Here is a 90,910-nt window from a genome sequence, read left to right as displayed (position 1 = left end):
GCCGGAGTTCGCCGAGAAGCTCGTGGAGTTCGGCATCAGCTCGATCTCGGTCAACCCGGACGCGGTGCCTGCCGCCAGGGCGGCGATCGGATCGGCCGAACGGCGGTTGTTGTTGCGACAGGCACGTTAGCGCCAGAACCGAAATGCACCGCCGCATGGGGGCCAGAAGGCCCTGTTGCGCGGAGAAACCCTTGAGGAGGCTGGAGAACGGCGGCGGCGCGCGGATGCAGATTGTCACGATCGAACCGAACCGCGTCGCCGCCCCTTCGCTGTCGTCCAATCCGGAGGCGTCCCGTCGCCGCTGAGCACAAGGGCTCTGTCCGCGCTCGAGCAGCGCAACGATGGTGTTGGTATGACTGAGATCCTCGTCGCCTACGCGACCAAGATGGGCGCTACCAGGGACATCGCGGACGCGATCGCTGTACGCGGGCAGGTGGCGGCGGGAAGCCGTGAAGCTGCTGACCCGCAACGAGAAGCTCCTGCACACCCGGCCGTTGTGGCTCTTCCACAGCGGTCCGCTCGGCACTGATCTCACGCCGCGGCGAGCGCCGCGCAAGGTGCGTGAGATCGCCGCACGCATCGGTGCGGAGGAACCCGTCGCCTTCGGCGGCAGACTCACGCCGGAGACCGCGACCGGCTTCATCGCCAAGAAGATGGCGACGGGCCCGATGGCAGGCGACTTCCGGGACTGGGACGAGATCGACCGCTGGGCGTACGCGATCGCCCAGCGGCTGGTCGCGGCGCGCTGACTCCTCAGTTGTGCATCTTCAGCAGCTGGCGGTGCAGGTGGTCCCGGACGGCGTCGACCGCCTCGGTGACGGTCTTCGCCTCCGCCTGTGCCACCACGTGGGTGCCGTTGACGTCGAGGTTCGCATGCACCTCGACGGTGCGCGGGCCGGGGTTCGCGATGCGGACGTGTGCGTAGTTCGTCGGTTCGGGTGCGAACCTGGCGAGCGGAGCGATTCGGTCGTGCGCGTACTGCTTGGCATCCGGCGAGGTCTGATCACCGGCATCGACCACGACGTTGGCGATCTCCTGCTGTCCTGCGTGCTTCATCAGTTCTCCCTCAGCCTGTGCGGCACGTGCGCGAACGGCGAGACGTCCAGCAGCCACTGGTCCAGTCCCGAACAGGTCCTCGCCGTGCGGTCGCAGTGCCGCCTGCACACCGTAGCCCGAAGCGACCACTCCGAGCAGCGCGAACATCGCCGAAAGCACCGCGCCGGTCAGCACGTCCCGGCTGGGTCGGGACCAAGGGCCGCGTTCGCGGGCGATGTTCCTGACGAGACTCCGACCAAAAGAACTTCCTGGGAGGTAAAGATGTCCGCTGTTCACGCTCCTGCCCGCACCCGGACCGAAACGGGTGCCGTGCCTCTCGCGGTGTTGCGCATCGTGACCGGGCTGCTGTTCCTCTGGGCGTTCGTCGACAAGGCGTTCGGTCTCGGCTATGCCACCCAGCCCAAGAACGCGTGGTTCTCGGGAGGCTCGCCCACGAAGGGATTTCTCAGCCGGGTCGCCGTCGGACCGTTCGAGTCGTTGTTCCACGACATCGCCGGAGCCTGGTGGGCCGACGTGCTGTTCATGGCCGGTCTGCTCGCGGTCGGCGTGGCGCTGGTGCTCGGCATCGGCATGCGGATCGCGGCCGTCAGCGGCGCGGTGATGATGGCGCTCATGTGGGCCGCGGAATGGCCGCCGGCGCGGCACACCTCGACCGGCGAGGCGACGATGTCGACCAACCCGCTCATCGACTACCACGTCGTGTACGCCCTGGTGCTGATCGTCCTCGCGGCCACCGCGTCCGGCGTCACGTGGGGCCTGGCGCGCTGGTGGAACGACCTGCCGATCGTCAGGGCGAACCCTTGGCTGCGCTGAAGAACAAGAGAAGTGAGCAAGGGCGCCGCCGACGCGGCGCCCTTTCGCTTGGTCCACGGGGAGTCAGACGACGCGGCGCGTGTGCCCGACCTGCTCGGTCAGCCCAGGCCGCACGAGGAGAACCGGGCACGGTGCGAACTGCATCACGGCGTGGCTCGTCGCACCCAGCTCCATGCCACTGGGCCGGCCTCCTCCGTGCAACCCGACGACGAGCAGCGAAGCGCACGCACCGAACTCCACGAGTCGTGCCGCTGGAGATCCGTGCAGCACGTACTGCTCGACGAGAACGTCAGGATGGCGGTGCGCACAGGCGGCGAGCCGTTGCGCCACTCGTGACTCGCGGACAGCGCCGAGCTCGGACCAGCGGATCCCGACCGACGCGGCGAAGTCCTCGTCCCCGAACGGCGGGGTCCAGGCGTGCACCGCCACCAGCGAGGTGCCGCGAGCGGCAGCCTCCTCGAACGCGCGGTCCACGACCAGCCAGTTCTCCGGAGCACCGTCCACGCCGGCGATCACAGGTGCGTCCGGGGTGCACTCCTCGCCTCTGACGATGACTACCGGGCATCTCGAGCTGGACGACAGTGCGATGGCGACGGAGCCGAGAGGCAGACCGGTGAAGCCACCGAGACCGCGGGAGCCGACCACCAGGACCGCCGCCGTCTCCGACTCCTGCTCCAGCAACCAGGCCTCCGCGGTCACCTCGACGCGCGTCTCGAAGTCGAGAGCAGGAGCGATCTTCTTCACGGCCGCGGCGGCGTCGTGCATCCACGCCATGGCCTCGTCGTGCAGTGCCCTGCGGGCCGTGCCGGAAGCGTCCGGGACGCCCGCGGGCAGTGGCAGTTCCGCGTGGACGAGGCGTAGTTCCGCGCCTCGCCGAACCGCCTCCTCAGCCGCCCAGCGGACCGCGCGCAACGAGGACTCGGATCCGTCCACACCGGCCACGACGACGTTCGAATGTCCAACAGGAACGGTGACCCGTCTCAACGCCCGGTCCAGTCCGGCGCGGTCAGCTCCCATTCGAGCTGCCACCAGCGCAGACGAACCCTCATGCACGCGAGCCTCACCAGTCCGGACAACAGCGCCGTCGAGCCCGCGATCAGTCCCCACAGCAGCAGTGCGCTGAAGATCGCGTTGAACGCGGCGCCCTGGTTCGTCATGGGAGGCTCAGCCGGCTCACCGCTGAGATCGACCCAGATTCGCAGGGTCGTGCCGGTCTCGGCGCCGTAGGGCGCTCGAACGACGCCCTTCCGCTCAAGGCCGTCAGGCGTGCGCCAGGCCGCGATGGCGTCGGTCGTCTCGACCAGGGCTTCGCTGCTGTCCGCACCGTCCATCGAGGGCGCGTCCTCCACGAGCACTGCGTTCACCTGCGTCCGGCTCCCCTGCTCGACCTCGACGCGTGACTCGTGCGTCGCGTAGATCTCCGAGCCGACCGCTGCGGCCACTGGGACGGCGAGCAACGCCACCACGACCGCCAGTGCGAGCACCGCACCCTCGATCCGGTCGCCGAACGTGGCGAGCGGGTTGCGTCCGGGGAAAGCCCTGCGGACCAGTCGGGCCATCGTGTTCGCGGACATGGTCCACCTCCACCGTCAAGACTTCCGGGTGGAGGCGGTGGACCCCAGGGACCTTGGTCTCGTCACCGATGAGTCCCTGGTCTCGCCGGACTGAGCCCAAGTGCTTCTTCTCGGATGTTCACGCCAGTTTGGCGGCGTGATCCGGCACCTCTCGCTGCAGAGCGCGGGCCGTGCGCTGGTAGCCGCTGGACGGTGGCCGCGCGGGCATCTTGATCTTCGGCGCGGTGACCTCGTGGTAGTCGATCGTGCTGAGCAGGTGGGCGATCATGTTGATCCGCGCCCGTCGCTTGTCGTCGCCTTCGACCGCGTACCAGGGTGATTCTTCGATGTCGGTGTGCACCATCATCTCGTCCTTGGCGCGCGAGTAGTCCTCCCAGCGCGTCAACGACTCGAGATCCATCGGCGAGAGCTTCCAGCGCTTCAACGGGTCGTCGAGCCGCTTGCGGAAGCGGCGCTCCTGCTCGGCGTCGCTGACCGAGAACCAGTACTTGCGCAGCAGGACACCGTCCTCAACGAGCATCCGTTCGAACTGGGGGCACTGCCGGAGGAACAACCTGTGCTCCTCCGGCGTGCAGTAGCCCATCACGCGTTCGACGCCCGCGCGGTTGTACCAGCTGCGGTCCAGCAGCACGATCTCGCCCGCGGCCGGCAGATGTGCCACGTAGCGCTGGAAGTACCACTGGGTGCGTTCACGTTCGCTGGGTGCGGGCAACGCGACGATCCGGGCGACGCGCGGGTTGAGGTGCTCGGTGATCCGTTTGATCGCCGAGCCCTTGCCCGCCGCGTCCCTGCCCTCGAACGCCACCACGAGCCGGGCGCCGGCGGCCTTCACCCACTCCTGCAGCTTCACCAGCTCGGTCTGCAACCGCAACAGCTCCTGCTCGTACACCTCGCGTCCCAGCTTGGCCATCAACTGCCTTTCCCGTGACGCTGCCGCCACTTCTCCAGCTCCACGACGACGTACGCCGCCGCACTCAGCATGAAGACCACCAGCCACGGCTGCCACCCGAGCGGTGCGGTGTGGAAGAGGTCGTTCATGAACGGCACGTAGGTGAGCAGCAGCTGCAATCCGACGGTCAGCGCGACTCCTACCCACAGCCACCGGTTCGGTCCGGTGCTCGGCCGCCACTTCTCCAGCGAGCGGCAGTTGACCAGGTAGGCGATCTGGGCGCCGACGAAGACGTTGACCGCCACCGTCCGCGCGACCTCCAGCGTGGCGCCGGAAGCGAGCTGCCAGCGGAACGCGCCGAACGAGCACGCGAGCAGGATCGCCGACACGAACACGATCCGGCCGACGAGCCGCCGGGTCAGCAACGGGAGTGATGGCGGCAGCGGCGGACGGCTCATCACGTCCGCCTCGCGCGGTTCGAACGCCAGCGTCAGTCCCAACGCGACCGCGGTGGTCATGTTGATCCACAGGATCTGCACCGGCAGGATCGGCAGTGCCGCGCCGAGCAGGATCGCCGTCAGGATCACCAGGCCCTCTGCCATGTTGGTGGGCAACGTCCAGATGATGAACTTGCGCAGGTTGTCGAAGACCGCGCGGCCTTCCTCGACGGCGGCGCGGATCGAGGCGAAGTTGTCGTCGGTCAGCACCATGTCCGCGGCCTGCTTGGCGACCTCGGTGCCGCCCTTGCCCATGGCCACGCCGATGTCCGCGCGCCGCAACGCAGGCGCGTCGTTCACGCCGTCGCCGGTCATCGCGACGACCTCGCCACCGGCCTGGATCTCCTTGACCAGCCGCAGTTTCTCCTCGGGTGCGACGCGGGCGTGGACGTCGGTGATGCCGAACTCCGCCGCGATGGCACGGGCGGTGGCCGGGTGGTCTCCGGTGATCATCTTGACCTCGATGCCCGCGGCCTGGCAGGCACGCACGGCTTCGATCGCCTCTGGCCGGGCCGGGTCGTGCATCGCGACCAGGCCGAGCAGAACCACGTTGCCCCGCAAGCCTTCCTCGGACAGCTCCACGCCTGCCGCGCGGCCGATGGCCAGCACCCGCAGACCGGCGGCGGACAGTTCCTCGGCTTCGGGATGGTGGTCGAGCCCCGCGAGGGCGAGGATCCGTTCGACCGCGCCCTTGACGTAGACGACGTCGTTGGCGTGCCGGGTCGCCATGAACATCCGTTCCGAGCTGAACGGCAGCACGTCCACCCGTTCCGGCACGTCGGTGTGGTCCAGGCCTGCTTTCCGCGCCGCCACGACGAGCGCGGCCTCGGTCGGATCGCCGACGGGGAGCCAGCGTCCGCCATCTTCGACGATCCGCGCGTCGTTGCACGCAAGACCCGCGAGCAGGCACTCACGCAACGGAGGGGTGACTTCAGGCGTGACAGCGCCGGTGGGCTCGTAGCCAATGCCAGACAGCTCATGACGCGTGCTTCCCACCACGACCGCGTTGACCGTCATCGCGTTGGCGGTCAGCGTTCCCGTCTTGTCCGTGCAGATGACCGTGGTGCTGCCCAACGTCTCGACGGCGGGCAACCTGCGGATGATCGCGTTGCGCTTCGCCATCCGCGCCACGCCGATGGCCAGCGTCACGGTGACCGCGGCGGGCAAGCCTTCCGGGATCGCGCCGACGGCGAGTGCGACAGCCGCGGTGACCATCTCCGCGAGCGGTTCGCCGCGCAGCACTCCGACCACGACGCTGAACGCCGCGAGCGCGAGGATCACCACGGTCAGGATCTGGCTGAAGCGCGCGAGTTTGCGGGTCAACGGTGTCTGCACGGTGGTGGTCGTGCTGACCAGCCGGTGCACGCGGCCGATCTCGGTGTCCGCGGCGGTCGCGACCACGACACCGCGCCCGCCGCCGGCGGTCACGAGCGTGCCGGAGTAGGCCATGTTGGTGCGGTCGGCCAGCGCGGTGTCCGAGGGCAACTCCACCGGGCTTTTCGCCACCGGCAGGGACTCCCCGGTCAACGCCGACTCGTCGACGCGCAGCTCCTTCGTGGTGACGAGCCGGAGATCCGCGCCGACCTGGTCGCCCGCCTCCAGCACGACCAGGTCACCTGGCACGAGTTCCGCGGACGGGACCCGTGCGGTGAGGCCGTCGCGCACGACCGTCACCTCGGTGCGCACCATCGCCGTCAGGGCGTCCAATGCGCGTTCGGCACGCGCCTCCTGGATGAACCCGATGACGGCGTTGACCACGACGACGCCGAACACCACGGACGCGTCCACGATCTCGCCCAGCGCGGCGGTGATGCCCGCGGCCACCAGCAGCACGTAGATGAGCGGGTGGTGCAGCTGTCCGAGCAGCCGCACCACCCAGCTCTGCCCGCGCTGGGCGGGCAGCTCGTTCGGCCCGAGGGCGGCCAGACGGTCCCGCCACTGGACCGTGGACAGGCCGGCGGCCTCGTCCGTCTCCGCGATCAGGACGACCTCGGCCACCGGCAGTCCGTGGTGGGCGACGTCCTCGCGGTCAGCTGTGGACAGCGGCACGGCCTGCCTCCACGTGCAGGTGGTTGTTCCGGGTGATCGCCTGGAGGATCGAGAGCCTGGTGACCATGCCGACAACCTGCCCGTCGTCGAGCACGGGCGCGCACAACACCTCATAGCGAGTCATCGCGTCGAAGACGGTCTCCACCGGCGTGTCCCGCGCGGCCACGAGCACCGGCTGCGACATCACCTGCCGCACGAAAGGTGATTGCACACCTTCCTTGCCTCGCATCACGTCCACTCTCGTCACCACGCCCCGGAACCCGCGCTGGTCGACGACGGGCAGCATCGTCAGGCCGAAGTCGTCCATCAGGCCGCCGGCGTGGCGGGCGAAGTCACGCGGTCCGACCGTGACGAGCGGCCGGACCATCGCGTCGGCGGCCTTCATCGCGCGGTCCCCGCGAGCTCGCGGTCGTTCACCGGGATGACGACGATGGGTGCGTGCGCGTGCCGCACGACGTGCATGCTCGTCGAGCCCAGCACGAGCTGGCGGATCCGGTGCCCGGTGTGCGAGGCGACGACCAGCATCGCGGCGCCCTCCGAGGCCTTCTCGAGCGTCTCGGCCGCGTCGCCGCGCAGGCTCTTGCGGACGATCTCGGGCAGGTCCTGGCGCTGTTCCGACGCCTTCCGCACCGTCTTCTCGATCAGGGCCTCCGACTCGGCCAGCACGCGTTGTTCGGTGGTCTCGGTCCAGTCGGCGAGCGCCTCGAAGGTCCAGGCGTGGACGACGTGCAACGGACATCCCCGCACGACCGCCTCGTCCAGTGCCCACTCCAGCGCTCGGTCCGACGCGGGCGTTCCGTCGATGCCCACCACGATCGGCTTGGTGCTCATGGCTTTTCTCCTCTGGTTCGCGTTGTCAGCTGGTGCGCAGGCGGCGCAGGAACGGGTCGGCGTGCCGGGCCGGTGCGACGCGCACTCGCGCGTCGACGACGACGCATCCCGTGTCCGTCAGCACCAGGGGGTTGATGTCGAGCTCGACGACCTCGGGCAGTGCGCCGGCCAGTTCGGCGACGCGGAGCAGTACTTCCCGTACCGCTTCCTGGTCGGTGCCGGCGAGCAGGTGGCCCGCGGCGCGGAAACCGTGCAGCAGGTCGTCGGCGTCCGTTGTGGACAGTGGCGCGAGAGCCGCGGCGCGATCGTCGAACAGATCGGTGTCCACGCCGCCGAGGCCCGTGACCACGAGCGGTCCGAACTTCTCGTCCGTGACAACACCGACCAACAGCTCTCGACCACCTGAGGCCATCGGCTGCACGAACACGCCCCGCAACCGGTCGCCGAAGCGTTCCTGGAACGCGCGGAAGGCTTCCGCCACACCGCCCGCGTCGGTGACTCCGAGTTCCACGCCGCCTCCCTTGCTCTTGTGCAGCAGGTCGTCGGCCACCGCTTTGAGTGCGACCGGGGCGTCGTAGGCCAGTTGCGCCGCCACCGCGTGCTCCGCGGTCGTCGCGAGCGTTCCGCCCAGCACCGGGAGGCCGAACGTGTTCAGCAGCGCCATCACGTCGTCCGGAGGCAGCCAGCCCTGCCGGTCGGTCACGATCGCCTTCGCGGCGTCGAAGTCGATCCGGTTCAGCCGGGCGAACTCCCTCGGGCGAGCCAGCCAGTCCGCCCGTTCGACCAGCCGCGCCAGTGCCGCGGCGGCGCGGGCGGGTTCGGCGTAGCAGGGCACGTCACCTGCGAGCCGCTCGGTTTGGCCAGTCCGCACGGCCAGCACCGGTTTGCCGTCGACGTTGTGCACGCCACCGGTGGGGTCACCGAGTGCGGTAGGCACCGTCACGGTGATCACCGAGTCGACCGCCGGGTCCGCGCCGATGATGTCCAGGCAGCGGGCGAAGATCTCCTCGTCGACGACCGCGGTGGTGTCGACCGGGTTCTGCGGGCTGGCCGTCTGCGGGACCAGCTGCGCCAACGCCTTGCGGGTCTCGTCGCCGAGTACCGCCATGCGCAGGCCTTGACGCACGCAGGCGTCCGCGGCCAGCACGCCGAGTCCGCCGGCGTTGCTCAGCACCGCGACCGACCGTCCACTCGGGAGCGGCTGCCAGCTCAGGGCCATCACGGCGTCGGTCAGCTCCGGCACGCTGTCGACCGCGATCACGCCCGCCTGCCGGAACAGCGCGTCCCTGGTGACCGACGGTGTCGCGGTCGCGGCGGTGTGCGAGGCGGCGGCGCGCTGGCCGGCTTCGCTGGTGGCGGCGCGGATGGCGAGCACCGGTTTGGTCGCGGCGACGCGGCGGGCGATGCGGGCGAACTTGCGCGGGTTGCCGAAGGACTCGAGGTACAGCGCGATGATCCGGGTGTCCTGGTCGTGCTCCCACCACATCAGCAGGTCGTTGCTGCTGATGTCGAGCTTGTCGCCGGTGGAGACGAGGTTCGACAGCCCGAGACCGAGCCGGCGCAGCTCCTCCTGCACGCCGATCGCGATGCCGCCGGACTGAGTGATCAGCCCGATGTGGCCCGCGAGCGTGCTGTGTGCGGCGAACGTGGCGTTCATCCGCACACCCGACGAGCTGGTCGACACACCGAGGCAGTTCGGCCCGACGAGCCGCATGCCGTGTGCACGAACCGCGTTCAGCAGTTCTTCGGCGTCGACGCCGGACGAGATGACGACCAGTGCCCGCACGCCCCGGCGGCCGCATTCCTCTGCGACGGCGGGAACTGCCTGCGCCGGCACGCACAGCACCGCCAGCTCGGGCGCCTCCGGCAGTGCGTTCACCGAGGCGTGGCAGTCGACGCCCGCCACGGACTTCGCGTGCGGGTTGACCGCGTACAGGTCGCCGGTGAAGCCGCCCTCGACGAGGTTCTGCAGCACCACGTGGCCCACCGAGCCGGGCGAGCGGCCGGCACCGATCACGGCGATCGAGGTGGGACGCAACACGTGCGTCAGGCTCGCGACGTCGGCACGCGACTCCCGTTCGCTCATCACGTCGAGGTAGTGGTCGCCGGGCTCGAGGACGAGCTCGACGTAGATGACCTCGCCATCGGGCACGATCGAGGTGACGAGACCCATGCTGGTGAACACGCGCAGCATCCGGCCGTTGATGGTGAGCACGTCGGCGGTGAACCGCCGCACCCCGCGGCTGCGCGCCAGCGATGCCAGGTGCTCCAGCAGCAGCGTGCCGACGCCGTGAGCCTGCTCGGCGTGCGACACGACCAGCGCGACCTCCGCGAAGTCCGTCTCGCGCACCACCACGTAGCTCGCCGCCCCCAGCAGCCGGTCGTCGCGGAACGCACCGAGCACCACGTGGTGCGGGGCGTCCGGCGAGACCATCCGCTCGACGAAGTCCTCCAGCTGTCGTGGCGACGTGCTGAAGAACCTCAGGTACTGGTCCTCGATCGGCAGTCCGCGGTGCAGTGCGAGCAGTGCCGAGACGTCGTCCGGTCCCAGTTCGCGCACCGTGACGACCGAGCCGTCCGTCAGCAACGCCGCCGCGTTCACAGCAGCGGTCCAGGCGTGAGCGGTGCAGCCGCAGCAACGAGCGTGTGCTCTTTCTTGATTTTCGGCTCGCGGATCACGACGACCGGGCACGACGTGTGGTGCACGCAGTACGAGCTGACCGAGCCGAGGATGACCTCGACCACCGTGTTGTGCCCACGACTGCCGACCACCAGCAGCTCCGCGTCCTCCGACGCCTTGGTGAGCGCGTCCCTGGGGTCGCCCTCGACCAGGATCCGGCGGATCTCCACGCCCTCGAACCCGTGCGCCGCACCGTCGAGGACTTTCTGCGCCGTGTCCTTCATCGCCTGCGGCGACATCGCCATCAGCACCTCGGCGGGCACCGGGCCGATCATCCCGCCGTAGTCCGGGTGCCACGCCGTGATCACGTCGACCGGACACCCGCGCCGCCGAGCATCCTCAACGGCCCACCGCAACGCCGCCAGCGAGGCGGGTGATCCATCAACTCCGACCACCACGGGCCGGGACTCGTTCTCACTCATGTACTTCAGCCTCGCGGTCCGCGCCGCGGCCGGTGAGTGCCCGCGGTCCCGCGCCGTTCGGGACCTTCGGCCCCGGCCTACCAGGCCATGCCCAGCCCGACCGCGACGATCACGGGCGCGAGCCACGCGGCGAGCCTCAGCGCGAACCGCGGTCCGCCGGCCACCGTGGCCAGCACGAGTTTCACCACCGTGTTCGTGGCCAGCGCCGCGCCGCACGCCAGCACCGCGATGTGCACCGAAATCGCCTGTGGCGCAAGCGAAGCGGCCGCGATCGCCGCGGCGTGCGCGTCAGCCAGCCCTCCCAGTGCGCCTGCGGCCACCACTCCCCCGCCGCCGAGCCACTCGGCCGCCGCGCGGGTGATCACGAGGAACAGCACCACACCACCGCTCCCGCCCGGGAACTTCACGACACCATGCAGCAGGTGCGCGCTGGACGTCGTCCTGGGTGACGCGGCGGACCACCTGACCGACGCCTCGAAGCAAGCCGCGCTGCTGGTGATCGGCACGCGGGGCGCGGAGCCGTCCGCGAATTCCTTCGCACGGCGTCGCCGCGAACTGCCTGCGCCGCGCCGAGTGCCCGGTCGTGGTCATTCCGCCGACCACGACCGGCTGAAGTACGCCGTCTAGTCGGGTCGCACGATCGCCAACGGGCACGGCGCGTTGTAGACGAGCGCCTGACTCGTCGAGCCGAGCAACATTCCGGCGAACCCGCCGTGCCCGTGGCTACCCACCACCACGAGCTGAGCCTCAGCCCCGTACCGCATCAACGCCCGTACGGGCCGATCGCGCACGACCACCGGATGCACCTGCACGTCCGGGTACTTCTCCTGCCACCCGGCGAGGCGCTGCGCCAGCAGCCTGCGTTCGTCGGCCTCGACCTGACCCCAGTCGATGGTGAACCGCGACGCGCTGTACGCGCTCTCCACCATGAAGTCGGTCCAGCACATCACGACGGTGAGCTGCGCATCGCGCATCGACGCCGTCTCGAACGCGAACGCCAGAGCGGCCTCACTCGTCGGAGAACCGTCGACGCCGACGACAACAGGCCCATCGGGCACGGATGTGCCGCGCACCACGACGACGGGGCTCTTGCCGTGTGCCGCCAGCGCGAGGGCGGTGGAGCCGACGATCATGCCGGTCACGGTGCCGAGGCCCTGCGAGCCGACCACGACGAGCCGTGCGGACTTCGACTCCTCGATCAGCAGCGTGGTGGAGCCGCAGCACGCCATCTCGGTTGTCACCTCGACGTCGGGCGCCGCCGCCTGCGCGGCCGCGGTGGCCTCGTCCAGCTTGTCGCGGCCCAGTTGCTCGATGGCCTGGCGGATCTCGTTGCCGGTGAGGATGATCTCGGGGTAGCCGCGAGTCGGCAGCACGTAGGCGTGCACGAGCCGCAGCGGCACCTTGTGCCGGGCGCACTCCTGCGCGGCCCAGGTCACGGCGAGCAGGGCCGAGGCGGAGCCGTCGACGCCGGCCACGATCGGGGCGGATGGGGCTTTCATCGTTGTCCTCCAGTCAGAACGCGGGTCCGGAGCACTCCCGGCACCGCGTCGGCGAGTGCGACGAGGACCCGTTCGGTTTCCTCGTCGGTGGTGACGGCGCCGATCACGGCCTCGCCCTCGTGGACCGTGACCGTCCACTTGCGACCGCCGCCGTACATGTCCAGGACACGCTGGACTTCCGCGGCCACCGTCGTGTCGGCCCTGGCGAGCACCCGGACCAGATCGCGGCGGGTGACGACGCCGATCACGGTCGAGCCGTCGACGATCGGAACGCACCGCCGGCGGTCGTCGATCATGACGCGAGCCAGCATCTCGGCGGGTGCGGCGGCGTCCATCGCCACGGCGGGAGTGGTCATCACGTCGGCGACGACGGTGCCGGTGTCTTCGAGGTACTTGCCGCGCACCAGGTCGGCCTCGGTGATGATGCCGACGAGGCGCTTGTCGTCGTCGACGACGGGAAGCGCGGTGAACCCGTGCGAGACCATCAACGCGGCCGCGCCCTTGAGCGGTACGGCCGGTGTCACGGTGATCACCGGGCTGGTCATGATGTCGCGAGCACGCATGGCGGAACTCCCTTCCGACCTCAACGCTAGGAATCGGAACGACCCGCGAACGCTGTCGTTGGTCCCGTGCCGACCGGGCCCTTGGCACCGACGATCGCCAGCGCCTGCGGGAAGCCGGCGAGCTCGTGCCGTTCGATCAGACCCGCCCGCCACTGCTGCCGGTGCACCAGGTGCACCACCGGTCGCACCGCCACTCCGGCGCTGCGGCCGGCCAGCACCGCGGCTTGCAGGGCCGCCCCGCCCCGGACGTGGTCCGGGCGCCGGTCACCGGTGGTGATCACGACGAGCTCGTGGCCGGTCAGTGCACGCAGCTCCGTGCCCGCCCAGTGGTTCGCCCGCCCGAACGCGTGGGCGTCACCAGCACTGGACGCGTCAGCGAGGCGGATCGCACGGTGCAGGTCGAGGTCCTGCGGATCCGGTGGCTCGCGGCGGTCCGCACGGACGACGGCGAGCAGGTCGGGGCTGGCCTGGTCGGTCGGGAACACGACGTGCGGATGCCAACCGGCCTGCCGGACGGCCAGCACGACGTGTTCCAGGGCGGCGCCGCACGAGAGCAGCCGATCGAGGCCGAGCGGGTCGTGCTCGGACCGCTGCCCTGTCTCGAAGAGGTAGACCGAACGGCCGTGCAGCTCCAGCGCCCACGGGCGGTCCGCGCTGTACACGGGCGCTTTGCCGGCCGCGTCGACGATTTCCGCGGACTCCGCTGGGTTCCATCGCATGCCTCGACGATTCCGCCGCGGCACACCGCGCGGACAGAGCAGACGTGCTCACCGGGATCGGGCACTTGGACTCTCCGCGCGGCCGGGTCGACGGGGAGAACCTGGACACGACGATGGAGGCGATGACGATGACCTGGTACTACGGCACCCCGATGGGATGGGGCGGATTCTCGATGATGGCGCTGACCATGCTGGTGTTCTGGGGCGGGCTGGTCGCGTTGGTGGTCGTGCTGCTGCGCCGATCCCCGCACACCGGCTCGGAGGCCCGCATACTGAGGGAACGGCTGGCCCGGGGCGACATCGACACCGAGGAGTTCGACCGGATCCGGAGGAGCCTCGATTCCCGGTGACAGGGTCTTTGGTCCCTGTGTACCGCCGGTCGGCTGAGAGATCGTGATCGCGGAACGATCGAGAGAAGGTGGTTGCGGTGGTGTCGCGAGTTTTCCTGGTGGATGACCACGAGATCGTCAGGGTCGGCATCAGGGAGCTGCTCAGCGCCTCCCCTGACCTGGAGGTCGTGGGCGAGGCCGCCTCGGTGACCGAGGCGCTCACGATGGTCCCGGCGACCAACCCCGACGTCGCGGTGCTCGACGTGCGGCTGCCCGACGGCAACGGCATCGAGCTGTGCCGCGAGCTGCGTTCGCGCATGCCCGAGCTGAACGTCCTCATGCTCACGTCGTTCACCGACGACGAGGCGTTGTTCGACGCGATCATGGCCGGTGCGTCGGGGTTCGTGCTCAAGCGCATCCTCGGCACCGATCTCACGACCGCCGTGAAGACCGTCGCCGCCGGACAGTCCCTTCTGGACGCCCGATCGACCGCCGCGCTGCTGAACCGCATCCGCCGCGAGCGCGAACAGGGCGATCCGGTCCGCGCGCTCACGGAGCAGGAGCGCACCGTGTTCGACCACATCGGTGACGGCCTGACGAACCGGCAGATCGCGGACAAGATGTTCCTCGCGGAGAAGACCGTGAAGAACTACGTCTCGCACCTGCTCGCGAAGCTCGGCCTCGAGCGGCGCACCCAGGCCGCCGTGCTGGCCTCGCAGCTGCGCAAGCCCACCCACGACAACGAGACCGGCTAGTCCAGCGGAACCCGCCACGTCACCCGTGTGCCGCCACCAGGCTCTTCGCCGACGGTGAGCGCGCCGTTCAACTCCGCCGCGCGGTGTTCGAGGTTGCGCAGGCCGCTGCGCGCGACGTCGGGCGGCATGCCCAGGCCGTTGTCGACCATCGTGATGATCAGCGCGTCGCCTGCCTCGACGGTGAGCGTCAGCTCGGTCGCGTGAGCGTGGCGCAGCGCGTTGCTGACGGTCTCGCGAACGACCGCTTCGGCGTGCTCGCCGATGTAGTCGGGCACCAGGCTGTCGATGGTGCCGGACATCCGCACCGCAGGGCTCAGCTCGCCGTCCTCGGTGAGCTCGGCGACGGCGTTGAGCAGCTTGCGCCGCAGCCCGGTGTCGCCGGAGTCCGCCTGCAGGTCGAAGATCGACGTGCGGATCTCCAGCACGGTCTGGTCGAGCTGGTTGACCGCTTTCGTCACCCTCCTGCGGGCCTCCGGGTGGGTCACCCAGGTCAACGCGCCCTGCAGGCTCATGCCGGTGGCGAACAGCCGCTGGATCACGTGGTCGTGCAGGTCGCGGGCGATCCGGTCGCGGTCCTCCAGCACGTCCACCAGGCGCTTCGCGCTTTGGTTCTCGGCGAACTCGATCGCGACCACGGCCTGGTCGGCGAACGACGCCAGCAACGGCATCAGGTCCGCCCCGAACGGGGCCGCGTCCTTGTCCCTGACGGCGAGCAGGACACCGGTCACCGTCGTGCCTGCCCGCAGCGGCAGCACCACCGCGGCTCCCGTCTGCGCGGGTAGATCGCCGAGCTGGCCGGCGACGTCCTCGATCAGCGCTGGTGCGGCCGTCTCCAGCACCTGCGCGAGCACCGGCGCGTCGGCCGCGAAGGTGTCGGGAACAGCGACGTTTCCGGCGTGCGCCGCCCTGCGGAGTTCGTTCCCGTCGCGAAGCACCACCGCCGCCCACGACGCGGACGACAGCTCGACCGCTCGCTGCACGATCAACAGCAACGCGTCCTCGGCGGTCGCGCCGGCGAGGAGCTGGGCGTTGATCTCCGCCGTCGCTTCGAGCCAGCGCTCGCGCATCCGGGACCGTTCGAACAGGCGGGCGTTCTCCACCGCGACGCCGGCCGCCGCGGCCAGCGCCTCCAGCACGACCTCGTCGTCGGCGGTGAAGTCGCCGCCGCCGCGCTTCTCGGTCATGTACAGGTTGCCGAACACCTCGTCACGCACCCGCACCGGAGCACCGAGGAAGCTGTGCATCGGCGGGTGGTTGGCCGGAAAGCCCACCGACGCCGCGTGCTCGGACAGGTCGTGCAACCGGATCGCCCTCGGGTCCTTGATCAGCAGCCCGAGCAGGCCCTTGCCCTCTGGCAGGTGGCCCATGTGGGCGCGGGTCTCGGGGCCGATGCCGACGTAGACGAACTGCGAGAGGTTGTGCCGCGAGCCGAGCACGCCCAGTGCGCCGTAGCGGGCGCCCACGAGCTCCACGGCCGCCTGGACGATGCGTTGCAGGGTGGAATCCAGCTCCAGACCGGCGCCGACCGCGAGCACCGCGTCGAGCAGGCTCTGCATCTTGTCCCTCGTGGACCCGATCTCGGCGAGCCGGTCGCGCATCTCGTCGAGCAGATCGTCCAGGCGCAGCCCGCCGAGCAGGCTGCGTGCCGGTGGATCCTGTGGGTCGACCATGGATCAAGCCTTTCACGAGGTCGTGACCGCGCCAAGCGGTCCCTGCCAGGTCGGGACCTTCGACGCTGGGACCACTCAGCGGTTGCGCACAAAGTGGAGCGACGAGGAGTTCCACCGGCAACACGATGGGGTGAACGACATGGCCGAGGTGACTGCGGCGCTGGGACTGGGACCTGAGCAGGTCGAGCAGGTGCTGACGGCGGCCTCGCTCGCGCCGTCGGTGCACAACACCCAGCCCTGGCGCTTCCGGGTCCGGCCCGACGGCATCGAGCTGCACCCGGACACCTCCCGCAGGCTGGAGGCGACCGACCCCGAAGACCGCGAGCTGCGGCTGTCGTGCGGCGCCGCGCTGTACAACATGCGGCTGGCGCTGCAGGACATGGGAGTTCGCCCTCTCGTGACGATGCTGCCCGGTCAGGACGCACCCGGCGCGCTCGCGATCGTGCGCAAGGGCGGCACGATCAAGCCCGACGACGAGAACCGCGCACTGCTAGACGCGGTTCCCCACCGGCGCACCAACCGCAAGCCGTTCCACGAGGCCCACGTCGACCCTCGCCAACGGCACGCCCTGGTGCGGGCCGCCGAGCTCGAACGGTCGTGGCTGCACGTGATCACGACCCCCGAGGGCCGGGCCCAGCTCAAGCGATTCGTCCAGCAGGCACACCGGGTCCAGCTGGACGACACCGCCGTGCAGGCGGAGCTGGCGGCCTTCACCGGCCACCGGCCAGACGCGGTCGACGGCGTGCCACCCGCCTCGGCGGGGATCCGGCCGGAACTGCAGGACGAGTGGGCGTTCCGCGACTTCCAGGCCCCCGAACGCCACCCCGGCAAGGACTACGAGTCGGACCCTCTCGTCGTGGTGCTCTGCTCGTTCTACGACGGGCCGCTCAGCGAACTGCAGGCAGGCCAGGCGTTGCAACGCGTGCTGCTCACCGCGACCACGCACGGGCTGTCCGCGTCGTTCCTGTCCCAGCCGGTCGAGGTGCGGCCCGTCCGCGAGGAACTGCGACGCTCACTCGGCGGGATGCTCGTCCCGCAGACCGTGCTGCGGCTGGGGTTCAGCACGCCGGTCCCTGCCACACCGAGGCGCTCCGTGGCCGCACTCCTGATGGACTCCAAGGATCACGCAGGGTGCTAGTTCGCCGACGCAGCGGCGCCGGGTCCGGACGGCAGGCCCTGTGACGACGGGACTTTGGTCCCGGCTCGGTGGACTCTTCCCGCTCTGCTCCAGACGGACGAGACGAACCATTGTCAGTGCATGGACCCAGTGGTGATCATCCAAGACGGTGCCGGACGTGACGAGAACGCCTTGAGGTGGGCAGCCGCCTACGCCCAGCTCGTCGGCACAGGCCTCGAGATCCACCACCCGCAGGACGACTTCCGAGCCCAGCTCGTGGTCGTCGGCCACCGGGGTCCGGGGAACTCGGCGCTGGGCCTGGGTGGCCACGTCATGCCGCTGCTGGCCGCTACGGGCTGCGACACGGTGGTCGTACGCGGGACACCCACTGCCGTCGACGCCCAGCACCGCCACGTCACCGCTCTGGTCAGCGGTGGTCCCGGTGATGGACGAGTGCTGCGTCACGCCGCCGGCTTCGCCCGGCGACGTGACGCGGCACTGCGGGTCCTCCACGCCGCGCCAGAGCCCCCGGTCCGGTGCGGCGTGGACACGGACCACACGTACGTGCTCGCCCGCGCTGCCGCGGCACTCGACGGGATCCGGCACCACGCGGTGCTGGTCCGCGCGCAGCCGCACGAGGCGATCGCGAGGTGCACGGACACCGACCTGATCGTCGTCGGTTCCGGTGACACGCACGAGAGCGGTACCGTCACCAGAGCCGCGCTCCACCACGCGCCGTGCCCTGTTCTCGTTGTGCACCAACCGGTTCTGGAGGCACACCATGGCCGCACCGCCATCCCCGGTCCTCGCCGACCGGTTCGCCTCCAGGCTTGAGTTCGGCCGCACCGACCACCTGCTGGTCGACGCCAATCCGGTGACCACGTGGAAGGCCCCCGTGAGCGCACTCGGCTGGTGCGGTCGGCAAGTTCTGGCGGCCGGTGGTGAAGTGGGTTCCGTGCGAGCCGCGTGACTTCCTCGACTTCGCCACGCCGGGTTTCGGCAAGGTCGTGTGGTCGTTCACCGCGCACCCCTACGGCGAACGTCGCACGCTGCTCTCCTCCGAGATCCGGGTGACCTTCACCGATCCCCAGGCTTAGGCACAACGCCGAGACCGGCGGTGTCCCCGTCCACTGATCCGGGCACCCAGGGACTTCAGTCCCGGTTCGCGCGGACCCGATGCCCTGTCCCGTGATCGATCCGGACGGCAGCGTGGAAGGCACCAACCCGAGTGAGGAGCGCGAGATGCCGAACGCAGACCTGGAGCTCGTCGACGCGTACTGGCGAGCCGCCAACTACCTGTCGGCCGGCCAGATCTACCTGATGGACAACCCGCTGCTGACCGAACCGCTGGCACCGGAGCACATCAAGCCACGCCTCCTGGGCCACTGGGGCACGACGCCGGGCCTCAACTTCGTCTACGCGCACCTCAACCGGATCATCCGGGAGCGCGACCTCGACATGATGTTCGTGACCGGCCCCGGCCACGGCGGCCCCGCGCTGCTGGCCAACACGTGGCTGGAAGGCACCTACAGCGAGACCTACCCGGACGTGCCGCGCGACGCGGAAGGCATGCGGAAGCTGTTCCGGCAGTTCTCCTTCCCCGGCGGCGTCCCCAGCCACGTCGCGCCCGAGGTGCCCGGCTCCATCCACGAGGGCGGCGAACTCGGCTACTCGCTCGCGCACGCGTTCGGCGCCGCTTTCGACAACCCCGGCCTGATCGTGGCGTGCGTGGTCGGTGACGGCGAGGCCGAGACCGGACCGCTCGCGGCCAGCTGGCACGCCAACAAGTTCCTCAACCCTCAGCGCGACGGCGCGGTGCTGCCGATCCTGCACCTCAACGGCTACAAGATCGCCAACCCCAGCCTGCTCTCGCGGATCCCGCACGACGAGCTGGACGCGTTGTTGCGCGGCTACGGCTACACGCCGTTCTACGTCGAGGGCGACGAACCCAAGGCGATGCACGCCCGCATGGCCGAGGTGCTCGACCAGATCGTGGACGAGATCCACCGCGTCAAAGCCTCGGAGGATCGGCCGCGCTGGCCGATGATCGTGCTGCGCAGCCCCAAGGGCTGGACCGGTCCGTCCGAAGTGGACGGTGTGCCGGTCGAGAACACCTGGCGCTCGCATCAGGTGCCGCTGGCGGGTGTGCGCGACAACCCGGACCACCTGCGGCAGCTGGAGACCTGGCTGCAGAGCTACCGGCCGGCCGAACTCTTCGACGACGACGGAGCACCGCGGCCGGAGCTGGCCGCGCTGGCACCGGCCGGTGAGCACCGGATGGGCGCGACCCCGCACGCCAACGGCGGACTGTTGTTGCGCGAACTGAGGATGCCGGGCATCCGCGCGCACGCGGCGGAGGTCGTGAAGCACGGCACCACGCACTCCGAGCCGACCAGGGTGCTCGGCCGGATGTTGCGCGACGTCATCTCGCTCAACGCCGACGCGCGCTCGTTCCGGATCTTCGGTCCCGACGAGACGGCGTCCAACCGGCTCGACGCCGTCTACGACGTGACCGGAAAGCAGTGGCAGGCCGAGACCTTGCCCGTCGACGAGCACCTGGTGCACGACGGCCGCGTGGTGGAGGTGCTGTCGGAGCACCTGTGCCAGGGCATGCTGGAGGGCTATCTGCTCACTGGCAGGCACGGCTTGTTCAACTGCTACGAGGCGTTCATCCACATCATCGACTCGATGTTCAACCAGCACGCCAAGTGGCTCAAGACGCACAAGAAGCTGGAGTGGCGCAGGCCGGTCGCGTCGCTGAACTACCTGCTCAGCTCGCACGTGTGGCGCCAGGACCACAACGGCTTCTCACACCAGGACCCCGGCTTCATCGACCACGTGATGAACAAGAAGGCCGAAGTGGTCCGCGTCTACCTCCCGCCGGACACGAACACGCTGCTGTCCGTCGCGGACCACTGCCTGCGCGGCAAGGACTACGTCAACGTCATCGTGGCCGGCAAGAACGAGACCCCCGACTGGCTCGACGTCGACGAGGCGATCCTGCACTGCGCCCGTGGCGCCGGTATCTGGGAGTGGGCGAGCAACGACGACAGCATCGAGGAACCGGACGTCGTGCTGGCGTGTGCCGGCGACGCCCCCACCGTCGAAGTTCTCGCCGCGACCAAGCTCCTCCGCGAACACCTGCCCTCACTGCGGGTCCGCGTCGTCAACGTCGTGGACCTGATGCGCCTGCAACCCGACACCGAGCACCCGCACGGCATGCCGGACCGCGAGTTCGACGCGCTGTTCACCACCGACAAGCCCGTCATCTTCGCCTACCACGGCTACCCGTGGCTGATCCACCGCCTGACCTACCGGCGCACCAACCACCACAACCTGCACGTCCGCGGCTACAAGGAAGAAGGCACCACCACGACACCGTTCGACATGCTGGTGCTCAACGACATGGACCGCTACCGGCTGGTGATCGACGTCGTCGACCGCGTCCCCGGCCTCGGCCCCAAGGCGGCCCGGCTGCGCCAGCACATGCAGGACCAGCGCACCCGCCACCACAACTGGATCCGCGAACACGGCGAGGACATGCCCGAGATCCGCGACTGGACCTGGCAATGAACATTCTCGTCGTGAACGCCGGCTCCTCCAGCCTCAAGCTCCGCGTCCTCGGCGAGGACGACACCGTCCTCGCCGAGACCCACGTCGAACGCTGGTCCGGCGGCGACGAAACAGGCCCGCTGGAGGAGTTCCTCGGCAGTGCGCCGTCCGTGGACGCGGTCGGGCATCGCGTCGTGCACGGCGGTTCCGAGTTCACCAGCGCGACCGCGATCGACGACGACGTCCGCGCCAAGATCGAGGCGCTCACCGGTTTGGCGCCACTGCACCAGCCCCGCGCGCTCGCCGGCATCGACGCGGCCAGGCAGTTGTTGCCCGACCTGCCGCAGGTCGCCTGTTTCGACACCGCGTTCCACACCACGATGCCCGCGGCCGCCACGACCTACGCCGTGCCCGCCGCGTGGCGGCGCAAGTGGGACCTGCGCAGGTACGGCTTCCACGGCCTGTCACACGCCTACGCCTCGCGCCGGGCAACCGAACTCGCGGGCAAGCCCGGCGCTCGCGTGGTGAGCTGCCACCTCGGCTCCGGGGCGTCGCTCGCCGCTGTCGCCGACGGACGTTCGGTCGACACGACGATGGGCTTCACACCGTTGGCAGGCCTGGTGATGGCCACGCGCAGCGGTGACGTCGACCCCGGTCTGCTGGTGTGGTTGCAGCGTGCCGGACTGACCCTGGACGACCTCGAGGACGGCCTGGAACACCACTCCGGACTCGCCGGCCTGTCCGAGGTCGGCGGTGACCTGCGGGATGTGCGCAAGGCTGCGGAGAACGGCGACGAGCATGCGATTCTCGCGCTGCAGGTGTACGTGCATCGCCTACGTCAGAGCATCGCCGCAATGGTGGCGTCACTGGGTGGCATCGACGTGCTCGTGTTCACCGGTGGCGTGGGAGAGCACGACGCGGCATTGCGGGCGGACACCGCTGCCGGTCTCGCTTTCCTCGGCATCAGCCTGGACGCGGCACGCAACTCCGAACTCTCGCGGGACAGCAGCATCAGCGCGAGCGGTTCGGCTGTTGAGGTCTGGGTCGTCGAGGCGCGGGAGGACGTGGAGATCGCCGCGCAGACCCGCGCCCGACTGGGCGGCTTCGTCCCTCCCCACGGGCCTGACCGATGAGGACGTTGGTCCCTGAACTTCGAACGCCGCAGCGCGCAACGTTGAGGGAGCGGGAGAGTTCGCGGGCTTCCGTCCACCGCACACTGAACGGGCGGAACTGGCTCACGGCACTGGCAGCGTTCCCGCCAAAGCCTTGCGGTCACGGGTCCCGGGACCAAGGTCCTCGCACGGAAGCGACGTTCCTAACTGCGTTCGCCCGAGCCTGATCACGCAAGCTCAAGAGGCGATCGGAACGTTCGTCATCGAGGAGAAACCTGTGCTTTCAGCTGCTTCGGCCGCCGTGATCCGCGCGACCCTGCCCGTCGTCCGCGACCACGCCACCGAGATCACCGCCGAGTTCTACCCGTCGATGTTCGCCGCACACCCGGAACTGCTGAACCTGTTCAACAGCGGCAACCAGGCCAGCGGCAAGCAACAGATCGCACTGGCCTCGGCGGTGATCGCGTACGCACAGCACCTGCTCGACGGGACGCCGTTCGGCCCGATCGCGGAACGCATCGCCCACAAGCACGTCTCGCTCGGCGTGCGGCCCGACCAGTACCCGATCGTCGGCAAGCACCTCATCGGCGCCGTCGCCACCGTGCTCGGTGACGCCGTCACACCGGAGGTCGCGGCCGCCTGGGACGAGGTCTACTGGCTGTTCGCCGTCTCGTTGATCGCCGCCGAGGCACGCCTGTTCCAGAAGGCGGGCGTCTCCCCCGACACGCTGTGGCGTTCCTGGCGCGTGGCGAAGCGCGACGAGGAAGCGGCCGACACGGCGTCCTTCACCTTGGTGCCCGACGACGGCGGGCCGGTTCCCGCGTTCGAACCGGGCCAGTACGTGTCCGTCGCGGTCGACCTGCCGGACGGGCACCGGCAGCCGCGCCAGTACTCGCTGTCGCAGGCACCCGGTCGCGGCGAGCTGCGCATCACCGTGCGGCGTGTTCGTGGAGAGGGCGTCGCCCCGGACGGTGCGGTGTCGAACTTCCTGCACGACCACGTACAGGCCGACGACACCCTGCTGCTCGGTCCTCCGGCCGGTGAGGTCACGCTCGAGCCCGGTGACCGGCCCGTGGTGCTGATCAGCGCTGGTATCGGCATCACCCCGATGTTGTCGATGCTCGACCACATCTCCGCCACGCAGCCGACCCGCACGGTCGTCGCCGTCCACGCCGAGATCTCGGCGGAGCGGCACGCGCATCGCACGGAGTACGCCCGCCTCGCCGGGTTTCGGCAACTGACCTGGTACGAGAACGGTGACGAACGCGGGCAGGCCGGTCGCGTCGACGTGGACGCGCTTCCGCTGCCTGCCGGCGCGATCGCCTATCTGTGCGGCCCGATCACCTTCATGCGCGACGTGCGCGCCGCGCTGCTCCGCCGCGGGACGCACACGGACGACGTCAAGTACGAGGTCTTCGGTCCCGGCCTGCTCGAGCAGTGAACTCGCAGGTCTTCCGTCTTAGAGAACGACCGGGCGTGGTGCCGGATCGAGTTTCTTCAGCCCCGCACTGCGAACCGCCGCGATCGCCACCCCGCACGGCTGGGCCAGTTCAATGCTGCTTGCGGGCCCGGCCGCGCGGCGCGGCGGTGGCAGGTGCGCGGAGGCCCTCGAGGAGCTCCATCTGGCCGGTGATGACTCCGGTGAGGATGCGCCTGGCGACGGCGAGCAACTCTGCGACGTGGGGGCTGGTCAGCGAGTAGAAGACGTTGGAACCTTCCTTGCGGGTGGTCACAAGTCCGGCGCGGCGCAGCACGGCCAGCTGCTGGGAGAGGTTGGCTGCCTCGATACCGACCTCGGGCAGCATCTCCGCGACGGAGTGCTCGCGCTCGCTGAGCAGTTCGAGCACCCGGATGCGTGCTGGGTGGCCGAGGGTTTTGAAGAACTCCGCCTTGACTTGATAGAGGGGCCTGCTCATCGAAGCCCCTTCCGGCCGGCCGTCGTCATGGTGCTGATCCTCCCTGGTTGATCCCTGTTGTTGCGACTCGGGATGCCTTTCGACGAGGTTCAGCAGTTGCTAATCTTAGCAAGTAAGCAACCCTGGTCGCCTCGCACGGCTGTGGGAGGGCGGGCATGAACGAGCCGAAGACGGCGGACGTGATGTGCCGGCGGGTCGTCACCGCGGCACTGGACAGCTCGTTCAAGGAGCTCGTCGGCATGATGATCGTCCACGAGGTGAGCGCGATCCCGGTGGTGGACTCGGCCGGCCACCCGGTCGGCGTGGTGTCGGAGGCGGATCTGGCGGCCAAGCTGGAGTTCCACGGTGGCGGGGAGAACCCACCGGTGCTGGCGGGCACGCACAGGCGGGTGCGGTGGCGCAAGTCGTCCGCGACGGTCGCGGCTGACCTGATGACCACTCCGGTCGCGACCGTGACGGACGACGTGAGTCTGTGTACCGCGCTACGGCTGCTCGCGGGTGAACACGCGAGTTTGCTGTGTGTGGTGAACGGTGCGGGCACGCTCGTGGGGGCGCTCACCGGACGTGACGCGCTGCGGCTGTTCCTGCGTGGCGATGACGCGATTCGCGCCGATCTCGAACTGCGGCTGCTGCCGGCCTCGACAAGAGCGCGCGGGGTCACGGTGCACGTGTCAGGCGGGGTGGTCACGCTCGACGGGACGCTCTGCCTGCACAGCGCGACCGAGCGAGCTGAGTGGATCGCACGCGGGGTTCCGGGTGTGATCACCGTGCGGAACAGGCTGAGCTTCGACGTCGACGACCTGATGATCACTGGCCTGTGAGCACCCCCGTCAGCCGAGGCGGTGTTCGAGCGCGTCGAGTTCGTTCTGCAGGGCAGTGGGGAGCTTGTCCCCGATGGCGGCGAACCACTGTTCGATCAGTGGAAGTTCGGCGCGCCACTCGTCGTCGTCGACGTTCAGCGCCTGCCTGATGTCCTCGTGCGGCGTGTCGAGGCCGTCGAGGTCGAGATCCCTCGGACCGGGAACCCAGCCGATCGGGGTCTGGAACCCGGTGGCGCGACCTTCGATGCGGTCGACGGCCCATTTGAGGATGCGGGCGTTCTCGCTGAATCCCGGCCAGAGGAACCGGCCGTCGTCACCGCGGCGGAACCAGTTGACGTAGAAGATCTTCGGGAGCTTGGTGGTGTCGGCGTTCTTGCCGGTGTCGATCCAGTGCTGGAAGTAGTCGCCGACGTGATAGCCGATGAACGGCAGCATCGCCATGGGATCGCGGCGCACCACACCGACCTCACCGGTCGCAGCCGCCGTGGTCTCCGAGGAGAGCGTGGCGCCCATGAAAACGCCGTGCTGCCAGTCGAACGACTCGGCGACCAGAGGCACGGTGGTGGCGCGGCGGCCGCCGAAGAAGATCGCCGAGATCGGCACGCCGTTGGGGTCGTCCCACTCGGGAGAGGCGATCGGGCACTGGACGATCGGTGTGCAGTAGCGGGAGTTGGGGTGCGAGGACGGTTCGGTGGACTCAGGTGTCCAGTCCTCACGGCGCCAGGACGTCAGGTAGTCCGGCGAGGTGTCGGAGCAGCCCTCCCACCAGACGTCGCCGCCGTCGGTGAGCGCGACGTTGGTGTAGATGGAGTTGCCTTGAGCCAGCGCGAGCATGGCGTTGGGGTTGGTGTTCCAGCCGGTGCCGGGCGCGACACCGAAGAAGCCGTTCTCGGGGTTGACCGCGTAGAGGCGGCCGTCGTCCCCGAAGCGCATCCAGGCGATGTCGTCACCGAGGGTTTCGACTTTCCAGCCGGGGAGGGCGGGGTCGAGCATGGCGAGGTTGGTCTTGCCGCACGCCGAAGGGAACGCGGCGGCGATGAAGTGGACCTCGCCCCGTGGTGAGGTGAGTTTGAGGATCAGCATGTGCTCGGCGAGCCAGCCCTCGTCGCGCGCCATCACCGAGGCGATGCGCAGCGAGTAGCACTTCTTGCCGAGCAGGGCATTGCCGCCGTAGCCGGAGCCGTAGCTCCAGATCATGCGTTCCTCGGGAAACTGGGTGATGTACTTCGTCCGGTCGCACGGCCACGGCACGTCGGCCTGGCCGGGCTTGAGGGGTGCGCCAACGGAGTGCAGGCAGCGAACGAAGTCCGCGTCGTCGCCGAACAGTGCAAGGGCGGCGCTGCCCATGCGGGTCATGATGTGCATCGAGACGACCACGTACTCGGAGTCGGTGATCTCCACGCCCAGCATGGGTTTGTCAGAGGTGAGCGGGCCCATGCAGAACGGGATGACGTACATGGTGCGGCCGGCCATGCTGCCCCGGTAGTGCTCGGTCATGATGACCTTCATGTCGACCGGGTCCATCCAGTTGTTGGTGGGACCCGCGTCGGCTTCGTCGGCCGAGCAGATGTAGGTGCGGTCCTCGACCCTCGCGACGTCGGTGGGATCCGAGGCGCACCAGAACGAGTTGGGCTTGCGATCCAGTCGCACGAAGGTTCCCGCCTCGACCAGCTTGTCGGTCAGCCGCTGCCATTCCTGCGGGGAGCCGTCGCACCACACCACCTGGTCGGGCGTGGTCAGCGCAGCGACCTCGGACACCCATGCCAGCAACCTCTGGTGCCGGGCCGGCGCCGGGTTCAGCCCGGGAACGGTGGGGGCGATCATCGTGCGGCTCCTCGGTGCAGTGCGTTCGTCGCGGCTTCGGCGATCTGGCGGGTGAGGGCCTCGTCGGCACGCCGGGGTACTTGTTGGCCGGGTGGGGTGGCCGCGGACAACGCGATCGCACAGGCGTGCTGCACGTCCGGGGTCAGGCGTGCGCGCGGGTGCCGGCTGAACGCGCGCAGCAGACCTGGAAGCGCCAGCAACGGGTCGCGAGCGGGGTCCGGCACGATCACGGCCGGTGCGGCGTGCCGCGGCCACGCGAAGCGGCCGCCCCCTCCGACCAGGTTGATCACCGCGTCGGCGTCGGCGGCGATGCGGCGCAACGGGAACACAAGCGCGTCGACCGGGTTCCAGGTGGTGATGTCACGGACTCCCGCGGCCAGCAGGACCGGGCTGAGCAACGGCATGGTGCCGGCACCCGCGATGACGACCCGGCTGGTCTCCGGTGCGTTGCCGGCGCGCGTCAGCGTGGTGAGCAACGCGGCGGTCAGGGCGATCGCGGTGACGTCCCGGTCGGTGAGGACCGGGACGTCGACGATCGAGTCGCGGGCCCTCTGCTCGCGCTCAGGTGTGGCCCGGACCAGCAGCACAGCGCCCGTGTCAGGCGACAGGCCGTGCAGTCCGTAGTCGGAGGCGATGACACGGGTCGGCAGTCCCGCCTCGTCTTCGACGATCGCGGCGTAACGACGCAGCACCGCGGTCGTCGCAGCGATTCCGCCGACCACCGCGACCACGCCGTCCCTCGATGGTGCGCTCACGGTCAGTGCCCCAGCCCGGAGTTCTCCAGCAGCGCCGGGTCGATCCAGTCGTGGGTGTCGACGCCGTGCTGGGCAGCTCGGTCGAGCAGGTCGCGGATCCGGGCACTGTGCAGGTGGATCTCGTAGTCGTGGCCCGCCTGCCAGGCTTCGCGCAGGGTTTCCGAGGCTTCGGCGACCTTGTTCCGCAGCTCAGCTTCGAACTCGCTCATCGTCCTCAACATCTCTCCTCGTCCGAAGAACTCAATGATCTGCGCACTTAAACAAGTTTGCAACTGTTTGAGCGTGCGAGTCCGCACACACCCGACCGGGTGTCCCTACAGGTCGTTGCCGACGTAGGAGAGGTTGAAGCTCTTGTTGCGCGGGCGACGAAACCGGGCGTGCCGAGGTCGGCGGCCCGAGCCTGACCGAGCGGGGCGGTGCCGGTGAACCCGGTCGTCTCCGCAGCCGCGTGCTCGCGCCTTGAGCTGGTGCAGCGGCCTGCTCAGCCGCACACCTCTTGCCAGCCACGCGAAGCCCGACTGGTCGAACGCTTCAGCACTTGCTAACCTTAGCAAGTCCGAAAGAGCACAGCCCGACAGGACCGCAATCGTGACCGGAACTCCCGACCGGCTCAGAGTTCTCGTCGCCGACGCCTCACCGTTCTTCCGGGACACGCTTCGGGAGGTTCTCCGCAGCACAGCCGACATCGATGTGGTCGCGGTCGCGGGCACAGCCGACGAAGCGGTCCGACTGGCCGAACAGCACTTGCCGGACGTCGCCGTGGTGGACGTGCACCTGTCCGGCGACGGCTTGCACGCCATCCGCCGCACGCATCAGCGGGTGCCGGCGATCAGGCTCGTCGCGTTGTGCGGCCTCATCGACGCCCCCTCCGAGACCGAACTGCGCGAGCTCGGCGTGGTCGAATACGTGATCAAGGGCGTGCCGAACCGCAAGATCGTCGCGGCCATCCGCAGAGCAGCCGAGGAGAACGCCGCCCGATGACACTGCGGGGAACCAGACCCAATCCGTTCCAGTGGCTGTGGTACGCGCTCGGCGGACGCCTGCCGCAGCGATGCGACCCGTGGGTGCTGCACGACGTCACCTGCCGCACATGGGCGGTACGGCACTTCGTTCGCGGCTTCGTCCAGATGTCGCCGATCCTGCTGCTGCTCCTGCTGCCCGGACCGCTCTACATCCGGATCCTGTCGATCCTGCTCGGCATGTTCGTCGGCTACTTCTACTCGATGACCTACATGTGGCACACCACCGAGCAACGCCTCGTCAAACAAGGCTTTCCACGCGGACTCGGCGAACGGACCCGCCGCGCCAAACACGCCGAGGCTGACGCGCGCGCCAAAGCCGCCTACGAACGGCTTTACCGCAGCAGCTCCTGAACCACACAGCGCCGCGATCGTCCGGTCGCACAAGACGACCATCACGCTGCGAAGCATCACGCTGCCCCGAACCACAAGCCAGCGAAGTTCTCCTCGTCCTCATCGCCCGAGCCGCCCGGAGATGGCCGGCACCTGGTGGTTCCGTCAGAAGCCTGGGAACACGCGACGCAGGTCGTCGAGCGTGACGCTGCCCTCGACGGCGACGCCGTTGTCGTGCGGTGCCTTGAGACGGCCGTTGATCAGACGGACGAACGCTTCCTGCGGCCCGTTGAACGTCGCGGAAGGTGACACGAGGTGGTCCACCACGGTGACGGCGTCGTCGATCACCAGACCGGCGCCGGGGATCGCGACGGACACGGGGGCCGCGAGCTCGGCCGGCTTCGCGAGGAAGCTCAGCATGAAGCCCATGGGCCCGGCCAGGAGGTCGACGAGCACCGCGGCCGAGTCGGCGTTCACTCCGGCGTGTGGGTCGAAGGCCACGCGCACGTCCCACGAGTGGTTGGCCACCTCGTTGAGCCGCATGCCCAGGGCGGTCAGCAGCGGGACCGGCTCCGGCAGGAAGCCGAGGTCGACGATCAGCGACGAGCGCTGCTCGGGCGTGAGCGCCTCGACCATGTCGAGCCAACGGCCGTTGTGCTCCAGGAAACCCTCGGCCTGCGCGCGCGGCGCGGACGCGTCCCAGCGGGCCCAGATCGTCTGGTTGTCCTCGGCCGCCACGGTCTCTCCGGCGGCCAGGGCGATCGGCGCACGGCCGATCTCCGCGCCGCTGCCGAGGTGGGACAGAGCCTGGGCGACGGTCCACTCCGCGGCGCCGCTGGTGAAGGCCAGCTGGTGGTCGGTGAGGGTGCGGACGAGACCGGCGAGCACGTCGTGCTCGGCGCGCAGGACGGTGATCGTGCGGTCCACGAGTTGACTCATGCCATCCCCAACTCCCGAACCCGCGCATGTGTTCCACGGATCAACGCCGCCGCACCCGTTGTGGCGACCTTCGTGGGCTGACATGACGACCGACACCGCGCGCTCATGCCGCTGGTCGTGTCGGCTCAACGGGGTCTGTCAGACGTGCGGCGGCCATCTGTCGGGCCTGGACGCCGATCGCTTGTGCACCAACGGGAGCATGCCCTGCGCACTGCCGGATCCCCACCGGGGCCAGCTTCGACCCGTGTCGGGCTAGGCTGGCCCGCCATGTGGCCTGGGGTGTCGGTGTCCGGAACCGGTGGCGTTGTCACGACGGCTGACATCGCCGTGTTCGCGGAAAACACGGGGTGCCGATGCCGGACGCGTTGGCCGAGCTCTACCTGCGGTCGGAGGTCGGCTCGTTCGGTGGCTTCCTGCACTTCGAAGCACCGGACGGCATGTGCACGCACCGGGAGCTCATCGAGGACCTGCTCGCCGACTCGACTCGCCAATTCCTCGACAGCTTGCCCACCACCACCTACTTCGGCTTCGGCGTTCTCTCCTCGACCTACAAGCGCCACGACTGGCTCTAGCCGGGCGAGCGCTCGGCTGCCGGCTCCAGCCGCCCGCCAGCGGAGTCGATCAGCGTGCCCGCCGTCGATGTGCCAAGTGTTGAGCCGTCAGCCATCTCCGAGTACCTCGCCGGGAACTCACGGTCATGCCGATGAGCGGGCGCTTGCGGCGATCTTTCGTGCTCAAAGCCGTAGCTACGCATTGGCGTCGACCAGCCGGCGCAAATTGCCTGCTCGTCGCGACGGAGGAGAGAAAGCGCGTCAACGGCGCATGTGTGTCGACACGCCAACGGTATCGTTGTCGAACTCGGCCATGGGCTCGCGGGGACACCGTCGAAGAGGCCGCACTCGCCCCGGGCCGGCTCCCGCAACGACGAGAGGACGCCTGATGTCGACTGAACCGAGCAATCCCGAATTGACCGCTTCCGACACGACCGACGACGACACCGCTGAGGTCACATTGGACGCCATCGGCGCCATGGAAGGCGGCTTGGTCAACCTGAAGGTCGGAGACCCTCCCTCCAACGGCAACTACTACTGACAGCTGAGATCGCTCCAGAGGCGGTGAGCGTTCGGGTCTGTGCAGCGAACAGTATTTCGGCCCGACATGCCAGGCGGTTTGGCTTGAGAACCGTGACCCGTCGGCTCGGTCCAACCTTGATGGAGTCCATGACCCACCGACGTGCCACTGCAGGGCAGGTAAGTGCGTTGAACTGTGCGGTCGAATTGCCCGCAAACCCCTGGTGGTGTGGCCCGTCAGCTCGGGCCACACCAGCAACGCTGTTCAGGGGGCGAGGTTCTGGCATGAGCCGGGGGTATTCGCGCGGAACGAACGCTCCTCAGCGACTGCGGCGACTCCAGTTCTGCAGCAACAGGTTCTGCACGCCGGTGCCGTAGGGGATGGTTCGTCGAGCGGTAACGTCCCAGCCTGCGAGCCGGATCGGCTGACACCTGCCGACCCGTTTCACGATGTCCAAATCGCCGCTCGACACGCCGACCCCCGGACCACCATGCGCTACGACCGAGCACCCAAGAACCTCGACCGTCACCCCAACTAACACCCTCGCCGCCCACATGGTCAGCGCCACCTGACCTCAACAACCGGACATGCCGATGGTCGCGTGTCGTGTGGTGCAACGCAGTGAGGTGTCGGGACGATGTGGATGTAACTGTGTTCTGGATTCCGGGGGTGTGCTGGTGGGCGTGTCGCCTCGGCGGGTCTTCCTCAGCCATACCTCCGAGCTGCGGGAGTACCCCGAGGGTGGGTCGTTCGTCGACGCGATGGAGAAGGCCGTGCTGCGGGGCCGGGACGCACCGGTGGACATGGCGCACTTCACCGCCGGCGTTCTCACCCCGGCAGCGTCGTGCCGGGAGCGGGTGGCCGAGTGTGACGTGTACCTGCTGGTCGCCGGGTTCCGGTACGGGTCGCCGGTGGTGGATCGGCCGTCGTTGTCGTACACGGAGCTGGAGTTCGAGGCAGCGACGGAGTTGGGCAAGCCGCGGTTGGTGTTCCTGCTCGACCAACAGGCCGAGGGGCCTGGGGTGTTGTTCCTGGATCCGGAGTTCGGGGATCGCCAGGAAGCGTTCCGGCGACGGCTGATGCTCGACAGCGGCCTGATCGTCAAGACGGTGAGAACGCCGGCGGAGTTGGATGCCGTGGTTGTCCAGGCGTTGGCGGAACTGCGGACCGCCACTACCGCGTTGCCGGACTTCGCGGTCACCACCGGCAGGGGCGCGAGTCCGGGCGGCGTGCCGGTGTGGAAGGTGCCGGCCCGGTTGCAGGGGTTCGCCGGCCGTGAGGAACTGCTGGAGGAGTTGTCGGAGTCCTTGGACGCGGGTCCGGTGGTGGTGCGGGCCATCGAGGGAATGGGTGGTGTCGGCAAGAGCAGCACCGCGATCGAGTACGCGCACCGGCACGCCGCCGGTTACGACGTGGTGTGGTGGATCGCCGCTGAGAACCCCGACCTGATCCCCCAGCAACTGGCCGAACTCGGGCAGGCGTTGCGGCTGACCGAGCCGAGCGAACCGGTCGGCGCGGCCGTGCCGCGCGTGCTGGGAGAGCTGCGAAACCGGGAGCGGGTGCTGCTGGTGTTCGACAACGCCGAACATCCCCAAGCCCTCGCCCCGTATCTCCCAGGAGGTCAGGTGCGGGTGTTGATCACCTCCCGGTACCCGTTCTGGGCGGGAGTGGCCGTCCCGGTGTCGATCGACGTGTTCATCCCCGAGGAGTCCGCCCGGTTCCTGGCCGCCAGAGCACCGCACCTGACCGCGGACGAGATCGCCGAGGTCACCCGGACACTGGGCCACCTGCCCTCGGCGCTGGACCAGGCCGCCGCCCTGCTCGCCGACAGCACCCTCACCCCGGCGAACTACCTGAGCCTGCTCGACTCACGGGCTCGTGACCTGCTGCATCGCGGTGTCACCCTCGGCGCCGACGGTGACACCGCGATGCCGGTGGCGGCGTCCTGGTCGTTGGCCTTCGACGCCCTCGCTCAGCGAGATCCCGCCGCGCTGCAACTGCTCACCCTGCTGGCTTGGCTCGCCCCCGAACCTGTCCCGCTCACCCTGATCACCGGCCATCCCGACGTTCTCCCCGAACCCCTGGCAGCTGTCGCCACTGACCCGCTGCGCATGGCTGACACGATGCGACTGCTGCGCGAACGCGCACTGGCACGGGTCGACGCCGACAGCCTGCTGCTGCACCGCATCCCCGCAGCTCTACTGCGCACCGGCCCTGACGACGCCCGCCATCCGCAGGCCACCACGCACGGGTCCGGCTGGCCGGTCACCGCCGCACTCGTGCTGCGCCGTGGCCTGCCCGAGAACTCGTGGAACAACCCTGCGGTCTGGCCGCAGTGGCACCGGCTGCTGCCACACCTGCTCACCACCACCGCACCCGACCGCCACGATCTGCTCGCCACCCACTGCGACACCCTCATCAACCTGCTCAGCGGCATCTCCAACTACTTGGAAACCAGCGGGCAGCCCCGCCAAGCCCTTCCACACGCTCAACGCGCACACCGACTCGCCCATGACCACCACGGACCCGACCACACCACGACCTTCAACAGCAACACCCGCCTCGCCCTCAGGCTCAGTGCCCTGGGCGAGTACCAGGCCGCACGCGAACTCGACGAGGACACCCTCAACCGACAGCGCCGTGTGCTCGGCGACGACCACCCCAACACCCTCATTTCCGCCAACAATCTCGCCATCAACCTGCGGGGGTTGGGTGAGTACCAGGCCGCACGCGAACTCGACGAGGACACCCTCAACCGGCGGCGCCGTGTGCTCGGCGAAAACCACCCCGACACCCTGAGTTCCGCCAACAATCTCGCCATCAACCTGCGGAAGCTGGCCAAGCACCAGGCCGCACGCGAACTCGACGAGGACACCCTGGCCCGGCGGCGCCGTGTGCTCGGCGACGACCACCCCAACACCCTCAACTCCGCCAACAATCTCGCCATCAACCTGCGGAAGCTGGGCAAGCACCAGGCCGCACGCGAACTCAACGAGGACACCCTCAACCGGCGGCGCCGTGTGCTCGGCGAGAACCACCCCGGCACTCTGCGCTCCGCCAACAACCTGGCCATCCACCTGCGCGAGTTGGGTGATTGCGGGGCCGCACGCGAACTCAACGAGGACACCCTCAACCGGCGACGCCGTGTGCTCGGCGAGAACCACCCCAACACTCTGCGCACAGCACGCAACCTCGTCGTGGTGTTACGCGACCTTGCCCAAGATGATCAGGCTGACGCTCTGCAGGCATGGATCGCCCACGCCACAAAACTTCAACCACGCCAACCAGATGCGAACTAGCGAGTACCGCCGCAGCGCTTCGTTCGTGTCATGACGAAAGTCCGCTCATGCCGCTGGTCGTGGCGGCTCAACAGGGTCTGTCAGACGTACGACGGCCATCTGCCGGGCCTGGACGCCAAGCGCTTGTGCACCAACGGGAGCATGCCCTGCGCACTGCCGGATCCCCACCGGGGCCAGCTGCGACCCGTGTCGGGCTAGGCTGGCCCGCCATGTGGCCTGGGGTGTCGGGGTGCCGATGCCGGACGCGTTGGCCGAGCTCTACCTGCGGTCGGGGGTCGGCTCGTTCGGTGGCTTCCTGCACTTCGAAGCGCCGGACGGCATGTGCACGCACCGGGAGCTCATCGAGGACCTGCTCGACGAGGACCTGCTCGCCGACTCGACTCGCCAATTCCTCGACAGCTTGCCCACCAACTACTTCGGCTTCGGCGTTCTCTCCTCGACCTACAAGCGCCACGACTGGCTCTAGCGGGGCGAGCGCTCGGCTGCAAGCGGTGGTCACGGCTGTTCCCTGTCGCGATGGACTACGCGGTACCGCAGATGTGTGGCGTCGCGGCCTTCGAGCCGGCGCACGAGCTCCAGTTCAACGTGGTCGTGCCCGGCCGGTGCGAACAGCCGCCGTCCGTCGCCCATCAGCACGGGAACAACGTGCAGCTCGAGTTCGTCGAGCTGGCCGGCTGCCAGCAACGCCTGCGCCGCACTCGCGCCGTGGACCATCACGGCTCGATCTCCCGCTGCTTCCCGGGCCTCGATGGCACACGCGTTGACGTCGGTGTAGTACTTCGCGCTACCTGGGGGCTTGTCGGCCGGGTCGATGTGGTGTGTGAGCACGTGGATCGGCACTCCGTCGTGGTGGTCACCTTGCCATCGACCAGCCAGCTCGAACGTGCGACGCCCGGATATCACGGCACCGGTCGCCAGGGCCTCTGCGTACACCTGCCCGTTGACGCCCTCGGACATCCGGTCGTCGAGCCAGTTGAACAGCCGCCCTCCGTTGCGGCCGAGTTCCTGGCCCGGCCGGTCGTCCGGTCCGGCGATGTACCCGTCGACCGACACGGACATGTACAGCCGCAGTGGTGTTCTTCCCATTCTCGATTTCCTCCCTCTGGCCCGTCGGTGGCGGTGTCACCGGTGGGGCACCTTGGCCGCCGGATCCGCCTCTCCCACCTGCACGTCGATCGCGCGACGCCGGATTCGACAACAGGCCCGAGATTCCTCTCCACCAGATGACCGGCTCTCCGGCCTCGTGGACCACAGGCGGTGGCCAAGTCCCTTGGCCAGGTTCGTCGGCGCGCCACCTTTCCCAACTGCCCCACCGGGCCAGAGCGCGCGCCGCTGCACGACATCCAACACGGGGCCGCGCCCCGATCAGCGGCCGGACCGCCGCACGTCCACGTCCGCGCATGCCGCTGCGGGTGTGATCGACTGGCTGACGCACCGCATACGGCCTGGTCGTGGAGACACGGCTCAAACAGATGTGCGGCCTCTTGAGGTTGTACTGCGGTTGGCAGTGGCGGCCTCCCATGCGGTTTCCGACCCGAATGGGAAGGGTCAGTGGGTTTCGATGGTGAAGCCGCCGTCGATGACCATGTTCGCGCCCGTGACGTTACCGGCGACGCGATCGCTGGCCAGGAACAGCGCGAGGTCGGCGACCTCCTCCGGCCTGGTGAAACGGCCGGTGACCGCCTGGGCCGCAGCCTGATCGGCGATGGAACCCGGTGTCGCGCCGGCGGTGGCGGCGATGGTCTCGGCCACGCCGCCGGTACCTAGCCAGAGGTCGGTCGCGACGGGACCGGGGCTGATGGAGTTGATCCGGATGCCGTGTGGGCCGAATTCCTTGGACAGCGCCTTGGTGAGGTTGACCAGTGCGGCCTTCGCCGCGCCGTAGTCGATCACGGTGGGGTCTGGCAGGGTGGCGTTGACTGAGGCGATGTTGACGATGCTGCCCCGGCCGGCGGTCAGCATCGCGGGCAGGGCGACCCTGGTGGTGCGCACCGCGGCCAGGAAGTTGAGAGTGATCGAGTGCGCCCACTGGTCGTCGGTGACGAGTAGAAACCCCATGGTTCTCGGCGTGACGAAGCCGACGTTGTTGACCAGGATGTCGAGGCGGCCACGGTCAGCCAGCGCCGCGTCCACGAGCCGGCCGGGCCCGTCGACGGTGCCGAGGTCGACGGCGACGGCGACGGCCTTGCCGTCCTCGGTGAGCGCGTCCAGCTCCGCGCTGCTGGACCGGGCGCCGGCGATGACGTAGGCGCCCTCGGCGACGAGCGCGGCAGCGATGGCCAGACCGATGCCCTTGCTGGCACCGGTGACAACGGCGACCTTGCCGTCGAGTCCGAGATCCACGTGTCTGTCTCCCTAGATGCCGTGGGTGTGCAGCCAGTCGAGAACGGTGTCGGCGACGTCGAGCCAGCCGCTGTCGACCGTGAGGGAGTGGCCGCGGCCTTCGAACTGCTTGAACTCGGTGACCGCGGTGGAATCCCGGTACTGCTTGAGCATGGAGCGGGTCACGACGTCGGGCACGGTGTGGTCGGCGGTCCCGGAGATCAGCAGCAGCGGTCCACGATCGGCGCGGTGGGTGTCGACCTGCGCCTGTGAGTGCAGCACGAAGTTCGCGGCTGCCACCTGGAACAGCGGACGGGCCGGTGCCGGGACCACCCACCGCCGGTAGATGTCCGCCGACTCCTGCTCGGTCAGCGCGTTGCCGAAGCCGAAGCGGAACTGCTTCTCGCTCAGCGTGACAGCGCGGTGCAGGTTGGCCGGATTGCCCAGCGCGGGCAGTCCGGAGCGCAACTGGGCCAGCGGGAGCGGCAGGACCCCCTTGATCTGGGCTGGGTCGATCGCGACGCCGGCGCGTCCGATGCCCTGGCCGAGCAGCTTCTCCGTGATCAGGCCTCCGAAGGAGTGGCCGATGATGACCGGGGCCTCGTCGAGGCCGGCGATGATCGAGGCGAAGTGCTCGGTGGCCTGGTCGATGGTGGTGTCCGCGACCGCCTCCGGGTGCTCCCTCGCCCCTTCGACGGTGTCGGGCTCGTGAGGCCAGCCAGGTGCGACGGCGGAGTATCCGGCCGCCTCGAAGTGGTCGATCCAGGGCTGCCAGCTGGTCGAGTGCAGCCACAGGCCGTGGATGAACACGACCGGCGTTCCTTGGTCCGGCAAGATAATCCTCCGTTCGCCTCGGTTTCTGGTGGTCAGACAACACCCGGCGGCAGCGCGGCGTCCAAGACCCGTTGCACCGCGATCGATAACCGCACTGGCATCGTTGCCGGTCCCGCCCTACGGTCAAGCCAGGAGGACCGGATGGATCTCGACCTGAGGCTGGTGCGCTACTTCGTCACGGTCGCCGAGGAGCTGCACTTCGGTCGGGCCGCGGTCAGGCTGTTCATCAGCCAGCCGGCGTTGTCCAAGCAGATTCGCAAGCTGGAGGACGACCTGGGCGGCCGGCTGCTGCTGCGCGACAGCCGCCACGTCGCACTCACCCCGCGAGGTGAACACTTCCTGGAGCAGGCCAGGCAGCTGTTGGCCCTCGCGGACCGCATGCAGCGCGAGCCGCAACCCGATCGCGTGCGTATCGCGCACATCTTCAGCCTGGACAGCGGACGCGTCATCGCTGACGCCTTTCGCGAGCGGTTCTCCGAGGTGCGGGTCGTGGAGAGCTCGATGGACAGCACCCGGCAACTGGCCGCGCTGCTGGCCGACCAGCTCGACGTCGCGATCATTCGAGTGACCGCGCCGATGAGAACCGACCACCCGACGGGTTGGCGGCACACATTGCTGCGGCTCGAGCCGTTCTGGCTCGTGGGCCGGCCAGGAGACTCGCCTCGCCCCTCCGCGTCACTGCACGAGCGCCCCATCGAGGTCTTCGGGGATCCCCCCGGCTCGGCGCTGTACAACACGCACGGGCGCTACCTCAGCTCCCTCGAGCAGCACACCGGCCTGGCGTTGCGGTGGCTTGGCAACCCCGGCACCTTCGACCACTGCCACGCAGCGCTCACCCGTGCCCGCGCCCAAGCCTATGTTCTCGAATTCGACAGCTATGCCCACCGGTACGTGGACAAGGGCATACCGATCCATCAACCGGAAGAACTCCGGCCCGTGTATCCGTGGTCCCTGGCATGGCGCGACGGCGAGCAGTCGGAAGCCGTTCAGCAGTTCGTTCGTCTTGCGCAGGAAACGGCCGAACGCCACCGTTGGCTACAGCCCGAGCGGGACGGCGGCCCACTCTGGGTGCCACCGGAAGACCTCCTCGACGCCGCGGCGCTGGCGCCGTGACTACAAGTGCGGCGGCTTGGTGGTGTTGCTCGACGGTGACGGGTTTGAGCCAAGTCGTGCCATCGCCATCGACGCTGCCTTCGGGCAGAACGAACTGGCACATGAAGTTGTCCAGCAGTTCAGGCATCCTCGGCTGTTCCCACCAACCCTCCTCACCTTGTGCGAAGCTCGGGTTCCGCCTGATCGGTCTCATTGTCCGGTCGGCTGAGGGAGCGACAACAGGGCATTCCGCCAACGAAGTATCAGTCTTCCGCGTTGGCTGCACATTGCGCGCATGACACCGAACGCGTCATCGGCAGCGCAGGAGTGCATCTTCTGCGCCATTGTGACGCGACAGGCCGAGGCCGGTGTGGTGTACGAGGACGAGACCGTTGTTGCCTTCATGGACCTGAACCCCGTCACGCTCGGGCACCGCACACCTTGGTGCAGTCCGCGGTCCATGCGCCACCACCAACGCCGGCCCTCTCGTCCACTCATGCCGAGTCCAACCGAGGACGCCGATGGCACGACGCGACAACGCAACCTCGTACCGCAGATCAGCTCATCCACGGGTGGTGAACGCACACCTGTTCCGGAGCGTGTCCACCACCCAGGAGTCGCGTCACGCCTTGGCGAACGTCTCCGCGAAGATCGGCACCACGGAGGTCAGCTGGGCCTCGGCTGCCGTCTGGGTGAGGCCGAACGCCACCACGAGCGTGATGAGCGTGCCGCGGCCCATCACCGCGTGACATGACCAGTCGACCAGGTCGGGATCTTTGTTCGTCTCGCAGTATGCGTAGAAGTCGTCGACGCCCTGCGGTTTCGTGAGCGGGATGGTCACCTTGATCTGATCAGCGGCACGGGAGCCGGCACACAGCTTGACCCTCGCCCGCACCGACTCCACCAGGGTGGCCGCCGGACGGTCGGACATGGCGTGGACCCGTTGGAACAGGTCCAGCCGCCCTGCCCAGACCCGGGTCCGCGCGACCGACACGCCGTCGACGTGGATCGGGGTGTCGTTGCAGACGGAGGCGACCATCTCGCCTTCGGCACCGGGGTCGCTGTCGTTCGCCGGTGTGCTCTGCTTGAACTTGCCGCCGAGAGCGTCGAACGCATCGGGTGGGGCGGTGGCCGCCTTGGCGCGCTGGTTCAGTTCCGCCGGAGTCGGTGGCACCGTCGTCGTCGTGGTGGTCGTGGCAGGTGGTGCGGCTGCCGGCTCACCACCGCAGGCCGTGGTCAGAGCGGCTACCACCATGACGGCAGCACAAATGCGCTTGTTCAACTTGCTCCCCCAGGAGTTTCGCGCCCGGCAACGGGCGTCCGGGGAGGATCTAACCAAACCCGTCACGGACGACGGCGGTCGAGGCCAGCAGCCGGTCCAGCTCGCCGCGCACGTCCAGCCCCGCCCGTCAGCCCCAGCAACTGACCCACCTCGTGAGTGTTCCCCAGGCAGGAGAACACTCACGAGGGGATTCATGTCAGGCGCTGCCCCTGACCCCCGGCGAGCAGATCGGGGAGTTGCCGCTCTTCACCAGGCAGACCCGGATGGCCACCGGGGTGTCCTCCCCGAGGTTGCCGCTGTCCCAGCCACTGCAGTACGGCGACGAGTGGCCGCGGGTGTTGACGGAGCGGTCGGTGTCCCAGTTGGAGCCCGGGTTGACGTCCAGCTGGGTCTCGATGCCCCAGCCGTCCGCGAACCGGTCGCAGGCCTGGATCGCGTCGCCGGGGACGCCATCGGCCGGGTCGGCGTTGAACTTTCCGATGCCCAGATGGTTCCCGGCGCTGTCGTACAGGTCGTACACGATGCTCTGCGACTGGATGCTGACCTCGATTCTCGGCTGCTCCGGGGTGGCGGCGCTGGCCTGGCCGCCCACCAGCACCAGGCCCAACGTGGTGACCAGGCCCGCGAGTGCCGCGAAGGTGCGCTTCATCCGTTTCCTTCCCTCGAATGGGTTGTGCGTTGCCATTCGTAGGGGGTTGCGATGTTGTCCAGCAGCAGGTCACCGGCCTGGACAATCAACATCGGCCAACGCGTGCGGCACAGATGCGGGCGATCACGGCGTCCGGGTCGAGGTTCCACCTGATCACGCGGGGGTCGGCGCCGGTGGACGTCAGTGTGCTGCCGTTGAAGGCGACGGCGTTGACCGGGCCGGAGTGGCCGGTCAGCGTGGCGACCTGGTCGCGGGTACCGGTGTCCCACAACGTGATCACGGTGTCGCTCCCGGCGACCGCGAGCAGCGAGCCGGTGCTGTCGAGCGCGAGTTCCCGTACGGCACCGCGTTGACCGGGCAGGGTCGCGCTCTGTTGACGCGCAGCGACGTCCCAGAAGATCACCGCGCCACTGGCGTCACCGGTGATCAGCGTCCGGCCGTCGGGCGTGAACGCGATGTCCCGCAACGCGTTCCCGAGTTCACCGAGAACCGCGAGCTGACGGGAGTGCTCGACGTCCCAGAGGATGATCCGCCCGTCGTTGCCTCCGGAGGCCAGCACTGTGCCGTCCGGACTGAAAGCCAGCGCCTCCACGGCGGCGGTGTGCGCGACGGGGAGATTGCGTGGCGGCGCATCGGAGGTCGGGTCGAACAGCCTGATCGTGCGATCGGCGCCGCCGGAGGCGACCGAACTCCCGGTCAGGGCCAGGCCGGTCACCGGACCGTCGTGCCCGGCGATGGTGCGCACCGGTCTTCGCGACGTCAGGTCCCACGCGGTGACCGCGCCTTCGTCCCCCGCGGACAACAGGGTTCCGTTGGGGTGGAAGGCAACCGACTTCACCGTCGCGGGCGCCGCCAGCTCGGCGATCCGTGTGCCGGAGGGATCCCAGATCATGATCGACTTGTCCGAGCCGCCGGTCGCGATGCGTCCGTCGGGCGCCATGGCAACGCCGAACGGCGGAACGGAATGTCCGGTGAACGCGGGCAAAGCGACCTGCCACACGCTCACGCTGTCGTCGCCGCCCGCGGCCAGCTGGGTCCCGTCCGGACTCAGCCCAGCCGCGAAGAACGCCCCGGTGCGGGAGATCAGTCCGGTCAGCCAGCCGCCGTCGGGCACCGACCACCACCGCACGGTGCCGTCGTCGGCCGCGGACATCAGCATCCGTCCGTCCGGGCTGAACTCGACGGATCTGATCCCCGCGGTGTGCCGCCGCAGGAAACTCGGCTCTCCCCCGGCCCGCAACACCACCTGGCTGTCCGCGCCACCGCTGGCCACCGAGCGGCCGTCTCGACTCAACGCCACCGTGAGCGCCGGACCGCGATGATCCTGGAACACCTGCTGCGCGCCGTTCACCCGGTTGTGCACGAGCACACCGTTCTGCCCGGCCAGCGCGACCAGGTCGCCGCCCAGCGACACGTCGTGGACCTCGCCGAGCGAATGCGGAATCCGCAGCACCTCCCGCGTCCCGTCCCACACGATGACCGTGCCGTCCTGTGAAGCGGACGCCATCAGACGACCGTCATCGCTGTACGAAATGCTGTTGATCCGGCCGTGCGGCACGGAAAGGACCTGCGCGGCGGCGTGTGTGGTCAAGTCCCACAACACGATCTGCTCATCGTCACCACCAGAAGCGAGCACCGGCGCGGAAGGGTGGAACGCCAGCGCGCGAACCGGCTTCGAATGCTGGGTCAGCGCCATCGGCGGAGCAGACCCGACGGGCGAGCGGACCTGCACGGATCGATCGTCCCCGGCGGTGGCGAGCAGCTTGCCGTCCTGGCTGAACGCCACCGCCCGCACCGCGCCACGATGGTCCTTCAACAGCACCCGCGGCGGCTTGTAGGCGGCGGTGCTCAGCAACGCGCCGCGTGCCTCGATCGTCGGTGACGTGCGGAAAGCCTGCACGGCAAGGACTTCGGCCTCGTCCGGCCGTGACGCACTGAGGTCCTGAGCCTGTAGAGCGAGCTGACGGGACAAGGCGACCTGTTGCCCGGCAACGGCGGCACTGCGCTGGAACACGGCGGCGACAGCGATCACCATGCACGCCACCACCAGCACAGCCAGGGCTTTGACGAGGTTGCGCAGCCGACGGGCCTGCCGCCGAGTGCCGGCACGTTCGGCGGTCTCGTGCGCCTCACTCGCCGCGAGGAACTCCCGCTCCAACGGCGACAACGCGACCGGCGAGTCCGAAGCCAGCGACCGCGCGACCTCCAACCGCACACCTCGGTACAACGCACCGGAATCGCGGTCGACAGCGTCCCAGGCGAGGGCGGCCGTGGTGAGGTCCTGGTGCTGCTGCAGGCGTTCGCGGTCCTCTTCGATCCACGCCCGCAGTCGCGGCCAGGCCCTGGTCAACGCCTCGTGCGCCAGCTCAACGCCGCCGTCGGCGACCACCACGAGCCGTGCGGCGACCAGTGCGTTCAACGCCGGGCCCATCACCTCGTCCAGCGCGACCCGCCGACGCAGGTCGTAGGCACCGTGGTTGGTCTGCACCAACCGGAGCAGCAGCGAACGAGCAGCGGCCTGACCAGCGGAGTCGAGCTCCGTGAACGCCTGCTCGGCGGTAGCGGCGATCGCGCCGGACACCCCGCCGCTGGCCCGGTAACCGGCCAGCGTGAGCTTGCTGTTCTCCCGTCTTCGCCACGTCTCCAGCAACGCGTGCGACAGCAACGGCAACGCGCCCGGCTGGCCATGAGCGTCGATCACCGCGGCCGCGACCATTTCCGGCTCGACCTTGAGACCGGCAGCGGAAGCGGGTTCAACGACCGCCCGGCGCAACTCGTCGGGTGCCATCGGCCCGACCAGCACCTGCGCGTCCCGCAGGGCGGTGACCAGCGAAGGGATCGCCGTGCACTGGTCCAGGAAGTCGATCCGGCAGCCGATGACGACCTTGGCGCCGGACGACAACAAGGCGGCGACGAACGAGGCGCGCTCGTCCAGGTCGGCGCACAGCGTGAACGTCTCCTCGAACTGGTCCACGACGATCAGCTCAGGCTGGTCCGCGGTCCTGGCCGTCAGCTCCCGCAGCGGACGGGCGGTCGGCGTCAGCACGACCGAGGACAGCGACAGCGAGGGCACCAGACCGGCCCGCAGCAGCGACGACTTGCCCGATCCGGACGCCCCGAACACCCCCAGGAACGACCGTTTCCCCACCTCCCCCACCAGATGCGCGACGAGCTCCTCACGGCCGCGGAACAGCGAGGCGTCCGAGGGCTGGAACGCCGCGAGCCCGAGATAGGGAGCGCTCTCGTCGCAGGGCGCGAGAACCGAGGCGGCCACCTCCCGCCACTGCTGCTCCCAGAACGACGTGTCCCCCTCGCAGGCCTCCACGTACCCGAGCGTCACGGCCAGCGTCGGCAACTGGCTGCCGCCCGCGGCCTCGGACAACGCCGTGGACGAGAAATGGGCTTTCCTGGACAACTCCCGGTAGCTCGGCGATCCGGCCTTCTCGCGCAGCCGGCGCAACTCCCACGCGAAGCGCTGGACCGGGCCTTCCAATGGGTCGAGCGGACGTTCGGGCCGTCCCACCGCACCTCCCCTGTTCGACTACGAATGATTGTCCAGGCTGATCAGACGTTGCTGGACAACTCCCACCCCACAAACGTGGACGCCGTGAAACGACTCGGGTTCATCGTCGCGATGTTGCTGCTGGCAGCGGGCACGCCGGCCACGGCAGCACCCAACCAGATCACCGAACGGGACGGTTCCGCCTTCGCGCTGACCGCGGACTGGTCGCTGGACACGCAGGCCGCGGGGCTGGTGTCCACGCTCGGTTCGCGCCTGCCGGTGTCGGGAGTGCTGTCCGCCGCCAACCGGTCCACCAACGACTGCTCCACCAGCCGCAAGCAGGCTCAGCCGGAGTACTACGACCGCACCGACATCCCGTTGCAGCCCAGCCAGATCCTGCACAGCAGCGACCGGTTCTGCTGGGACGACGCCGACAGCACGGTGTCCTACTGGGTGCCGCAGGGCGTCACCGGGTCATCCGACGCGGACGACGACGGCCAGTGGGGACCGAACAAGGTCATGGCCGTGAGCTGGCACTACGACACCGGCAAGGCCGGGACGACGACGGACCACGGGGCGCGGCTGTCCCTGGTCGACCGCGTCACCGGCAAGTACCGGCACGTGTTGCTGGTGGAACCGACCAGCTCCTCGAACTTCCGAGCGGTGCCGATCCACGCGGGCGGCCTGGCCTGGCTGGGACGCTATCTGTACGTCGCCGACACCTCACGTGGCCTGCGTGTGTTCGACATGGAACGCGTGCTCGAGGTGGCCACCGACCAGAGCGACGTGATCGGCAAGAACGGGACGAAGTACTACGCCTACGGCTACCGCTATGTCGTGCCCCAGGTGGCCACATACCGTCAGGCGGCCACGCCGCCGTCGCCGTGCGTGCCCCAGCCGAACGCACTGTGCTTCTCGTCGCTGGCCCTCGACCGCAGCACGACACCGGACACGCTGGTCGTCGGCGAGTACCGGGACGGCCGCAGCACGGACCTGTCCATCGACGGCGGCCGCGTCGTGCAGTACAACGTCGACGCCTCCACCCGCGAGCTCACGGTGACCTCGGGCAAGGCCGTGCCGAGCAGGGCGGTGACCATTCCGAAGAGCAACGTCCAGGGCGCGCAGACCTGGCAGGGCGACTACTACCTCGGCCGCAGCTCGGCGGACAAGCACAGCTTCCTGTTCGCCGGTGCCGCGGACGTGAACGCGTACAGCTGGGCGGTCGGCGGCGAGGACCTGTACCACGAGCACGGCAGCGGTCTGTTGTGGACGGTCACTGAGCACGCTTTCAACGCCGCCAACACGCTGATCGACAAGCGGATCGTGTTCGCGGTCCCGCTCGCAGGGATCACTCCGCGATGAGTTCTCCGGCGCTGGTTCGGTTTTCACCGTTGTGCGGGCGTGCACGCCGAATCTCGCAGGCTTTAGCATTCCCTGCGAACGCGTTGAACAACCAGCGCCGCGAACTCGATCCCGGCGAAAGGCCCGGCGGCATGGACGACTTGACAACCCCACCGGGTCCGCACGGCGAGCACGCCCCCGGAGCCGATCGGCAGGATCCGCTGGACCGCCTCGACGAGGCCACCTCCGCACTGATGATGCTGCGGGACGGTTTCTCCGCCGAGGAGCCGCTCGACGACGTGCTTCAGCGGCTCGCCGAGACCGCCACGAGAGCGATCCAGGACGCCGACGCGGTCACCATCACCGTCAACCCCGAGCAGCCGAGAACCGCGGCCGCCAGTGACGCCTCGCTCGTCGAGATCGACGAGAAGCAGTACAGCGCCGACCGCGGCCCGTGCCTGGAGGCCGCGCGCACGCTCCGGGCCGTGCGCGCGGTCGTCGGCGACAACAGGACCAGCTGGCCCGAGTTCGACGCGGCCGCCGAGCAGCACGGCGTGCGCGCTTACCTGTCCGTACCGATCGTGCTGCCGGCCTCGGACCACAGCGACGCGAGACACATGGGGTCGCTCAACATCTACAGTCACACCGGCACCGCGTTCGACCCGTTCGACGAAGGCCTGATGCGGCTGTTCACCACCGCCGCCAGCGCCGCGATCGACAACGCCCACCGCTGGCAACGCTCCCGCGAGCAGATCACCCACCTCGAGACCGCGCTCCTCTCACGTGCGGTCATCGACCAGGCCAAGGGTGTGCTCATGGCGGTGCACTCGTGCACCGCGGACGAGGCCTTCGCCATGCTCGTGCAGCGGTCCCAGAACGAGAACGTCAAGCTGCGTGAGGTCGCGCAGCGCCTGCTCGACAGCGTCGCCCCGGGGTAAACCGCTACTTCAGCGGTGGATGCGGCGCGCACGGTGTGGCCGCGGGTCCCTTCGACCAGCGCACGTACAGCTCCTCGTCCCCCGGACAGGTCGTGACGGCCGTGCGGGACACGTTTGCCGGGCGCACTTCAGCGGCAACCCAACCACTGCTGATCGAGGTGAAGGGGCCCGCAGATGCGTTCGTTGCGTTCGTCGTGGTCGGTCGCCTGTGAGCGCCTCCTGACCGTGATCAACCTCGGACGCGCGCGGGTCGACGCACCGCCACCGGTCCGGTGAGTTCGGGTGACCGGACGTGCCGAGGACTGGAACTCGGCGTTCCGCCAGATCATCAACGGCGCCCACCTGGCCACGGCCGGCGATCTGGCGGCGCTGCTGGACGAGGCCGCAGCCAAGGTCGGCATCACCGCGCATCTGTACATCGTCGACGTGGGTCAGCAGTGGCTGCGCTCGGTCCGTTCCGGAGGAGGGCCGGCGTTGCGGGTGGACTCCACGACGGCCGGACGCGCGTTCCAGCGGACCGACATCATCACCGTGCGCGATTCGCCGCCGTACCTCTGGCTGCCGGTGCTGAACGGAACCGAGCGGCTCGGCGTGCTCCAGACGATCCTGCACGGCGACGGAGACCCCGGCGACCAGTGGATCCGCGAGCACTGCTGGGAGTTGGCGGGGCTTCTGGGGCACCTCATCATGAGCAAGCTCCGCTACAGCGACTTCCTGCACGTCCTGCGCCGCACCACGACGTTCTCCGTGGCGTCCGAGCTGCTGTGGCAGCTGCTGCCACCACAGACCTTCGCCTGTGACCAGCTGACGGTGACGGCGGTGATGGAGCCGTATCACGCGGTCGGCGGCGACGGCTACGACTACTCCGTCGACAACGGCCGCGCGCACGTCTCGATCTTCGACGCGATGGGCCACGACATGCACGCGGGCCTCACCACCGCGGTGGCGCTGGCGGCCACCCGCAACGCCCGCCGCAACGGTCTTGGGCTCCTCGAAGGTGCCGAACTGGCTGACGAGGCCGTGCGGCAGCAAGCGACCGAGGGACTCAAGGCCCCGTTCGCGACGGCGGTGCTCGCCGACCTCGATCTCGCGACCGGCGTGGTGCGCTACGTCCTCGCGGGACACCCACCGGCCCTGGTGCTGCGCGGCGGCAGGATGGTCAAGGCGCTGAAGGACCCGGTCACCCTGCCGCTCGGACTCGGCCACCTCACCACGGCGCCACGGCGGCTCGGGCGCGAACAACTCCAGGCGGGCGACCGGATCCTGCTCCACAGCGACGGTGTCACCGAGGCGCGCGACCCGCGGGGCGAACAGTTCGGCGTGGAGCGCCTGGTCGATCTCACCGAACGTCACGAAGCCGCTGGTCTGCCCGCACCCGAGACTCTGCGCCGGGTGTCCCGCGCGGTGCTCGACCACCAGCGTGGGCGACTGCAGGACGACGCCACCCTGCTCCTGCTCGAGTGGGGCAGGACCGCGGCCCGCAACGTCCTTCCGTGATCTCCAGGTGGGTTTATCGGCGGCTGAGCCGGGAACGCCGGGGAGAGACGCCGGCGGGGCGGAGGACTCGATCTTGAGGCCAGGTGGAGCTTGACGAGTGTCGATCAGTTCGGTGAGACCGTTGGCGTGGAAGAGGAGTTTCTGCTCATCGACCCGGCGTCCGGGCGCACGGCGGTGCGTGCGGACGCTGTGCTGCGGGTACTGGAGAACACTCCGCTGACCCGGTTCCACGCCGAGCTCGCGGGCACCCAGGTGGAGGCCGCGACCGGCCCCTGCGTCGAGCTGACCGAGTTGCGGGCCGCGTTGTCCGACGCACGGGACCGGGTGCGCACGGCGGCGCGGACGCAGGGTCTCCGGGTGGTGTCGGCAGGTCTTCCGGAACGCGGGGCGGAGCATCCCGTCGGCGCGTCCGGCGGACGGTTCCGCGAGATTCTGAGCCGCTATGCGGGCGTGGTCGCGGACTACGAGGCGTGCGCGTGCCAGGTGCACGTCGGGGTGCCCGACCGGGAGACCGGTGTGGCGGTGCTGAACCACCTGCGGCCGTGGTTGCCGACCCTGCTGGCGTTGTCGGCGAACTCCCCGCACGGCGGCTACGCGAGCTGGCGGATGGTGCTGCAGTCGCGGTTCCCGGGATCCGGTGTGCCACCGTGGTTCTCGTCTGCGGACGACTACGACGCGCAGGTCAGCCGGATGGTCGAGTGCGGGACGCTGGTGGACGGGTCGATGACGTTCTGGCTCGCCCGGCTCTCCCGCCGGCTGCCGACCGTCGAGTTCCGCGCCGCGGACGCCGTGCCCGAGGTGGAGGACGCGATCGTGCAGGCCGCGTTGTCACGGGCGCTGGTGCGCACCGCGATCAGAGACCTCGCCGCCGGGCGCGAGGCCCGGCGTGTCCGCGATGACGTGTGCGCCGCAGCGGTGTGGACGGCGGCGCGGCACGGTCTGGACGGCCCCGCCGTGCACGTCCAGCGCGAGTGCCGGGTGCCCGCGACCGATCTGCTCGACGAGTTGGTCCGCCACGTCACCCCCGCGCTGGAGGAGACCGGTGACCTCGACGTTCTGGAGAAACTGTCATGACGAAGCTGCCGGAACCCCGCGGTCCCCTCTCCGCGAACCTCAACGAGGCGCTGCTCGGCCGCGGAGCACTGCCGTCTCCAGGCGACCTCGACCCGTTCGGGGAGGACGCGACCATCGCCCTGCACACGATGTACGAGCTGCACTACGCCGGGTTCGACGAGGTGGACGGTGCGTGGGAGTGGGATCCCGATCTCCTGCGGCTGCGCGCCGCGCTGGAGAAGGACTTCCTCGACGCGTTGCGGAAAGGCGTGACCACACCGCCCCTGGAGGAGGCGCTGGACGCGTTGCTCGTCGAGGTCGTGCCCGGCGACGGTGTCTCGCATCATCTGCGCGATCACGGCGACCGCGAGCAGATGTGCGAGTGCTTCGCGCACCGCTCGGTCTACCACCACAAGGAGGCCGACCCGCACGCGTGGGTCATCCCCCGGCTGCGCGGCAAGGCCAAGGCGGCACTGGTGGCGGTCGAGTACGACGAGTTCGGAGGCGGACGTGAGGACCGCATGCACTCGCGGCTCTACGCGGACCTGCTCGCGGCCGCGGGAATGTCCGCCGAATACCTGCACCACCTGGACGACGTGCCCGCTCCCGCCATCGCGATCGTCAACATGATGTCGCTCTTCGGGTTGCACCGGTCGCTGCGCGGTGCGCTCGTCGGTCACTTCGCCGCAGCCGAGATCACCACCGCGCCGAGCGCCGCGAGGATGCTGCAGGCGCTGGACCGGCTGGACTTCCCGCCGGCGTGCAAGCTCTTCTTCAGCGAGCACGTCGAGGCGGACGCGGTGCACGAGCAGATCATGCGCCGCGACGTCATCGGCGATCTGCTCGCACGTGAACCGGACCTGACAGCGGACGTCGTGTTCGGCATCCAGGCCACGGAACTCCTCGAGGCCCGGCTGGCCGATCATCTGTTGTCGTCCTGGCGCTCCGGCTCGACGTCGTTGCGCACGCGCCGGCGGTGGCTGGTGTCGCAGAACGGATAGCGCTTGCTCCGGCGGCATGCGCACACCGCCACGACGAACCGGTCGGACGCGTGCACCACGCCGTCGACCTCGATCTCGACCGGCCCCTCGACGAGGACCGGGCCGCCCTGCACGACGGTGACCCTACGCGGGCTTGTCACCGCGGATCACCACCAGTTCCTCGTGCCGCTGGCCCGGTTCGACCAGTTTCCTGGCTTCCAGGAACGGAATCCGGCCGCGCATCACCGGTCCGAACGGTGTCCAGCGCCGGTCGACGACGGACGCCTTCAGCCCGGCGTCACGCAGCTTGCTCACGGTGGTGTCCACTCCGCACAGACCCGAGTGGACGAGAAGCAGCGTCCCTCCCGGCTCCAGGAGGTCAGAGACCTTGGCGCACAGCGGATCCAGCAACTCACGCCCGTCGACCCCTGCGTCCCACGCCCGAGCCTGCCCTCTGGCGGCCTGGTTCGCGGGCACGTACGGCGGGTTCGCCAGCACGAGATCGAACCGTCCGCGGACGTCGAGGACGTTGCCCCACCGCACGCGAACCGGCCGGCCGAGCGTGTTCAGCCGCGCGGTGAGCACCGCGCGCAACGACACGTCGACCGCGGTCACCGTCGCCGCGCCCGCGCGCAACGCGGCCAGCGCGAGCGCTCCGGTGCCCGTGCCGACGTCGAGGACCTTCGCCCCCGCCGGAACAGCGGCGGCGCGCAGGGCCTCGATCAAGAACCGTGTGTCCTCTTGAGGCGTGTACACGCCGGGAGCGTTGGTCAGCATCACAGGTACCACATACCCGCGAAAAAGCGGTCCACACAGGAACGCCGGACGCGACTGTCACGACTCTGCGGAGCCGGGTTCCGACATCTTGCGGTGCGCCTTGGCCTTCACCGGATCCGGCAGCACACGACCGGCGAGAGCCTGCGCCTTGTTCTTCACCGAGCCGGCGACGACGTGGTCCTCGCCCTTCATCAACGCCTCGAAGCCCTCACGCGCGACCTGCGCCGGATCGTCCTTGGCGCCCTGGGCCACCTTGGTGTCCTGCATGCCCGCACGGTCGAAGAAGTTCGTGTCCGTCGGGCCGGGCATCAGCGTGGTCACGCTGACACCGGTGTCCTTCAGCTCCTCGCGCAGACCCTGCCCGAACGACGACAGGAACGCCTTCGACGCCGAGTACACCGTCTGGAACGGCCCTGGGGTCGTAGCCGCGATCGACGACGTGAACAGCACACGCCCTTCCTTGCGGTCCACCATGTCCGCGAGCACACGGTGCGTCAGGTGCACGGCGGACGTGACGTTCAGGTTGACGATCTCCAGGTTGTCGTCCACGGACGTGTCCCGGACGAAGTCGCCGCCGACGCCGACACCCGCGTTGACCGCGAGCGCGTCGACCGGCCGCCCCTTCATCCTGATGCGCGCCACCAGATCCTCGACGCCCTGGTAGGACGACAGGTCGACCTGCACCGCGTCCACCTCGACGCCACGGCCTCGAAGCTCCTCGCCGACGGTGTCGATCGCGGCGTCCTCGGCCGCGATCACGAGGTCGTAACCGTTGTCCGCGAACACCTTCGCGAGCTCGAGACCGATACCGCTCGAAGCTCCCGTCACGACTGCCTGTGGGTTCACCGATCCTCCTTCAGGGCGGGTGGCCGACACCACGGAGGTACCCAGGACGGCCTGGGACATTCGCGGGTGCCGGGCTCACTGCCGCAGGAGTTCTCCGAGCCGCCGCGCGAAGTCGATGAACGGCACGGCCGCCACCATCTCGCAGCGGGCGGCGCCGATGACCTGACGCCGAGCCAGGCCGCGTTCGGCCCACTCGGCCCCGATGCGCGGGAAGTACGTGTCGTCGTCGTTGCCGACGTCCGGCGCTTCGAGCCAGACCCTCTGAGGAAGGAGTTGCGGTTGTGGCCCACGCCGAGCAGCAGGATCCGCGCGTCCAGTTCGTAGAGCCTGCGGAACGGAGACTCCGCCCCCAGCGCGTAGGCGAACGGCTGGTACCCGGTGATGTCCTTCGCCGCCGCGCCGATCGCCGCCACCGAGGCCTGCGGATGCCCGCTGCGCGCCCGGTCCCGCTCGGCCAGCACCGCGGTCGGAACCGCGCCCATCCGGGTGGGAAACGCGTCGTGGAACAGCGGAACGCGCGCCCTGGCCTCGTCCACGCAGGGAATTCCCGCCATCCGGCAGTCCAGGTGACGATCGGTGGTGACGCCATCGGACCTACGACGGCGAGGTCGAGCTCGACCGGCAAAGCCGGCTCGGACTGGCGGCACCATTCCGCGAGCTGCCGCCAGTCCGAGCGTCGGCTTGTGCGCGTAAACGCCGCAGAAATGCGCGGGGGTGCGCAGCGAGCCGGCGATGTCGGAGCCGATGGACAGCGCGCCGAACCCGGACGCCAGTGCCGCCGCCGACCCGCCGGAGGACCCGCCCGAAGTGCGACCGTGATCCCACGGGTTGTTGGTGGTGCCGTAGATCTCGTTGAAGCTCTGGATGTCCTGCAGCCCCAACGGCACATTGGTCTTGCCGAGGACCACCGCACCCGCGGCCTTGAGACGCGACACCTGCACCGCGTCCTCGGCCGGCAGGTAGTCCCGGTGCGGCGGCATGCCCCAGGTCGTGGGCAGCCCGGCGATGTTGTACGACTCCTTGACCGTCACCGGAACACCGAGCAGCGGCCGGTCCTCACGACGCGCGAGTGCCTCGTCGGCACGGTGTGCGGCGGCTCGCGCACGGTCGAAGTCCGGCACGCAGATCGCGTTGATCACCTCGTCGTCGCGCTCGATGCGGGCGATCGCCTCGTCTGTCAGTTCCACCGATGTCACCGCACCGGCGCGCAACGCGGACACGAGTTCTTCGGCGGTGTGAAAGCTCCATTCCATGAATCCGAAGCTAACGACCCGCCGCGGAGGGCACGAAATTCCAGTTTGCGAAACAGGAAAACTGAACGGGCCATAATATGCCACATCCCGCAACAGGATGGACGTCTCAATTCTTGTTCGCTCACCATTGCTCCACCCCCCCCCAGAACGTTCCCTCCCAACGACAACACGTCGTGGCCCAATGCCCTGCCATGCCGCCGATCGCGTTGCTCGAACGCTCATGCCGATGTGCGCGCGGGGCCTGGGGATCGCAACGGCGATGAGTTTCGCTGTGGTGCCCAGTCTGTCTTCCCATACACCCGATTTCCTGACTCTCCAGCAGAGCGGCAGGACGGCTACCTACAGGAGGCAAGCGTGAGGCTTCTTCTCACGTCCGCAGGCGTCACGAACCCGAGCATCCGCGATGCGTTGGTCGACCTGCTGGGCAGGCCGATCACCGACTCCAGCGCTCTGTGCATTCCTACGGCGACGTACGGCAGCCCTTACGGCGGGCCGGCCTCGGCCTGGCGCTTCATCACCGGCCAGTCGCCGCTACCCATGTGCGATCTGGGGTGGAAGTCGCTGGGCGTCCTGGAGCTGACGGCGTTGCCCAGCATCGGTGAGGAGCGGTGGGTTCCCTGGGTGCGGGAGGCTGACGTCCTGCTGGTGGCCGGCGGCGACGCGATGTACCTGTGCCACTGGATGCGGCAGTCCGGGCTGGCGGACCTCCTGCCGTCGCTGCAGGACACCGTCTGGGTCGGGCTGAGTGCAGGGAGCATGGTGATGACGCCCCGCATCGGTGACGACTTCGTCGAGTGGGCACCACCCAACGGGGGCGACAGCACCCTCGGGGTCGTCGATTTCTCGATCTTCCCGCATCTGGGTCTCGTGCCGGACAACACCATGGCCGCCGCCAGGAGATGGGCAGCCGAGATCGCGGGTCCGGCGTACGCGATTGACGACCAGACGGCCATCAAGGTCACCGACGGCAGCGTGGAGGTCGTCTCCGAGGGGCACTGGAAGCGGTTCCCCTCATAGCCGTGGTCAACGGTGATCGACGTTGCGACGCGGCCCGCTCATGCCGCCGGGCGCGTTGCTCGAGCGCGCACATGCCGATGATCGTGAAATGCTGTGCCGGTGGAGTTCGCGGACCCTGATGTCGGTGCGTGGGTGTTCGATCTGATCGCCCGTGACGACCTCGTTCGCCAGCGGGCTCTGAGGCGGCACCAGGAGTTGGTCGCGCGCAGCTTGAACGCGCTGCACTGGTCGAACAGGGTGTGGATGCAGGCAGGCACGCCCGCGCCGCAGCAGCCGCACCTGGCCGCTGAGATGGACCAGGCACGGGCCGATCAACGCCGGCATCGCGGCCAGACGATCTTCGGGTACCTCGACGCGTTCCTCGACGCGGATCCGCGGGACACCGCAACGCGCGCGGTCTACTGGCCGTTCGTGGTCCCGTACCTGAAGTGGGAGACGCGATATCCGGACGAGTGGCGTTCCCCGAACTCGAATCTCTGGTCGCCGTGGACGCGCAAGGAGGTCGTGCTCGGTGAGCTGGGCCGGCGCGGGGTGCCCGAGGAGATGCGGCCGAATGCCGCTGATCTGATCATCACCGCGATTCAGCGCCCGTATCGGTGCAAGGACTGGATGTACGCGCTCATGGTGCCGCACGTCGCCGACACCGAGTTCCACGACCGGGTCACGGCTCTCACCCGCGCACACGATCCGTTCGCTCAGCTCCGGGCTCAATTCATCATCGACCTCGTCCGGCATCCCGAGCGCAAGATCACGCGGAAGACGTGGCGCCGTTGGCTGCAACGCCAAGACGACGCATAGCCACGACGTCCGCTCATGCCGCCGAGCGGCGGGACGGCCAGTGGCGCGGCCGGCGGGTTAGCGGTGGATCGGGCGAGCGACCTCGCCGACGCGGATCTCAAGCCGCCCTCCTCGCGTTCACCCTTTCGGCGAGGGAAGGCTGATCACCAACACCCTGTTCATCTGCGGACGTCTCGTTGGTCAACATGATCTCCCCTTCGCTAGGTTCCTGCGAGCCTGGCTTACCAACTCCTGGGGGAACGATGAGTCGAAGAGCTTCTTTTGCCTTGTCCACAGCACTTCTGACAGCCGTCGTCGTCACGGCACCGGCGCACGCGGCTCCGACGATCACCGACCTCGGCGGGCTGCCGTCCGCCGCGGCGCACGTGGCCACGTCGGTCAACGACGCGGGCGTCGCGGTCGGAAGTGCTCACAGCAACGGCCTTCCGAGCCGCGGGGTGAGGTACGACGGCAACGGCGGCGCGACCGAACTCGCCGGACCGGCCGGCGCCAGCACGACCGTGGAAGCGAACAACAGCGGTGGCAGCGCCGTGGGCACCGCCACCGACAAGTCCGGCAGCAGGGCCCTCCGCTTCAACCCGGACGGCACGCACGTCGTGCTGTCCGTGCCGTCCGGCTTCACCAGCGCGATCGGCCAGGCGATCAGCGACTCCGGCACCGTGTACGGCGTCGCCACCGACCTGGCCCGCCGCCAGGTCCCGGTGAGCTGGAGCCCGGCCGGCGTCGTCACGACGCTGGCACTGCCGGCGGGCGCGACCTGGGCCAACCTGACGAACGCCTCGGCGAACGGGTACGTGGCCGGGTACGTCACCGGTCCCACCATCGCGACCACGGCGGTGCGCTGGAACCCGGACGGCAGCGCCACCGTCCTCAGTGGACTGGCGGTGGACGCCACGACCTTGGCCGCGGCGGTCAACCAGCTCGGCGAGGTGGTCGGCTCCGCGGTGGACGCCGACTTCCAGTCGTGGGGCGTGCGGTGGAACGCCGACGGTTCGCTGAACAAGTACGAGAAGGGGTTCGGCCCGAGGAGCATCAACGACAACGGCACGGTGGTCGGCTCCGTCGTGGTGGGAAGCAACCAGGTGCCGGTCCTCCTGGAGAGGGGCGGCAAGCGGCTCGAACTCGGGTTCCCCGCCGGTGTCACCAGTGCCGGTGCGTGGGACATCAACAACAGCGGTGTGGTCGTCGGAGCCGCGGGCTCCCGGGCGGTGAAGTGGGTCGTCGGCTGAGCTGAGCCGGTCGGCTGAACCTCGCGTCGCGCGGTTGGGCGGCGCGAGGTCACCTGCCGTCTACGCGGGTGCGTACGGCCTGTTGGCCGGGCTCCCGGCTGAACACGAAGAACCCCGCCGCGAACACGACCACGTACACCCGCGACCTGCATGCCGATCACCGCGCCCAGGTTGAGCGTCAGCAACAGGCCGAACGCCGCGGAGACGGCGAAACCAGCTTCCGCTTCCGCCCGGCGGAAACGACATGATCAACAGATCGCTTCGAGGTCCACACAGGACGACCCCGCGCGCACTTCTGTGACACATGCCACAGTTGATCGAGAACCTGGGGAGCGCTGTCGTCGTCTTGCGGAGGGTGAGAGCAATTCGGGGTGAGCCCGCCGACCTGGACGAGGAGCACCTCGTGCGCCGTGTCGCGCGAGGTGACCGCGCTGCGTTCGAGGAGCTCTACCGCCGCACGTCGCCGTGGCTGACCGTGCGGCTGCGCAGGCGGTGCTCCGATGACCAGGTCGTCGCCGAGGTGTTGCAGGAGACCTATCTCGCGGTGTGGCGGGCGGCGGACGCCTTCGCGGGCAGCGCTACTGGCGGCAGCGCGGTCGGCTGGCTGTGGACCATCGCCGCCCGCAGGCTGATCGACGCGTTCCGCAGACGCGCGCACCACGCCCAGCCGCCCACCGCGGGCGTCGCCGAGCCCATCGCCCGTGCCGCCGAGGACGAGGTGCTCGACCGGGTGGTCGGCGACGAGGTCGGCGACGAGGTCGGCGACGCGTTGCGGACACTGGCCCCGGAACTGCGGCAGGTGCTGCAGGCCATGGTGCTCGACGGGTTCTCGGTCCGGGAGACATCGGTGCTGCTCGGGGTGCCGGAAGGCACCGTCAAGACCCGCGCGAGGCGGGCACGAATCGCGATGCGGGAGGCCCTGTCATGACCGCCCACCACCCCGGCGAGCAGCTGCTGCGCCGTTACGCGCGAGGCGACGACGACATCGCCGCCGACCAGCTGTGGGCCGTCGAGTCGCACCTGGAGACCTGCGCGCCGTGCCGCGGCCGGCTGGTTCCCGATCCCATCGCCGAGACGGTGTGGGCAGATCTCGCACCGCTGCTCGAGCACACCCCGCAGATGCCGTCCGCACGGCCGTGGCGCCGTCGGCTCACGGCGTGGGTCTCCCCCACGGCCGGGCCTTGGCTCGCGATGATCCTCGTCGTCGTTTTCGTCGCCGTCCTGCTGGACCGGCTCAGCAAGGTCGCGCCCGGCGGAATCTCACTGGTGCTGCTGATCGCCCCGGTGCTGCCGGTGCTGGGCGTGGCCGCGTCCTGGGGCCGGACGCTCGACCCGGTGTACGAGCTCACCGCCTCCACTCCCCGCGCGGGCCTGCCGCTGGTGTTGCGCCGCACCGCCGCGGTGCTCGCCGTGGTGGTACCGGGACTGTTCGCCACCGGTGCCTCGCTCACCCAGTGGCTGCTGCCGTGCCTCGCGTTCACCGCCGGCACGCTCGCGCTCGGCGGGCTGATCGGCGTCACCCGCGCCGCCATCGCGCTCGTCGCACTGTGGGCCGCCGCGATCGTCGCCCCGGCCGTCGCACTCAGCCGCAGCCCCGGCGCCTTCGACCCCGCCGCCACCCCCGTGTGGGCGGCAGCACTCGCACTCGGACTGCTCGTGATCGCCCTGCGCAGGACCGCCTTCACCCGCCTGGGGGCCAACCGATGAGGAACACCGTGACCGCACCCACCACCTACGCCTGGGAGATCGAGGCCCGCGACCTCCGCGTCCGGGTCGGCCGCCGCCGCATGGCCGTCGACGACGTCACCCTCACCATGGGCCGCGGCGTGCACGGACTGCTCGGCCCCAACGGCGCGGGCAAGACGACGCTGATCCGCGCACTCGCCACGGTGCTGCGTCCCACCTCCGGCACCCTCACCCTGCTGGGCGGCCTGGAGCTGCGCGAGTTGCGCCGCCGGATCGGGTACCTGCCGCAGGACTTCGGCTACTACCGGCGCTTCACCGTGCGCGAGTTCGTCGAGTACATGGCCTGGCTCAAGGAGATGCCCGGCCGCGACGTCCCCTCCGCGGTGCAGCGCGCCATCGAACGAGTGGGTCTCGCCGACCGCGCCGACGACCGGCTCAAGACGTTGTCCGGCGGCATGCTGCGGCGAGTCGGCATCGCCCAGGCGATCGTCAACGACCCGGCAGTCCTGCTGCTGGACGAACCGACCGCCGGCCTCGACCCCGCACAACGCCTGCGCTTCCGCGACCTGCTCACCGAACTCGGCACCGACACCTGCGTGGTCGTGTCCACCCACCTCGTCGAGGACGTCGCCGCCGCCTGCACCGACGTCGTGCTGCTCGCCGACGGCAAGCTCGTCTTCCAGGGCACGCCCACCCAGCTGGCCGCTGCCGGTACCGCCGAGCACGCGGGTGACAGCCCCATCGAACGCGGCTACACCGCGCTGCTCGCCGGCCCGAAACGGCACGGGTCGTGGTGAAGGCGCTGCGCCTCGAACTTCGGCGCTCCATCGCCGCGTGGGCGGCGCTCTTCGTGCTCGCCGCCGCGGTGACACTGGTCTACTCGCTCAGCGCCCCGTGGTGGAAGGGACCGGAGGCCTGGAACGCCCAATGGCACTCGGCCGCCCAATGGGTGCGCTTCCTGCTGGTGTTCCTGTGGCCGCTGGTGGTCGGAGCGGGCGCGATCGCAGGCCTGCGGGACCACCGCGCGGGCACCGGCGAACTCTTCGGGAGCACCCCGCGCCCGGCATGGCACCGCGGCTTCGCCGCCGCGGGAGCACTCGGGATCTGCCTCGCGCTCGCGTACCTGGTGCTGTTCGGGATCGGTGCCGTCCAGGTCGTCGTGCACGGTGGCTACTTCCACCTCGCCTGGCTGCCGATCACCGCGGTCGGCACGCTCGCCGTCGTCGCGGGCGGCTGGTTCGGCATGGGTGTCGCGCGTGCCCTCCCGTCCGCGCTCACACCTCCGTTGCTCGTCGGTGGCTCACTGGTCGTCCTGGTGTTCCTCACCATCTCCCAGGACCCGTTCGAAGACTCCCCGGTCCTGCCCAACCGGATCACGCTCCTCTCCCCCGCCCTCGTGGCGACGCGCAACGTCTACGACACCGTCGCCGCGGCCGCGTCCACCGGGCAGGCGATCTGGCTCGCCGGCCTGGCACTCACGGGTCTCGGCCTCTACGTCGCCACCTCGGCGCGGACGAGGGTGCTCGCGCTGGTGCCCGTGGTCGCGGGTGCCGCGATGGCGCTGCCCGTCCTTCCCGCCAGGACGTTCGTGCCCAACGAGGCCGCGTCCGCTCTCGTCTGCCGGGGACAGGTGTGCCTGAGCCGCATGCGCGAGTCCACACTGGACTCCTTCGCCCCGGTCGCGGAGGAGGCGCTGCGGCTGCTGGCGAAACTGCCCGACGCACCGAAATCCGTGCACGAGGTCTTCGACCCGCAGCCACGCGACACCGGCATCGCGCGCACCGCCGACGTGGTCCCGGTGTCGTTCAACACCGACGCGTTCAAGCTGGCGCGGTCCGGCGACTGGCTCTCCGTGCTGGTGGCGGGTGGTGGAACGCCGTCCTGCCTGGGCGAGATGGCGCTGGACGAGGACACCGTCCGGGAGGCCGCCGCCCGCACGGCCGTCGCCGCCTGGTTCACCGGCGAACTGAAGCCGCTGCCCAACTTCCGCTACGTCCGCGACGGCGCGGCCGGACCCGCCACCCGCACCTGGGAGATCCTCCGAACGCTGCCGCCCGACCAGCAACTGGCGCGGGTGAGCGCCGCCCGCGCGGTGGGCCTGTCCTGCCAGGGCGATCAGCTGACCGTGCTGACGGGCGGAGCGCTGTGAGAGCCCTGCTGCTGTACGCCCGATCTCGCCAGGTCCCGGTATCCGTTGTGGCAGCGGCGTTTTCGTGCCTGGTGGTGTACGCCGTGGCCCCGCAAGCCGACCCGCGGTGGCCTGCGCTGGCGATCACCAGCGCCATCTCCGCACTCGCCGTCGGACTCACCGGGCAGGACGCGGACCTCGACGCCACAGCGGCCTGGCCGTGGCCGCTGTACCGGTTGGCCCACGTCGCCGTCATCACCGCGATCGCGACCACGCTCGTCACCTGCACCGCACCGCTGCCGTTCGTGCTGCGCGGATGCGTTGGCATGGCCGGCCTTGCCGCACTCGGTGCGGCCTTGCTCGGCGGCCACCTGGCCTGGGCGCTGCCGTTCGCGTGGTTCACCGTCACGTTCTTCGCTGAGAGCTGGTTGCTCGCTCCCCCCGAGTCTGTCGTGGCGGCTTGGGTGGCGGCGACGTTCGGCGGTGTCGGCACGATCGTCTACATGTTCTTTCGGTCATCACTGAAGATATAGTGAACAGCTCCAGAAATGTGTCATCTTTTCGACGACACCCACTCTTGTCATCGTTCCGATGACGTGTTACAACAGAAGTGCGCGTTGACAGCAGTTGAAACATCGAGGAGGTGCCGGATGTTGATGCGCACTGACCCGTTCCGGGAGCTGGACCGCTTGGCACAGCAGGTGTTCAACGGGCCGGGTACGTGGTCACGGCCCACGGCGATGCCGATGGACGCCTACCGCGCGGGCGACGAGTTCGTGGTGGCGTTCGACCTGCCGGGCGTGTCCGCGGACGCGATCGAGCTGGACGTCGAGCGCAACGTGCTGACCGTGAAGGCGGAGCGGCGCCCGACCATCACCGGTGACAACGTCGAGATGCAGGTCGCGGAGCGACCGCTGGGCGTGTTCTCCCGCCAGCTGTTCCTCGGCGACAACCTCGACACCGAGCGCATCCAGGCTGCCTACGACGCGGGTGTGCTGACCCTGCGCATCCCGGTGCTGGAGAAAGCGAAGCCGCGCAGGATCGCCATCACGAACACCGAGCAGGACGTGAAGCAGATCGACGCCTGACCAGGGGCGGTCATGGCCACGCGGACGCTGGACGAGGAGTTCTTCGCGCTGGTGTGCGAAGACGAAGGCCTGATGCGTGCCGAGTTCGACGAGATCATCGCGGCGAACTGGGGAGAGCCCCCGCTTTCCCCGGCACCACGTCGACCGGTCCCGCCGACGCCGTACCGGGGCGTGTTCCAGCCGCACGGGCAGAACCACGTCCCGATCGGCCGACCTGCTCGGCAGCGCTCCCCTCCGGCACGGAAGGCAGGTGATGCGTGGACCCGATGAACGACAGGAGGACGTCCGGCCGACCGCTCGCACAATCGGAAAGTCCCACCGGTGGCCGTTCCAGCTGATGCCACCTGAGCGCATGGGCGCGTGCAATGCGCGAGCCGCCCGGACTCCTCCACCCCCACTGGCCCCGTACCGCCTCATCGCGGTGCGGGGTCAGCTCGCACTCGAAGAACGGCTTGCGGCGCATATCCGGCCGGAGCGCGGGTAATGCCAGTCATACGTTCCCGCCCCGAGGAGGATGCAGTGGCCACCCGCAAGCCAGGCAAGCTCGTGAAGGACGCGCTCGACAAGGCGGTGGACAAGGTCACCGAGATGGTGAACCCGCCGATCCCCGGCGCCCCGGCCAGCGAGCCGCCGTCACTCGAGGAGCCGACCGAGCCGCGCGGGCCGTTACCGCCCAAGCCGGACCAGGCCGGGCCGGAGACGGTGTCGCCGACAGGGGCTCCTACCGGCGCACCGCAGTCGGCCAACGGGCAGCAGGGCGACTTCCTCACCACGTCGGTCGGCGCACGGCTGTACGACACCGACCACTCGTTGAAGGCCGGAGAACGCGGGCCAACGCTGCTGCAGGACCACCATTTGCGCGAGAAGGTCATGCACTTCGACCACGAGCGCATTCCGGAGCGCGTCGTCCACGCTCGCGGGTATGGCGCGCACGGTGTTTTCGTGGGCTACGGCACGGCCGCGAACGTCTGCAAGGCCGGCTTTCTCGGCGACGGCGTCGAGACGCCGGTGTTCGTGCGGTTCTCGACCGTGCTGGGCTCACGAGGTTCGGCCGACACCGTTCGCGACACCCGCGGGTTCGCGACGAAGTTCTACACCCAGGAAGGCAACTTCGACCTGGTCGGCAACAACATCCCGGTCTTCTTCATCCAGGACGGCATCAAGTTCCCGGACGTCATCCACGCCGGCAAGCCGCACCCGGACCGCGAGATCCCGCAGGCGCAGAGCGCGCACGACACGTTCTGGGACTTCGTGTCCACCCACACCGAAGCCACTCACCACGTCATGTGGAACATGTCCGACCGCGGCATCCCCCGGTCCTACCGCACGATGGAGGGCTTCGGCGTCCACACGTTCCGCCTCGTCAACGCCGACGGCGAGACCTCGCTCGCGAAGTTCCACTGGAAGCCGAAACTCGGCGTGCACTCCCTGGTGTGGGAGGAGGCGCAGATGATCAACGGCATCGACCCCGACTTCCACCGCCGCGATCTCGCCGACGCCATCGAGTCCGGCGCGTATCCGCAGTGGGAACTCGGACTGCAGGTCCTGCCCGACACGCCTCGGCAGACGTTCGAGGGCATCGATCTGCTCGACCCGACCAAGATCGTGCCGGAGGAGCTCGCCCCGGTGCAGCCGGTCGGCATCCTGACGCTCAACCGCAACACCACGAACTTCTTCGCGGAAACCGAGCAGGTCGCGTTCCACCTCGGAAACCTGGTGCCCGGCATCGACGTCACCGACGATCCGCTGTTCCAGGCCCGCCTGTTCTCCTATTTGGACACTCAGCTGAGCAGGCTGGCCGGTCCGAACTTCAACCAGATCCCGATCAACCGCCCGCACGTGCCGGTCAACGACATGCTGCGCGACGGGTTCCACCAGCACGCCGTGCACGCCGGTGTCGCTCCTTACCGGCCGAACTCCCTCGACGGCGGCAATCCGTTCGAGGCGGGAGTCGAGGACCGGCCGTTCGTCGAGGTGGCACAGCCGTTGCCGAAGGCGGTGAAGACCAGGCAGGCGCCGACGTCGTTCGCGGACCACTACACGCAGCCCAGGCTGTTCTGGCTGAGCCTCTCGCCGATCGAGAAGGAGCACGTCGTGCGCGCGTTCACCTTCGAGCTCGGCAAGTGCTACGAACAGGCCGTCAAGGAACGCCAGCTGCGGGTGCTGGCCAACGTCGACCCGGTGCTGTGCGAGGAAGTGGCCACGGGACTCGGACTGCCCGCCCCCAGCGCCACCGTGCGCCCCAGGAAGGTCACGCCGAGCCCTGCCCTCTCGCAGGTCGGGCGGACCTGGCCGACGGACGGGCGCATCATCGGAATCGTGGTCGATCCGGCCGATCTCGACGGCGTGCGGACGGTCCGCGAGACCGTCCTGGCCGGTGGCATGGTCCCGCTGCTGATCGCCCCGACCGGCGGACCGCTCAGCGCCGACAGCGGCCTGGTCGCCCAGCGGACGCTTCTCACCGCGCGATCGGTCGAGTTCGACGCGCTGCTGCTCGCGGGCAGCCCACCGCCAGGGCCGGACGCGGTGCCTGCCAGGGACGCGAAAGCCGGCGCACCGGGCGCCGCCGTCGACCCCCGCGTCGTCCTCATGATCCAGGAGTGCTTCCGCCACGCGAAGGCTGTCGGCGCCTGGGGCACGGGGCGCGCCGCCGTCGAGGCGGCCGGGTACGCCACCGAGCCGGGAATCGTGATCGGCGACGACCCGCTGGACGTCCTCAAGGCGATGACGATCCTCCTGGAATCCCACCGGGTGTGGGAACGCTTCCCCGCGACGATCGCCTGAGGAGTCCGGTCGTGACCAACGCGCTCACCGAGCAGGAACTCGCTGTCCTGCGGTCGATGTTCGATCTCGCCCGCGCCGGCGACGCGGACCGGCTGGCCGAGGCGATCGACGCGGGGATCCCGGTGAACCTCACCAACAGCGCGGGCGACTCCCTGCTCGTCCTGGCCGCGTATCACGACCACCCCGGCACCGTCGAGGCGTTGCTGGAGCGAGGTGCCGACACCGGGCGCGTCAACGACCGGGGACAGACAGCGCTCGGGGCGGCGGTCTTCCGCCGTTCCGGGCGCACGGTCGAACTCCTGCTGGACGCGGGAGCGGATCCCGCCCTCGGGGCCCGATCCGCTCTGGACGTGGCCCGGTTCTTCGACCTGCCGGACATGCTGGCCCTGCTGACTTCCCGGGACGACCGGTAGCGTGCGTGAGCCTCCGTGGCGAATCGCCACCAGAGCGATGTCATCGGTCGCCGGTTGGTCGCCGACCATCGTGGCCATGATCCGAATGCACGCGGTCTCAGCACCGGCAGGGGTGACAGCCCCGCGCAGCCGCTCCAGGCCGGTGTCGAGATCCTGCCCCCGGCGTTCCACGAGACCGTCGGTGTAGAGCACGAACAGGGCTCCCGGCGGCAGTTCGACGACGGTGCTCCGGCGGCCGGTGCTGCCCAGATCGAAGCCGATGGGTGGATCGACGTGGACGTCGGCGAACCGGGTCTCGTGTCGCGGCACCGCGAGGACCGGAGGCAGATGTCCGGCCACGGCGAGACTCATGCGGTCTGTTGCCCTGTCGATGATCCCGTAGGCGACGGTGGCCATCGTGTCGTGCTCGAAGTGGCTTGCCTTGCGGTCGAGTTTGCCCAGTACCTCCGCGGGATCCGCGTAGTCCAGCGCGTAGGCGCGCAACGCGCTCCTCAACCGTCCCATGACGACCGCGGCCCGCAGTCCGTTGCCGGCGACGTCGCCGATCACCACGCCCATGCGCCCACCGGGCAACTCGAACACGTCGTACCAGTCGCCGCCGACACCGCTTTCCGCGCCCGCGACGTAACGGGCCGCCAGTTCCCAGCCCTCCGTGCTCGGCAGACGGGCGGGGAGCAGGCTTTCCTGCAACATCGCCGCCGCGACGCGTTCGGAACGCGTGCGGTCCACGTAGACCGCTACCGCGAGGCGATCGGCCACGAGTTGCAGCGCCTCGATCTCCTCGTCGGTGAACCGGCGCGAGGTGGTGCTGCCGACGTGCACGACACCCGTCAGCTCCCCCTCGGCGATCATCGGCACGCCGAGCAGCACCCGCAGGCCGTGCTCCCACAGCAGCGGATTGACCACTGTGGACTCGTCGACCTGCTCGATCTGAAGTGGCTCCCGGGACTGGGCGACGCGGCCCGCGAAGCCCTTGCCGACCGGCACGCGCACTCCCTGGAAGACCTCCTGGTCGAGGCCCGCGGTCGCTCGCGCCACCAGTTGTGCGGCGCCGCGATCCATCAGCAGGACGGTGACGGTGTCCACTCCGAGCAGTTCGCGGGCGCGTTCCAGCAGCACCTCGAGGAGTTTGTCGAGGTCGAGTTCCTTGAGCGACCCGTCCGTCACCGCGTCCAGAACACGCAGGCGGATCGACGAACTCCCGGCCCTCTCCATCACATCTCCGTCCCACCACCTGCGAACGACACCACGTCGTGCGACCGCCAGTTTCCCTTGAGCGACGATTCACCACCGCGAGGAGCGGGCACCCAGTCCCAGACGGGGAGATCAGGTTCTGGACCAGTTCACTTGGCGGTGCGATGCAAAGGGGGACGAAGTGACGAACGGCAAGACCTCCTCTGATGTGGCGCACGTTCTCGAACTGGACCGGGATGTCGCCGACCTCGGCCGGGTTCGCCGGTGGACCGAGGCCGCCCTTTCCGGCATACACCAGGACGAGCTCGTCGACGTGTTGCTGGTCGTCACGGAGCTCGTCTCCAACGTCTACGACCACGCCCGATTCCCGGCGCGCCTGCGGCTGCGGAAGTCGGGTGAGCCGTGCATCGTCAAAATCGCGGTCGAGGACGCGTCACCATTGGCACCCGCACTGCAACCGTCCTCGTCCGATTCGGTACGCGGTCGTGGACTGGTGCTCGTGAACCAGCTGGCCAAGCAGTGGGGCGTGGTTCAACGCACGCTCGGAAAATCTGTGTGGGCTCTGATCCCCTGCCCGCGCACGCACTGAGTTCCCGGACGAGGACGCTGTCGATCCACTGTGGAGTCACGACGTGGGACCGGTTGTCGCCCGATCCGGGAAACCAGGTCTGGTGGTGAGCGGACACGGGTATCCGGTGCGCACCCGAACCGGAGGGCGACATGGACCACAGCAAGGCACCGGTGCTCGAAGCGATCGAGCGCTATCGGCGCGAGAACCACCTCGGTTTCATCCCGCCTGGTCACAAACAGGGCCGCGGAGTGGATCCGCGGGTTCTGCAGGTGCTCGGGCCCGACGTGTTCAGCGCGGACCTCATCAAGCTCAACGGCCTCGACGACCGGGAGATGAGCGGCAACGTCATCTCGGACGCCGAGGACCTGATGGCCGACGCCGTCGACGCCGATCGGGCGTTCTTCTCCACCTGCGGCAGCTCGTTGTCGGTGAAGACCTGCATCATCACCGTCGCGGCGCCGGGTGAGCGGGTGCTGGTGTCGCGCAACGCGCACAAGTCCGTGGTGGCCGGGCTGATCATCAGTGGCGTCCACCCGGTGTGGGTGCATCCGCGCTGGGACGCCACGTGGGAGTGGGCGTACCCGCCGGGGCCGGACGAGGTCGAGGAGGCCTGTGCCAAAGCCCCGGACACGAAGGGCATGTTGCTGATCTCGCCCACGGACTACGGGACGTGCGCGGACATCCGCGGCGTCGCCGAGGTCTGCCACGCCCACGACAAGACGCTGGTCGTGGACGAGGCCTGGGGCGCGCACCTGCCGTTCCACCCCGATCTGCCCGCGTGGGCGATGGACGCGGGAGCCGACCTCTGCGTCACGTCCGTGCACAAGATGGGCGCCGGGCTGGAGCAGAGCTCCGTCTACCACCTGCGCGGCGACCGCGTGGACCCGAGTGTGCTGGCGATGCGGGCCGACCTGCTCGGCACCACGAGCCCGTCCTCACTGATCTACGCCTGCCTGGACGGATGGCGCCGGCAGATGGTGGAGCACGGCCGGGATCTGCTCGACCGTGCTCTCGACCTGTGCGCGGACACCCGGCGACGGCTGGCGAACCTCGGCTTGCGCATCGTGTCCACCGACGACGTCGTCGGCACTGGCAAGGCCTTCGAGCACGACCCGTTGAAGATCGTGATCGATCTGCGGGACCTCGGCATCTCCGGATACTCGGCCGCCGAGTGGTTGCGTGCGCGGTGCCACGTGGACGTCGGGCTCTCGGATCACCGGCGGATCGCCGCGCAGATCACGGTCGCCGACGATGCCGAGACCACCGACCGGCTGGTCGACGCCCTCAAGGCCACGCTCGGCGCGGACCTGCCCACGGCGAAGCCGGTCGCGATCCCCGATCCGGGCGAGCTCGAACTGGACCAGGTGATGCCGCCCAGGGACGCGTTCTTCGCCAGTGCCGAGCACGTGCCGATCGAGAAGGCGGTCGGCCGGATCTGCGCGGAGACGATCAGTCCCTATCCACCGGGCGTGCCCGCCGCGCTGCCCGGCGAAGTGATCACCCAGCCGGTGGTGGACTACCTCCGCAGCGGGAAGGATGCGGGCATGTACCTGCCCGACCCCACCGACTCACGACTGGAAACGGTGCGCGTGGTCGCCGCGCACTGACATGGCACAGACGGCCGAGGAGAGATCGATGAACAGCCGCCGGCAGGACGAGGACAACCTCAACGCCCAGAGCGATGTGGAACGGGTGGTCGCGGCCCGCTCCGGCCTCGCCGCCATCGCCGGGCTGCTGGTGATCTGGCTCGTGCTGCGCTGGATCCGCCACCACTGACGAACGGAGCAACGATGACCGACGCTCGACCCGGCGAAGCAGAACCCGAGCTCGACGCGGTGACGGCCGAGAGCATGCTGGAGGACGCCGACTTCGGCGACGAGCACACCCGCCCCACCGTAGCCGACGAGAACCCCGGCGGCCCTCACCGCGGTCCGGACGAAGCCGAGCCGGAAGGCCGTGGCGGAGACGGCGGGATGGACCCATGAGGTGATGCGGGGCGGACGACGTCATCGGCGCGCCCGCCCACCTCGGCCCGGAGGAACTGGCGGCCAGGTACTCGCTGCAGGTCGAGAACGCCGGTTCCGCGTACGCCGACATGTCCGTGCTGCGCGGCGACCATTCCGACGGCCTGCCGGGCGTCGCGGGCATCGGCCGGGCTCATCACCGAGTTCGGCTCGCTCGACGCCGTGCTGAAGGCCGTCACGGACCCGATGGACCGCGGGCTCACGGCCAAGGCTTCGGCGCGGGGCCGGGCATCAGGCGCCACCGCCGCGATCGAGCGGCCCCCAGTCCGTGCCCTGCGCCGCGACGATCCGCTGCGCCTCCTCCAGCACCTCCTCCGCGACCCACGCGACCGGCCGCCGGCAGGCCACCAGCGGTTCGTTGTCAGGACCACGGCCCAGCTCCCGGCCCGCCAGCACCCACGGCCGCACCTGCGGACCACGCCGCTCCCCCAGGTGCTGGTAGTCGTACAGCCGGCGCGCCAGCCAGACCTCGACAGGCCGGTCGCCCCACCACGGCTCGACCCGCAGCGGATTGGCCGACAGGCCGGGCAGGTCCACACCGGTGAGCTCGTCACGGCTGCGCTCGCCGTCACGAAGGTCCGCCGCGGGTCCCTTCGACCAACGCACGTACAGCTCCTCGTCCCGCTGCCGGTTCCGCACCAGCTCGGCCAGTTCTCCCAGGTCACCCGCCACGGGCAAGTCGTTCACCGCTCGTCGTTCGCCGTTCATGATCTGCGTGTTCCCGCAACCTCACCAGTCGATGCCTGCCGCGAACGAAATCCCTCGGCGCGGTTTGCCCGGCCGGGTTCGGGGCAACGCCGAAAGAACGAGAACCGCGGGAGGAACTCCATGAAGGCTGTTGCCTGGCACGGCAAGCGCGACGTCAGGGTGGACACGGTGCCGGACCCTGTGCTCGAGGAACCGACCGACGTGATCGTGCGGATCACGTCCACCGGAATCTGCGGATCCGATCTGCACCTGTACGAGGTGCTCGGCGCGTTCATCGACGAGGGTGACGTGCTGGGGCACGAGCCGATGGGCGTGGTGGAGGAAGTGGGTCCCGAGGTCACCACGTTGAGCGTGGGAGACCGCGTCGTGGTGCCGTTCAACGTGTCCTGCGGTACCTGCTTCATGTGCGGACAGGGTTTGCACTCCCAGTGCGAGACGACCCAGGTGCGCGAGCAGGGCACCGGCGCCGCGTTGTTCGGCTACACCAAGCTCTACGGCCAGATGCCCGGCGGCCAGGCGGAGTTCATGCGCGTTCCCTTCGGTGACACGTTGCCGATCAAGGTGCCGCACGGCCCGCGGGACGACCGGTTCGTGCTGCTGTCCGACGTCCTGCCGACCGCGTGGCAGGCGGTGGAGTACGCGGGTGTGCGCGAGGGCAGCAGCGTGGTCGTGCTCGGGCTGGGACCGATCGGTGACATGTCGGCGCGGATCGCACGGCATCGCGGTGCCGGCACGGTGATCGGCGTCGACCTCGTGCCGGAACGGCTCGCTCGGGCACGGGCACGCGGAGCGGTCGCGCTCGACCTCGAAGAGCACGGCAAGCAGCTGACCGAGCACATCCGCGACCTGACGAACGGCCGCGGCCCGGATGCCGTCATCGACGCGGTGGGGATGGAAGCACACGGCGCACCGGTCGCGAAGCTGGCGCAGGACGTCACCGGCTTCCTCCCGGATCCGGTGGCCGCCAAGCTGATGCGGACAGCGGGCATCGATCGGCTCAGCGCTCTGCACGCGGCGATCGACATCGTGCGGCGGGGCGGCACGATCTCGCTGGCCGGTGTGTACGGCGGGATGGCCGACCCCATGCCACTGCTGACCATGTTCGACAAGCAGATCCAGCTGCGGATGGGACAGGCCAACGTCAGGCGCTGGGTCGACGACATCCTGCCGCTGCTGACCGACGACGACCCGTTGGGCACCGAGGCCTTCGTGACGCACAAGCTGCCGCTCGACGCGGCGCCGCGGGGTTACGAGATGTTCCAGAAGAAGCAGGAGGGTGCCATCAAGGTCCTGCTCCAGCCCTGACCTCCGGCGACACGCCGCGAAGCCGGCGGTAGGAGCGACGCACCGCTTCTCCCCCGCGTTGTGGTCCGGGCCGCCAAGCCCTACCGTGGAGAGAAGGTTCAGCAGTTCGCCCGTCGGGTTCAGCCAGCAGCTCGGTGAACGTTCCACCACCACAGAGTGGAGTCACCGTGTTGGAGCAACAACTCGACCGCGCCATGCCCAATTGCACGGTGCGAGGTTCATGGCAGGACGGAATTCCGGTCATCGCCGTCACGGGCGAGGTGGACATCGGCACCGCACCGCTGCTGCGTGCGGAACTCACCTCCCAGCTGGCGCAGTCGCCCGTCGTGCTGGTCGTGGACCTGCGTGAGGTGACCTTCTTCGACTCCTCCGGCATCGGCGCCCTGCTGGCCGCTCATCGCCGCACGGCGGATCTGCGGGTGGTGGCGGATCGGGCGCCGGTGCTCAGAACTCTCCACTACGCCGGCATGGACACCGTGTTCCGGGTCCATCCGACTCTGGCGGCGGCGCTGGCAGGGCTCGCCCGATGAGGATCGCGATGGTGTCCGAACACGTCGGCCCGCAGGCCGGCGACACCGCACAAGGCGTGCACGTGGCTGAGCTGTCAGCGGTGCTGAGCAAGCTGGGACACGAGGTCACCGTCTACACCCGGCGAGAAGGCCCAGGGCTGCCCGAACGGATTCGCGCCGATGGCGGGTACGACGTCGTGCACGTGACCGCGGGTCCCGCGCGGCGGCTGGGCGTGGAGGACGTCGTCCCGCACCTGGGGGCGTTCGCCGAGGCACTGGCCGAGGAGTGGGAACGCCGCCCGCCGGACGTGGTGCACGCGCACCGCTGGACGGCCGGACTGGCCGCGGTGATCGGCGCGCACAGGGCCGAGGTGCCGTTGGTCCACTCCTGTCACGGGCTGGCCCCGAGGCCCGGTCACCGGACCGGGCAGGACTCGGCCTGGCCGCGCCGGGCCGAGACCGAGGCACTCCTCGCTCGTACCGCGTCCCGGATCATCGCGGCCGGCTCGTCCGAGGTGTCCGAGTTGTGCCGCCTGGGCGCGCAGCGCGCCCGGATCTCGGTCGTGCCCGGTGGTGTCGACCTGGAGCTGTTCCACCCGGATGGTCCCGTCGCTGAGCGCGGTCCGCTCCGGCGGGTGCTCGCGGTCGGCGAGCTGGTGCCCCGCAACGGCTACCACGAGATCATCACCGCTATGTCCACAATGGACGACGCGGAGCTGGTGATCGTCGGAGACAGTCCTCGCGCGGATCCGGCCACCGATCAGTTGCACGCGCTCATCGACGAGTCGGAGATGCGGAAGCGAGTCGTGTGCACGGGTGCCGTGCCGCGTGGGGAGATGCCCGCCCTGCTGCGATCGGCCGACGTCGTGGTGTGCGCGCCGTGGCGGGAACCGTTGGGGACGGTCGCTCTGGAGGCGATGGCGTGCGGCGTGCCGGTGGTCGCCACCGAGGTCGGAGTGCTGCCGGACATCGTGCTGCACCAGGTGACCGGTCTGCACGTGCTTCCCCGCAACGTGCGCGCCCTGACAAGAGCGCTGCGATCGTTGCTGGCCAACGAAACACAGCGGGAGCAGTTCGGCATCGCCGGACGCGACCGGGTCGTCGCCCGCTACTCCTGGGACCGGCTCGCGCGGGAGTTCCTGTCCGGGTACCAGCACACGGCCGCACTCGGCTCGCGACATGACGTGGCGCACGACGGGTAACCCTGTCGCGTGGCCGACAACAGGAAACTGGTGCGAAAACTGCTCGACCAGGCGGGACGCACGTACGCGAGCGAGGCGGGCATCCGCCTCGCCGACACGCCATCACCGCTGTACCGGTTGCTGGTCCTGAGCGTCCTGCTCTCCACCCGGATTCGCGCGGACATCGCCGTGGCCGCGTCCCGCGAGCTGACGAAGGCCGGGTGCACCACCGCGAGCAAGGCGTGGTCCGAGAACACCGGCCGCACCATGGCCGCCAACCTGCACGCCGTGGCGTCGGCGCTGACGGCGAACCCGATCCCGGCCTGAGCCCCTGTTTGAAGCCCACTGACCGGCCGGCCTGAACCTCGGACGGAGGTTCAGGCCGGCCGGTCTTCCGGTTCGCTACTTGCCAAGTCGCTGGGCGAGCAGTTCCTTGCCCTGCTCGGCGCCCTTGCGGCTCTCGCCCTGCGCGCGGCGGAAGAAGTCCGCCAGATCCGAGTCACCATCTTTCTCCGCGTCCTGGACGTAGGTCTCCAGCCGCAGAGCGTTGCTCAGGCAGGCCTCCACGAACCAGATGATGTTGTAGTCCTTGTCCTTCGTGCCCGTGACCGTCTGGGCATCGGCGTTGATCGACACGACTCCTCCTCGTCCGGCATCGCTTTTCCTCTGTTCGGCTACCCCACAGGGAGAGGAAGACACATCGCCCTCACGGCAGGCGGCACCGCACTTACCGCTCGCCGCACGGTCATCCGGCGGGAGCGGGAACGGGAATCGCCTTCGTGTGCAACAGCTCCGGCGTTCGTGGCGCACTACCTCGCGCAGGGCCGGGTCGTCGGCGTGCTCGGCTGGAACATGGCCAGGCAGCTGCGCGACGACCTGCGACTGATCTCCCCGGTGGCCATCACGAGCTGATCCGGCGGCCGGGTCAGGACCGGTCGAACTCCGGGATCAGCTCCCCGATCAGCCTGATGCTGGTCATCACCTCGTCCGCGCCGATCGGCCCGATCTGCTGCAGGCACATCAACCGGTCGATCCCGAGGTCCGCGTAGGCCCGCAGCTTCTTGCGGCACGTGTCCGGGCTGCCGACGATCAGCGACTGCTGCGCCGACAGCACCTCGAACAGCTCGTCCTCCGGCACGTCCTCGCCCTGGATGATCCGGCCGATCACGAGCTGCGCGTCGGTGGGGGCGGCGTCCACCTCGGCGCGCAGGAACTCGCCGGTGAGGCCGCCGTCGCCGGCCGCGAGGATGTCCTGGTGGCGTTGCATGGTCGCGGCGAACTCGGCGGCGGCGTTGAAGAAGCGCAACGCCGTCACGGTGTACCAGGCCGCGGCGGCCGCTGCCCCGTTGCGCATGGCCTGCTCGTCGGTTTCCGCGCAGTGCACGAAGGTGAAGTAGGCGACCTGGTTGTTGACGAACGAGCCGACCGGCGAGGTGCACTCGGCGGCGGCCGCGCGGTAGAGGTCGATCATGCGGCCGACCCGGTCGATGGACTCCCAGATCGTGGTGCCGAGCACACCGACGCCACGGCGGCCTGCCTCCTCGAAGGACGTCGGGGAGGCGGCGGCCTGCCACAGCGGCGGGTGCGGAGTCTGCAGGGGTTTCGGGATGATCGAGACGTCGGAGACGTCGTAGTGCGCGCCGGTGTGGGAGAAGCGGTCGGTGGTCCACATCTTCGGCACCATCTCGAACGCCTCGGCGGTCTGGGCGCGCGCGTCGGCGGGCTCGATGCCGAAGAGGTTCCACTCGGGGATGGTGGAGCGGGTGAGGCCGAGCTCGACGCGGCCGCCGCTGAGGTGGTCGAGGGTGGCGGCACGTTCGGCGACGCGGATCGGGTGGTTGAAGCGGCCGGGTGCGAGCACGGCGGCGTGGCCGAGGCGGATGCGGGAGGTCTGCTGGGACAGGGCGGCGAGCATCAGCTCGGGCGCGGAGGACAGGCTGAACTCGCCGGCGCCGTGGTGCTCGACCTGCCACCAGCAGCCGTAGCCGAGCTCGTCTGCGAGGCGGGCCTGGTCGAGGGCCTGGCGGAACCGGAACTGCTCGGAGGCAGGGCCGGGGTTCTGGATCTCGTTGAACAGGTCGATCTTCATCGGCACACCCTCACCTCTCGCGGACACCAAGGCTGATGTCTCTGCGAGCGACCGGGTCGTTACGCGCAGCAATGCGGATGACTCGAACGAACCAGCCTCCGTTCATACCCGTTTGACGGAGTGAGCACTCACTCCGCAAGATGGGTGCATGACACCAGCATCCGAAACCCGGCGAAGAGCGCCGAGCATGAGCGCGGAGGACCGGCGCGCCATGATCGTGCACGCGGTGCTGCCGCTCCTGATGGAGCACGGCGCGAACGTGACGAGCAGCCAGATCGCCCGCGCCGCCGGCATCGGCGAGGGCACCGTCTTCCGCGCGTTCAAGGACAAGGACGAGCTGTTCGACGCCTGCACGGCCGAGGCGCTGAGGCCCGATCACGTGCTCGACGCGATCGCCGAGATCCCCGTCGACCAGCCCTTGGAGGACCGGCTCGTCGAAGCCGCCGAAGCGCTCGGCGCGCACCTCGAGCGGATGAGCGCGCTGATGAGCGCGTTGCACGCGTCCAGCCAAATCAAGCACCGCGACATCAGGCACCGCGACCCCGAACAGCGGGGCAAGGACCAGCGCGGCACCTGGAAGGGCGGCCGCCGCGAGTCGATGGCCGCCATCCGCGGGGCGATGGTCGAGCTGTTCACGCCGGAAGAGGATCGGCTGCGGCTGCCGCCCGAGCAGCTCGCCGCCCTCTTCCTGACCTTGTTGTTCGGCGGCCGCCGGTTGGCGGCGGACGTCGACGCGCCCACCACGCGCCAGGTGGTCGACTTCTTCCTGCACGGCGCCGTGGAGGCTGGATGATCCCCGGCGGCGGGGGCGGCATGGAGTTCATGCTGGGCCGGCGCGGTCGTCGGCGGCGCGCCACCACGGTGCCGGAGAGCGGGCTCACCGGACCGGTCGACATTCCCGAACCGAAGCAGGACGACGAACCGAAGGACCTGCGCTCCCGGCTGAAGCGCGCGAGGACGTCCGTGGCGGGCACCGTCCGCGGTCTGCCGAAGGTCGCGAAGCTGACGTGGCAGGCCAGCCCGGTCCTGACCATCCTCCTGGTGCTGATCACGGTCTTGTCGGGGCTGCTGCCGACCGCGACCGCGTACATCGCGAAGCTGCTGCTGGACTCCGTCGTCGCGGCGATCCAGCACACCGGCACCACGGGTGACATCGCGAGGATCGCGGTGTTCCAGTTCGGCGTGCTCGCCGCGGCCGCGATCAGCAGCGCGCTGACGTCGATCGCGCAGACGCTGCTGCAGGAACGCATGACGCTGACCATCCGCCACCAGGTGATGGCGCACGCCAGCGACCTGCACCTCGCGTACTTCGAGGGCTCGACGTCGTACGACATGATGCGTCAGGCCGCGCAGGAAGCGCCGACGCGGCCGCTGTCGATGATGAACTCCGCGCTGGGGCTGCTGCGGACGCTGATCACGTTCGGCAGCATGATCGCGCTGCTCGTCTCGATCAGCCCGCTGCTGGCCCTGGTCGCACTGGTGGCGCCGATCCCGGCGTTCATCTCGCAGTCGAAGTACGGCTCGCGCGCGTTCTGGCTGACCTTCATGATGTCGCCGATCAAGCGGCGGATGGACTACCTGTCCTCTTTGGTCACGACGGACACCTATGCCAAGGAGACGAAGCTGTTCGGGCTCGGCCCGTACTTCGTCGACCGGTTCCGCCGGCTCGGCACCGTCTCCTACGAGCGGCAGCGGAAGCTGACGGTCAACCGCAACATCAGCTCGACGTCCTGGGGGATGCTGAGCACGCTCGCGGGTTCGGCGATCACGTTGTACATCGCGCTGGAAGCGGTCGGCGGACGGCTCACGCTGGGAGACCTGGCGCTGTACACGGCCGCGGCGGCGTCCGTGCAGTCGTCGGTGTCCGGGCTGTTCACGGCGTTCTCGGGGATGTACGAGAACAACCTCTACCTCGACACGCTGTACCGGTTCCTGGACACGAAGCCGGAGATCACGGCGCCGGCCTCACCGCGGCCGATGCCGTCCACAGTGGAGGGACACATCGAGTTCGACTCGGTGACCTTCAGCTACCCCGGCGCCGAGGAGCCCGCGCTGGACGACGTCAGCTTCGAGATCCGGCCCGGCGAGACGGTGGCGGTGGTGGGCCGCAACGGCGCGGGCAAGTCGACGTTGTTCAAGCTGCTCTGCCGGCTCTACGACCCGACCGACGGCCGCATCCTGCTCGACGGCGTCGACATCCGCGAGTACGACCCCGTCGCACTGCGCACGCGGATCAGCGCGATGTTCCAGGACTACGTGACGTACCAGGGCACGGCCGCGGAGAACATCGGCCTCGGCGACCTGACGCGGCTGGAAGACCGGCCGCACATCGAGGACTCGGCCCGCCGCGCCGGCGCGGACGAGCGGATCGAGCGGCTGCCCCAGGGCTACGACAGCCCGCTCGGCCGCTGGTTCGACCAGGGCGTCAGCCTGTCGGGCGGCGAGTGGCAGAAGATCGCGCTGGCCAGGGCGTTCCAGCGGGAAGCACCGATCCTGGTGCTCGACGAACCGACGTCAGCGCTTGACGCGCGGGCCGAGCACGACCTGTTCTCGCGACTGCGGGAACTGTCGGAAGGCCGGACGACGCTGTACATCTCGCACCGGTTCTCGACCGTGCGGCAGGCGGAGCGGATCCTGTTGCTGGAGCACGGGAAGGTCGCCGAGTACGGGACGCACGAGGAGCTGATGGCGGCCAAGGCCGGGTATGCCGAGCTGTTCACGCTGCAGGCGAAGGCGTACCTGGACGAAGTGCCCAGCTGAGTCGTCCCGCCTTCGCGGAGTCCGAGCCGGCACGGGCCTGCGCGGCGCACGTGTTCACGAGAGCGACAGCGCGTGAACCGGCACCGCGGGCTCACGTCGGCTCGGACTCGGTCCCGGGGGTCCGGGAAAGATCGGCGAGATTTTCGTTATCGCGGCGCGCGCCGGACATCTCCTGGTCAGAAGACCCCCGGACTTCCCCGCACGAAAGGACCTTCAGTGGCCCACGTCCCCAGTTCACGGCTGCGACGACGCGTGTGGATCGCCGCACTGGCCGTCGCAGGTGTCGCGGCGTCCGCGGTGACCGCGAACGCGATGTTCTTCACCCCGCCCGCCCAGCCCAAGGCGAGTCAGACCTCCTCGGCCGCGGCCGTGACCTCGTCGCCTCAAGCCGCGGGCACCACGACGCCGCCGGCCGACACGCCCGTGCCTACGGCGGAAACGACGAAGGCCGCCGTGGTCGCGCCGCCGAAACCGCAGGAACCGATCCCGCCGAACGCGGTGCGCGTCGCGGAGTTCGTCGCGGAGTGCCCGTTCACGCACAAGCTCCCGGACGACCCGATCGTCCTGCCGAACCTGCCCGGTGCCTCGCACATGCACAGCTTCTTCGGCAACACCTCGACCAACGCCCACTCGGACGTCACCAGCCTGGGCAAGGCCACCAGCACGTGCAGCCCGAAGGTGGACCTCTCGTCGTACTGGGTGCCGACACTGCTGGTCGACGGGCAGCCCGTCGAGCCGACCGGCACGACGTTCTACTACCTCGGCGAGGGCGTGCGCGACGACGTGACGGCACGCATCCAGCCGTTGCCGTACGGCCTGCGCATCGTCGCGGGCAACGCCAAGGCCACCGCGCCGGACAACACCACGACGTCACGCTGGTCGTGCCTGCACGCCGGTCACGTCGGAGCGTCGAAGGACTTCGTGACCTGCCCGGCCGGCACCATGATCGAGTCCTACCTGGACTTCCCGCAGTGCTGGAACGGCAAGGACCTCGACTCCGCGGACCACAAGAGCCACATGTCCTACCCGGTCAACGGCGACTGCCCGGCCACCCACCCCGTGCCCGTGCCGAAGCTGCGCCAGGTGCTGCGCTACCCGGCCAACGGCGACCCGGCGCGGTTCAAGCTGTCGTCCGGTCCGGGGTTCACGATGCACGGCGACTTCTTCAACGTCTGGCCAGAAGCCGAAATGGCGCAACGCGTCCGCGACTGCATCAACCGGATCGTCAAGTGCGGACCGGACGGCCGCCCCTAGTGCGAGCCCTGCTGGTCGCGGTGGTCCTGGCGGCGGCGGGCTGTGGCACACCGACCGGCAGCCCTCCGCCCGCCGGTTCTCCCGCACCGGACCTCGCCGCCACGGACCTCGCGTTCGTGGATCTGCTGATACCTCAGAACGAGTCCACGCTGGCCGCTCTCGCCCTGACGTCGGCCAACCCCGGCTCAGCGCTGCACCCGGTGGCCCGGCAGGTCGAGACCCGCTACCGCGCCGAACTGGCGCAGGTCCGGGAACTGCTCGCCCGGATCGGCAGGCAGGAGAGTGACCAGCACGACGGCCACGACATGCCTGGCATGATCACGGCCGCCGAGCTGGCCACGCTCGCGCATGACCGGGGCACTGCGTTCGACCAGCAGTTGAAGGCTTTGTTGCGCAGCCAGTTCGAGGAGGCGCGGACTGTCGCCCGCGCGGAACTGTCGTCGGGCACGAGCCAACCGGTGCTGGAGCTGGGTGCCCGCGTCGACAGCACGCGGGCGGAGTTCCTCGCTCTGCTGGAAGGCGTTCAACGATAGAAGGTCACACGACCGTGTCGTCCACGAAGCACCAGCGCCAGGTCTCCCCCGGCTCGAACGAGCGGATGATCGGGTGCCCCTCGTCGGCGAAGTGCTTCGAGGCGTGCTTGGCGGGCGACGAGTCGCAGCAGGCGACCTTGCCGCAGCTGAGGCACAGGCGCAGGTGCACCCACCTGCCGCCGGCGGCCAGGCAGTCCTCACACCCCTCCGGCGTGGTGGGAGCGGGGTCGGCACCCAGCTCGGCGACGTGTTCGCAGGTAGTGGTCACGGCCCGACGGTACCTCGATTGCGGCCGTCGACAAGTTCTGGTGTTTGACTGGGCGCATGACGACTGCCGGTCGCGTCGCGCGGCCTTCGATTCTCACGGTGGACGACGATCCTGCCGTGTCGCGGGCGGTGGCGCGCGACCTGCGCCGGAAGTACGGCGAGCACTACCGCGTCGTGCGCGCGGAGTCCGGGGCCCAGGCGCTCGAGGCCCTGCACGAGATCAAACTGCGCGGCGAGGAGGTCGCGGTGTTGCTCGCCGACCACCGGATGCCTCAGATGAACGGCATCGAGTTCCTCGAGCAGGCCATGGACGTGTTCCCCCAGGCACGCCGGGTGCTGCTCACGGCGTACGCCGACACCGACGCCGCGATCCAGGCGATCAACGTCGTGGACCTCGACCACTACCTGCTCAAGCCGTGGGACCCGCCGGAGCAGAACCTCTATCCGGTGCTCGACGAGCAGCTGCGGGCCTGGGCCGTGAGCGACCGGCAGCCACCTCAGCGGGTGCGGGTGATCGGGCACCGCTGGTCGCCGCGTTCCTACGAGGTACGTGACTTCCTGGCACGCAACAGCATTCCGTTCCGCTGGCACGCGCTCGACGAGCCGGAAGCACGCTGCCTGCTCACCGCGGCGCACCAGGACGGGACGACCCTGCCCGTCGTGGTCACGGCTCAGGGCAAGGCCCTGGTCGACCCCTCCGACGCGGAGCTCGCCGCCGAAGTGGGCCTGAGCACGCAGCCGTCGGCGGAGTTCTACGACCTGATCGTCGTGGGTGGCGGACCCGCGGGGCTCGGCGCCGCGGTGTACGGAGGGTCGGAGGGGCTGCGCACCGTGCTGGTCGAACGGATCGCGACGGGCGGCCAGGCGGGTACGAGCAGCCGCATCGAGAACTACCTGGGCTTCCCCGACGGGGTGTCCGGCGGCCAGCTGACCGAACGGGCCCGCAGACAGGCGGTCAAGTTCGGAGTCGAGCTGCTCACCACCCGTGACGTCGTCGCCCTGGAGCGCCGGGGAGCCGCGCGGATCGTGCGGTTCGGCGACGGCACCGAACTCGCCGCCCACACCGTCATCCTCGCCACCGGCGTGTCGTACCGGTTGCTCGACGCGCCCGGACTCGGCGAGCTGACCGGGCGGGGCGTGTACTACGGCGCCTCGACCACCGAAGGCCCGAACTGCGCTGGTCAGGACGTCTACCTGGTCGGCGGCGCGAACTCCGCGGGGCAGGCGGCCGTCTACTTCTCCTGGCACGCGCGCAAGGTGGTGATCCTGGTGAGGGGTGACTCGCTGGAGCAGTCGATGTCGCGGTACCTGATCGACCAGCTCTCGGCGATCCCGAACGTGGAGGTGCGCACGCACACCGAGGTCTGCGGCGGCACCGGTGCGGATCACCTCGAGACGCTGACGTTGCTGCACAACAAGACCGGCGAGACGACGACCGTCGCGGCGAGCTGGTTGTTCGCGTTCATCGGTGCCGCCCCGCGCACGGACTGGCTGGACGGCACGCTGGAAAGGGACGAGCGCGGCTTCCTCCTCGCCGGCCCCGACCTCGGCGGCTCACCGCCTGGCTGGGACCTCGAACGGGCGCCGTACCACCTGGAGACGAACGTGCCCGGGGTGTTCGTCGCGGGCGACGTCCGGGCGGACTCGGTGAAGCGGGTCGCCTCCGCGGTCGGTGAGGGTGCCATGGCGGTCACCCTGGTCCACCGTTACCTGGAGAGGTCGTGATGGAGCGGCTCACCGCGGCTGAGCTGCGCGAACTGTTCCTGTTCGAGAAGCTCGACCAGACCCAGCTGGACTGGCTGGCCGGACACGGCCACGTCGAGACCCGCGAGTCGGGCACGGCCGTGCTCACCGAAGGCGAGCCGGCGACGTGTTTCTTCGTGCTGCTCGAAGGAACAGTCGCCCTGTGCCGCAACATCGGCGGCCAACGCGTCGAGGTGAGCCGCAGCAGCCTGCGCGGCTCGTACTTCGGTGCCACCCAGGCCTACCTGGAGCTCGACCAGCCGACCTACCAGATGACCGTCGAGTCGATCACCGCCACGTCGATGCTGCAGTTCGACGCGGACGAGTTCGGGCCGATGGTCCGCGCGTGGTTCCCGATGGCGATGCACCTGCTGGAGGGCCTGTTCTGGGGCATGCGGAACACCCAGGCGACGGTGGGCCAGCACGAGCGGCTCACCGCGCTCGGCGCACTGTCCGCGGGCCTCACCCACGAACTCAACAATCCGGCCGCGGCCGCCGTCCGGGCGACCGCGGCGCTGCGCGAACGGGTCGCGGGAATGCGGCACAAACTCGCTCTTCTGGCGCAGGGAGCGATCGACCCGGCAGTGCTGCCGGCTCTGGTCAAGCTTCAGGAGAAGGCGGTCGAACGAGTCGCCAAGGCACCGAAACTCAGTCCGTTGGAGGCCAGCGACGCCGAGGACGAGGTCGCCGACTGGCTCGACGACCACGACATCAGCGGCGGCTGGGACGTCGCCCCCGTCCTGGTCGCGGCCGGACTGGACGTGGAGTGGCTGGAGGGATCACTCACGTCGTGCCCGGCAGCTGTCACCGGATCCGCCGTGCACTGGCTCAGGTACACGGTCGAGACCGAGATGCTGATGAACGAGATCGAGGACGCCACCACCAGAGTGTCCACTTTGGTCGGTGCCGCCAAACAGTACTCGCAGATGGACCGCGCGCCGTTCCAGGTGGTCGACGTGCACGAGTTGCTCGACTCCACTCTGGTCATGTTCGGTGGGAAGCTCACGGACGTGCAGGTGGTCAAGGACTACGACCGGACGCTCCCCCGCATCTCCGCGTACGCCGGCGAGCTCAACCAGGTGTGGACGAACATGATCGACAACGCGCTGAGCGCGATGGCCGGTTCAGGAACGTTGACCGTGCGGACCTTCAGGCAGGACAAGCACCTCGTGGTGGAGATCGGTGACACCGGCCCCGGCATCCCGGCAGAGGTGAAGAGCCGGATCTTCGAACCGTTCTTCACCACCAAGCCGGTCGGACAGGGCACCGGACTCGGGCTGGAGATCTCCTGGCGGATCGTGGTCAACAAGCATCACGGCGCCATCCGCGTGGACTCGCTACCGGGTGACACGCGGTTCCAGGTCGTTCTGCCGTTGGAGGCGGCAGAAGAGTGACAGGTGCACCGGGGGCTCAGGGCCACCACCTGTGCACGTCGTCGAGCGACTCCAGGAACAGCGGACCGAACTCCAGTCCGGCGAGATCGCGCAGCACCGGCAGACCGTCTTTCAGCACTGCGAGAGAGCCGCTGCGGTCGTTGACCTGCCACACCGTGCGAAGAATCCGCGCGTACAACAGGTGTTCACCGAGTTCGGCCGCGCGTGCCAGCAACGCCTTGGCCACCGTGTCACGCGGCAGGTACAGCACGTCGCAGGCGCGAGCCAGTTCGCCTGCGGACAGGTGCGAGACGAGGTCGAGCGGCAGGTCAGGCGTGAGGGCTTCGTCGAAGATCTCGGCACGACGGCGTTCCTGGAGTTGAGGCAGCAGGTGCGCCAACGCCTTCACGCGGGTGCTGTCGTGCTTCGCCGTCCGCGCCAAGGCGACGGCGTCCTCCAGGTCCGCATTGGACAGATGGGGTGCCAGGTCTCGCAGCACTCCCGTGCCTGCTTCGTCCAGCGGACCGCGGGCACGGACGATGGCCAGGGCTCGCGCGTGGAGGTGGTGCGGCAGGTAGGCCGCCAGCCACATGAGGATGGTGTACGGGTACTTGTTGGTGGTGGCGGCTTCGACTTCTTCTTCGCACAGAAGGGTTTGCTGATCCACTGGCAGGCGCGACAGCACCGCGTTCAGCACGCTGCCGCGGTCTGGCTCGGTGGTCAGCTTGCCGACGAGGGCGCGGACGTCGGGCATCCGGTCGGCGGGCAGGGTCAGGGCCAGGCCGCGCAGCAGTTGTGCGCCTCGGCGCTGCTCGGTGAGATCTCGGGTGAGCGCCAGCACTTCTTCGAGTTGGCCGAGCGAGAGTTGTGGCAGCAGCTCGGCCAGGTAGAACTCAGGCGGCGCCGGGTTTTCCGTCAGCGCCGCCAGTGCGGTCGTTGCTGCTGCTCGCTGTTCGTCGGCAGGCAGGTGCGGACCCAGTGCGCACAGAGCGCGGCCCCGTGCTTGGGCATCGTCGAAAGCGGCGGCGATCGTGGCCAGGCGGCGGGCCTCGGCCGGCGACAGGCGGTGGGCGATCTTCTCGATCGTCTGGGCGAGAAAGAGGCCGTTCCAGGTGGAGATCTCGTCCAGCACGCTGGAGAGCAGCCCGGCCGGGCCGTGCAGCGCGACGTGCTCCATCGCCCACGCGCCGCCGATGGAGAGATGCCGAGCCCACTGGTCGTCCGTCAGCAGGCGGACCACCGGCAGCACCAGGTGTTCGTTGCGGGTGGCTCCAGCGGTGGCGAGCAGCTCGTCCACCACGGTGTCGCGGGCGGGAGCGGGAAGCTGGGCGGCCAGCGCGGTCTTCGTCCAGATCACCTTGCCGGCGATCCCGGTCGCGGCGGTGAGGGCTGACGCGGTCAGCGATGCGCGCGTTTCCGGGTCGGGGAGGGTGGCTGCGAGTTCGGCCAGGGCGCGGCCGCGGTCGGCGCCGTCGGTGATCGCCTCGGCGATCCGCAGTGCTCGGGCGAACTCGTCGGGGGTGAGCGTTCCCGCCACTTCGGCGAGTGCGTCGGCACGTTCGGATTCGGAACGGAGGGCGGCGATGGCGTCCAGCGTCAGCGAGGGCTGGGCGGTCGCGTCCTCGGTGACCGACGTGGACGGTCCGTCGGCAGGCTGATGCGGTGCCAGTGCCGCCAGCGGGCCAGGTTCACCCTGGTGGTCGAGCCACTTCGCCACGGCCAGGGCGCGGTCGATGCCGGCGGCGTGCAGGTGCGGCGCGAGCCGGCAGAACGCGGTGAGGCCGGATTCCTTGTCGCATCGTGCGATGACAAGCCTGAAGTAGCGGGTGAGCTGCTCCTCGGACAGGTGCGGCGCCAGCGCGCCGACAGCCTGCCATCGCGCAGGTTCGTCCCAGGTGTCGACGAGGGCCAACGCGCGCGCCACGACATCCGGCCGTTCTTTCTCCGGCAGGTGCGGAGCCACCAGCGTCATCGCGGCTACCTGGTCGGCCGGGTCCGGGAGGTGGCGGACGTGGGCCAGCACCCGCTGCCACGCCCACACACCGGTCTCGGCCGCCACCTCCAGCACACGAGGCGGGATGGTGGGAGTGAGGCTTTTGAGCGACGCGCTGATGAGCTGGTAGTGCAGCTCCCCCACCAGAACCGGGGCGAGCCGGCCGCGCCGCAACGCCTCGTCGGTGAGCCGTTCGTAGTGCTCGCGCACAACCGCGACCGTCTCCGCGTACACGTCCAGCGTGCCGGCCGCGTGATGTGCCGCGAACCAGACGAGCTCGCCGTCCTTCTCCTCCCGCAGCAAGGCCTCCAGGTCAGTGAGGCGGCGCGCGGCCAACAGGTGCGATCCCAGGTACCGCAACGAGTAGTCGTCGGAGAGGTGCGCCAGGCAGTGGTCGGCGATCCGGCCGTGCGCCTCGACCGCGGCAGGCCCCAGCAGCTCGGACCACATCTCGCGCAGGCCGGTGTCGTAGATCTCGAACGTCGTGGTGCCGGCGGTGAGGAACGGCCGCAACCGGAGATCACACCATTCCCGCACGGCATCTTCGTCCACACCGGACAGGTGACTCAACGTGGCCAACGGGAGTGCTTCGCGAGCGACCGCGAGCGTGGACAGCACGGGCAGAGCCACGTCGTCGTCACGCCACTGGTCGAGCTGACCCGCGTGGTACGAACGCAGAGCTGCCACGTTGCGGTCGTCCATGCGGATCACCGCGTCACAGCGCGGCGGCGCGCTGCCGGTGCGGTAGGTGCCGACGACGAAGACGTTGGGCGGCAACACGTCGGGCAATCCCCACGGCTGCCGCCCCTCCGGTGTCACCGCCCTGTCGGCACCGTCGACCAGCAGCACCAGCGGTTCGCTGCCCGCCACCCGCGTGAGCAGCGCCTCGAAACCGCCAGGTGTGCCGGCCCACTCCGGCAGCAGGCGGCCGGGCACCAGGGTCCACAACTCACCGCGCACGATCAGCTGCGCGGCCAGGTCGCACAGCGCGACCCGCACCGAACCGCCGTCCGCGCGCCCGCCGAAGTGGCTGATCCAGCCGCGTTCCCGAGCGAGGTACGTGGCCAGCGCGGTCTTGCCCGTCCCGGCGTCGCCCTCGATCCACAGGTAGCCGGACGGCTGCTCGGCCAGGAACGAGTCGATCTCGCCGACCAACTGGCGGTGCCCGGTGAACCCGTCGGGCAACGCGTTCAGGAACACCGGGCGCGGGTCCCGCACGGCCTCGTCGACCGGCGTGGACCACGCGCCGGGACCGGTGAACCTGAAGTAACTCACCGGCCCATTGTCGGTGATCTTGAGATGGCGTGTGGCCCGAACGGCCTAGAGCGCACGAAGAAAGCACGTCATGGATGGCTGACCACCGCTCTCACGCGGCCGACGTCACCCAAGCCCCGCGAAACGTGAGACAGTTGACGTCTACGCACGCCCCGTGTTCACGCCCGGAGGCGCGCGCCTTCACCCCGGAGCGGACGCCGCCTCATCCAGGCGCGTTTCACCGCTCCCGGTCAGTTCGCACCACTCCACGCCCAGGACCGGGTACAAGCACCACCCCACGAGGGAGATCTCCCATCATCGCTTCCGCGCTCACTCCGGCCCTGGCCGCTCCCCGCACGCTCACCGACATCTACGGCCCCGACATCGCCGTCTGCGCACGCCCCGCCCAGGAACCGGCTGTGCCGTCGAGCAGGCACCGGAACACCCGCGACGTCCTGTCCGCCCGCCCCCTCGCCATCGCCGCCGACACCCCCGTCATCAGCAGCGCTGGCGGCACCGAGCCCAACCTCCTCGCCGCCCTCGCCGACGGCGGCCTGCCCGTCGGCACCGACCCGCGTGAGTTCCGCACCGAAGCCGAGTTCGCCGTGCGCGTCACCGAAGCCCTCAGCGACGGCCTGCGCCTGTCCATGGAATACCCGCAGCCCACCGCCCTGTACCCGGACGAGCGCTCCGTGAAGAGCGCCGAACTCGTCGGCTACCTCAACAACAAGGCCAGCATCAGCACGTTCGTCGACCCTCGCTTCCAAGCCCGTCGCCAGATCGTCGCCGTCGACGAACTCGCAGAAGCCGCGCCTGTCGAGAAGTCCTGGGTTCTCAAAGCCGCCACCAACGCCGCCCACGGCGCCAGCCTCGACGTGTACCTGCACCGGGCCGGGGAGCCGGTGACCCTGCCCGCGTTCACCGACGTCCTCACCGAGGTCGTCGTCGAGGAGTACCTGCACATCCACCGCAACTGGGGCATCCAGCTCTACGTCGCCGCAGACGGCAGGGCCCGCCTGCTCGCCGTCACCGACCAGCGCATCGACGCCGACGGCGTCTACACCGGCGGCCGCTTCGGGCTCGTCGTCCCGCTCCCGGCCGACCTGCTCACCGAATGCCTCGCGATCGCCCAGCGCGCCGCCGACGTGGGCTACCGCGGTATGTGCAGCCTCGACTGCGCCCAGACCTACGACGGCAGACTCGTCATGCTGGACCTCAACTTCCGCATCACCAGCGGGTCCATCCCGCTGCTGGCGCTGCACACCATCCGCCCCGACGCCCTCGACCGCCCGTCGGAGTCCACGAAACTCACCACCACCGCCTCGATCGCCGCGCTGCTCGCCGCGCTCCGGCCCGCGTTGCAGCGCGGAGGGCTGCTCGTCACCGGTGGCCACGACACCCGCCGCACCGACAACCCGATCAAGCAGGCCACCGTGCACCTGCTCGTCTTCGGAGACGACCCTGACGAAGTCGCCACCCGCCGCGCCGCGCTGGAAGCCATGTACAAGAACTGACGCGGATGATCGGCGCGACAGTAGGCTCGGATCCAGGTCTCATCGACACTCTCCGACAGTGGCGGTCAGCGCGGATCCGAGGGAGCTACCGACGTGGTCGAGACGCACGACATCGTCCGCCCGCCTGCTGAGCTCAGTGCGGCGCTCGCGGCCATCGGCAGTGCGACGGCGAGCGCCGAGCTGAGCCGGATGGGCATCCGCAGCGCGTTCATCCGCGGCCCGGTCTCGGTGACTCCCGGCGTGCGCGTGGCCGGGCCGGCGCTGACGCTGCAGTTCCTGCCGAAGCGGGAGGACCTCTACCCCGTCGACGAGTACGCCGAGCCGGAGAAGCAGCTGCACCGGCACGTCATGTACCACGCCCAGCCCGGCGACATGATCGTCGTCGACGCGCGCGGTGACATGAGCAGCGGCGTGTTCGGCGAGATGATGCTGACCTACTTCAAGGGCCGCGGCGGTGCCGGTGTGGTGATCGACGGGTGCCTGCGCGACATCGGTGAGGCCAAGCAGCTCGGTCTCGGGCTGTGGATCCGGGGCGCCACGCCGAACTTCCACGCCCAGACCGGCATCGTCCCGGTGGCCGTCAACGTGCCGGTGGCGTGCGGCGGCACTCTCGTCGAACCGGGTGACATCGTCGTCGCCGACGACGACGGGGCTGTCGTGGTGCCGGTCAAGCTCGCACCCGCTGTGCTGGCGGTGGCTCAGGAGCACGCGGAATGGGAGGAGTTCTCCCGCATCCGGCTGGCCGAGGGCGGCGACCTGCGGCGGTACTACCCGCTGTCGGAGGAGGCCCGGCCCGAGTACGAACGGTGGCGCGCCGAGCAGGGCAAGGGCTGAGCAAAGGGCTCAGCTCCACAACCGGTCGTGGCTCGACTCGCCGTCCCAGCACGTCGTCACGGCGAAGAACAGCCGACGACGGACCGGACGATGTCCACATAGGACACCAGGTGCTCGACGCCCTTCGCTGTGACCTGGATGCCGGTGAACGGGTGCATGGCACGCCGGCCACGTTGGCCACCCGCAGGCCGGTGATGCGCAGGTCGCTCGGCCGGAACGCCGTCGCGACGTGCTCCTCCGTGATCGCCGGGGTCTCGCTCATCCCTTCACGGCGCCCGCGGTGAGGCCCTCGGTCAGGAACCGCTGCCCGAACCCGTACATGACCACCACCGGAATGCTGATCAGCAGCGAGGCCGCGGCCAACTGGCCCTGCGGCACGACGTCACCGAAGATCATCGACTGCATGCCGACGGGCAGCGTCTTGTAGCCGTCCTTGGTGATGAACACGAAGGCGAACAGGAACTCGTTCCACGCGTTGGTGAGCGTGAACAGCGCCACCGCGAGCAGGCCCGGTTTGGCCAGCGGCAGCACGATCCGGATGAACGCCCCGAACCGCGTGCAGCCGTCGACCAGCGCGGCCTCCTCGAGGTCGGCCGGGATCGACTTGAAGTAGCCGACGAGCAGCCACGTCGCGAACGGCAGGGTGAACGTCGGATAGGCGAGCACGAGTGCCCACAACGAGTCGTTGAGCCCGATCCCGCTCATCATCTGGTACAGCGGGATGAACAGCAGCGCGCCCGGCATCACGTAGGTGAGCAGGATCGTCACCGTGAAGCTCTCCGAACCCCGGAACTTCAGCCGTGCCAACGCGTAGCCGGCCAGCGCCGCGCACACCAGGGCGATCGCGGTGGACGCCACCGACACCAGGATCGTGTTGACGTACCAGGTGCCGAACGCCCTGCCCGTGAACAGGTTGGTGAACTGCTCGGTGCTCCACGGGGTCGGCCAGAGGTCGTCGGTGCGCGCGACGATCTGGTTGTCGGACTTGAAGGCCGTGACGGTCATCCAGTAGAGCGGGGCGAGCACGAAGCCCAGCAGACCCACGAGCGCGATCCCCGAACCGGCGCCGCTGACCAGGCGCGCGGCCAGCCGGTTGCCGCGCGTGGCGAGCACGGAGACGACCCGTCCGACGGCGGCCGCGAGCACCACGAACACGCCCAGCACGAGCGCGGCCTTCCACACGATGTGCGGCGACGCCCACACCAGCACGAGCACCGAGGCCACGACGATCACCCACGGCAGCGCCCTGCGCTGGGCAGGCGTCAGCCGCCTGCGCCCCATGTCCCCCGCGCCCGGCAGATCGCTGCGCCGCATCATCCGCACGAGGATCACCACGAGGACGGCGATGATCGGCAGCATCACCAGTGTGACCGCGGCGCCCGCGCCCAGCTGCAGCTGCTGGATGGCCTTCGAGTAGGCCACCATCACGTACGGGGCGGTGGCGTCCCCCGGTCCGCCCTGGGTCATCAGCCAGATCAGGTCGAAGTTGTTGAACGTCCAGATCGACGACAGCAACACCGTCACGATCATGATGTGGCGCAGCCCTGGCAGCGTGATGTGCTTGAAACGCTGCCACGGCGAGGCACCGTCCACAATGGCCGCTTCGTAGAGACCGCCGTCGATGGCCTTGAGCCCGGCCAGGAACGTCACCGTGAAGAACGGGATGCCCTTCCAGACGTTGACCAGGATGACCGCCGGCATCGCGAGCGCGGGATCGGACAGCCACTCCGCGGGCCATCTGTCGACGAGCCCGATGGCAGCGAGAGCGGGCCCGATCCCTGAGTCGGTGAGCAGGACGTTGACGCTGCCGAAGATCGGGTCGAACAAGGACCGCCAGGTGAAGGCCGTGACGACCGTCGGCACGACCCACGGCAGCAGGATCACCCCGGCGAGAATCGCCCGGCCGCGGCGCATGTGGTGCAGCATCAACGCCGCGATGAGGCCGAGGGTCACTTTGAAGATCTCGGCGTACGCGGTGAAGACGAACGAGTTGAGCACGCCCTTGTGGAACAGGGTGTCGTCGATGAGGGCGAGGTAGTTGTCCAGCCCGACGAAGACCGTCTCCGCACCGTGGCGTTCCGTGGTGCTGGTGAGGACCGAGCTGACGATCGGGAACAGGATCAGGCCCGCGACCAGCACCAGCGTGGGCCCGATGAACACCGCGGCGAGACGCCAGTCACGCCCCAGCAGCCGTTGCGACGTGGTGAGCGAGGGCGACGCGCCCGGCGCCGGACGAACCGGCGCCTGGCGCTCACGCAGGACGGTCACTGCTTGTAGCCCTGCTGCTCGAAGATCTGGACGATCCGGGCGTGGGTCGCGGCGACGGCGTCGGCCGGCCGGGCGCCCTGGATGACCGACTGCATCATGTCGGTGAGCAGGTAGGCGGCGGTGGCTGCCTGCTCACCAGGGCTCGGCGCCTGGGGGAACTTGAAGCCCGTCCTGGTGGCCACCGGGAGCGGCGTGCGGGTCTGCTCCCGCAGCGCGGGGAAGGCCGGGTCACCGCTGGTGTAGTACGGGTCGGAGTCCCACACCTTGTCCCACGAGGGGTTGACCAGGCACGGGGCTCCTTTCGCGACACCGAGCAGCGCGCTCCCGCTGACCATGTACTTCGCCACCAGCTTGGCGAGAGCGGGGTTCTTCGCCCCCTTGAACACGACGAACGAGTTGGACTCGCCGAACGCGAGTGGCTTGTCGATCGCCGGTCCGGTGGCGCCGTTGAACGGGTGGGTGTTGGCGTAGACCGGGTTGTTCTTGGTCTTCGAGTCGGCGTAGACGCTGAACTGGTTGAGCGTCAGCCCCAGGATCTGGGCCAGCCAGTTCTCGTTGTTGCTCGAGTCGGTCCAGCTGCCGATCCCCGGCGGCAGCATCGGCGTGTACTTCGGGTTCGTGTAGATGTCGCCGATGAACGTGACGGCGGCGACGGTCTCCGGCGAGTTGAACACCACCTTCGTGCCGGTGTTGTCCGCGATGGCCCCGCCGTAGGTGTTGACGACGTTCGCGATGAAGCCGTTGGCATCGCCGGAGCGGTTCACCGTGAGACCCCAGCCGAAGCGCCGCTTCGCCGGGTCGGAGACCTCCAACGCGTTGTCGCGCAACTCTTCCCACGTGTAGTGGGGCTTGAGCGGGAGCCCCTTCTCCTGGTACCAGTCCTTGCGCAGGTACATCGCGGACGCGATGAAGTGGTAGGGGATCGCGAACCAGCGCCCGTTGAACACGCAGTACGTGCTCGCCTCCGTCGCGGGCTCCCCGTAGAGCTTGCGCATCTCGTCGACCACGTCGGTGACGTCGGTGAGGGCGCCGAGGTTGTGGAGCTGGCCGACGAACCGCCGATCGCTCACGAAAGCGAAATCGCGGCTGGTGCCCGCTTTCACCTCGGCGTCCATCTTCGCGACCATGTCACCGGCGTCGCCGGAGACCAGGTCGTTGCGGACCGTGGTGCCGGTGGCCTGCGCGAACACCTGCAGCGACTTGTCCAGCGCCTGGTTGGCGGCCTCGGAGTAGAGCTTCTGCGAGAGCATCCCCACCGACCCGCCGCGCAGCGAGGCCGCCTGGTCGAGCAGCGCCTGGGGCACCTGGACGTCGACCTGCGGCGCGGCGGGGCCGCCACCTCCGCACCCGGCGAGTCCGAGCACGCCCAGCGCGCTCACGCCGAGGAACGTGCGCCTGGACAAGCCCGTTTTCTCTTCCATGACACTCCTCTCGCGTCCGGTCGAGCGGACGCGTACCGACGGGGCGACGTTGCAACCGGCGGGACAGCGAGACGGGGGCCGCGCTGCCGGGTCGTTCATGTGGCGAAGAACGGTGAACTGGTGAGGTGGAGGCGGTGTGGCAAACCGGTCCGTGCGGTGCGCTAACGCCGCCGGGCGGCCCGCTTGGTCTGCCGCTCCTTTTCCGCGAGGAGCGTGGAGTTGTTGGCCAGGTGCTTGCGCATCGCCGCGCGGGCACCTGCCGGGTCGCGCGCCACGAGCGCCTCGTAGATCGCCGTGTGGTCGGCGGTGGCCTTGCGCAGCGCGGCCGGTGCCTCGTTGGTGATGCGCCGGCTGGCCGTGCCCAGCCAGCGGGCGGAGTACATGATCCGGTCGAGGATGCGGTTGTCGGCCGCCCGGCAGATCTCCATGTGGAACTCGTGGTCGACTTCGAGGTAGGCGTTGGGATCCCCCTCGAGCGCCGCCATGCGGTCGAGCTCCTCCC

87 protein-coding genes and 3 pseudogenes (1 of these 90 cut by a window edge) are annotated in these 90,910 nt (G+C 69.3%); 51 read left to right on the top strand and 39 right to left on the bottom strand.

Annotated elements, in window-relative coordinates; genetic code table 11:
* The first annotated feature begins 449 nt into the window (after positions 1–449).
* Positions 450–749, top strand: coding sequence for a hypothetical protein (locus tag SK803_RS28960; RefSeq protein ID WP_319969289.1), 300 nt, complete (start codon positions 450–452; stop codon positions 747–749).
* A gap of 4 nt (positions 750–753) precedes the next feature.
* On the opposite strand, the gene SK803_RS28955 is transcribed toward SK803_RS28960, so the two are convergent.
* Entirely contained in the window at positions 754–1,056 is a 303-nt protein-coding gene (locus SK803_RS28955) for an HPF/RaiA family ribosome-associated protein (RefSeq protein WP_319969288.1), read from the bottom strand.
* Between the two features lie 261 nt (positions 1,057–1,317).
* Here SK803_RS28955 and SK803_RS28950 point away from each other — a divergent pair, with 261 nt between their 5' ends.
* Entirely contained in the window at positions 1,318–1,869 is a 552-nt protein-coding gene (locus SK803_RS28950) for a DoxX family membrane protein (RefSeq protein WP_319969287.1), read from the top strand.
* Between the two features lie 63 nt (positions 1,870–1,932).
* On the opposite strand, the gene SK803_RS28945 is transcribed toward SK803_RS28950, so the two are convergent.
* From SK803_RS28945 to SK803_RS28890, 12 genes are all read right to left on the bottom strand, one after another.
* Complete coding sequence (locus tag SK803_RS28945) at positions 1,933–2,886, bottom strand: universal stress protein (RefSeq protein ID WP_319969286.1); 954 nt, start codon at positions 2,884–2,886, stop codon at positions 1,933–1,935.
* Positions 2,850–3,443, bottom strand: a complete 594-nt coding sequence (locus SK803_RS28940) for an Rv1733c family protein (RefSeq protein ID WP_319969285.1) — start codon at positions 3,441–3,443, stop codon at positions 2,850–2,852. Before SK803_RS28940 ends, SK803_RS28945 begins: the two co-directional genes overlap by 37 nt.
* Positions 3,444–3,561: 118 nt before the next feature.
* Positions 3,562–4,353, bottom strand: a complete 792-nt coding sequence (gene ppk2, locus SK803_RS28935) for a polyphosphate kinase 2 (protein WP_319969284.1) — start codon at positions 4,351–4,353, stop codon at positions 3,562–3,564.
* Positions 4,353–6,878, bottom strand: a complete 2,526-nt coding sequence (locus tag SK803_RS28930; RefSeq protein WP_319969283.1) for a cation-translocating P-type ATPase — start codon at positions 6,876–6,878, stop codon at positions 4,353–4,355. The genes ppk2 and SK803_RS28930 overlap by 1 nt, the downstream gene beginning before the upstream one ends.
* Positions 6,859–7,263 carry a CBS domain-containing protein gene (locus tag SK803_RS28925; protein WP_319969282.1) on the bottom strand — a complete coding sequence of 135 codons (405 nt, stop codon included), beginning with the start codon at positions 7,261–7,263 and terminating at the stop codon, positions 6,859–6,861. The genes SK803_RS28930 and SK803_RS28925 overlap by 20 nt, the downstream gene beginning before the upstream one ends.
* A complete protein-coding gene (locus SK803_RS28920) occupies positions 7,260–7,709 on the bottom strand; it encodes a universal stress protein (protein WP_319969281.1) in 450 nt (149 codons plus the stop codon). Before SK803_RS28920 ends, SK803_RS28925 begins: the two co-directional genes overlap by 4 nt.
* A 25-nt stretch (positions 7,710–7,734) precedes the next feature.
* A complete protein-coding gene (locus SK803_RS28915; protein ID WP_319969280.1) occupies positions 7,735–10,311 on the bottom strand; it encodes a bifunctional acetate--CoA ligase family protein/GNAT family N-acetyltransferase in 2,577 nt (858 codons plus the stop codon).
* Positions 10,308–10,811 carry a universal stress protein gene (locus tag SK803_RS28910; RefSeq protein WP_319969279.1) on the bottom strand — a complete coding sequence of 168 codons (504 nt, stop codon included), beginning with the start codon at positions 10,809–10,811 and terminating at the stop codon, positions 10,308–10,310. Before SK803_RS28910 ends, SK803_RS28915 begins: the two co-directional genes overlap by 4 nt.
* 77 nt (positions 10,812–10,888) lie before the next feature.
* Positions 10,889–11,218 carry a DUF4010 domain-containing protein gene (locus tag SK803_RS28905; protein ID WP_319969278.1) on the bottom strand — a complete coding sequence of 110 codons (330 nt, stop codon included), beginning with the start codon at positions 11,216–11,218 and terminating at the stop codon, positions 10,889–10,891.
* Positions 11,219–11,434: 216 nt separating this feature from the next.
* Positions 11,435–12,310: a universal stress protein gene (locus SK803_RS28900; protein WP_319969277.1), complete on the bottom strand. Its 876-nt coding sequence runs from the start codon at positions 12,308–12,310 to the stop codon at positions 11,435–11,437.
* Positions 12,307–12,873 carry a CBS domain-containing protein gene (locus SK803_RS28895; protein ID WP_319969276.1) on the bottom strand — a complete coding sequence of 189 codons (567 nt, stop codon included), beginning with the start codon at positions 12,871–12,873 and terminating at the stop codon, positions 12,307–12,309. Before SK803_RS28895 ends, SK803_RS28900 begins: the two co-directional genes overlap by 4 nt.
* Before the next feature lie 26 nt (positions 12,874–12,899).
* Positions 12,900–13,592, bottom strand: coding sequence for a hypothetical protein (locus SK803_RS28890; protein WP_319969275.1), 693 nt, complete (start codon positions 13,590–13,592; stop codon positions 12,900–12,902).
* Between the two features lie 44 nt (positions 13,593–13,636).
* Between SK803_RS28890 and SK803_RS28885 the strand changes: the two genes are divergently transcribed.
* Both SK803_RS28885 and SK803_RS28880 read left to right on the top strand, forming a co-directional pair.
* Complete coding sequence (locus SK803_RS28885) at positions 13,637–13,942, top strand: SHOCT domain-containing protein (protein ID WP_319969274.1); 306 nt, start codon at positions 13,637–13,639, stop codon at positions 13,940–13,942.
* Between the two features lie 77 nt (positions 13,943–14,019).
* Complete coding sequence (locus SK803_RS28880; RefSeq protein ID WP_319969273.1) at positions 14,020–14,676, top strand: response regulator transcription factor; 657 nt, start codon at positions 14,020–14,022, stop codon at positions 14,674–14,676.
* Here SK803_RS28880 and SK803_RS28875 read toward each other — a convergent pair.
* Positions 14,673–16,346 carry a sensor histidine kinase gene (locus SK803_RS28875; protein WP_319969272.1) on the bottom strand — a complete coding sequence of 558 codons (1,674 nt, stop codon included), beginning with the start codon at positions 16,344–16,346 and terminating at the stop codon, positions 14,673–14,675. The two genes, SK803_RS28880 and SK803_RS28875, sit on opposite strands and share 4 nt — an antisense overlap.
* Positions 16,347–16,485: 139 nt before the next feature.
* On the opposite strand from SK803_RS28875, the gene SK803_RS28870 reads away from it, so the two are divergent.
* The 6 genes from SK803_RS28870 (at position 16,486) to SK803_RS28845 (ending at position 23,568) form a co-directional block, all read left to right on the top strand.
* Positions 16,486–17,484, top strand: coding sequence for an Acg family FMN-binding oxidoreductase (locus tag SK803_RS28870; protein ID WP_319969271.1), 999 nt, complete (start codon positions 16,486–16,488; stop codon positions 17,482–17,484).
* Positions 17,485–17,604: 120 nt separating this feature from the next.
* Positions 17,605–18,297, top strand: coding sequence for a universal stress protein (locus SK803_RS28865; protein WP_319969270.1), 693 nt, complete (start codon positions 17,605–17,607; stop codon positions 18,295–18,297).
* Between the two features lie 107 nt (positions 18,298–18,404).
* Positions 18,405–18,560: a hypothetical protein gene (locus tag SK803_RS28860; protein ID WP_319969269.1), complete on the top strand. Its 156-nt coding sequence runs from the start codon at positions 18,405–18,407 to the stop codon at positions 18,558–18,560.
* A gap of 145 nt (positions 18,561–18,705) precedes the next feature.
* Positions 18,706–21,036, top strand: a complete 2,331-nt coding sequence (locus SK803_RS28855; protein ID WP_319969268.1) for a phosphoketolase family protein — start codon at positions 18,706–18,708, stop codon at positions 21,034–21,036.
* On the top strand, positions 21,033–22,148 hold the full coding sequence (locus tag SK803_RS28850) for an acetate/propionate family kinase (protein WP_319969267.1): 1,116 nt from the start codon (positions 21,033–21,035) through the stop codon (positions 22,146–22,148). The genes SK803_RS28855 and SK803_RS28850 overlap by 4 nt, the downstream gene beginning before the upstream one ends.
* 256 nt (positions 22,149–22,404) lie before the next feature.
* Complete coding sequence (locus SK803_RS28845) at positions 22,405–23,568, top strand: globin domain-containing protein (RefSeq protein WP_319969266.1); 1,164 nt, start codon at positions 22,405–22,407, stop codon at positions 23,566–23,568.
* A 109-nt stretch (positions 23,569–23,677) separates the two neighbouring features.
* Here the strand turns inward: SK803_RS28845 and SK803_RS28840 are convergent, their stop codons facing one another.
* The gene (locus tag SK803_RS28840; RefSeq protein ID WP_319969265.1) at positions 23,678–24,043 is read right to left on the bottom strand and encodes an ArsR/SmtB family transcription factor; all 366 of its coding nucleotides are present in this window, start codon (positions 24,041–24,043) and stop codon (positions 23,678–23,680) included.
* A gap of 155 nt (positions 24,044–24,198) precedes the next feature.
* On the opposite strand from SK803_RS28840, the gene SK803_RS28835 reads away from it, so the two are divergent.
* Positions 24,199–24,864: a CBS domain-containing protein gene (locus SK803_RS28835; RefSeq protein ID WP_319969264.1), complete on the top strand. Its 666-nt coding sequence runs from the start codon at positions 24,199–24,201 to the stop codon at positions 24,862–24,864.
* 9 nt (positions 24,865–24,873) lie between these two features.
* Here the strand turns inward: SK803_RS28835 and SK803_RS28830 are convergent, their stop codons facing one another.
* Genes SK803_RS28830 through SK803_RS28820 form a run of 3 tightly spaced genes read right to left on the bottom strand, consistent with a single transcriptional unit; the run spans position 24,874 to position 27,652 of the window.
* The gene (locus SK803_RS28830; RefSeq protein ID WP_319969263.1) at positions 24,874–26,688 is read right to left on the bottom strand and encodes a phosphoenolpyruvate carboxykinase (GTP); all 1,815 of its coding nucleotides are present in this window, start codon (positions 26,686–26,688) and stop codon (positions 24,874–24,876) included.
* Entirely contained in the window at positions 26,685–27,443 is a 759-nt protein-coding gene (locus SK803_RS28825; RefSeq protein WP_319969262.1) for a hypothetical protein, read from the bottom strand. Before SK803_RS28825 ends, SK803_RS28830 begins: the two co-directional genes overlap by 4 nt.
* A gap of 2 nt (positions 27,444–27,445) precedes the next feature.
* On the bottom strand, positions 27,446–27,652 hold the full coding sequence (locus SK803_RS28820) for a hypothetical protein (RefSeq protein WP_319969261.1): 207 nt from the start codon (positions 27,650–27,652) through the stop codon (positions 27,446–27,448).
* A 379-nt stretch (positions 27,653–28,031) separates the two neighbouring features.
* Between SK803_RS28820 and SK803_RS28815 the strand changes: the two genes are divergently transcribed.
* Together SK803_RS28815 and SK803_RS28810 are read left to right on the top strand one after the other, a co-directional pair.
* Positions 28,032–28,424, top strand: coding sequence for a response regulator (locus SK803_RS28815; RefSeq protein WP_319969260.1), 393 nt, complete (start codon positions 28,032–28,034; stop codon positions 28,422–28,424).
* Positions 28,421–28,816 (top strand): DUF5313 family protein, encoded by a 396-nt coding sequence (locus SK803_RS28810; protein ID WP_319969259.1) that lies wholly within the window; start codon positions 28,421–28,423, stop codon positions 28,814–28,816. Before SK803_RS28815 ends, SK803_RS28810 begins: the two co-directional genes overlap by 4 nt.
* Before the next feature lie 144 nt (positions 28,817–28,960).
* On the opposite strand, the gene SK803_RS28805 is transcribed toward SK803_RS28810, so the two are convergent.
* Complete coding sequence (locus SK803_RS28805; RefSeq protein WP_319969258.1) at positions 28,961–29,734, bottom strand: maleylpyruvate isomerase family mycothiol-dependent enzyme; 774 nt, start codon at positions 29,732–29,734, stop codon at positions 28,961–28,963.
* 353 nt (positions 29,735–30,087) lie between these two features.
* On the opposite strand from SK803_RS28805, the gene SK803_RS28800 reads away from it, so the two are divergent.
* From SK803_RS28800 to SK803_RS28785, 4 genes are all read left to right on the top strand, one after another.
* A complete protein-coding gene (locus SK803_RS28800; protein WP_319969257.1) occupies positions 30,088–30,306 on the top strand; it encodes a hypothetical protein in 219 nt (72 codons plus the stop codon).
* A gap of 367 nt (positions 30,307–30,673) precedes the next feature.
* Positions 30,674–30,826, top strand: coding sequence for a hypothetical protein (locus SK803_RS28795; protein ID WP_319969256.1), 153 nt, complete (start codon positions 30,674–30,676; stop codon positions 30,824–30,826).
* A 656-nt stretch (positions 30,827–31,482) separates the two neighbouring features.
* Positions 31,483–34,104 carry an FxSxx-COOH system tetratricopeptide repeat protein gene (fxsT, locus tag SK803_RS28790; protein WP_319969255.1) on the top strand — a complete coding sequence of 874 codons (2,622 nt, stop codon included), beginning with the start codon at positions 31,483–31,485 and terminating at the stop codon, positions 34,102–34,104.
* A 229-nt stretch (positions 34,105–34,333) separates the two neighbouring features.
* Positions 34,334–34,570 (top strand): hypothetical protein, encoded by a 237-nt coding sequence (locus tag SK803_RS28785; protein ID WP_319969254.1) that lies wholly within the window; start codon positions 34,334–34,336, stop codon positions 34,568–34,570.
* A 29-nt stretch (positions 34,571–34,599) separates the two neighbouring features.
* Here SK803_RS28785 and SK803_RS28780 read toward each other — a convergent pair whose 3' ends face one another.
* From SK803_RS28780 to SK803_RS28770, 3 genes are all read right to left on the bottom strand, one after another.
* Positions 34,600–35,190, bottom strand: a complete 591-nt coding sequence (locus SK803_RS28780; RefSeq protein ID WP_319969253.1) for a dihydrofolate reductase family protein — start codon at positions 35,188–35,190, stop codon at positions 34,600–34,602.
* 462 nt (positions 35,191–35,652) lie between these two features.
* Entirely contained in the window at positions 35,653–36,447 is a 795-nt protein-coding gene (locus SK803_RS28775; RefSeq protein WP_319969252.1) for an SDR family NAD(P)-dependent oxidoreductase, read from the bottom strand.
* A gap of 12 nt (positions 36,448–36,459) precedes the next feature.
* Positions 36,460–37,260: an alpha/beta hydrolase gene (locus SK803_RS28770; RefSeq protein WP_319969251.1), complete on the bottom strand. Its 801-nt coding sequence runs from the start codon at positions 37,258–37,260 to the stop codon at positions 36,460–36,462.
* Between the two features lie 141 nt (positions 37,261–37,401).
* On the opposite strand from SK803_RS28770, the gene SK803_RS28765 reads away from it, so the two are divergent.
* Entirely contained in the window at positions 37,402–38,373 is a 972-nt protein-coding gene (locus tag SK803_RS28765; RefSeq protein WP_319969250.1) for a LysR family transcriptional regulator, read from the top strand.
* A gap of 601 nt (positions 38,374–38,974) precedes the next feature.
* On the opposite strand, the gene SK803_RS28760 is transcribed toward SK803_RS28765, so the two are convergent.
* The 3 genes from SK803_RS28760 to SK803_RS28750 form a co-directional block, all read right to left on the bottom strand.
* Positions 38,975–39,607: a hypothetical protein gene (locus tag SK803_RS28760; RefSeq protein WP_319969249.1), complete on the bottom strand. Its 633-nt coding sequence runs from the start codon at positions 39,605–39,607 to the stop codon at positions 38,975–38,977.
* 223 nt (positions 39,608–39,830) lie between these two features.
* Positions 39,831–40,283, bottom strand: a complete 453-nt coding sequence (locus SK803_RS28755; protein ID WP_319969248.1) for a hypothetical protein — start codon at positions 40,281–40,283, stop codon at positions 39,831–39,833.
* Between the two features lie 85 nt (positions 40,284–40,368).
* Positions 40,369–43,806: an nSTAND1 domain-containing NTPase gene (locus tag SK803_RS28750; RefSeq protein WP_319969247.1), complete on the bottom strand. Its 3,438-nt coding sequence runs from the start codon at positions 43,804–43,806 to the stop codon at positions 40,369–40,371.
* An 84-nt stretch (positions 43,807–43,890) separates the two neighbouring features.
* Between SK803_RS28750 and SK803_RS28745 the strand changes: the two genes are divergently transcribed.
* The 5 genes from SK803_RS28745 to SK803_RS28725 all read left to right on the top strand — a co-directional run bounded on the left by SK803_RS28745 (position 43,891) and on the right by SK803_RS28725 (position 49,615).
* Complete coding sequence (locus tag SK803_RS28745) at positions 43,891–45,147, top strand: hypothetical protein (protein WP_319969246.1); 1,257 nt, start codon at positions 43,891–43,893, stop codon at positions 45,145–45,147.
* Between the two features lie 131 nt (positions 45,148–45,278).
* Positions 45,279–46,064 (top strand): ANTAR domain-containing response regulator, encoded by a 786-nt coding sequence (locus tag SK803_RS28740; protein ID WP_319969245.1) that lies wholly within the window; start codon positions 45,279–45,281, stop codon positions 46,062–46,064.
* A 282-nt stretch (positions 46,065–46,346) separates the two neighbouring features.
* Positions 46,347–47,561 carry a PP2C family protein-serine/threonine phosphatase gene (locus SK803_RS28735; RefSeq protein ID WP_319969244.1) on the top strand — a complete coding sequence of 405 codons (1,215 nt, stop codon included), beginning with the start codon at positions 46,347–46,349 and terminating at the stop codon, positions 47,559–47,561.
* A 90-nt stretch (positions 47,562–47,651) separates the two neighbouring features.
* Positions 47,652–48,635, top strand: coding sequence for a carboxylate-amine ligase (locus SK803_RS28730; protein ID WP_319969243.1), 984 nt, complete (start codon positions 47,652–47,654; stop codon positions 48,633–48,635).
* Positions 48,632–49,615 (top strand): iron-containing redox enzyme family protein, encoded by a 984-nt coding sequence (locus SK803_RS28725; protein ID WP_319969242.1) that lies wholly within the window; start codon positions 48,632–48,634, stop codon positions 49,613–49,615. Before SK803_RS28730 ends, SK803_RS28725 begins: the two co-directional genes overlap by 4 nt.
* Here SK803_RS28725 and SK803_RS28720 read toward each other — a convergent pair.
* The 5 genes and pseudogenes from SK803_RS28720 to SK803_RS28700 form a co-directional block, all read right to left on the bottom strand.
* Positions 49,537–49,755: a CDGSH iron-sulfur domain-containing protein gene (locus SK803_RS28720; RefSeq protein WP_319969241.1), complete on the bottom strand. Its 219-nt coding sequence runs from the start codon at positions 49,753–49,755 to the stop codon at positions 49,537–49,539. The two genes, SK803_RS28725 and SK803_RS28720, sit on opposite strands and share 79 nt — an antisense overlap.
* Positions 49,739–50,374, bottom strand: coding sequence for a HemK2/MTQ2 family protein methyltransferase (locus SK803_RS28715; protein WP_406601593.1), 636 nt, complete (start codon positions 50,372–50,374; stop codon positions 49,739–49,741). Before SK803_RS28715 ends, SK803_RS28720 begins: the two co-directional genes overlap by 17 nt.
* A gap of 54 nt (positions 50,375–50,428) precedes the next feature.
* Positions 50,429–51,217: an SDR family NAD(P)-dependent oxidoreductase gene (locus tag SK803_RS28710; RefSeq protein WP_319969239.1), complete on the bottom strand. Its 789-nt coding sequence runs from the start codon at positions 51,215–51,217 to the stop codon at positions 50,429–50,431.
* Complete coding sequence (locus SK803_RS28705) at positions 51,214–51,771, bottom strand: AAC(3) family N-acetyltransferase (protein ID WP_319969238.1); 558 nt, start codon at positions 51,769–51,771, stop codon at positions 51,214–51,216. Before SK803_RS28705 ends, SK803_RS28710 begins: the two co-directional genes overlap by 4 nt.
* Before the next feature lie 29 nt (positions 51,772–51,800).
* Positions 51,801–52,470: pseudogene (locus SK803_RS28700) on the bottom strand (amidase family protein); the annotation flags it as partial.
* A 354-nt stretch (positions 52,471–52,824) separates the two neighbouring features.
* Here SK803_RS28700 and SK803_RS28695 point away from each other — a divergent pair.
* The 12 genes from SK803_RS28695 (at position 52,825) to SK803_RS28640 (ending at position 63,613) form a co-directional block, all read left to right on the top strand.
* Positions 52,825–53,487 carry a Type 1 glutamine amidotransferase-like domain-containing protein gene (locus SK803_RS28695; protein WP_319969237.1) on the top strand — a complete coding sequence of 221 codons (663 nt, stop codon included), beginning with the start codon at positions 52,825–52,827 and terminating at the stop codon, positions 53,485–53,487.
* Positions 53,488–53,586: 99 nt separating this feature from the next.
* Positions 53,587–54,285 (top strand): hypothetical protein, encoded by a 699-nt coding sequence (locus SK803_RS28690; RefSeq protein ID WP_319969236.1) that lies wholly within the window; start codon positions 53,587–53,589, stop codon positions 54,283–54,285.
* A 266-nt stretch (positions 54,286–54,551) separates the two neighbouring features.
* Positions 54,552–55,514: a hypothetical protein gene (locus tag SK803_RS28685; RefSeq protein ID WP_319969235.1), complete on the top strand. Its 963-nt coding sequence runs from the start codon at positions 54,552–54,554 to the stop codon at positions 55,512–55,514.
* 364 nt (positions 55,515–55,878) lie between these two features.
* Positions 55,879–56,442: an RNA polymerase sigma factor gene (locus SK803_RS28680; RefSeq protein ID WP_319969292.1), complete on the top strand. Its 564-nt coding sequence runs from the start codon at positions 55,879–55,881 to the stop codon at positions 56,440–56,442.
* Positions 56,439–57,221, top strand: coding sequence for a cupin domain-containing protein (locus SK803_RS28675; protein WP_319969234.1), 783 nt, complete (start codon positions 56,439–56,441; stop codon positions 57,219–57,221). Before SK803_RS28680 ends, SK803_RS28675 begins: the two co-directional genes overlap by 4 nt.
* Complete coding sequence (locus SK803_RS28670; protein ID WP_319969233.1) at positions 57,218–57,997, top strand: ABC transporter ATP-binding protein; 780 nt, start codon at positions 57,218–57,220, stop codon at positions 57,995–57,997. The genes SK803_RS28675 and SK803_RS28670 overlap by 4 nt, the downstream gene beginning before the upstream one ends.
* Positions 57,991–59,349, top strand: coding sequence for a hypothetical protein (locus SK803_RS28665; protein ID WP_319969232.1), 1,359 nt, complete (start codon positions 57,991–57,993; stop codon positions 59,347–59,349). Before SK803_RS28670 ends, SK803_RS28665 begins: the two co-directional genes overlap by 7 nt.
* Positions 59,350–59,432: 83 nt before the next feature.
* Positions 59,433–59,861, top strand: a complete 429-nt coding sequence (locus tag SK803_RS28660; protein ID WP_319969231.1) for a hypothetical protein — start codon at positions 59,433–59,435, stop codon at positions 59,859–59,861.
* A 117-nt stretch (positions 59,862–59,978) separates the two neighbouring features.
* Positions 59,979–60,416 carry an Hsp20/alpha crystallin family protein gene (locus SK803_RS28655; RefSeq protein ID WP_319969230.1) on the top strand — a complete coding sequence of 146 codons (438 nt, stop codon included), beginning with the start codon at positions 59,979–59,981 and terminating at the stop codon, positions 60,414–60,416.
* Positions 60,417–60,428: 12 nt separating this feature from the next.
* Entirely contained in the window at positions 60,429–60,686 is a 258-nt protein-coding gene (locus SK803_RS28650) for a hypothetical protein (RefSeq protein ID WP_319969229.1), read from the top strand.
* Positions 60,687–60,935: 249 nt separating this feature from the next.
* Positions 60,936–63,200: a catalase gene (locus SK803_RS28645; protein ID WP_319969228.1), complete on the top strand. Its 2,265-nt coding sequence runs from the start codon at positions 60,936–60,938 to the stop codon at positions 63,198–63,200.
* An 11-nt stretch (positions 63,201–63,211) separates the two neighbouring features.
* A complete protein-coding gene (locus SK803_RS28640; RefSeq protein ID WP_319969227.1) occupies positions 63,212–63,613 on the top strand; it encodes an ankyrin repeat domain-containing protein in 402 nt (133 codons plus the stop codon).
* A 75-nt stretch (positions 63,614–63,688) separates the two neighbouring features.
* Here the strand turns inward: SK803_RS28640 and SK803_RS28635 are convergent.
* A pseudogene (locus tag SK803_RS28635) lies at positions 63,689–64,828 on the bottom strand (PP2C family protein-serine/threonine phosphatase); the annotation flags it as partial.
* Between the two features lie 160 nt (positions 64,829–64,988).
* Between SK803_RS28635 and SK803_RS28630 the strand changes: the two are divergent.
* From SK803_RS28630 to SK803_RS28615, 4 genes are all read left to right on the top strand, one after another.
* Positions 64,989–65,396 carry an ATP-binding protein gene (locus SK803_RS28630; protein WP_319969226.1) on the top strand — a complete coding sequence of 136 codons (408 nt, stop codon included), beginning with the start codon at positions 64,989–64,991 and terminating at the stop codon, positions 65,394–65,396.
* A gap of 131 nt (positions 65,397–65,527) precedes the next feature.
* Complete coding sequence (locus SK803_RS28625; RefSeq protein WP_319969225.1) at positions 65,528–66,985, top strand: aminotransferase class I/II-fold pyridoxal phosphate-dependent enzyme; 1,458 nt, start codon at positions 65,528–65,530, stop codon at positions 66,983–66,985.
* A 28-nt stretch (positions 66,986–67,013) separates the two neighbouring features.
* Entirely contained in the window at positions 67,014–67,154 is a 141-nt protein-coding gene (locus tag SK803_RS28620; RefSeq protein WP_319969224.1) for a hypothetical protein, read from the top strand.
* Between the two features lie 14 nt (positions 67,155–67,168).
* Positions 67,169–67,363 (top strand): hypothetical protein, encoded by a 195-nt coding sequence (locus SK803_RS28615; protein ID WP_319969223.1) that lies wholly within the window; start codon positions 67,169–67,171, stop codon positions 67,361–67,363.
* 270 nt (positions 67,364–67,633) lie between these two features.
* Here the strand turns inward: SK803_RS28615 and SK803_RS28605 are convergent, their stop codons facing one another.
* On the bottom strand, positions 67,634–68,089 hold the full coding sequence (locus SK803_RS28605) for a DUF6098 family protein (RefSeq protein WP_319969222.1): 456 nt from the start codon (positions 68,087–68,089) through the stop codon (positions 67,634–67,636).
* A gap of 141 nt (positions 68,090–68,230) precedes the next feature.
* Here SK803_RS28605 and SK803_RS28600 point away from each other — a divergent pair, with 141 nt between their 5' ends.
* The 4 genes and pseudogenes from SK803_RS28600 to SK803_RS28585 all read left to right on the top strand — a co-directional run.
* Positions 68,231–69,415, top strand: a complete 1,185-nt coding sequence (locus tag SK803_RS28600) for an alcohol dehydrogenase catalytic domain-containing protein (protein WP_319969221.1) — start codon at positions 68,231–68,233, stop codon at positions 69,413–69,415.
* 167 nt (positions 69,416–69,582) lie between these two features.
* The gene (locus tag SK803_RS28595; RefSeq protein WP_319969220.1) at positions 69,583–69,945 is read left to right on the top strand and encodes an STAS domain-containing protein; all 363 of its coding nucleotides are present in this window, start codon (positions 69,583–69,585) and stop codon (positions 69,943–69,945) included.
* Positions 69,942–71,126, top strand: coding sequence for a glycosyltransferase (locus tag SK803_RS28590; protein ID WP_319969219.1), 1,185 nt, complete (start codon positions 69,942–69,944; stop codon positions 71,124–71,126). Before SK803_RS28595 ends, SK803_RS28590 begins: the two co-directional genes overlap by 4 nt.
* Positions 71,127–71,135: 9 nt before the next feature.
* Positions 71,136–71,336, top strand: a pseudogene (locus tag SK803_RS28585) (endonuclease); the annotation flags it as partial.
* A gap of 171 nt (positions 71,337–71,507) precedes the next feature.
* On the opposite strand, the gene SK803_RS28580 reads toward SK803_RS28585, so the two are convergent.
* Together SK803_RS28580 and SK803_RS28575 are read right to left on the bottom strand one after the other, a co-directional pair.
* Complete coding sequence (locus tag SK803_RS28580; protein ID WP_319969218.1) at positions 71,508–71,741, bottom strand: hypothetical protein; 234 nt, start codon at positions 71,739–71,741, stop codon at positions 71,508–71,510.
* 289 nt (positions 71,742–72,030) lie between these two features.
* On the bottom strand, positions 72,031–73,194 hold the full coding sequence (locus SK803_RS28575; protein WP_319969217.1) for an LLM class flavin-dependent oxidoreductase: 1,164 nt from the start codon (positions 73,192–73,194) through the stop codon (positions 72,031–72,033).
* 187 nt (positions 73,195–73,381) lie between these two features.
* Here SK803_RS28575 and SK803_RS28570 point away from each other — a divergent pair, with 187 nt between their 5' ends.
* From SK803_RS28570 to SK803_RS28555, 4 genes are all read left to right on the top strand, one after another.
* On the top strand, positions 73,382–73,987 hold the full coding sequence (locus SK803_RS28570; RefSeq protein WP_319969216.1) for a TetR/AcrR family transcriptional regulator: 606 nt from the start codon (positions 73,382–73,384) through the stop codon (positions 73,985–73,987).
* Positions 73,988–74,007: 20 nt separating this feature from the next.
* Positions 74,008–75,954, top strand: a complete 1,947-nt coding sequence (locus SK803_RS28565) for an ABC transporter ATP-binding protein (protein WP_319969291.1) — start codon at positions 74,008–74,010, stop codon at positions 75,952–75,954.
* A 216-nt stretch (positions 75,955–76,170) separates the two neighbouring features.
* Entirely contained in the window at positions 76,171–77,208 is a 1,038-nt protein-coding gene (locus tag SK803_RS28560) for a DUF1996 domain-containing protein (RefSeq protein ID WP_319969215.1), read from the top strand.
* Positions 77,208–77,741, top strand: a complete 534-nt coding sequence (locus SK803_RS28555) for a DUF305 domain-containing protein (RefSeq protein ID WP_319969214.1) — start codon at positions 77,208–77,210, stop codon at positions 77,739–77,741. Before SK803_RS28560 ends, SK803_RS28555 begins: the two co-directional genes overlap by 1 nt.
* Positions 77,742–77,745: 4 nt before the next feature.
* On the opposite strand, the gene SK803_RS28550 is transcribed toward SK803_RS28555, so the two are convergent.
* Complete coding sequence (locus SK803_RS28550; RefSeq protein ID WP_319969213.1) at positions 77,746–78,009, bottom strand: UBP-type zinc finger domain-containing protein; 264 nt, start codon at positions 78,007–78,009, stop codon at positions 77,746–77,748.
* A 56-nt stretch (positions 78,010–78,065) separates the two neighbouring features.
* Here SK803_RS28550 and SK803_RS28545 point away from each other — a divergent pair, with 56 nt between their 5' ends.
* Together SK803_RS28545 and SK803_RS28540 are read left to right on the top strand one after the other, a co-directional pair.
* Positions 78,066–79,733: an FAD-dependent oxidoreductase gene (locus SK803_RS28545; protein ID WP_319969212.1), complete on the top strand. Its 1,668-nt coding sequence runs from the start codon at positions 78,066–78,068 to the stop codon at positions 79,731–79,733.
* The gene (locus tag SK803_RS28540) at positions 79,733–81,145 is read left to right on the top strand and encodes an ATP-binding protein (protein WP_319969290.1); all 1,413 of its coding nucleotides are present in this window, start codon (positions 79,733–79,735) and stop codon (positions 81,143–81,145) included. The genes SK803_RS28545 and SK803_RS28540 overlap by 1 nt, the downstream gene beginning before the upstream one ends.
* Before the next feature lie 16 nt (positions 81,146–81,161).
* On the opposite strand, the gene SK803_RS28535 is transcribed toward SK803_RS28540, so the two are convergent.
* A complete protein-coding gene (locus SK803_RS28535) occupies positions 81,162–84,392 on the bottom strand; it encodes a hypothetical protein (protein WP_319969211.1) in 3,231 nt (1,076 codons plus the stop codon).
* Between the two features lie 398 nt (positions 84,393–84,790).
* Between SK803_RS28535 and SK803_RS28530 the strand changes: the two genes are divergently transcribed.
* Both SK803_RS28530 and SK803_RS28525 read left to right on the top strand, forming a co-directional pair.
* Entirely contained in the window at positions 84,791–85,885 is a 1,095-nt protein-coding gene (locus tag SK803_RS28530) for a hypothetical protein (protein ID WP_319969210.1), read from the top strand.
* 93 nt (positions 85,886–85,978) lie between these two features.
* The gene (locus SK803_RS28525) at positions 85,979–86,719 is read left to right on the top strand and encodes a ribonuclease activity regulator RraA (RefSeq protein ID WP_319969209.1); all 741 of its coding nucleotides are present in this window, start codon (positions 85,979–85,981) and stop codon (positions 86,717–86,719) included.
* A 258-nt stretch (positions 86,720–86,977) separates the two neighbouring features.
* On the opposite strand, the gene SK803_RS28520 is transcribed toward SK803_RS28525, so the two are convergent.
* The 3 genes from SK803_RS28520 to SK803_RS28510 all read right to left on the bottom strand — a co-directional run.
* On the bottom strand, positions 86,978–88,987 hold the full coding sequence (locus SK803_RS28520; protein ID WP_319969208.1) for an ABC transporter permease: 2,010 nt from the start codon (positions 88,985–88,987) through the stop codon (positions 86,978–86,980).
* Entirely contained in the window at positions 88,984–90,408 is a 1,425-nt protein-coding gene (locus tag SK803_RS28515; protein WP_319969207.1) for an extracellular solute-binding protein, read from the bottom strand. The genes SK803_RS28520 and SK803_RS28515 overlap by 4 nt, the downstream gene beginning before the upstream one ends.
* A 161-nt stretch (positions 90,409–90,569) precedes the next feature.
* Positions 90,570–90,910, bottom strand: partial view of a FadR/GntR family transcriptional regulator gene (locus tag SK803_RS28510; protein ID WP_319969206.1) — the final stretch only. The gene runs 403 nt beyond the window's last position; only the last 341 of its 744 coding nucleotides appear in the window; the start codon falls outside the window, past its right edge — the gene reads right to left on this strand; the stop codon is at positions 90,570–90,572.

Source organism: Lentzea miocenica (assembly GCF_033949945.1).
GTDB lineage: Bacteria > Actinomycetota > Actinomycetes > Mycobacteriales > Pseudonocardiaceae > Lentzea > Lentzea miocenica.
The sequence above is the reverse complement of the archived record's forward strand: the minus strand, read 5'-3'. Positions and strand labels throughout refer to the sequence as shown.

Bases quoted from the DNA above. Each gene is read 5' to 3' on its own strand.
- SK803_RS28650 (WP_319969229.1), top strand. From the start codon at position 60,429: ATGGCCACGCGGACGCTGGACGAGGAGTTCTTCGCGCTGGTGTGCGAA.
- SK803_RS28755 (WP_319969248.1), bottom strand. From the start codon at position 40,283: ATGAAGCGCACCTTCGCGGCACTCGCGGGCCTGGTCACCACGTTGGGC.
- SK803_RS28950 (WP_319969287.1), top strand. From the start codon at position 1,318: ATGTCCGCTGTTCACGCTCCTGCCCGCACCCGGACCGAAACGGGTGCC.
- SK803_RS28570 (WP_319969216.1), top strand. From the start codon at position 73,382: ATGAGCGCGGAGGACCGGCGCGCCATGATCGTGCACGCGGTGCTGCCG.
- SK803_RS28600 (WP_319969221.1), top strand. From the start codon at position 68,231: ATGAAGGCTGTTGCCTGGCACGGCAAGCGCGACGTCAGGGTGGACACG.
- SK803_RS28890 (WP_319969275.1), bottom strand. From the start codon at position 13,592: ATGCGATGGAACCCAGCGGAGTCCGCGGAAATCGTCGACGCGGCCGGC.
- SK803_RS28590 (WP_319969219.1), top strand. From the start codon at position 69,942: ATGAGGATCGCGATGGTGTCCGAACACGTCGGCCCGCAGGCCGGCGAC.
- SK803_RS28765 (WP_319969250.1), top strand. From the start codon at position 37,402: ATGGATCTCGACCTGAGGCTGGTGCGCTACTTCGTCACGGTCGCCGAG.
- SK803_RS28875 (WP_319969272.1), bottom strand. From the start codon at position 16,346: ATGGTCGACCCACAGGATCCACCGGCACGCAGCCTGCTCGGCGGGCTG.
- SK803_RS28955 (WP_319969288.1), bottom strand. From the start codon at position 1,056: ATGAAGCACGCAGGACAGCAGGAGATCGCCAACGTCGTGGTCGATGCC.
- SK803_RS28655 (WP_319969230.1), top strand. From the start codon at position 59,979: ATGTTGATGCGCACTGACCCGTTCCGGGAGCTGGACCGCTTGGCACAG.
- SK803_RS28540 (WP_319969290.1), top strand. From the start codon at position 79,733: ATGGAGCGGCTCACCGCGGCTGAGCTGCGCGAACTGTTCCTGTTCGAG.
- SK803_RS28795 (WP_319969256.1), top strand. From the start codon at position 30,674: ATGTCGACTGAACCGAGCAATCCCGAATTGACCGCTTCCGACACGACC.
- SK803_RS28840 (WP_319969265.1), bottom strand. From the start codon at position 24,043: ATGAGCAGGCCCCTCTATCAAGTCAAGGCGGAGTTCTTCAAAACCCTC.
- SK803_RS28615 (WP_319969223.1), top strand. From the start codon at position 67,169: ATGACCGACGCTCGACCCGGCGAAGCAGAACCCGAGCTCGACGCGGTG.
- SK803_RS28940 (WP_319969285.1), bottom strand. From the start codon at position 3,443: ATGTCCGCGAACACGATGGCCCGACTGGTCCGCAGGGCTTTCCCCGGA.
- SK803_RS28760 (WP_319969249.1), bottom strand. From the start codon at position 39,607: ATGGTGGTAGCCGCTCTGACCACGGCCTGCGGTGGTGAGCCGGCAGCC.
- SK803_RS28850 (WP_319969267.1), top strand. From the start codon at position 21,033: ATGAACATTCTCGTCGTGAACGCCGGCTCCTCCAGCCTCAAGCTCCGC.
- SK803_RS28910 (WP_319969279.1), bottom strand. From the start codon at position 10,811: ATGAGTGAGAACGAGTCCCGGCCCGTGGTGGTCGGAGTTGATGGATCA.
- SK803_RS28805 (WP_319969258.1), bottom strand. From the start codon at position 29,734: ATGAGTCAACTCGTGGACCGCACGATCACCGTCCTGCGCGCCGAGCAC.
- SK803_RS28620 (WP_319969224.1), top strand. From the start codon at position 67,014: ATGAACAGCCGCCGGCAGGACGAGGACAACCTCAACGCCCAGAGCGAT.
- SK803_RS28945 (WP_319969286.1), bottom strand. From the start codon at position 2,886: ATGGGAGCTGACCGCGCCGGACTGGACCGGGCGTTGAGACGGGTCACC.
- SK803_RS28740 (WP_319969245.1), top strand. From the start codon at position 45,279: ATGGACGACTTGACAACCCCACCGGGTCCGCACGGCGAGCACGCCCCC.
- SK803_RS28705 (WP_319969238.1), bottom strand. From the start codon at position 51,771: ATGGCGGGAATTCCCTGCGTGGACGAGGCCAGGGCGCGCGTTCCGCTG.
- SK803_RS28855 (WP_319969268.1), top strand. From the start codon at position 18,706: ATGCCGAACGCAGACCTGGAGCTCGTCGACGCGTACTGGCGAGCCGCC.
- SK803_RS28625 (WP_319969225.1), top strand. From the start codon at position 65,528: ATGGACCACAGCAAGGCACCGGTGCTCGAAGCGATCGAGCGCTATCGG.
- SK803_RS28830 (WP_319969263.1), bottom strand. From the start codon at position 26,688: ATGATCGCCCCCACCGTTCCCGGGCTGAACCCGGCGCCGGCCCGGCAC.
- SK803_RS28870 (WP_319969271.1), top strand. From the start codon at position 16,486: ATGGCCGAGGTGACTGCGGCGCTGGGACTGGGACCTGAGCAGGTCGAG.
- ppk2 (WP_319969284.1), bottom strand. From the start codon at position 4,353: ATGGCCAAGCTGGGACGCGAGGTGTACGAGCAGGAGCTGTTGCGGTTG.
- SK803_RS28545 (WP_319969212.1), top strand. From the start codon at position 78,066: ATGACGACTGCCGGTCGCGTCGCGCGGCCTTCGATTCTCACGGTGGAC.
- SK803_RS28800 (WP_319969257.1), top strand. From the start codon at position 30,088: ATGCCGGACGCGTTGGCCGAGCTCTACCTGCGGTCGGAGGTCGGCTCG.
- SK803_RS28920 (WP_319969281.1), bottom strand. From the start codon at position 7,709: ATGAGCACCAAGCCGATCGTGGTGGGCATCGACGGAACGCCCGCGTCG.
- SK803_RS28670 (WP_319969233.1), top strand. From the start codon at position 57,218: ATGAGGAACACCGTGACCGCACCCACCACCTACGCCTGGGAGATCGAG.
- SK803_RS28925 (WP_319969282.1), bottom strand. From the start codon at position 7,263: ATGAAGGCCGCCGACGCGATGGTCCGGCCGCTCGTCACGGTCGGACCG.
- SK803_RS28900 (WP_319969277.1), bottom strand. From the start codon at position 12,310: ATGAAAGCCCCATCCGCCCCGATCGTGGCCGGCGTCGACGGCTCCGCC.
- SK803_RS28575 (WP_319969217.1), bottom strand. From the start codon at position 73,194: ATGAAGATCGACCTGTTCAACGAGATCCAGAACCCCGGCCCTGCCTCC.
- SK803_RS28725 (WP_319969242.1), top strand. From the start codon at position 48,632: ATGACGAAGCTGCCGGAACCCCGCGGTCCCCTCTCCGCGAACCTCAAC.
- SK803_RS28865 (WP_319969270.1), top strand. From the start codon at position 17,605: ATGGACCCAGTGGTGATCATCCAAGACGGTGCCGGACGTGACGAGAAC.
- SK803_RS28835 (WP_319969264.1), top strand. From the start codon at position 24,199: ATGAACGAGCCGAAGACGGCGGACGTGATGTGCCGGCGGGTCGTCACC.
- SK803_RS28780 (WP_319969253.1), bottom strand. From the start codon at position 35,190: ATGGGAAGAACACCACTGCGGCTGTACATGTCCGTGTCGGTCGACGGG.
- SK803_RS28895 (WP_319969276.1), bottom strand. From the start codon at position 12,873: ATGCGTGCTCGCGACATCATGACCAGCCCGGTGATCACCGTGACACCG.
- SK803_RS28675 (WP_319969234.1), top strand. From the start codon at position 56,439: ATGACCGCCCACCACCCCGGCGAGCAGCTGCTGCGCCGTTACGCGCGA.
- SK803_RS28515 (WP_319969207.1), bottom strand. From the start codon at position 90,408: ATGGAAGAGAAAACGGGCTTGTCCAGGCGCACGTTCCTCGGCGTGAGC.
- SK803_RS28565 (WP_319969291.1), top strand. From the start codon at position 74,008: ATGGAGTTCATGCTGGGCCGGCGCGGTCGTCGGCGGCGCGCCACCACG.
- SK803_RS28810 (WP_319969259.1), top strand. From the start codon at position 28,421: ATGACACTGCGGGGAACCAGACCCAATCCGTTCCAGTGGCTGTGGTAC.
- SK803_RS28820 (WP_319969261.1), bottom strand. From the start codon at position 27,652: ATGAGCGAGTTCGAAGCTGAGCTGCGGAACAAGGTCGCCGAAGCCTCG.